Source organism: Galbibacter pacificus (assembly GCF_029603165.1).
Lineage (GTDB): Bacteria > Bacteroidota > Bacteroidia > Flavobacteriales > Flavobacteriaceae > Galbibacter > Galbibacter pacificus.
This window is the reverse complement of the sequence record NZ_JAQSVC010000005.1, coordinates 170,713-286,055: the sequence shown is the minus strand read 5'-3', so window position 1 is coordinate 286,055 and position 115,343 is coordinate 170,713. Positions and strand designations below refer to the sequence as shown.

115 protein-coding genes (2 of these 115 only partly in view) are annotated in these 115,343 nt (G+C 37.8%); 64 read left to right on the top strand and 51 right to left on the bottom strand.

All coding sequences use genetic code 11. The features are described from left to right. Together PSF86_RS14695 and PSF86_RS14690 are read right to left on the bottom strand one after the other, a co-directional pair. A protein-coding gene (locus PSF86_RS14695; RefSeq protein ID WP_277900852.1) for a DMT family transporter crosses the window boundary here: on the bottom strand, positions 1-815 show its 5' portion. The gene continues 58 nt to the left of window position 1, outside the view; only the first 815 of its 873 coding nucleotides appear in the window; the start codon lies at positions 813-815; its stop codon lies beyond the left edge, outside the window. Between the two features lie 8 nt (positions 816-823). Continuing rightward, positions 824-2,368 (bottom strand): hypothetical protein, encoded by a 1,545-nt coding sequence (locus tag PSF86_RS14690; RefSeq protein WP_277900851.1) that lies wholly within the window; start codon positions 2,366-2,368, stop codon positions 824-826. Positions 2,369-2,521: 153 nt separating this feature from the next. On the opposite strand from PSF86_RS14690, the gene PSF86_RS14685 reads away from it, so the two are divergent. The 10 genes from PSF86_RS14685 (at position 2,522) to PSF86_RS14640 (ending at position 15,369) form a co-directional block, all read left to right on the top strand. Beyond that, positions 2,522-3,694 (top strand): 2-isopropylmalate synthase, encoded by a 1,173-nt coding sequence (locus tag PSF86_RS14685; RefSeq protein ID WP_277900850.1) that lies wholly within the window; start codon positions 2,522-2,524, stop codon positions 3,692-3,694. A gap of 8 nt (positions 3,695-3,702) precedes the next feature. Beyond that, on the top strand, positions 3,703-5,100 hold the full coding sequence (gene leuC, locus PSF86_RS14680; RefSeq protein WP_277900849.1) for a 3-isopropylmalate dehydratase large subunit: 1,398 nt from the start codon (positions 3,703-3,705) through the stop codon (positions 5,098-5,100). Between the two features lie 5 nt (positions 5,101-5,105). After that, positions 5,106-5,693: a 3-isopropylmalate dehydratase small subunit gene (gene leuD / locus PSF86_RS14675; protein ID WP_277900848.1), complete on the top strand. Its 588-nt coding sequence runs from the start codon at positions 5,106-5,108 to the stop codon at positions 5,691-5,693. Between the two features lie 11 nt (positions 5,694-5,704). After that, positions 5,705-6,823: a 3-isopropylmalate dehydrogenase gene (gene leuB, locus PSF86_RS14670; protein WP_277900847.1), complete on the top strand. Its 1,119-nt coding sequence runs from the start codon at positions 5,705-5,707 to the stop codon at positions 6,821-6,823. Between the two features lie 247 nt (positions 6,824-7,070). Further along, entirely contained in the window at positions 7,071-8,939 is a 1,869-nt protein-coding gene (locus PSF86_RS14665; protein WP_277900846.1) for an ABC-F family ATP-binding cassette domain-containing protein, read from the top strand. Positions 8,940-8,954: 15 nt separating this feature from the next. After that, the gene (locus PSF86_RS14660) at positions 8,955-9,434 is read left to right on the top strand and encodes a hypothetical protein (RefSeq protein WP_277900845.1); all 480 of its coding nucleotides are present in this window, start codon (positions 8,955-8,957) and stop codon (positions 9,432-9,434) included. A 188-nt stretch (positions 9,435-9,622) separates the two neighbouring features. Further along, positions 9,623-10,213 (top strand): cob(I)yrinic acid a,c-diamide adenosyltransferase, encoded by a 591-nt coding sequence (locus tag PSF86_RS14655; protein WP_277900844.1) that lies wholly within the window; start codon positions 9,623-9,625, stop codon positions 10,211-10,213. Between the two features lie 130 nt (positions 10,214-10,343). Beyond that, positions 10,344-10,565, top strand: a complete 222-nt coding sequence (locus tag PSF86_RS14650) for a DUF2795 domain-containing protein (RefSeq protein WP_008612884.1) — start codon at positions 10,344-10,346, stop codon at positions 10,563-10,565. An 85-nt stretch (positions 10,566-10,650) separates the two neighbouring features. After that, positions 10,651-14,007, top strand: a complete 3,357-nt coding sequence (secA, locus tag PSF86_RS14645) for a preprotein translocase subunit SecA (RefSeq protein WP_277900843.1) — start codon at positions 10,651-10,653, stop codon at positions 14,005-14,007. Between the two features lie 171 nt (positions 14,008-14,178). Then, positions 14,179-15,369, top strand: coding sequence for a sensor histidine kinase (locus PSF86_RS14640; protein ID WP_277900842.1), 1,191 nt, complete (start codon positions 14,179-14,181; stop codon positions 15,367-15,369). Positions 15,370-15,372: 3 nt separating this feature from the next. On the opposite strand, the gene PSF86_RS14635 is transcribed toward PSF86_RS14640, so the two are convergent. Together PSF86_RS14635 and PSF86_RS14630 are read right to left on the bottom strand one after the other, a co-directional pair. Beyond that, positions 15,373-15,753: a hypothetical protein gene (locus PSF86_RS14635; protein WP_277900841.1), complete on the bottom strand. Its 381-nt coding sequence runs from the start codon at positions 15,751-15,753 to the stop codon at positions 15,373-15,375. Between the two features lies 1 nt (position 15,754). Beyond that, the gene (locus PSF86_RS14630; protein WP_277900840.1) at positions 15,755-16,327 is read right to left on the bottom strand and encodes an RNA polymerase sigma factor; all 573 of its coding nucleotides are present in this window, start codon (positions 16,325-16,327) and stop codon (positions 15,755-15,757) included. A gap of 127 nt (positions 16,328-16,454) precedes the next feature. Here PSF86_RS14630 and PSF86_RS14625 point away from each other — a divergent pair, with 127 nt between their 5' ends. Next, positions 16,455-16,793: a DUF6249 domain-containing protein gene (locus tag PSF86_RS14625; protein ID WP_277900839.1), complete on the top strand. Its 339-nt coding sequence runs from the start codon at positions 16,455-16,457 to the stop codon at positions 16,791-16,793. A gap of 76 nt (positions 16,794-16,869) precedes the next feature. Then, the gene (msrA, locus tag PSF86_RS14620) at positions 16,870-17,550 is read left to right on the top strand and encodes a peptide-methionine (S)-S-oxide reductase MsrA (RefSeq protein ID WP_277900838.1); all 681 of its coding nucleotides are present in this window, start codon (positions 16,870-16,872) and stop codon (positions 17,548-17,550) included. Position 17,551: 1 nt separating this feature from the next. On the opposite strand, the gene PSF86_RS14615 is transcribed toward msrA, so the two are convergent. From PSF86_RS14615 to PSF86_RS14605, 3 genes are read right to left on the bottom strand one after another with little or no spacing between them, the layout of a single operon-like run. Further along, positions 17,552-19,030 carry a DNA-binding protein gene (locus PSF86_RS14615; protein ID WP_277900837.1) on the bottom strand — a complete coding sequence of 493 codons (1,479 nt, stop codon included), beginning with the start codon at positions 19,028-19,030 and terminating at the stop codon, positions 17,552-17,554. Continuing rightward, positions 19,002-19,595: a hypothetical protein gene (locus tag PSF86_RS14610; protein WP_277900836.1), complete on the bottom strand. Its 594-nt coding sequence runs from the start codon at positions 19,593-19,595 to the stop codon at positions 19,002-19,004. The genes PSF86_RS14615 and PSF86_RS14610 overlap by 29 nt, the downstream gene beginning before the upstream one ends. Then, a complete protein-coding gene (locus PSF86_RS14605) occupies positions 19,579-20,121 on the bottom strand; it encodes an RNA polymerase sigma factor (RefSeq protein ID WP_277900835.1) in 543 nt (180 codons plus the stop codon). Before PSF86_RS14605 ends, PSF86_RS14610 begins: the two co-directional genes overlap by 17 nt. Positions 20,122-20,311: 190 nt before the next feature. On the opposite strand from PSF86_RS14605, the gene PSF86_RS14600 reads away from it, so the two are divergent. Further along, positions 20,312-21,265, top strand: a complete 954-nt coding sequence (locus tag PSF86_RS14600) for an aldose epimerase family protein (RefSeq protein WP_277900834.1) — start codon at positions 20,312-20,314, stop codon at positions 21,263-21,265. Positions 21,266-21,395: 130 nt separating this feature from the next. Here PSF86_RS14600 and PSF86_RS14595 read toward each other — a convergent pair whose 3' ends face one another. Next, positions 21,396-21,821 (bottom strand): organic hydroperoxide resistance protein, encoded by a 426-nt coding sequence (locus tag PSF86_RS14595; protein WP_277900833.1) that lies wholly within the window; start codon positions 21,819-21,821, stop codon positions 21,396-21,398. A 91-nt stretch (positions 21,822-21,912) separates the two neighbouring features. Here PSF86_RS14595 and meaB point away from each other — a divergent pair, with 91 nt between their 5' ends. The 6 genes from meaB (at position 21,913) to PSF86_RS14565 (ending at position 27,822) form a co-directional block, all read left to right on the top strand. Then, positions 21,913-22,998: a methylmalonyl Co-A mutase-associated GTPase MeaB gene (gene meaB / locus PSF86_RS14590; RefSeq protein ID WP_277900832.1), complete on the top strand. Its 1,086-nt coding sequence runs from the start codon at positions 21,913-21,915 to the stop codon at positions 22,996-22,998. Positions 22,999-23,151: 153 nt separating this feature from the next. Beyond that, positions 23,152-23,865, top strand: coding sequence for a glycosyltransferase family 2 protein (locus tag PSF86_RS14585; RefSeq protein WP_277900831.1), 714 nt, complete (start codon positions 23,152-23,154; stop codon positions 23,863-23,865). After that, positions 23,866-24,489 carry a lipid-A-disaccharide synthase N-terminal domain-containing protein gene (locus PSF86_RS14580; RefSeq protein ID WP_277900830.1) on the top strand — a complete coding sequence of 208 codons (624 nt, stop codon included), beginning with the start codon at positions 23,866-23,868 and terminating at the stop codon, positions 24,487-24,489. It abuts the gene before it with no gap. Continuing rightward, positions 24,482-26,104, top strand: coding sequence for an ArnT family glycosyltransferase (locus tag PSF86_RS14575; protein WP_277900829.1), 1,623 nt, complete (start codon positions 24,482-24,484; stop codon positions 26,102-26,104). Before PSF86_RS14580 ends, PSF86_RS14575 begins: the two co-directional genes overlap by 8 nt. Before the next feature lie 3 nt (positions 26,105-26,107). Then, positions 26,108-26,782: a hypothetical protein gene (locus PSF86_RS14570; protein ID WP_277900828.1), complete on the top strand. Its 675-nt coding sequence runs from the start codon at positions 26,108-26,110 to the stop codon at positions 26,780-26,782. A 392-nt stretch (positions 26,783-27,174) separates the two neighbouring features. Next, entirely contained in the window at positions 27,175-27,822 is a 648-nt protein-coding gene (locus PSF86_RS14565) for a PQLLE family protein (RefSeq protein ID WP_277900827.1), read from the top strand. Between the two features lie 339 nt (positions 27,823-28,161). Here PSF86_RS14565 and PSF86_RS14560 read toward each other — a convergent pair whose 3' ends face one another. From PSF86_RS14560 to ruvX, 12 genes are all read right to left on the bottom strand, one after another. Further along, on the bottom strand, positions 28,162-28,731 hold the full coding sequence (locus PSF86_RS14560; protein ID WP_277900826.1) for a phosphatase PAP2 family protein: 570 nt from the start codon (positions 28,729-28,731) through the stop codon (positions 28,162-28,164). A gap of 5 nt (positions 28,732-28,736) precedes the next feature. Then, complete coding sequence (locus PSF86_RS14555) at positions 28,737-28,964, bottom strand: DUF8828 family protein (RefSeq protein ID WP_277900825.1); 228 nt, start codon at positions 28,962-28,964, stop codon at positions 28,737-28,739. A gap of 65 nt (positions 28,965-29,029) precedes the next feature. Continuing rightward, on the bottom strand, positions 29,030-30,421 hold the full coding sequence (locus PSF86_RS14550; protein WP_277900824.1) for an MATE family efflux transporter: 1,392 nt from the start codon (positions 30,419-30,421) through the stop codon (positions 29,030-29,032). 103 nt (positions 30,422-30,524) lie between these two features. Continuing rightward, positions 30,525-31,298, bottom strand: coding sequence for a nucleoside triphosphate pyrophosphohydrolase (mazG, locus tag PSF86_RS14545; RefSeq protein WP_277900823.1), 774 nt, complete (start codon positions 31,296-31,298; stop codon positions 30,525-30,527). 43 nt (positions 31,299-31,341) lie between these two features. Next, positions 31,342-32,379, bottom strand: a complete 1,038-nt coding sequence (locus tag PSF86_RS14540) for an ATP-grasp domain-containing protein (protein WP_277900822.1) — start codon at positions 32,377-32,379, stop codon at positions 31,342-31,344. Next, a complete protein-coding gene (locus tag PSF86_RS14535) occupies positions 32,376-32,765 on the bottom strand; it encodes a DoxX family protein (protein ID WP_277900821.1) in 390 nt (129 codons plus the stop codon). The genes PSF86_RS14540 and PSF86_RS14535 overlap by 4 nt, the downstream gene beginning before the upstream one ends. After that, a complete protein-coding gene (locus PSF86_RS14530) occupies positions 32,740-33,423 on the bottom strand; it encodes an NRDE family protein (protein ID WP_277900820.1) in 684 nt (227 codons plus the stop codon). The genes PSF86_RS14535 and PSF86_RS14530 overlap by 26 nt, the downstream gene beginning before the upstream one ends. Continuing rightward, on the bottom strand, positions 33,411-33,920 hold the full coding sequence (locus tag PSF86_RS14525; RefSeq protein WP_277900819.1) for a hypothetical protein: 510 nt from the start codon (positions 33,918-33,920) through the stop codon (positions 33,411-33,413). Before PSF86_RS14525 ends, PSF86_RS14530 begins: the two co-directional genes overlap by 13 nt. Before the next feature lie 124 nt (positions 33,921-34,044). Further along, positions 34,045-34,533 carry a DUF5606 family protein gene (locus tag PSF86_RS14520; protein ID WP_277900818.1) on the bottom strand — a complete coding sequence of 163 codons (489 nt, stop codon included), beginning with the start codon at positions 34,531-34,533 and terminating at the stop codon, positions 34,045-34,047. A 58-nt stretch (positions 34,534-34,591) separates the two neighbouring features. Continuing rightward, entirely contained in the window at positions 34,592-35,182 is a 591-nt protein-coding gene (gene def / locus PSF86_RS14515) for a peptide deformylase (RefSeq protein WP_277900817.1), read from the bottom strand. A 137-nt stretch (positions 35,183-35,319) separates the two neighbouring features. Continuing rightward, on the bottom strand, positions 35,320-35,736 hold the full coding sequence (locus PSF86_RS14510) for a T9SS type A sorting domain-containing protein (RefSeq protein ID WP_277900816.1): 417 nt from the start codon (positions 35,734-35,736) through the stop codon (positions 35,320-35,322). A gap of 176 nt (positions 35,737-35,912) precedes the next feature. Beyond that, the gene (gene ruvX / locus PSF86_RS14505; RefSeq protein ID WP_277900815.1) at positions 35,913-36,326 is read right to left on the bottom strand and encodes a Holliday junction resolvase RuvX; all 414 of its coding nucleotides are present in this window, start codon (positions 36,324-36,326) and stop codon (positions 35,913-35,915) included. 179 nt (positions 36,327-36,505) lie between these two features. Here ruvX and PSF86_RS14500 point away from each other — a divergent pair, with 179 nt between their 5' ends. Together PSF86_RS14500 and PSF86_RS14495 are read left to right on the top strand one after the other, a co-directional pair. Beyond that, on the top strand, positions 36,506-37,321 hold the full coding sequence (locus PSF86_RS14500; RefSeq protein WP_277900814.1) for a 2,3,4,5-tetrahydropyridine-2,6-dicarboxylate N-succinyltransferase: 816 nt from the start codon (positions 36,506-36,508) through the stop codon (positions 37,319-37,321). Positions 37,322-37,418: 97 nt separating this feature from the next. After that, entirely contained in the window at positions 37,419-38,195 is a 777-nt protein-coding gene (locus PSF86_RS14495; protein WP_277900813.1) for a glycosyltransferase family 2 protein, read from the top strand. Here PSF86_RS14495 and PSF86_RS14490 read toward each other — a convergent pair. Together PSF86_RS14490 and PSF86_RS14485 are read right to left on the bottom strand one after the other, a co-directional pair. Then, positions 38,190-39,131 (bottom strand): NAD-dependent epimerase/dehydratase family protein, encoded by a 942-nt coding sequence (locus PSF86_RS14490; protein WP_277900812.1) that lies wholly within the window; start codon positions 39,129-39,131, stop codon positions 38,190-38,192. The genes PSF86_RS14495 and PSF86_RS14490 overlap by 6 nt on opposite strands. Further along, the gene (locus PSF86_RS14485; RefSeq protein ID WP_277900811.1) at positions 39,128-39,874 is read right to left on the bottom strand and encodes a glycosyltransferase family 2 protein; all 747 of its coding nucleotides are present in this window, start codon (positions 39,872-39,874) and stop codon (positions 39,128-39,130) included. The genes PSF86_RS14490 and PSF86_RS14485 overlap by 4 nt, the downstream gene beginning before the upstream one ends. Before the next feature lie 225 nt (positions 39,875-40,099). Between PSF86_RS14485 and PSF86_RS14480 the strand changes: the two genes are divergently transcribed. The 5 genes from PSF86_RS14480 (at position 40,100) to PSF86_RS14460 (ending at position 45,310) form a co-directional block, all read left to right on the top strand. Beyond that, a complete protein-coding gene (locus PSF86_RS14480; RefSeq protein ID WP_277900810.1) occupies positions 40,100-40,660 on the top strand; it encodes an L-threonylcarbamoyladenylate synthase in 561 nt (186 codons plus the stop codon). A 118-nt stretch (positions 40,661-40,778) separates the two neighbouring features. Continuing rightward, positions 40,779-42,209 (top strand): CCA tRNA nucleotidyltransferase, encoded by a 1,431-nt coding sequence (locus PSF86_RS14475; RefSeq protein ID WP_277900809.1) that lies wholly within the window; start codon positions 40,779-40,781, stop codon positions 42,207-42,209. 227 nt (positions 42,210-42,436) lie between these two features. After that, positions 42,437-43,462, top strand: coding sequence for a COX15/CtaA family protein (locus PSF86_RS14470; RefSeq protein ID WP_277900808.1), 1,026 nt, complete (start codon positions 42,437-42,439; stop codon positions 43,460-43,462). Between the two features lie 120 nt (positions 43,463-43,582). Continuing rightward, positions 43,583-44,086, top strand: coding sequence for an IS1096 element passenger TnpR family protein (locus PSF86_RS14465; RefSeq protein ID WP_277900807.1), 504 nt, complete (start codon positions 43,583-43,585; stop codon positions 44,084-44,086). 165 nt (positions 44,087-44,251) lie between these two features. Further along, a complete protein-coding gene (locus PSF86_RS14460; protein WP_277900806.1) occupies positions 44,252-45,310 on the top strand; it encodes a nucleoid-associated protein in 1,059 nt (352 codons plus the stop codon). A gap of 305 nt (positions 45,311-45,615) precedes the next feature. On the opposite strand, the gene PSF86_RS14455 is transcribed toward PSF86_RS14460, so the two are convergent. From PSF86_RS14455 to PSF86_RS14440, 4 genes are all read right to left on the bottom strand, one after another. Beyond that, positions 45,616-45,915, bottom strand: a complete 300-nt coding sequence (locus PSF86_RS14455) for a type II toxin-antitoxin system RelE/ParE family toxin (RefSeq protein ID WP_277900805.1) — start codon at positions 45,913-45,915, stop codon at positions 45,616-45,618. Then, positions 45,908-46,159 (bottom strand): type II toxin-antitoxin system ParD family antitoxin, encoded by a 252-nt coding sequence (locus PSF86_RS14450; RefSeq protein ID WP_277900804.1) that lies wholly within the window; start codon positions 46,157-46,159, stop codon positions 45,908-45,910. The genes PSF86_RS14455 and PSF86_RS14450 overlap by 8 nt, the downstream gene beginning before the upstream one ends. A 354-nt stretch (positions 46,160-46,513) precedes the next feature. Beyond that, complete coding sequence (locus PSF86_RS14445) at positions 46,514-46,681, bottom strand: hypothetical protein (RefSeq protein WP_277900803.1); 168 nt, start codon at positions 46,679-46,681, stop codon at positions 46,514-46,516. A gap of 92 nt (positions 46,682-46,773) precedes the next feature. Further along, positions 46,774-47,844: a hypothetical protein gene (locus PSF86_RS14440; protein ID WP_277900802.1), complete on the bottom strand. Its 1,071-nt coding sequence runs from the start codon at positions 47,842-47,844 to the stop codon at positions 46,774-46,776. Between the two features lie 101 nt (positions 47,845-47,945). Here PSF86_RS14440 and PSF86_RS14435 point away from each other — a divergent pair, with 101 nt between their 5' ends. The 5 genes from PSF86_RS14435 to PSF86_RS14415 all read left to right on the top strand — a co-directional run bounded on the left by PSF86_RS14435 (position 47,946) and on the right by PSF86_RS14415 (position 54,389). Further along, a complete protein-coding gene (locus tag PSF86_RS14435) occupies positions 47,946-48,848 on the top strand; it encodes an ABC transporter ATP-binding protein (RefSeq protein WP_277900801.1) in 903 nt (300 codons plus the stop codon). Further along, positions 48,848-49,678 carry an ABC transporter permease gene (locus PSF86_RS14430; protein WP_277900800.1) on the top strand — a complete coding sequence of 277 codons (831 nt, stop codon included), beginning with the start codon at positions 48,848-48,850 and terminating at the stop codon, positions 49,676-49,678. The genes PSF86_RS14435 and PSF86_RS14430 overlap by 1 nt, the downstream gene beginning before the upstream one ends. 60 nt (positions 49,679-49,738) lie before the next feature. Then, positions 49,739-51,862: a T9SS type B sorting domain-containing protein gene (locus PSF86_RS14425; RefSeq protein WP_277900799.1), complete on the top strand. Its 2,124-nt coding sequence runs from the start codon at positions 49,739-49,741 to the stop codon at positions 51,860-51,862. 135 nt (positions 51,863-51,997) lie between these two features. After that, the gene (gene uvrB, locus PSF86_RS14420; RefSeq protein WP_277900798.1) at positions 51,998-53,989 is read left to right on the top strand and encodes an excinuclease ABC subunit UvrB; all 1,992 of its coding nucleotides are present in this window, start codon (positions 51,998-52,000) and stop codon (positions 53,987-53,989) included. Between the two features lies 1 nt (position 53,990). Next, positions 53,991-54,389, top strand: coding sequence for a barstar family protein (locus PSF86_RS14415; RefSeq protein ID WP_277900797.1), 399 nt, complete (start codon positions 53,991-53,993; stop codon positions 54,387-54,389). Positions 54,390-54,410: 21 nt separating this feature from the next. On the opposite strand, the gene PSF86_RS14410 is transcribed toward PSF86_RS14415, so the two are convergent. Together PSF86_RS14410 and PSF86_RS14405 are read right to left on the bottom strand one after the other, a co-directional pair. After that, on the bottom strand, positions 54,411-55,592 hold the full coding sequence (locus PSF86_RS14410) for a DUF6596 domain-containing protein (RefSeq protein ID WP_277900796.1): 1,182 nt from the start codon (positions 55,590-55,592) through the stop codon (positions 54,411-54,413). Then, a complete protein-coding gene (locus tag PSF86_RS14405) occupies positions 55,582-55,929 on the bottom strand; it encodes a YciI family protein (protein ID WP_277900795.1) in 348 nt (115 codons plus the stop codon). The genes PSF86_RS14410 and PSF86_RS14405 overlap by 11 nt, the downstream gene beginning before the upstream one ends. A gap of 257 nt (positions 55,930-56,186) precedes the next feature. On the opposite strand from PSF86_RS14405, the gene PSF86_RS14400 reads away from it, so the two are divergent. The 3 genes from PSF86_RS14400 to PSF86_RS14390 are packed head-to-tail and all read left to right on the top strand — an operon-like array spanning position 56,187 to position 57,277. Further along, the gene (locus PSF86_RS14400; RefSeq protein ID WP_277900794.1) at positions 56,187-56,741 is read left to right on the top strand and encodes an RNA polymerase sigma factor; all 555 of its coding nucleotides are present in this window, start codon (positions 56,187-56,189) and stop codon (positions 56,739-56,741) included. A gap of 4 nt (positions 56,742-56,745) precedes the next feature. Then, complete coding sequence (locus tag PSF86_RS14395) at positions 56,746-57,054, top strand: hypothetical protein (RefSeq protein WP_277900793.1); 309 nt, start codon at positions 56,746-56,748, stop codon at positions 57,052-57,054. Further along, complete coding sequence (locus PSF86_RS14390) at positions 57,047-57,277, top strand: hypothetical protein (protein WP_277900792.1); 231 nt, start codon at positions 57,047-57,049, stop codon at positions 57,275-57,277. Before PSF86_RS14395 ends, PSF86_RS14390 begins: the two co-directional genes overlap by 8 nt. A 15-nt stretch (positions 57,278-57,292) precedes the next feature. Here the strand turns inward: PSF86_RS14390 and PSF86_RS14385 are convergent, their stop codons facing one another. Next, positions 57,293-57,727 (bottom strand): SRPBCC family protein, encoded by a 435-nt coding sequence (locus PSF86_RS14385; RefSeq protein ID WP_277900791.1) that lies wholly within the window; start codon positions 57,725-57,727, stop codon positions 57,293-57,295. Positions 57,728-57,851: 124 nt separating this feature from the next. Continuing rightward, positions 57,852-58,289, bottom strand: a complete 438-nt coding sequence (locus PSF86_RS14380) for an Hsp20/alpha crystallin family protein (RefSeq protein WP_277900790.1) — start codon at positions 58,287-58,289, stop codon at positions 57,852-57,854. Between the two features lie 219 nt (positions 58,290-58,508). Between PSF86_RS14380 and PSF86_RS14375 the strand changes: the two genes are divergently transcribed. Continuing rightward, positions 58,509-59,810: a DUF2254 domain-containing protein gene (locus PSF86_RS14375; protein WP_277900789.1), complete on the top strand. Its 1,302-nt coding sequence runs from the start codon at positions 58,509-58,511 to the stop codon at positions 59,808-59,810. Here PSF86_RS14375 and PSF86_RS14370 read toward each other — a convergent pair. Continuing rightward, the gene (locus tag PSF86_RS14370; protein ID WP_277900788.1) at positions 59,807-60,211 is read right to left on the bottom strand and encodes a TerB family tellurite resistance protein; all 405 of its coding nucleotides are present in this window, start codon (positions 60,209-60,211) and stop codon (positions 59,807-59,809) included. The genes PSF86_RS14375 and PSF86_RS14370 overlap by 4 nt on opposite strands. A gap of 172 nt (positions 60,212-60,383) precedes the next feature. Between PSF86_RS14370 and PSF86_RS14365 the strand changes: the two genes are divergently transcribed. Both PSF86_RS14365 and PSF86_RS14360 read left to right on the top strand, forming a co-directional pair. Further along, positions 60,384-61,070: a phosphoadenylyl-sulfate reductase gene (locus tag PSF86_RS14365; RefSeq protein ID WP_277900787.1), complete on the top strand. Its 687-nt coding sequence runs from the start codon at positions 60,384-60,386 to the stop codon at positions 61,068-61,070. Between the two features lie 151 nt (positions 61,071-61,221). Then, the gene (locus PSF86_RS14360; protein ID WP_277900786.1) at positions 61,222-61,407 is read left to right on the top strand and encodes a CsbD family protein; all 186 of its coding nucleotides are present in this window, start codon (positions 61,222-61,224) and stop codon (positions 61,405-61,407) included. Between the two features lie 51 nt (positions 61,408-61,458). Here PSF86_RS14360 and PSF86_RS14355 read toward each other — a convergent pair whose 3' ends face one another. The 3 genes from PSF86_RS14355 to PSF86_RS14345 all read right to left on the bottom strand — a co-directional run bounded on the left by PSF86_RS14355 (position 61,459) and on the right by PSF86_RS14345 (position 64,275). Continuing rightward, positions 61,459-61,794: a hypothetical protein gene (locus PSF86_RS14355; protein WP_277900785.1), complete on the bottom strand. Its 336-nt coding sequence runs from the start codon at positions 61,792-61,794 to the stop codon at positions 61,459-61,461. A gap of 449 nt (positions 61,795-62,243) precedes the next feature. Continuing rightward, positions 62,244-63,437, bottom strand: coding sequence for an ADP-forming succinate--CoA ligase subunit beta (gene sucC / locus PSF86_RS14350; protein ID WP_277900784.1), 1,194 nt, complete (start codon positions 63,435-63,437; stop codon positions 62,244-62,246). 202 nt (positions 63,438-63,639) lie between these two features. Then, entirely contained in the window at positions 63,640-64,275 is a 636-nt protein-coding gene (locus PSF86_RS14345; protein ID WP_277900783.1) for an LON peptidase substrate-binding domain-containing protein, read from the bottom strand. Between the two features lie 230 nt (positions 64,276-64,505). Here PSF86_RS14345 and lysA point away from each other — a divergent pair, with 230 nt between their 5' ends. The 6 genes from lysA (at position 64,506) to PSF86_RS14315 (ending at position 69,335) form a co-directional block, all read left to right on the top strand. Then, positions 64,506-65,747: a diaminopimelate decarboxylase gene (gene lysA, locus PSF86_RS14340; RefSeq protein ID WP_277900782.1), complete on the top strand. Its 1,242-nt coding sequence runs from the start codon at positions 64,506-64,508 to the stop codon at positions 65,745-65,747. A 234-nt stretch (positions 65,748-65,981) separates the two neighbouring features. Beyond that, positions 65,982-66,500, top strand: a complete 519-nt coding sequence (locus PSF86_RS14335; protein ID WP_277900781.1) for a thioredoxin family protein — start codon at positions 65,982-65,984, stop codon at positions 66,498-66,500. 14 nt (positions 66,501-66,514) lie between these two features. Continuing rightward, positions 66,515-67,657, top strand: a complete 1,143-nt coding sequence (locus tag PSF86_RS14330) for a serine hydrolase (RefSeq protein ID WP_277900780.1) — start codon at positions 66,515-66,517, stop codon at positions 67,655-67,657. Positions 67,658-67,677: 20 nt separating this feature from the next. Then, positions 67,678-68,133: a VOC family protein gene (locus PSF86_RS14325; RefSeq protein ID WP_277900779.1), complete on the top strand. Its 456-nt coding sequence runs from the start codon at positions 67,678-67,680 to the stop codon at positions 68,131-68,133. A 26-nt stretch (positions 68,134-68,159) separates the two neighbouring features. After that, the gene (locus PSF86_RS14320) at positions 68,160-68,741 is read left to right on the top strand and encodes an NUDIX domain-containing protein (protein WP_277900778.1); all 582 of its coding nucleotides are present in this window, start codon (positions 68,160-68,162) and stop codon (positions 68,739-68,741) included. Positions 68,742-68,894: 153 nt separating this feature from the next. After that, positions 68,895-69,335: a VOC family protein gene (locus tag PSF86_RS14315; protein ID WP_277900777.1), complete on the top strand. Its 441-nt coding sequence runs from the start codon at positions 68,895-68,897 to the stop codon at positions 69,333-69,335. A gap of 127 nt (positions 69,336-69,462) precedes the next feature. On the opposite strand, the gene PSF86_RS14310 is transcribed toward PSF86_RS14315, so the two are convergent. From PSF86_RS14310 to PSF86_RS14300, 3 genes are all read right to left on the bottom strand, one after another. Next, on the bottom strand, positions 69,463-71,241 hold the full coding sequence (locus PSF86_RS14310) for a DUF3472 domain-containing protein (RefSeq protein WP_277900776.1): 1,779 nt from the start codon (positions 71,239-71,241) through the stop codon (positions 69,463-69,465). Between the two features lie 120 nt (positions 71,242-71,361). Further along, a complete protein-coding gene (locus tag PSF86_RS14305) occupies positions 71,362-73,011 on the bottom strand; it encodes a RagB/SusD family nutrient uptake outer membrane protein (protein ID WP_277900775.1) in 1,650 nt (549 codons plus the stop codon). Positions 73,012-73,029: 18 nt separating this feature from the next. Then, positions 73,030-75,951, bottom strand: a complete 2,922-nt coding sequence (locus PSF86_RS14300; RefSeq protein ID WP_277900774.1) for a SusC/RagA family TonB-linked outer membrane protein — start codon at positions 75,949-75,951, stop codon at positions 73,030-73,032. Between the two features lie 400 nt (positions 75,952-76,351). Here PSF86_RS14300 and PSF86_RS14295 point away from each other — a divergent pair, with 400 nt between their 5' ends. The 7 genes from PSF86_RS14295 (at position 76,352) to agaR (ending at position 83,548) form a co-directional block, all read left to right on the top strand. Further along, complete coding sequence (locus PSF86_RS14295) at positions 76,352-77,497, top strand: SIS domain-containing protein (protein ID WP_277900773.1); 1,146 nt, start codon at positions 76,352-76,354, stop codon at positions 77,495-77,497. Continuing rightward, positions 77,494-78,429 carry a 1-phosphofructokinase family hexose kinase gene (locus PSF86_RS14290; protein ID WP_277900772.1) on the top strand — a complete coding sequence of 312 codons (936 nt, stop codon included), beginning with the start codon at positions 77,494-77,496 and terminating at the stop codon, positions 78,427-78,429. The genes PSF86_RS14295 and PSF86_RS14290 overlap by 4 nt, the downstream gene beginning before the upstream one ends. Beyond that, positions 78,419-79,363, top strand: a complete 945-nt coding sequence (locus PSF86_RS14285) for a carbohydrate kinase family protein (protein ID WP_277900771.1) — start codon at positions 78,419-78,421, stop codon at positions 79,361-79,363. The genes PSF86_RS14290 and PSF86_RS14285 overlap by 11 nt, the downstream gene beginning before the upstream one ends. A 6-nt stretch (positions 79,364-79,369) precedes the next feature. Then, a complete protein-coding gene (locus PSF86_RS14280; RefSeq protein WP_277900770.1) occupies positions 79,370-80,212 on the top strand; it encodes a class II fructose-bisphosphate aldolase in 843 nt (280 codons plus the stop codon). After that, the gene (locus PSF86_RS14275; protein ID WP_277900769.1) at positions 80,193-81,200 is read left to right on the top strand and encodes an amidohydrolase family protein; all 1,008 of its coding nucleotides are present in this window, start codon (positions 80,193-80,195) and stop codon (positions 81,198-81,200) included. The genes PSF86_RS14280 and PSF86_RS14275 overlap by 20 nt, the downstream gene beginning before the upstream one ends. 19 nt (positions 81,201-81,219) lie before the next feature. Further along, the gene (locus PSF86_RS14270; protein ID WP_277900768.1) at positions 81,220-82,656 is read left to right on the top strand and encodes a Gfo/Idh/MocA family protein; all 1,437 of its coding nucleotides are present in this window, start codon (positions 81,220-81,222) and stop codon (positions 82,654-82,656) included. Between the two features lie 121 nt (positions 82,657-82,777). Beyond that, positions 82,778-83,548 (top strand): transcriptional repressor AgaR, encoded by a 771-nt coding sequence (gene agaR / locus PSF86_RS14265; protein ID WP_277900767.1) that lies wholly within the window; start codon positions 82,778-82,780, stop codon positions 83,546-83,548. A gap of 3 nt (positions 83,549-83,551) precedes the next feature. Here agaR and PSF86_RS14260 read toward each other — a convergent pair whose 3' ends face one another. Next, positions 83,552-85,360, bottom strand: a complete 1,809-nt coding sequence (locus PSF86_RS14260; protein ID WP_277900766.1) for a glycoside hydrolase family 15 protein — start codon at positions 85,358-85,360, stop codon at positions 83,552-83,554. A 206-nt stretch (positions 85,361-85,566) separates the two neighbouring features. Between PSF86_RS14260 and PSF86_RS14255 the strand changes: the two genes are divergently transcribed. The 3 genes from PSF86_RS14255 to PSF86_RS14245 all read left to right on the top strand — a co-directional run bounded on the left by PSF86_RS14255 (position 85,567) and on the right by PSF86_RS14245 (position 90,680). Continuing rightward, entirely contained in the window at positions 85,567-87,774 is a 2,208-nt protein-coding gene (locus PSF86_RS14255; RefSeq protein ID WP_277900765.1) for a bifunctional alpha,alpha-trehalose-phosphate synthase (UDP-forming)/trehalose-phosphatase, read from the top strand. Positions 87,775-87,963: 189 nt separating this feature from the next. Next, a complete protein-coding gene (locus PSF86_RS14250; RefSeq protein WP_277900764.1) occupies positions 87,964-89,280 on the top strand; it encodes a VOC family protein in 1,317 nt (438 codons plus the stop codon). Between the two features lie 65 nt (positions 89,281-89,345). Beyond that, the gene (locus tag PSF86_RS14245; protein ID WP_277900763.1) at positions 89,346-90,680 is read left to right on the top strand and encodes a M28 family peptidase; all 1,335 of its coding nucleotides are present in this window, start codon (positions 89,346-89,348) and stop codon (positions 90,678-90,680) included. Positions 90,681-90,770: 90 nt separating this feature from the next. Here PSF86_RS14245 and cls read toward each other — a convergent pair whose 3' ends face one another. The 3 genes from cls to PSF86_RS14230 are packed head-to-tail and all read right to left on the bottom strand — an operon-like array spanning position 90,771 to position 93,878. Beyond that, positions 90,771-92,225 (bottom strand): cardiolipin synthase, encoded by a 1,455-nt coding sequence (cls, locus tag PSF86_RS14240; protein WP_277900762.1) that lies wholly within the window; start codon positions 92,223-92,225, stop codon positions 90,771-90,773. Next, on the bottom strand, positions 92,225-93,178 hold the full coding sequence (locus tag PSF86_RS14235; protein ID WP_277900761.1) for a lytic transglycosylase domain-containing protein: 954 nt from the start codon (positions 93,176-93,178) through the stop codon (positions 92,225-92,227). The genes cls and PSF86_RS14235 overlap by 1 nt, the downstream gene beginning before the upstream one ends. Positions 93,179-93,209: 31 nt before the next feature. Next, a complete protein-coding gene (locus PSF86_RS14230; protein ID WP_277900760.1) occupies positions 93,210-93,878 on the bottom strand; it encodes an alpha/beta hydrolase in 669 nt (222 codons plus the stop codon). A gap of 210 nt (positions 93,879-94,088) precedes the next feature. On the opposite strand from PSF86_RS14230, the gene PSF86_RS14225 reads away from it, so the two are divergent. Next, complete coding sequence (locus PSF86_RS14225) at positions 94,089-94,382, top strand: GNAT family N-acetyltransferase (protein WP_277900759.1); 294 nt, start codon at positions 94,089-94,091, stop codon at positions 94,380-94,382. A 37-nt stretch (positions 94,383-94,419) separates the two neighbouring features. Here the strand turns inward: PSF86_RS14225 and mtaB are convergent, their stop codons facing one another. From mtaB to PSF86_RS14200, 5 genes are all read right to left on the bottom strand, one after another. Next, entirely contained in the window at positions 94,420-95,757 is a 1,338-nt protein-coding gene (mtaB, locus tag PSF86_RS14220) for a tRNA (N(6)-L-threonylcarbamoyladenosine(37)-C(2))-methylthiotransferase MtaB (protein ID WP_277900758.1), read from the bottom strand. Positions 95,758-96,112: 355 nt separating this feature from the next. Further along, positions 96,113-96,646 (bottom strand): SRPBCC family protein, encoded by a 534-nt coding sequence (locus PSF86_RS14215; protein WP_277900757.1) that lies wholly within the window; start codon positions 96,644-96,646, stop codon positions 96,113-96,115. Positions 96,647-96,704: 58 nt separating this feature from the next. Continuing rightward, entirely contained in the window at positions 96,705-97,355 is a 651-nt protein-coding gene (locus tag PSF86_RS14210; protein ID WP_277900756.1) for a TrmH family RNA methyltransferase, read from the bottom strand. Positions 97,356-97,818: 463 nt separating this feature from the next. Beyond that, entirely contained in the window at positions 97,819-98,085 is a 267-nt protein-coding gene (locus PSF86_RS14205; RefSeq protein WP_277900755.1) for a hypothetical protein, read from the bottom strand. Between the two features lie 33 nt (positions 98,086-98,118). Beyond that, positions 98,119-98,538, bottom strand: coding sequence for a hypothetical protein (locus PSF86_RS14200; protein WP_277900754.1), 420 nt, complete (start codon positions 98,536-98,538; stop codon positions 98,119-98,121). 548 nt (positions 98,539-99,086) lie between these two features. Between PSF86_RS14200 and PSF86_RS14195 the strand changes: the two genes are divergently transcribed. From PSF86_RS14195 to PSF86_RS14180, 4 genes are all read left to right on the top strand, one after another. Further along, on the top strand, positions 99,087-100,202 hold the full coding sequence (locus PSF86_RS14195; RefSeq protein ID WP_277900753.1) for a DUF1254 domain-containing protein: 1,116 nt from the start codon (positions 99,087-99,089) through the stop codon (positions 100,200-100,202). Between the two features lie 138 nt (positions 100,203-100,340). Continuing rightward, positions 100,341-100,733 carry a DUF1801 domain-containing protein gene (locus PSF86_RS14190; RefSeq protein ID WP_277900752.1) on the top strand — a complete coding sequence of 131 codons (393 nt, stop codon included), beginning with the start codon at positions 100,341-100,343 and terminating at the stop codon, positions 100,731-100,733. 8 nt (positions 100,734-100,741) lie between these two features. After that, a complete protein-coding gene (locus tag PSF86_RS14185; protein ID WP_277900751.1) occupies positions 100,742-101,107 on the top strand; it encodes a DUF2200 domain-containing protein in 366 nt (121 codons plus the stop codon). 113 nt (positions 101,108-101,220) lie between these two features. Next, the gene (locus PSF86_RS14180; protein WP_277900750.1) at positions 101,221-101,532 is read left to right on the top strand and encodes a hypothetical protein; all 312 of its coding nucleotides are present in this window, start codon (positions 101,221-101,223) and stop codon (positions 101,530-101,532) included. A gap of 3 nt (positions 101,533-101,535) precedes the next feature. Here the strand turns inward: PSF86_RS14180 and PSF86_RS14175 are convergent, their stop codons facing one another. After that, positions 101,536-101,988, bottom strand: coding sequence for a nuclear transport factor 2 family protein (locus tag PSF86_RS14175; RefSeq protein ID WP_277900749.1), 453 nt, complete (start codon positions 101,986-101,988; stop codon positions 101,536-101,538). A 272-nt stretch (positions 101,989-102,260) separates the two neighbouring features. Here PSF86_RS14175 and panB point away from each other — a divergent pair, with 272 nt between their 5' ends. After that, on the top strand, positions 102,261-103,079 hold the full coding sequence (gene panB / locus PSF86_RS14170) for a 3-methyl-2-oxobutanoate hydroxymethyltransferase (protein WP_277900748.1): 819 nt from the start codon (positions 102,261-102,263) through the stop codon (positions 103,077-103,079). A gap of 334 nt (positions 103,080-103,413) precedes the next feature. Continuing rightward, positions 103,414-104,103, top strand: coding sequence for an RluA family pseudouridine synthase (locus PSF86_RS14165; protein WP_277900747.1), 690 nt, complete (start codon positions 103,414-103,416; stop codon positions 104,101-104,103). A gap of 25 nt (positions 104,104-104,128) precedes the next feature. Here PSF86_RS14165 and eboE read toward each other — a convergent pair whose 3' ends face one another. Further along, positions 104,129-105,319 carry a metabolite traffic protein EboE gene (gene eboE, locus PSF86_RS14160; RefSeq protein ID WP_277900746.1) on the bottom strand — a complete coding sequence of 397 codons (1,191 nt, stop codon included), beginning with the start codon at positions 105,317-105,319 and terminating at the stop codon, positions 104,129-104,131. A gap of 242 nt (positions 105,320-105,561) precedes the next feature. Here eboE and PSF86_RS14155 point away from each other — a divergent pair, with 242 nt between their 5' ends. Then, positions 105,562-106,143, top strand: a complete 582-nt coding sequence (locus PSF86_RS14155) for a MiaE family protein (RefSeq protein ID WP_277900745.1) — start codon at positions 105,562-105,564, stop codon at positions 106,141-106,143. Positions 106,144-106,145: 2 nt separating this feature from the next. Here PSF86_RS14155 and PSF86_RS14150 read toward each other — a convergent pair whose 3' ends face one another. From PSF86_RS14150 to PSF86_RS14140, 3 genes are read right to left on the bottom strand one after another with little or no spacing between them, the layout of a single operon-like run. Further along, complete coding sequence (locus PSF86_RS14150) at positions 106,146-107,057, bottom strand: Ppx/GppA phosphatase family protein (protein ID WP_277900885.1); 912 nt, start codon at positions 107,055-107,057, stop codon at positions 106,146-106,148. A 9-nt stretch (positions 107,058-107,066) separates the two neighbouring features. Further along, positions 107,067-109,172, bottom strand: coding sequence for a polyphosphate kinase 1 (ppk1, locus tag PSF86_RS14145; protein ID WP_277900744.1), 2,106 nt, complete (start codon positions 109,170-109,172; stop codon positions 107,067-107,069). Beyond that, entirely contained in the window at positions 109,173-109,658 is a 486-nt protein-coding gene (locus PSF86_RS14140) for a SixA phosphatase family protein (protein WP_277900743.1), read from the bottom strand. Between the two features lie 300 nt (positions 109,659-109,958). Between PSF86_RS14140 and PSF86_RS14135 the strand changes: the two genes are divergently transcribed. The 3 genes in view from PSF86_RS14135 to PSF86_RS14125 are tightly spaced (at most 11 nt apart) and all read left to right on the top strand, a layout consistent with a single transcriptional unit that may run on beyond the window. Beyond that, positions 109,959-112,568, top strand: coding sequence for a T9SS type B sorting domain-containing protein (locus PSF86_RS14135; RefSeq protein ID WP_277900742.1), 2,610 nt, complete (start codon positions 109,959-109,961; stop codon positions 112,566-112,568). A gap of 6 nt (positions 112,569-112,574) precedes the next feature. Further along, on the top strand, positions 112,575-113,498 hold the full coding sequence (locus PSF86_RS14130) for a PorP/SprF family type IX secretion system membrane protein (RefSeq protein WP_277900741.1): 924 nt from the start codon (positions 112,575-112,577) through the stop codon (positions 113,496-113,498). 11 nt (positions 113,499-113,509) lie between these two features. After that, on the top strand, positions 113,510-115,343 hold the 5' portion of the coding sequence (locus PSF86_RS14125) for an OmpA family protein (RefSeq protein ID WP_277900740.1). Its footprint extends 74 nt past the window's final position; 1,834 of the gene's 1,908 nt are visible here — the first part of the coding sequence; it begins with the start codon at positions 113,510-113,512; the stop codon falls past the right edge of the window.

Below are 115,343 nucleotides of genomic sequence, written 5' to 3'. Positions count from 1 at the left end.
ATCCCGCCAATAACGGTGTGCCATGCCGGAAACTCGTTTAAGAAAAGCACTCCCATAATTATCCCATAAATAGGCTGCACACTACTAATTATGCTTGCCGTGGTTGCACTAAAATATTTAAAGCTCATTAACAGCAACGTATGGCCCATGGTCGTGGTAACCAAGGCCAAAAAGGCTATCCCCGGAAGATGTACGGTTATTTCGCGAAAACCTACCACAAAAAGCAACGGCGATAAAATAATTGCGATAACCCATAATTGATGCAACATTAAAACAGATCCGTTATATTTTTGCACTTTGGGCTTCATTAAAATGTTGCGGAGCGAATAAAAAAACGCCGACGTAACCCCAAACAATACTGCTATAAAATGCTGATTTTTAAAATTTACTTCTGGAACCAAAAAATAAACCCCGGTAATAACCAAGGCCCCCAATGCCATGTGTGACTTTTTAAATCTTGTTTTTAAAATAAGGGGCTCCAAAAAAGAAGTAATTACCGGATACGTATATATAGACAACATCCCGATGGCCACGCTCGATAATTTAAGCGCATAAAAGTAAGTAACCCAATGCACGCCAAAGAAAACGCCACAAAGCAGTACCATGCGCCAATCTTTTGTATTGGCTATTTTTAAGCTAAACCCCTTGAACCTACAAAAAAGAAATAAGAACACGAAAGCAAGAATTGCCCTAAAAAGAATAATTTGTGCAGGCGGCAATGCAATGTACCTCCCTAATACCCCGGAAGTACTAATTAAAAGTACCGCCAAATTGAGCTGTAAAATATGTTTTAAATGAAACTTATCTTCTGCCAAACCAAAAACTACCTTATTAATGATTTTGCCTTTTCCCTGATAATCTGCCCTACCGGCCTATTTTCAATATTGCTCTCTAGCCACGAAATAATATCCAGGTACAAAAAGGCCCTTTTTTCATACGGATGATCTTCATATTTCTTTAAGGTTTTGTGCAGTTTTTTAAATTCGTCTTTCAGTTCATGCGGGTATATTTCACCAAGGTTTCTTAAAAACTTAATCATTTCTTTCTGCACCTCGTGCAAGTCGTCCATTTTCAATAAAAACTTATAGGTACTTTTTAGCTGGACCTCTAAATGGTAATCCATTCCGGCCTCATAATGTGCCACCAAGCTCAATACCCGCGCAAAGCACATTAAATCTTCGCGCATGGTAAGATTTTTATTGTTAATTATTTTCTTTAAATAAGAAATACATTTTTTGTTATCGCCCGCACCAAAATGCATACAGGCAAGTTTATAGTAAAACACCATAATATGGTGCTCGTCTATTTTATCGTTGAACTCTTTAATACCGTACAATATTTCATTTTCCAAGGGGAATGCATCTTCAAAAGTACCATCTAGAAAATGCAGGTTTAGCTTGCTATTATATGTGTACAGAAAAATCAACACATCCAAATTATCGTTTTTGGGGAACTTTTCGTTGGCAATGGTATCTTCCATTTTCTTTAATGCCTCTTCAAAACCGGTACGGTTTTTTACATAGAACATGGATTCGAACAAGTAATTATTCCCTTTTAAGAAAAAAACCGGGTTAAGGTAAATCATCTGTTCGTTTTCATAAAAAAGTTCTACCCATTTTAAAGAATATTTATAGCACGATAAAAAATCCTGAATTAAAAAACTGTACCATAATTGTGCTTTGTAGAGCCATAATTTTTCCCTAAAATCCAAATCGGAAAACTTAAATTTCGGCAAATGTGCCTCGTAGTATTCGGTTACCCATTTGTATTCCTCATCACTTTTTACATATCCAAATTTCAGCATAATCCCGTACAGCTGTAGCGATAGGTTGGAGAGCTTGCTGGTTAGCACATTTTGCATGCTCAACTCCTTGGCCTGGATTGCCAGCTCGTCGGCACGGCCGCTAATGCTCCGCGTTATGTACTGTGTTTCTATTACTTTTTCCAGTTCAACAATTTCATAGGCAACTACTTTCTCTTGGTTTTCTATGGCTACGGATTTTGCCTTATCCAAAATCTTCAAACTTTGTTTGTACAGACCTTTATGGTAAAGTATCGTTGCAAAATCCAACTGCTCGCGAATTTGTAAACGTATATTTTGGTTCACGGGGTTTAAACGCAGGCTTACCAAAATTTGCTTATAAAGGTGCGCCTTTAAATTGGAAAGTTGTTGTTTTTTAACGATTCCGCTTTTTAAAATTTCCGCTTCCTTATAATCGTGCATTTTATCCAAAAGATTAAATAAGGCCAAAAATTTTGCATCGGCATTCACCCCCAATCGGTTTACATAAAGCTTAAATTGTCTTTTTTCTGATTTGGAAAGCGATTTCACCAAGATAAAAAGAGTGTCTTTTTGTTGACTTGTCATTGTAAAAATAAAAATTCAATTAATTGAATAACAGATACTTATATCTTATAAAGTTTCCTTAAGCATTGTAAAGAAATGGTTAAGTTAACAATAAATTTCGAGCACAAAATATAAATTCGTAATACAAATTTGAAATTACATTAAAAAATCAAGATGAGTAAAGAAAAAGTCCAAATCTTTGACACGACATTACGAGACGGAGAACAAGTACCTGGATGCAAGCTTAATACAGAACAAAAGCTTGTTATTGCAAAGCGTCTTGACGATCTGGGAGTTGATGTTATTGAAGCAGGGTTCCCTATTTCCAGCCCAGGGGACTTCAACTCGGTAACAGAAATTTCAAAAATTGTAAAAAACGCTACCGTTTGTGGCCTAACGCGATCGGTTAAAAAAGATATAGAGGTTGCTGCCGAAGCTATAAAACATGCTGTAAGGCCAAGAATCCATACGGGAATTGGAACTTCTGATTCGCATATAAAATACAAATTCAAATCTACGCGCGAAGATATAATAGAACGTGCCGTAGCAGCTGTAAAATATGCCAAAACCTTTGTCGAGGATGTAGAATTTTATGCTGAAGATGCCGGGCGTACCGACAATGAGTTCTTAGCTCGAGTCTGCGAGGCGGTCGTCAAGGCCGGAGCCACGGTTTTAAACATCCCCGATACCACTGGATATTGCCTACCCGAAGAATATGGCGCCAAAATGAAATACCTTAAAGAAAATGTTACGGGTATAGACAAAGCCATACTTTCATGCCACTGCCACAACGATCTTGGGCTTGCCACTGCCAACTCCATTGCAGGCGTTATTAACGGAGCCCGACAAATAGAATGTACCATTAACGGAATTGGCGAACGCGCCGGAAACACTTCTTTGGAAGAAGTTGTCATGGTATTGCGCCAACACCCTACCCTTAACCTCGACACAGGAATTAATGCTACCCTACTTTACGATACCAGCAAAATGGTTTCAGAAAGTATGGGAATGCCGGTACAGCCCAACAAGGCTATTGTTGGTGCAAATGCCTTTGCGCACAGTTCCGGGATTCACCAAGACGGCGTTATTAAAAACAGGGAAACCTACGAAATTATAGATCCTGCCGACGTTGGCGTTACAGAATCGGCCATTGTTTTAACCGCACGTAGCGGCCGCGCAGCATTAGCTTATAGGGCCAAAAAAGTTGGTTATGAATTAACCAAGCTTCAATTGGACGAAGTTTATAAAGAATTTTTAAACTTTGCAGACAGAAAAAAAGAAATAGATGATAACGATATCCATCAAATCATCGAAATAACTAAAATAGATATAAAAGCAACTGCTTAAACACCGTAATGGGAAAGACATTATTTGATAAAGTATGGGACAGCCATGTGGTTCACCAAGTTGAAAATGGACCGCAAATACTGTATATTGACAAACACTTAATTCACGAAGTTACCAGTCCACAAGCATTTAACGAACTTGAGGAACGCAATATCCCGCTTTTTAGAAAAGAGCAAATTGTAGCTACGGCAGACCACAACGTGCCAACAAAAGACCAGCACCTGCCAATTCAGGACCTTTTGTCTAAAAAACAGGTGGAAATGCTTACCGAGAACTGCGACAAGCACGGGGTCACCCTATATGGCCTTGGGCACCCGTACCAAGGAATTGTACACGTAATGGCTCCCGAACTGGGTATTACCCAACCGGGAATGACCATGGTTTGCGGAGACAGCCACACCTCTACACATGGGGCATTTGGCACCATAGCCTTTGGTATTGGTACCAGCCAGGTTGCACAGGTTTTTGCCAGTCAGTGCTTATTGCTTTCCAAGCCAAAAAGCATGCGTATTACCGTTAATGGCAAACTTAAAAAAGGCGTTTTGCCAAAAGACGTAATTTTATACATTATTGCCCAATTGGGCACCAATTCCGGAACCGGCTATTTTGTTGAATATGCAGGCGATGTTTTTGAAAACATGACTATGGAAGGCCGTATGACGGTTTGCAATATGAGTATTGAAATGGGCGCCCGTGGTGGAATGATTGCTCCCGATGAAACTACATTTAACTATGTAAAAGGAAGGGAATTTGCACCAAAAGGAGAAGATTTCAACAAAAAAGTTTCCTACTGGAAAACACTTCCAACAGATGCCGATGCTACTTTTGATAAAGAATATACTTTTGATGCCGCCGATATAGCACCCATGGTTACCTATGGCACCAACCCCGGAATGGGCATCAAGATTACAGAAAGAATACCAAGCAAAGACGATGTTTCCTTTGAAAAATCGTTGGAATACATGGGACTTCAAAAAGGAGAAAAACTCCTTGGAAAACAAATTAACTATGTATTTATAGGAAGCTGCACCAATTCCAGGATAGAAGATTTTAGAATTGCTGCCGAATATATAAAAGGAAAACAAAAGGCCGCCAATGTAAATGCCTTAATTGTTCCGGGCTCCCAACAAGTGGCCCAACAAATAAAAGAAGAAGGCATACAGGCCGTCTTTGAAGATGCAGGTTTTGAAATGCGCCAAAGCGGATGCTCAGCCTGTTTAGGGATGAACGAAGATAAAATCCCGGCCGGCGAATATTGCGTCTCTACTTCCAACAGAAACTTTGAAGGAAGACAAGGACAAGGTGCTAGGACCATATTGGCCAGCCCATTGGTAGCGGCCGCAACGGCAATAGCCGGAAAAATTGTAGATGTAACGGAAGAAATAAAAGAGTTGGAACTCGTTTAAAAGAAATGGAAAAATTTACAACATTAACATCAAGGGCAATTCCGTTGCCTATTGAAAACATAGATACCGACCAAATTATCCCGGCGCGCTTTTTAAAGGCAATCAGCAAGGCAGGGTTTGGCGAAAACCTTTTTAGGGACTGGCGTTACAAAGACGGAAAGGAAAATGCCGATTTTGTTTTAAACAATACTACTTACCAAGGAAAAATTTTGGTCGCAGGAGACAATTTTGGTTGCGGAAGTAGCCGTGAACACGCCGCATGGGCATTGACTGATTATGGGTTCAAGGTAATTGTATCAAGCTATTTTGCCGATATTTTTAAAGGAAATGCCCTAAACAATGGTTTATTACCCGTACAGGTTTCTCCGGAAGTGTTAAAAGAAATGCTTTCGGTTATTAAAGCAAACCCTCAAACAAACGTAATTGTAAATCTGGAAGAACAGTACATTGCCGTGGAAGGAACCGGCATTAAAGAATCTTTTGAGATTGATGCCTACAAAAAAATGTGCTTGATGAACGGTTACGACGATATTGATTTTTTAGTAAGCAATAAAGATAAAATAGAAGCTTTTGAAGCTTCGAGAACAATTTAACATAAGTTGGTATGAATTTGAACATAGCGGTATTAGCTGGTGATGGTATAGGCCCGGAAGTTACGCAACAAGCCATAAAAACATTAAAAGCCGTAGGCGAAGTATACAACCATACTTTTACATTTACGGAAGCGCCCGTGGGTGCCATCGCCATAGATGAAACAGGAGACCCATTGCCCGAAAAAACATTAAAACTGTGCCTGGACACAGATGCGGTGCTTTTTGGTGCCATCGGCGATCCAAAATACGATAACGACCCTTCGGCCAAGGTACGTCCGGAGCAAGGCTTGCTAAAACTAAGGAAATCGCTTGGCCTCTTTACCAATATCCGTCCTATTAAGGCCTATCCAACACTTATAGACAAATCTCCTTTAAAGGAAGACCGTATAAATGGTACCGATCTCACCATTTACCGCGAACTTACCGGAGGTATTTATTTTGGTGAGAAAAAATTGAACGAAGAAGGAAGTGTTGCTTCCGATTTATGTGAATATTCCGATTACGAAATAGAACGTATTGCACATTTGGCATTCAAAGCCGCCCGTTCCAGAAGAAAAAAATTAACGTTGGTTGATAAAGCCAATGTTTTGGAAACCTCACGTTTATGGCGAAAAGTGGTAACCAATATTGGCAAAAGTTACCCAGATGTTGAACTGGATTTTCTTTTTGTAGACAATGCGGCCATGCAAATGATCCTGAATCCGAGCCAGTTCGACGTTATTTTAACCGAAAACATGTTTGGCGATATCATTTCGGACGAAGGAAGTGTTATTGGCGGTTCCATAGGCTTGTTGGCATCAGCGTCGGTTGGCGATGAAAATGCCATGTTCGAGCCCATTCACGGCTCTTTCCCCCAAGCAAAAGGAAAAGATATAGCCAACCCCATTGCTTCTATCTTATCGGCTGCAATGTTGCTGGAACATTTTAAATTGTACGAAGAAGCAAAAGCCATCAACAAGGCCGTGGAAAAAGCCTTGGAACTAAAAATTGTTACTTCCGACCTCAATCCTGATAGTAAACACACCACCACAAAGGTTGGTGATTTTATTGCCGATTATATTGCAAATGCGGAGGAAATTATTAATTACAATCAAGAGAATATAGATTATGGACAATCAACAATCATATAACGATTAAATTGATTAGTTTTAGTGTTTTGAGAAACCCCGGCCAAATTGCCGGGGTTTATTTTTATAACCAATTTTAAAATAGGGCTATTGCTGGAAAACTAGATTTGAATGAATATCATTATAAACCAAATTAATATAAATTATTGAAGCCTTCTTCTAAAAAAATTTCTTCCCACTTTTTTAGTTTATATACTTTTCTATCCGCCAACTCAACACTAAATTCCTTTACTTTGCAAAAAATGTATGCGTGAATTATCTATCAGTTGAAAATATAGCCAAGTCTTACGGAGAACGTGTTTTGTTTACCAATATTTCCTTCGGAATTAACAAAGACCAAAAAATTGCCTTTATCGCTAAAAACGGCACCGGAAAGACTTCCATGCTCAATATCATTACAGGAAAAGACTCTCCCGATGGCGGGCAGGTAATTTCCCGAAATGGCATCCGTATATCCTTTCTTTCACAAGAACCGGATTTAGATCCTAATTTAACTATTGAAGAAACTATTTTTGCTTCAGAAAATAATGTGCTAAAAACCATTCAGCAATACGAAAAAGCACTTGAAAATCCTGATGATACAGAAGCTTACCAAAAAGCTTTTGAACAAATGGAGATTAAAAATGCCTGGGATTTTGAAACACAGTACAAGCAAATCCTCTTTCAATTAAAATTAGATCAGCTCGACCAAAAAGTAAACAAACTTTCCGGGGGACAGCGCAAAAGGTTGGCACTGGCCACTATTTTGTTAAACACCCCCGATTTATTAATTCTAGACGAGCCTACAAACCACCTAGACCTGGAAATGATTGAATGGTTGGAGCAATATTTTGCCAAGGAGAACATTACCCTCTTTATGGTTACGCACGACCGCTATTTCCTGGAACGGGTATGTAATGAAATTATTGAACTGGATCATGGTAAAATATATCAGTACAAGGGGAATTATTCCTACTATCTGAAAAAAAAAGAGGCGCGTTTACAAGCCGAACAAGCATCGGTAGACAAGGCCAAAAACCTTTTTATCAAAGAGCTGGACTGGATGCGCAAGCAACCCAAGGCTCGTACAACCAAGTCTAAGTCCCGTATAGACGATTTTTACATTATCAAGGAAAAGGCACACCAACGAAGGAAAGACCATAAAATCCAGCTTGAAATTAACATGGAACGGTTGGGGAGCAAAGTGGTGGAACTCCATAATGTCTCCAAAAGTTTTAACAACAAAAAAATCCTTGAAAAGTATGAATATACCTTTAAAAAAGGCGAACGCATTGGTATTATTGGAAAAAACGGAACCGGAAAATCCACCTTTTTAAACATTTTAACCGGAAGCATCAAGCCCGATGCCGGAAAGGTAATTATAGGCGAAACGGTAAAATTTGGCTATTACACCCAAAGTGGCATTGTCCCAAAACCTGAACAAAAGGTAATAGATATTATTAAAGAATTTGGAGAATACATCCCGCTTACCAAAGGCAGGCAAATATCGGCGGGGCAATTGCTGGAACGCTTCCTGTTCGACCGTAAAAAACAACACGGTTTTGTGGAGAAACTAAGTGGCGGCGAATTAAAGCGCCTTTATTTATGTACCGTTTTAATTCAAAACCCTAACTTTTTAATCCTCGACGAGCCCACAAACGATCTGGATATTGTTACGCTCAATGTTTTGGAAGAATTTTTAATGGACTTTCCGGGCTGCTTATTGGTGGTATCGCACGACCGGTATTTTATGGATAAGATTGTAGACCATCTTTTTGTATTTAAAGGAAATGCAAAAATAGAAGACTTTCCGGGCAATTATAGCGATTATAGGGTTTATGAGGATAGCCTTGAGCCCATAAAAGAAGAGGAAAAAAACACCAACGGAAGCACCAAAAAAACCTGGAGAAAAGACGCCAACCCTTCCTTGAGCTATGAAGAACAAAAAGAGTTTAAACGTTTGGAAAAGGAAATAAAAAAACTCGAAGAAGAAAAAAAAGAGGCCGAAGCCGTATTTGCAACGGGCGAACTGGAAGGCGATGCCATTGATGAACAATCGGTTAAACTCCAACGAATTATTGAAGAATTAGACCAAAAAACCGAAACTTGGTTCGAGCTTTCCATGAAAATGGAGGGATAAAACAATTTTAAGCAGTTGAATTTTTTGTACATAAAATATCTTTTTCAAGCTACCAATCAACATGGGGTACATTCCCCTTTTGTGTATAGTTTGGTTACAAAAGCCTTATACAAGAAACAAAAAACTACAGAACATTCGCTATTGTCCGAATGGAAAAAGGAGTATTCCTTTAGCTTCAGAAAACAAAAAATCATCAACAAAGCGCTCAATTATTTCAATGACGAAACTTATAAAGTAAATCATGACAATGCTTTCCGAAGTAAAAAAACCATTTATTTCAACTTAAAAGAAAAAAACACACGGGAAATCCTCGAAAAGGCAAATAGCTATTCGTTTTTTATTATTGACAATATCGGGGCATCCAATGCCCTGAAAAACCAATGGGAAGCAGTACGGTGCGCCCCTATTTTTTCAATATCCATCGATTTTTTTAACATTGGTTTTCTGTTTGTAAGAAAAGAACAGGTAAAAGAAGATTTTAAAATCCGGATATAATTTGTTATTTTATTAAAAAGTTAGGTAAAATGGAAACTCATATTATCTGGATCGTTATTTTAGCTGTCCTTTTTATATTTGTTTGGCTTAACAACAAGCGAAACATGAAAAAGCATAGGGACCGGAGAAATAATCGGTTCGAAGACCGCTATTCGTCAAAAAGGGGCAAACATTAAAACCAGTGTTGCGTGAAAATTTACACTAAAACCGGAGACAAAGGAAGCACGGCGCTCTATGGCGGGACACGTGTCCCAAAACACCATATCCGTATTGAAGGATATGGCACCATAGACGAGCTAAACTCTTGGATAGGTCTTGTTAGGGACCAAAAAATTAAAGAAGGCTATAAAAAGATTTTAATCCATGTCCAGGACCGTTTGTTTACCATTGGCGCTATTTTGGCAACTCCCCCGGAAAAGGAATTTTTAAAGAGTGGAAAAAAGCGCTTGGACATCCCGAGCATTTCAGAAGGCGATATCGGTATCTTGGAAAAGGAAATAGACCAAATGGAAGCCTCCCTCCCTCCCATGACGCATTTTGTGCTACCGGGCGGGCACACAACGGTGTCATATTGTCACATAGCACGGACTATATGCCGAAGGGCAGAGCGAAAAGCCACTTATTTGTATGAAAATGAGCCTTTTGATCCATTGGTGCTTCAGTATTTAAACCGTTTGTCAGATTATTTATTTGTGTTGGCACGAAAGTTGACTTCGGATTTACAGGCAAATGAAGAAAAATGGGTTCCAAAGAAAGGAACTACTGAAAATGACAGGTAATTCGTTACGTAATTATCAATATAACGCCCTAAAAACTACGTTCTTAGAAATAATATGTAAATAATATAAATTTTACTTGACTTTTTACTATAAAAATTTATTTTTGCACAAAATTAAAAATCAATAGCAGATGTATTGGACTTTAGAATTAGCATCATATCTAGACGATGCACCTTGGCCAGCAACAAAAGATGAATTAATTGACTATGCTATTAGAACCGGAGCTCCCCTGGAAGTGGTAGAAAACCTTCAGGCAATGGAAGACGAAGGCGATATGTATGAATCTATTGAAGAGATTTGGCCGGATTACCCCACAGAGGAAGATTACCTCTGGAACGAGGATGAATATTAACAAACACATTAACATTATAAAGCAAAAAAGTCTCCTGAGAGGCTTTTTTTTTGCTTAATTTTGAAATATAAATACACATACAGACATGAGTTTACTCAATTCCGTTTTAAAAGTTTTTGTAGGAGACAAGGCGAAGAAAGATGTTAAAGCACTTCAACCAACCGTAGACCAGATAAAATCTTTCGAAGAAGAACTTACACAACTCTCCCATGACGAACTACGCGCTAAAACACAAGAGTTTAAAAAGAAAATTAAAGAGGCCACAGCTTCTTTTGACGAAAAAATTGAACAGTTAAAAGCCGAAGCTGATGCTTCTAATGATATTGACAGGAATGAAGATATTTATGCTGAAATCGATTCACTTAAAGAAAAAGCATACGAAATAAGCGAGAAAACCCTTAACGATATCCTGCCGGAAGCTTTTGCAGTTGTAAAAGAAACCGCCAAACGTTTTGCAAATAACGAAACCATTAGCGTAACCGCATCAACATTCGACCGCGAACTTTCGGGCACAAAAGAATACGTTACCCTTGACGATGAAAAAGCCATCTGGCAAAACTCTTGGGATGCTGCCGGAAAGGAAGTAACCTGGGACATGATTCATTACGATGTACAACTTATAGGAGGTATTGCCTTACACCAGGGAAAAATAGCAGAGATGCAAACCGGAGAAGGGAAAACGCTTGTGGCAACACTTCCCGTTTACCTTAATGCATTAACCGGAAACGGTGTTCACTTGGTAACTGTTAACGACTATTTGGCACGTCGTGACAGTGCTTGGATGGGCCCTTTGTTTGAATTTCACGGACTTTCCATAGACTGTATCGACAACCACCAACCGGGATCTACCGGAAGAAGAAAGGCATATGCCGCCGATATTACTTATGGAACCAATAACGAGTTTGGCTTTGATTACCTAAGGGATAACATGTCCCACACACCAGAAGATTTGGTACAACGTCCACATAACTTTGCAATCGTGGATGAGGTGGATTCTGTATTGATTGACGATGCAAGAACACCATTGATTATTTCGGGGCCGGTTCCACAGGGAGACCGCCATGAGTTTAACGAACTCAAACCTAAAGTAAACGATATTGTTGCCAAACAACGCCAATACCTTACCGGAGTCTTGGCAGAAGCAAAAAAATTAATTGCAGAAGGAAATACCAAAGAAGGTGCATTCCAATTGTTAAGGGTACACCGCGGGCTACCAAAAAACAAAGCACTTATAAAGTTTTTAAGTGAAGAAGGAATTAAACAACTGCTTCAAAAAACAGAGAACCATTACATGCAGGATAACAACCGTGAAATGCCCATTGTAGATGAAGCACTTTGGTTTGTTATCGATGAAAAAAACAATCAAATAGAACTTACCGACAGGGGGATCGAGTATCTTTCGGGTGACACCGATCCCGATTTCTTTGTGATGCCCGACATAGGTACAGAAATAGCCCAAATTGAAAAGAAAGGCTTGTCTGCCGAAGAAGAAGCAGAGCTCAAGGAAGATCTTTTCAAAGACTTCTCGGTAAAAAGCGAGCGCATCCATACCATGAACCAATTGCTAAAGGCATATACCCTTTTTGAAAAAGACGTTGAATATGTAGTAATGGAAAACAAGGTAATGATCGTTGACGAGCAGACCGGGCGTATTATGGACGGGCGCCGTTATTCTGATGGGTTACACCAAGCCATTGAGGCCAAGGAAAATGTAAAAATTGAAGCGGCAACGCAGACATTTGCCACCGTAACCCTTCAAAATTATTTTAGAATGTACAAAAAGCTTGCCGGTATGACGGGTACTGCCGTTACCGAAGCTGGAGAATTCTGGGAAATCTACAAATTGGACGTAATGGAAATTCCTACCAACCGCCCAATTGCAAGACACGACAAACAGGACCTTATTTATAAAACCAAACGTGAAAAATACAATGCCGTTAGTGAAGACATTGTAAAATTAGTAGAGCAAGGCCGCCCGGTACTGGTAGGTACAACTTCCGTGGAAATCTCGGAACTGCTTTCCAAAATGCTTTCAATGCGAAAGATAAACCACAATGTATTAAATGCAAAACTCCATAAAAAAGAAGCCGATATTGTAGCCGAGGCCGGTAACCCGGGCGTGGTGACCATTGCCACCAATATGGCAGGACGTGGTACCGATATTAAGCTGATTAAAGAAGTGAAAGACGCTGGAGGCTTGGCCATTATAGGTACCGAGCGTCACGATTCAAGACGTGTAGACCGCCAGTTACGAGGTCGTTCGGGACGTCAGGGAGATCCGGGAAGCTCGCAGTTTTATGTATCTCTGGAAGATAACTTAATGCGTTTGTTCGGCTCGGAAAGAGTGGCAAAAATGATGGACAGGATGGGGCTTGAAGATGGAGAGGTTATTCAACATTCCATGATGACAAAATCTATAGAAAGAGCCCAGAAAAAGGTAGAAGAAAACAACTTTGGTGTGCGTAAACGTTTATTGGAATATGATGATGTTATGAACGCACAGCGGGAAGTGGTTTACAAAAGAAGAAGGCACGCGCTAGAAGGCGAACGCTTAAAACTCGATATAGCCAATATGGTTTTTGATACCTGCGAAGCTATTGTCGAGAGCAATAAAATGGCCAGCGATTATAAGAATTTCGAATTTGAGCTTATCAAATTCTTCTCCATAACCGCTCCGGTAAACGAAGACGAATTTAAACGTAAAACCCCGCGTGAAATTACCAACATAGTATACAAGCAAGCGCTAAAATACTATCAGGATAAAATTGAGCGCAATGCAAAAACTGCCTTTCCGGTTATTAAAAATGTTTATGAAAACCAAAGCAATAGGTTCGAGCGTATTGTAGTTCCATTTACCGACGGAATTAAAACTTTAAAAGTAGTGACGAACTTAAAGGAAGCTTATGAGTCGGAAGGAAAAAAATTAATAACCGATTTCGAGAAGAACATAACATTGGCCATTATCGACGATGCTTGGAAAACGCATTTAAGAAAGATGGACGAGTTGAAACAATCAGTACAATTGGCCGTCCACGAACAAAAAGATCCGCTATTGATTTATAAGTTCGAAGCTTTTGAGCTTTTCAAGGACATGATCGATAAGGTGAACAGGGAAGTCATTTCTTTCTTATTTAAAGGAGAATTGCCTACCGAAGAAACCAATAACATTCAAGAGGCCAGGGAAGTTAAAGCAAAGGAAAACTATAAAACTTCAAAAGAAGAAATCCCGAACAGCGATGAACTTGCCGCCCAAAACAGGGCAGCCGGACAAACACAGCAACGTCCTCAAGTAACAGAAACCATTGTAAGGGAACGCCCAAAAATTGGCAGAAACGACCGCATTACCATTAAAAACGTAATGTCGGGAGAAAATAAAACCGTTAAATACAAACAAGCAGAACCTTTGTTGGACAAAGGTGAATGGGTAATTGTTGAAGAATAAAAAACAATGCGATAACAAGAACTTTATAAAACATTTAATGTTTAATGAGTTAAAGCGGTAGAAGTATCATTTCTACCGCTTTTTTTTTGAAAAATTTTAAATACCTTTAGAAACGAAAAACCAACCCAAATAGGTAACTCAATCAAATGAGTTCTTGAATATCGTTTATAAATGGCCCAAAAATACAACTCTATATCCAGTAGGCTGGATGAAAAAATGCACCTGATCCTACATGTCAATTATTTTTCGTCGGCCTTAATGATATGTATTGCCTTAGTATGCTATTTTATTTTAGACATTAAATATATTGTACCACAAGTTCTTTTAGGGTACAGTGTTTTAAGTCTTTTAAATATTTTCTTGCTTAAATATCATAAAAAATTATTGGTAGCCTATCTCATTAGCTTAAACTTAGGGGTAATAGGCTCCATAATCGTGACCGTTGTTACGGGGGGAATTAACAGCCCCTTTATTTTCACTATGCCTTTAATTGTATTTGCGGGTTATATTTCTACCCGTAATTATGGGCAGTTTCATATGTATCTTATCCTTCTTTTTATCTTGCTCATTTATTTTCGAAACGAGATACACCTTAATTTTCCAAATGTAGTGCCCGAAAAATCCAAGGATGATTTTAGTTTAATGAGCGTGCTTTTCAGCTTGTATTTATTGGGCGGCATCTTTGGCAAAGTACTGTTGGGCAATTACAATAAGTTATATCAATCAAAAAAAGAAATCGAAAAAAAGAGCAATGAAAACGAAGTGCTCTTAAAAGAGATACACCACCGCGTAAAAAACAATTTACAAACCATTTCCAGCCTGTTGAACATGCAGGCCAGAACGACAGAAAACGAAGACACCAAAAAAATATTGACGAGTAGTCACAACCGGGTTTTATCTATGGCCATTGTGCACGAAATGCTATATGCCCGCGACGACCTCTCGAAAATAGAATATCGCAACTATGTAAAGCAATTGGTAAAATTCCACATAAAATCCCTGAATAAAGAAGACAAAAAAATAAATTTTAAAATCAACATCTCCAATATTAAATACAACATAGAAACGGCCATTCCATTGGGATTGCTCATTAGTGAATTTATTACCAATTCCCTAAAACATGCTTTTGTTAATAAAGACGAAGGAACCATTACAGTAACCATAGAAAAAACAGACCCCGAGTTCTACACGCTTATCCTTAGCGATAACGGAATTGGGTACAACACATTTGTGGCCGAAAACAAAACAAAGTCCATGGGTTTAAAACTAATACATAACCTTACGCGCCAATTAAGGGGAAATCTAGAAAAAATAGATAAAAGCCAAGGCGTAACCTACCTAATCCGCTTTAAGGAAATATAAAAATCATTGCCTGTCCAAATAATTCTTTAAAATGGTAATTTGTAGAATAACCAAACTGCCAAAAGCAATGATACCGTAAAGAAAGGTTTTTGGCAAGCTATTGGAAAAATTATTGAAATACGAAGAAAATTTTTCAACCGAATTATCCAATAAAACATCCTTATTGGGCAAGTAAGAGGCCAAAACAACAAAAATAACGGCCAATACCGCCACTACGGCCTTTGATTTATTGGAAATCAAAGCTTTAAACCTAACATTTGTTGATTCTGCCTTTACGGCATCCATAATATTAAGCTTCAAAGCCGTAGAGGGCTTTTCCAATCCCGCCTCTTTTATCATCTTTCGGGTTAATCCGTCCAGTTTTTGTTCTTCTTTCCCACTCATTTCATTGTAATTTATTTACCAATTCAATTCTACACCTTAATATTTCAAACAATTGCTTGCGTGCGCGAAACAATTTTATTTTAACATTTCCTGTACTTATACCAACTATTGTTGCTATTTCTTTCAAAGATAAGTCTTCATAATAATATAGGGTAATAATTGTTTGTTCTTCATTTGTTAAAGTTTCAATGGCCGCGCCAATAATTTTTTCCCTTTCTTTTTTTTCCAGGATATCCAGTGCGTCCTCAACATCATCAATTAAATTATAATTTATTTTTTCTATTTCTTCTGAAGGGATTTGCCTTGCATTTTTCCGCACCCTGTCCAATGTACTATGGTACACAATTTTATACAACCAAGTAGAAAATTTAGCATCTCCTTTAAATGATGCCAGGGAATGGTAACATTTTATAAATGCTTCTTGGACAATATCTTCTGCTTCTTCCCTATTTTTTACAATCCGTACCGCAATGGTAAAGGCCAATTGCTGGTATGTGTCCACAAAATAAGAAAAAGCATTTGTATCGCCCTTGAGTACCCGGTCTCTGTATATTGTATCCTGTTGGTTAGTCATTTATAAATAAGACGTTGGTGTTCTACTTTTGGTTACAAGATCAGGATTTTTTTTATTTTACTTTTTTTGTAACCATTTCGTTCCCCCATACGTCATACCAATAAATAATCAATTAAAAAACACATTTATGGAAGGAGTTATCGTTACCGGATTCGTTTTTGGAACCCTTTTCGGGATTTTTTACCTGTTCATTACCGCTAGGCACAAAGAACGATTATCGCTTATAGACAAAGGCGCAGACGCCTCTATATTTTACAGCAGCAAAAAGAGGACCGCACCTATCTGGAAAATATTAATATTAAACATTTCCCTATTGTTAATGGGAGTTGGCGTTGGTATTTTCCTGGCCGGGGTTTTACATTACAATTATAATGTAGACGCAGAGGTAGCATATCCCGGTACTATTTTTACCTTGGCGGGTATTGGTTTATTTCTTGGATTCAACCTTTCTAAAAAATTGGAATAATCATTTTTTACAATTAAAGTGTAGCGCTAGTAAGGAATTTGGTTAACTTAAGACTGATTAAAAAAATATATTTTTTATGAAACTTATAAAACTGAATTCTTTACTTTTTTTGTGCCTGTTTACCATAGGTTGCCAATCTTCTACTAAAAAGGATGCACAACAGGCCAAAGCAGAAGCAGATACAATAGCAACGATTCCCCAACAAGACCTCTCCCAATACGAAACTGCTTATTTTGCAAGTGGCTGTTTTTGGTGCGTAGAAGCTGTTTTTGAAAGTGTAAAAGGTGTAAAAGAAGCCGTTTCTGGATACGCTGGCGGAAAGGAAAAGAATCCAACTTACGAGCAAGTAGGCGCCGGACGTACCGGTCATGCCGAAAGCGTTATGGTATATTACGATCCAAAAGAAGTTTCCTACGAAACTCTGGTAAGGGTTTTTTTTGGTTCACAGGATCCCACAACCTTAAACCGGCAAGGACCCGATAAAGGCACTCAATACAGGTCTATTGCGTTTTATAAAAATGAAGACGAAAAAGAAATTATAGAGCGCTATATACAGCAGCTAGAAGATGAGAAGGTGTTTTCTAAACCTATTGTAACACAAGTGGTTCCTTTTGAAAAATTTTGGAAAGCCGAAGATTATCATCAAAATTACGAACGCCTCCACCCCGACAATCCTTATGTTAAAAATGTATCCATTCCACGGTTGAGAAAATTTCAAAAAAAATATCCCGAACTTTTAAAGGATAATATACATTAAACTATTGCAAAGTAACATTGCTATAGGCAGCAACAAGACTAAAGGTTTTGTTGCTGTTTTTTTGTGCATTGTACCCATTTGCAATTTCATTTCCATAATTTTTGGAAACACCCAGCACCAATGTTTTAGGGAATTTCACAGATGAATTGGAAGCATTGCTGAAAAAATTAAATGCTGTATCGGGTAGCTTCACCTTTGCTTCCGAATTGTCCAAAATTATATTCAGGGTATTAAACTCGTTGGATATATTGTTAATAAACAAGTCGCCAAAACTTCCATCAATAATGGCATCGCCCGTAAAATTATCGATGGCAACGTTGGATGATTTCGATGTTAATTTAATGCTGTTTACATCTTTTAGGCTTACCGATTCCACATAATTTACTTGTAACTCTCCCTGATGCCAATTATCTACTAAAATGGGTGAATATGAAGCATGTATTACAGAGTTTTTGCCAATTACGTTAGAAGCATGCAACCTTGAATAAGACAAGGTTGCATTTATGGTTGATGAATTATCGGCCAAGGTCACTTCGCCATGACGGACGTTCATTTTTAGCTTAGCGCCTTTGGGCATTTTTATTTTGATTGTTTTTTTAATCTTCAGGTTTTTGTCCCCGCTGTCGGACCTGTAAAAAAACACATTGGGAGCCCCCGAAGCATCACTGCTTCTATATTCTATTGCCTGTTGCCTTGCCTTCATTACCTGCTTTCGGGCTTTCTCTGCTTGTTTGTGTGCTTCTTCCCTAGCCTTTTCCAGTTCTACTCTGTTTATTTTTTGATCTTTCCGCATCTGTTCGTAATCTTTCATCATTTCTTCTTTATGGGCTTGCCATTCTGCCTGATGTTCTTTTACTTCCTGTTGCCATTCATCTAAATTGGCCTTGACCTCATCATCAAAACTTTTATTAAATTTTTCCTTCCATTCTTTTAAGTATTTATCCCCGTCCCGCTTGTAAGCTTCATAATCAAAAGAAAAATCTTCAAAATTAAAAGGCAGCGGTGGCATTGGGGGAACCGGTGGCATTACCATAATACTGTCGGGCATTGGCGGTAATGGCGGTATTGGGGGAATGGGAATGGAATCGGGAAAATCAAAATCTAAGTCAATATCGATATCGTCCATATCAGAAATCACGATTACGTTATCATCATTGGCCCATCTCATAACATTATTGGCAGTGCTTACCGAAACTTTATCGGCAGTGCCCGTTGCCTTAAAGTCCCAATCTTTAAAATATTTCTCGGCGTCTTCCTTAGAAACATCCTCTATTTCTATAACGGCCTCTATTTCTACCTTGTTTTTATTCCAGGTATTAAACTCAACATCGGCATAACTTGTATTTATGTCAATCGCTACGTCTTTATTTACATCAAAAGATTCTTTGTAGGTTTTCGATTGTTTTTGTGCTTGTACAAAAACCGATGACAAAAGCAATACAACTAGCAATCTATACGTTTTGTGTTGTAAATTTCTCATTTTTTGATTCTTTAAGTTCTTTAATCTTCTCTTTTAACCGGTATAGCAACTGTAAGCGCAACTGTAAATTGTTAATTAGTGCATTAATGGTTTGGTCGTTTGGACCCACATTGTTTAACTCTACGGTAAGCTCTTTATAGGCATCGTTGAGTTCGGACAGCCTGCCCATGTATCCGTCCAATAATTTTTTATTGGCATCGTTTAAATCTATATCTGCCAGCTCTAGGTTAATATTGGCAACATAATAATCTTCTACTTTTTTTAGGTCGGGAGATATGTCACCCAATGTAATTTTATCGGCTTCTTTATCAGTTTTTTGATCCACACCTACCACTTGTCCATCAATTGGTGTATTTGACTCTTTTTGATAGAAAAAAATACTGGTCCCAATACCCAAGAGCACGACTATGGAAGCGGCTATTTTCCATAAATAAGACTTCGGTTTTCTCTTTTTGGGAAACGTTGCTTCCAAAAGCTTCAAAAAATCTTCTTCATGCCCCTTTGGCAATGTATATTGCCCTTTATCTTTATGGTCTTCAAACATTTTTTTAATATCCTGTGCCATATGCTCTTTCTTTTAAAAGTGACTGCAATTTTTGTTTTCCGCGCAATAAATGTGTTCTCGATGTTGTATTGGTAATTTCTAGGATTTGCGAAATTTCTTCATGATCATATCCTTCAATTAAATACAGCATCACCACATATCTATATTTGTCGGGCAGCTTGTTTATGGCAAACTTGACATCGGCAATGTCCAGTGGGCTTTCCATTTCCCAATTTTCATCGTCTACAAGTTGCACAAACGATTCGTTTAACGATACGAAATGCTGCCGTTTGGACTTTAAAAAATCGATGCTTTTATTAATTACAATTCGCTTTAACCAACTTCCAAAAGTTACTTCTGCTTTAAACTGATCCAATTTTTTAAAGGCTTTTATAAAACTTTCCTGCATAACATCTTTTGCGTCGTCTGCATTTTTTACATAGCGCATGGCTATACAATACATGGCATCGCAATACATATTATAAAGCTTCATTTGTGCCTTACGGTTGTTTTGTTTACATTTTTCGATCAGATCAATTTCAAGCATGCCGGCTTGTCTCTTTTTTTAGTTGGATACAGTTACTATTCACCATTAAAGACGACGAAAAAAACAAAGCGTTGCAATTTTCTTCTTTTATTTATTTGATGTAGCAATTGTGCTATATTTACATTTTGTATTTTCGCTACTAATTTTAAGGAAACCCCTTATTATTTACAAAGAAACAACTTAATATATAATGCAAGAATACAGCATCCAAAACGATTTTATAAAACTTATTGCGCTCGATTATGGCGCTACCATCCACCAACTAATTACCAAAGATAAAAACGGAAATAATGTAAATATTGTTCTTGGATTTAAGGAACGGCAAGAATATAGGCACAATCAAGAATATTTAGGAGCTTCGGTAGGTAGGTTTGCCGGACGGGTCCATGAAAGCGGTTTTACGCTAAACAACCAACATTACACCCTACTTTCCAACAACGGTGCCCATTTGCATGGCGGAAAAGAAGGCTTTTCTTTTAAAACATGGAAATTGGAAACCATACATCAAGGCAATGATCCTTTTATTAAATTTTCATACACAAGTAGCGACACGGAAGAAGGTTACCCCGGAAACCTTCAGGTATTTTGCACCTATCAACTTAAAAAAAATAAATTGATAGTTACCTATGAAGCAAAAAGTGATAAAGACACTATTGCAAACCTAACAAACCATAATTATTATAACCTTGACGGAAGTGGAAATATTTTAAACCATGAGCTCATGATTGCTTCTGATAAAATTTTAACGAAGGACGAAAATGCTGTTGCCGATGGAGATTTTATGAGTGTTGAAAGTACGCATTACGACTTCAGAAGAAAAAATAAAATAGGCAATCAAATTAAAACCAAAGGCATAGACGATTGTTATGTACTTGCCAACAACGACCCTTTAGCGGTATTGTACGCTAAAAACACAGGCATAGAAATGACCGTTTCCAGCAACCAGCCCGGCGTTGTTGTGTACACCCCCGAAAATTTTGATGAAAATAGATTTTTAAACAAGCCCCTCCATAAATATCCTGCCATTTGTTTTGAAACCCAAGGTTTCCCAAATGCGCCCAATCAACCGCATTTTCCTTCAGTAATATTAAAAAAAGGCGAATTATATAAAAACGAAAGTGTTTTTGCGTTGACCGTAAAATAAATCTCTTTTAAAGAAATAAAAGATTAAATGTTTTATCGGTTTCTATTAAAAAAGTAAGCCCCGCCAAAAAACAAGCGGGGTTTATTATTTTATCAATGTCTTGTAATACGCTTATTAAAAACGTGAATTATTATACCATTAAATTTAAAGTAACGTCTATGTTGTCTTGTGTGGCGCGGGAATATGGACACACTTCATGGGCTTCGTTTATAAGCTTTTCTCCGGTTTCCTCGTCTATGCCCGGTAAAGTTACATCCAAAACAACTTCCAGGAGAAAGCCCCCCAATTCGGGGTGTTTGCCTATACCTACCGTTGCGGTAACGTCAAAATTATCTCCTATATCCACTTTATTTTCTTTGGCAACAAACTGCAATGCGCTCCCAAAACAAGCCGAATATCCAGCGGCAAACAATTGCTCGGGGTTTGTATGGGCCCCTCCCTTGCCACCTAATTCTTTTGGCAGTTCCAGTTTCATGTCTATCAACCCGTCATCGCTTTTTACATGTCCTGCCCTACCTCCGGTTGTAGTGGCGCTAGCTTTGTATAATGCTTTCATTTTTGATTTTTTTATATTATTCTCTAATATACCTTTATTCATACAGAATATCAGTATGGAAGTTATTAAATTTGTTTTAAAATTTTAGCATTTGTCCAAAAACAAGCCACATAAATCCGCTTTGAGCAAACACGAAGGGGTATCGCAGAACGAAACTACCAATCGGGCCGCCATTTCCAAATTTTTGAACAAGAGGAATAAAGACTTTTCTTCGGATGCGCTTGCCAATGCTATTGTTAAGGGAGATACCATAGCGCTTAGCAGAGCCATTACCTTGGTAGAAAGTACCAACCCGAAACATTTGCAAAAAGCCAACGAGGTCCTTGCCAAATGTCTTCCGTATACAAACAACTCTATAAGAATTGGGATTACAGGAGTTCCCGGTGTCGGAAAAAGCACTTTTATTGAAGCTTTAGGAAACAATATAGCCAACAATTCTAGTAAATTGGCCGTTCTGGCGGTAGACCCAAGCAGTTCGATAACCAAAGGAAGCATCTTGGGCGATAAAACCCGTATGGAACAATTGGCAAATAATCCAAATGTATACATCCGCCCTTCGGCTGCGGGCACTTCATTGGGCGGCGTTGCGCGAAAAACAAGGGAAAGCATTATTTTATGCGAAGCCTGTGGGTTTAAGTATATTTTTGTAGAAACCGTTGGTGTGGGGCAAAGCGAAACGGTCGTACATAGCATGGTAGACTTCTTTTTACTTTTAAAGTTGGCCGGGGCCGGCGACGAGCTCCAAGGGATAAAAAGAGGGATTATAGAACTTGCAGATGCCATTGTTATCAATAAAGCCGACGGCAATAATTTTAAAAACGCCCAAAAGGCCAAAGTAGAATTTAACCGGGCCCTGCATTTGTACCCGCCAAAGCCCAATGGTTGGGTGCCCAAAGTCCTGCTTACCTCGGCTACTGAAAGTACCGGGATCGACAAGGTTTGGGAACTTATTGAAATGTATGTGGACCAAGCTAAAAAAGAGTCGTTTTTTAGTAAAAAAAGAATGGAGCAACACACGTTTTGGCTACACCAAACCATTGAAGACCGCTTAAAATCGAATTTTTATAATAACGAGCAGGTAAAAAAAGCCTTGCACGAACAATTAACAGCCATAGAAAACAACCAAACCACCCCTTTTGCAGCCGCTCAATATTTGCTTTCCTTGGTTTCCAAATAATTTTTTTGCATACCAAACCACATATGTAACCATTACTTTGTTTTCTAAAAATCTTGTAATATAGAACGCTCGGCAGTAGTTGATTTTTACTGGTAAATACCTACATTTGCATTTGGTTTGCAGCTTTACAGTCAAAAAAATAGCTTTATAATTATGAATTACGAGTTTACTATTATTGTTCCTGTTTATAATGAAGAAGACAACCTGGAACGGGTAGAAAAAGAATTTAAAAAATACTTTGAAATAGCCGCAAAGCCTGCCAAAGTGCTTTTTGTTAACGATGGCTCAAAAGATAAGAGCCAAGAACTTATTGAAGCTATTTGTCAGCGCTCCAATCATTTTACCTATATTTCTTTTGTAGAAAACCGCGGGTTGAGCGCCGCCATAAAAGCCGGTTTCGACCATGTGGACACTCCGCTTTTGGGATATATAGATTCCGACCTACAAACCACCCCGGAAGATTTTAACGAACTACTAAAACATATTGAACATTACGATCTCGTAACCGGGGTCCGTGCCAATAGAAAAGATTCTTTTGTAAAAAACATGTCGTCCACCATTGCAAATGGTATCCGTAGGACCTTTACCCACGACGGCATGGACGATACCGGTTGCCCGCTTAAAGTTATTAAAAGCGATTATGCCAAGCGCATCCCCATGTTTAATGGTTTGCACCGTTTTCTACCCGCCATGATTTTGCTTCAAGAAGGTAAAATCGTTCAAATTCCGGTACGCCATTTTCCGCGTATCGCAGGAACGGCAAAATTTGGTTTCTGGAACCGCCTTATTGGTCCGCTTCAAGATTGTTTTGCATACCTTTGGATGAAGAAAAAGTACATTAATTATTCCATTGCTAAAAAAGGTTAAATGGCAGATTGGCTTATATACGCTATTGGGTTTCTCGCACAAATACTCTTTTCCGGGCGCCTTATTTATCAATGGCTTTCATCAGAAAAAAATAAAAAGGTACTAACACCGTCGCTTTTCTGGAAATTAAGTTTGTTTGCTTCCTTTTTACTGTTCGTATACGGTTGGTTGCGCGACGATTTTGCTATCATGCTGGGGCAAACGTTAACATACTTTATTTACATCCGCAATTTACAGTTACAGGGCGAATGGCAAAAATCGCCACGCTTATTGCGTATTTTTTTATGGTTTTTCCCCATATTAATTATTATTTATGGGTACAACAACAATACGTACGACATGCACCAGCTTTTCAAAAACGAAGATATTCCCTTTTGGTTACTAATCCTTGGTATTGTGGCCCAGGTAATATTTACTTTTCGATTTATTTACCAATGGATTTATTCCGAAAGACGCAAAGAGTCTTCACTTCCGGCCGGTTTTTGGCTTTTAAGCCTTTTGGGCGCTTTATTGATTTTAAGTTATGCCGTATTGCGAAGAGATCCTGTTTTACTGGTGGGACATTGTTTGGGAAGTATTATATACATTAGGAACTTACTTATTTTAAGAAAACAAAATGACTGAGTTTATAGAAAAGCATCCCGTTAAAATTATCCTGTTAGTATGTGCCCTTATATTTATAGCCAATCTGGACGTGATTTATGTAAATATCATGGAGGCGCGCAATTTTGTAACCGCCCGGGAAATGATACAAAACCATAATTGGGTACTTACCACCATGAACGATTACCCACGTTACGAAAAACCACCGTTACCAACGTGGCTTACCGCATTGAGTGCAATGGTGTTTGGGGTTCATAACCTTTTTGCGCTACGGTTACCGGCGGCATTATCTGCCATTGTATTGGTTTTCTTTTTTTATAAAACGGTATTGCTCATTAGCAGCAATAAAAAGTTAAGTTTTTACACTGCTTTAATCCTCCCTACTTCTTTCTATATTATCTTTTCGGGAAGAAACGGCCAATGGGATATTTTTACGCATAGTTTTATGGTTATCAGCATTTATTTTTTAATAAAAATGCTAAAGTTTGACCAACTTAAATGGGGCAATGCCCTTTTGTCCGGGCTCTTCTTTGGATGTTCGTTTTTAAGCAAGGGGCCCGTATCGTTGTATGCATTATGGCTCTCTTTTTTAATTGCCTACGGAATAGTTTACCGAAACGAACTAAAGAGAAAACATATCTTGCCCTTTGTTTCACTTTTGTTGCTGGGGTTTGCCATTGGCGCTTCCTGGTTTGTGTATGTTCGTTATGCCGATCCGCAGTCGTTCATGGAAATCGCCACAGAAGAAGCCGGCAATTGGACCAGCTACAACGTGCGCCCGTTTTATTATTACTGGAGTTTCTTTACCCAAAGCGGTATATGGACACTCCCCGCTTTTGTTGCATTGCTATATCCGTATTTAAAGAATAGAGTAAGCAACAAACGGCATTATACCTTTGTTTTTATGTGGACCATGGCTTCGGTTGTCCTGTTATCGTTCATTCCCGAGAAAAAATCGAGATATTTGCTCCCGGTGCTAATCCCGATGGCCTTTAATACTGCTTTTTATATAGAATACCTTGTAAATCATTTTAATAACATAAAAAAAGGCGAGCGTTTTCCGGTATATTTCAATTTTGGAGTTATTGCCCTTATCGGGATTGCCTTCCCCATTGGGGGATTCATCTTCTTAAAAGATAAATTAAGCGGCCATTACCCATCTTTCATCCTTACGGCCATTTTATTGTTTGCCATTGGTGCCGGTATTGTGTTTTTTCTTCGGAAGAAAGACACCGAAAAGGTCTTTTACCTCACTATTGGTTTTGTTATTGCCATTTTACTTGTTGGTTTTCCGTTGGCCAATACTTTTAATACCAATGAAGAATTTAACAATATAAATACGCTCGAAACTTCTCTGCCATTGTATTCCTTAGGCGAACCCGCCCCGGAAATGATATGGCATTTGGGACATTCGGCCCCAGAAATTCAACATGGTGGGCACCTTAACATACCAACCGAAGAAGAATTTGGAATTTTGGTAGCAGACGATAAAAAAGACGAATTAAAACGTATCTTTGAAAAAGATTATTCTATCGATTATAAAGAAAAATACGACATAAATTATACGGCAAACCCCAAAGACCGCGCATACAAAGCAAGGCTTACAAGTTCGTACTACATCATTAAAAAGAAATAAAATATGGCACTTAACAAAACCGAAAAGTTAGGATATGCCCTTTTGGGAATTATATTGATTTACAGTTTGTACCTAGGATTTACCAATCCTGATTATTTTAACAATACATATGCCGCCGAAGACCATACCGTAGAAAACGGCACTGCTTTTATGCTGCTTTGTATAAGTTTGCTGTGCCTAGTGCGATTGTTTACCATAAGTAAAGGCAAATCTATTACCTGGAAGCTGGGCGTTTTGCTTTTTGCCATTGTCTTTTTCTTTGGTGCCGGCGAAGAGATATCCTGGGGGCAACGTATTTTCGGGATAGAATCCGGCGAATACTTTTTGCAGCACAATGCACAAAAGGAAACCAACCTGCACAACCTTGTAGTGGGCGATACCAAAATAAATAAAATCATTTTTAGCCAGTTGCTCATGATCGGCATGGTTGTTTACCTGCTTGCCGTACCACTTATGTACCGTAAAATGGGCTGGGTTAAAAATTTAGCCGATAAATTTGCCGTCCCGGTTGTAAAATGGCACCAAACCATTGCCTTTATAGCTGCTACCGTTGCAGTTGCCCTTATTCCTGCCGATAGAAAGTGGGAAGTTTACGAACTAGCCTTTGGTTTGATTTTCTTTTTGATTTTTCTTTACCCCCTTAACGGATATCTTTTTAAAAAAGGGCAATTTAATTGATGAATCATTGAATAAGTATTGAATTTTTACACTTCCATCTTATAGCTCTCATTGTAAATCGACCCAAAGTTCAGTATAAATTTATTTATTGATTAATCAGTCCCTCAAAAAGTACTAGAGGAATACGTGAGAACGTCAGAATGCCAGAGCAATATATAAGAAAGTTAATGTAACGTGCTAGAACAGCTAAGTAGTGCAAAAATTAATACAAAAAGGATGAAATTCATATATTTTTCTTCATTTACAAGAAAATAAAGCAATATATTGATGTATTATCTTACCCACACTACATTAATTTTAATGTATTTAACAAATATTCTTCATTTTAATTCGTTTTTATAACGTTTATATACTATATTATTCCCATAACATAAAATTTTAGCAAAATGGGAATGAATAAATCTTTAAATGAAAAGCTTTTAATGTATGAAACTGCACTACATAATGCCGAACTGGTAAATGCCATAAAATTATCCATGGAAAATTCCGGATACAATGAAGCCAAGCTAGACGAGGGGAAAATATTATTAAAGGAGGTAAAAGAAAGATGCAATATTGTAACAGATTTTGAGAAAAACCTAAGAATAGCCTCATTGGCCTATAAAAAGGTGAAACAGCAGGTCAATTTAACCTACAACAGGCACCGTGCCATAACCAAAGTTGCCATGGATACCAATAAACCAGCCCTAAAAATCCTCAGGATCGACAAAAACCCGCCCAAGCAATTTGCATCTTGGCTGGAGAACGTATCGGTTTTTTATCAAACAATCGCCAAAGACAACGGATATCAAAAAAAACTAGATCAGTTTAATTTATACAAAGACGAAATAGAAAAGTCTATGGCCACGCTGGAAAAATTAAAGAAAAGCTATGAAAGTTACTATAAAATAAAAGGATTAAAAGAAGATAGTACTAAAAATAGAAATGAAATTATGGACAAGCTAAGTCATTGGATGAACCATTTCTATATTATTGCAAGATTAGAATTAAAAGACCGCCCGCAATTATTAGAGTCGCTGCATAAAACCGTGAAGAGTTAATTGTTAGTTGAGAGGTGTTACGCTGTTACGATGCTATGATGCTATATTGTTGAGAGTTGAGAGTTGTACGCCTCTAATAACTATAACCAACCTTTGAACCTTTGTAACTTTGCATCTTTGAACCTCTGAAACAAAAAACCTTTCCTCATTTATTAATTAACTCTTTAACTTATAGATATTATGCGACTTCCCCTTCGTCGAAGTGACAGTAACTTCGAATAGGGAATTAGTTATTTGTTAATAAATAACCTTGAACTTGAAACCTGAGACCTTGAACCTCTGGACTCTTAACAATATAGCATCATAACAGCGTAACAATAAACTCTAAACCCTCAACTCTTAACTCATAAACTTATCAACCATTATATGGTACAGTTTGGTAAATAGCCAGCCCAGAAGCATCCCGATGGAAATTCCGGTAATTATATCCAAAGGATAATGTACCCCTATGTAAATACGGCTATAGGCAACGGTAATACCCCAAACCACCAATAAAAAAGGTAACCATTTATAATATTTTTTTAATAAGACCGAAAAAAACGTAACTACAACAAAAGCATTGGAGGCATGGGCAGAAAAATAGCCAAATTGGCCACCGCAATAAGCTTTAACCAAGCGCATTTGCTGTGCAATTAACTCCTCATGGCAAGGGCGCAAGCGTTCAAATCCATATTTAAAGAGATTTGCAAGCTGATCGGTAGCAGTAATCATCAATGCCACAAGAAGGAGTATCAATATTGTTTTTTTCCATTTAAAAACATAGAGAACAAGTATTAACAACAAGGCATATAGTGGAATGGACGACCATTTGTTTGTCATAAACATCCAAAAAGCATCCCATTCGGTATTGCCAAGTCCGTTTAAATACAAAAACAGTTTTTGGTCGTATGCTATCAGTTTATCAATCATATTTATTATTCTTCATATCTACTTATTTCCCGGTCGTAGAAATCGTTGGCTGCTTGAATGAGGTTTTCGGCTTCTGTGGCCAATTCTTTTTCATCTTCAGCAGAAAAATCTTCCAGCCATTCAACCTCATCGTTTTCAAGGTTGATAACAAAGCGCGGGTAATCGGTATGGATGATAAAAATAGCATCTGGATAATCGGTATTATCGCCTAATAAAAATTTTGGTAGTTCCATTTATTGTTTTCGTTATTAGTTATTTATGGGGCCGTATGTCCCTATCGCTTTATTTTCTTACCATTTTATTCTTCCTGTATGCTTTCTTTAGCATGAATAAGTTTTCTTGTTAGGTAATTGAATCTAAAATACAAAAATATAGCTGCTATTGTAAGTCCGGACAACAAACCTATCCAAATACCCATATTTCCCAAGGAAGTTTTCAATCCAAAGTAATAAGAGATGGGGAAACCGATAATCCAATAGGCCACAAAAGTAATTATAGTTGGTATAACTACGTCCTGTAATCCTCGTAAAGCCCCTAGGAAAGTAACCTGAAGCCCATCGGAAATTTGAAAAAAGGCCGCAATCAATAATAATTGCGAAGCTACTATAATAACTTCGGTGTTATCGGCAAGGTTTATCATATCGTTTTGGTCCAAATATATGGTGGGCAACCAATTACGGAAAAGTATAAAGAAAAGCGCAAAGATAACTTCCAGGATAAATGTAAGAAAGAACACAGAAATGGCTATCCTACGGAGTTCCCTAAAGTTTTTTAATCCTTTTTGGTTTCCAACACGCACCATGGCCGCAACGCTAAGGCCAACACCAACCATATATGTCATGCTCGATAAGTTAAGCGCTATTTGGTTGGCAGCTTGTGGGTTTTTTCCCAATACACCGCTTAACCAAACAGCCGATGTGAAAATGGCAACCTCAAAAAACATTTGTAAGGCCGATGGCAAGCCCAGGTTTATGACTTTTTTTATCATTTTGCCCTCGATAACCTTCCATTTAAAGTGTGTTACATACTTCTTGATCTTACTATTTGTGGTAAATAGCCACCAAAGAAAAACAACCATCATAAAGCGTGATACCAATGTGCCAATGGCTGCACCGATAATGCCCAATTGTGGAAAGCCAAATTTTCCGAAGATAAATAAGTAGTTAAGTACAATATTTACAATATTTGCCACAACAGTGGCATACATGGGATATTTTGTTTGCGAGAGGCCATCTGAAAATTGCTTTAAAGCCTGAAACATAATAAGTGGTACCAACGAAAATGCAACCAAATCTAAATAAGGTAATGCCAACTCTACAACTTCGCGCGGTTGATCCATTAAATACATTAATGGTTTTGCAAAAAGCAAGATCACAAATAGCACAAGGCCAATAAGGGTAGATAAAAAGAGCCCGTGTTTAAGTGCCGAGCGCCCCTGTTCTATGTTTCCGGCTCCATCGGCTTCGGCAACCAAAGGTGTAATTGCCGTAGAAAAGCCTATTCCCAAAGACATGGCAATAAATATAAAGCTGTTCCCCAATGAAACTGCGGCCAGTTCGGCTGTACCCAATTGTCCAACCATTACGTTATCGGCAAAAGCCACAAAAGTGTGTCCGAGCATCCCTAAAATAACGGGAAAGGCCAAACGTAAATTGTAATTAAATTCTCTCGTATATCGTTCTAAGATCATGGAACTGTTTTGAGGGCGCAAAGATACATTTTACCCTTTTGATGTCCTAATGAAGAACAGGTTTTGAGTTTTAAATTAAACTGGAGGTGTTGGAAAACCTGTGTTAGATTTTCTTTGCTTCTTCCCAGAACACGTCCATTTCGGCAAGGGTCATTTCTTTTAACGATTTTCCCAATTCCTTGGATTTTTTCTCCAAATATTGAAAACGTTTAATGAATTTTTTGTTGGTGCGCTCCAGTGCATCTTCGGGGTTTACCTTTAAAAAGCGTGCGTAGTTAATCATTGAAAACATAACATCCCCAAATTCGGCTTCAATTTTATCATGTTCGGCCTTGTTGATTTCCTCTTGTAATTCGCCGAGCTCTTCCTGTAGTTTCTCAAAAACCTGCCGGGGTTCTTCCCAGTCGAAACCAACTCCGGCCACTTTATCTTGAATCCTGCTCGCCTTGACCAATGCCGGCAAACTTTTGGGAACGCCTTCCAGAACACTTTTTTTCCCTTCTTTCAATTTTAAGTTCTCCCAATTTTGTTTTACTTCTTCTTCGTTGGATACTTTTACATTTCCATAAATATGCGGGTGCCGGTTAATTAATTTATCACATATGCCATTGGCCACATCGGCTATGTCGAAATGATTGGTCTCGCTTCCTATTTTGGCATAAAAAACTATATGCAACAATAAATCTCCCAATTCTTTTCTAACTTCTTCTAGGTCATTATCCAGAATGGCATCGCCCAATTCGTAAGTTTCTTCAATGGTTAAATGCCGTAAAGATTCCAAGGTTTGCTTTTTATCCCACGGACACTTTTCACGAAGTTCGTCCATAATGGTCAACAAACGGTCGATTGCTTTTAACTGCGATTCTCTAGAATTCATAAAAAAGGGAATTTTTAGCCAATTTAAAAAAGTTTAAAAGAGCTCAATGGGTAAATGCAATTTTTTTATAGTTTTTGTATTGTAAATAACGCTTTTTCGCTTCGGAAAAAACAGGGAATTTCTCTCCTTTTTCTTTATTCAGCATTGCTATTTGATAAGCAACCTTCCATAAATGAAGCATTTCCTTCCAAGCATTAAAAAGTTTATACGATGGGTCGTAAATATGGGTTGGTTCTGCCCCGATGCCATTTACTTCCAGTATTTTAAAATTCTTGCCCTGTTTTAAATCGTTTATTGATTTGGCCCTAATATCAAACCTACCGTAAAAAAAACCTGGCATTTGCCCGTTTAGATCATCGAAAACCTTTAACAATTGGTTGTCCAAAATAGCATTTCCATTGATAAACTTTGTGCCCCGGTTATGATTTCCTATGGTTTCAAGTTTAATGGTTTTCCCTTCCGGAACAACATAATGCCATTTGTGCTTAAATTTTTTTTCTAATTTTTTATACTGAAGCAAAGCACGCGGTTTCTCTTTTATCAATTCCTCAAGGGTATGGGTTCCGTTCCCGGTAACGGTTAAAAATTCCTTTAAGGTAATTGAAGGAATTTGCCCCGAAGTTTTATTGGGAAACCGATAATAAAAAATACCCACTTCCACCGGGTATGCTATATATTCCTGAACAATATAATCAGCTTTGTTAAAGTGTATGCCCCTTAAATCTTCTTCATTTTTGCACAAATGCACCAAAAGTCCGCGAAAACCTATATTTGGCTTAACAATTATTGGAAAATGGAGGTTATTGTCTTGCAATGTTGCCTTTAATGCCTTTAAGGTACTCCCTTTGGCAATTAATACGGTCTTTGGCCTGTAGGTTTCCGGGACCAGTTGCAGGGTTGTGTATTTTGTATCGCTCAAAATAAAACCTTCGCCAATCGCAGGATTTACCTTTAAAAAATAAAACAGGCTTTTTGCTTTGATGGACAACCAATAATGCTGCAAAAAAACAGGTACATACAAAACCCACATGGGCCAATATTCCCACGAAGTAAGTTTTATATACAGCTGCTTCAATTTCATCGTTTACCCAGAATAGGGAGTTTTACATCTTTGGTCAATAATACCACAATACAGCAAACAAGGGTTACACAAGCCAAGGTAAACAAGGTGCCGCCGTCGTTGTTAAAATTTATGCCTATTATGGCTACATGCGATACAATTGCGCCAATCATCATCCCCACACCGATAATAGCGCCTATGTGGGATGTTTTTCTATAAAGCAACAAAATTCCGGTTATTAACTCCAAACACCCCAAGCCAATTCTTCCCACAGGTTCTGCGCCCAATTCTGTAAACAGTTTTACGCTGTCCGGATGGGCAGTAAATTTAAAGTACAAAGTTTGGATAAGGATTACCGCTGCAATAATTGCCGCTGCTCTTTCAACGTAATATTTCTTGTTTCTCATCTATTTTTGCTTTTTTATAGTATGTTAGCCCAATACTATTATTTAAGGCCTCTACTTGTGTGGTACTTACCGTTTTTACCTGCGGCATGTTGAGCACAAAAGAGTTGTTTGCATGAATACCGTGAAGTTTCAATATCGTTTCTGAAGTTATATTCCCGGTTGCCAAAAAAGTTTGAAATACTTCCAGTTTTTTCTGATGAGCTTCTTCATTGTATAAAGTTGCCGATGACCATAGATGAGGAATTTCCTTACTTAGAAAATGCATGTATTTTTTGGTTCCGTCCCAAACAAGCACCTGCAAATGTTTGTCTATTAAAATCAAGGTGAAGGGCTCTATGTTCTGGAGTTCTACATTTTGCATAAAGTTTAAAAATGAAGGGGATTCAAAGGCTTCAAAAACAAAATGCCCCCTGCTTTTTCGGTAAGGAAGTTTACGTTGGTGTTTTTCAAAAGCACCATTTAAAATGCAGGCAACCTTCGATTTGTTGTCGGTAGCAATCCAACTCCCGCCCTTTTCAGTATCAATGGGGGCCAATAATTTTAATTTATCCTCCATATAAACATGTTGTGGCAACGTAGTTTTTCGTAGCGGGTCCTCGTCCCGGTTTGAAGTTAAATAAAAGCCTTTTTCCGTAGGTATGTAACTTACTGTGCACATATGTTTTTATTTCTTATGGTAGAAGCGGCCACCCCGAATTGTTGATTTAGAACTATTGTTGGGTCCAGTTCTTTCAAGCCAATTTTAATAATGGCCAAATGGTGTACCATATGCTCTATGTTATAAACTAACTCCCGGTTTAAATTTGTGGAAACTTCTATTTGCCTTGAAGCGTCCTCATTGCAATAGCTACCCTTTAAAAGCAAGTTTACGTCCTTTTTTACAGATTTTATAAATGCCATAATTTCTTCAATTAACACAGTAGCATGTTTTGGTTGTGTTTCTAATTTTAAGTCGCGGTTTCTTGTGTCGTAATTTACTTCCCCAATTTCTATGGACAGCATCAAGCATTGGTAAAATTCCAAAATATGCCTTACGTGCATCCCTATCGATGAGCCGTTCAAGACTTGCAGGGGTTTTGCATATTGTTGAGCGTTAAAAAGCAGGATGATTTCCTTCAATTGTTGCAGGGTTTGATTGGTAGTTTGTTGAATCATTATTACTTGCTTTCTCTATTATGTAGCTATTACAATTGTTTCCTTACAAGTAAATTTACCAAAAAGAAAGCCCGCTATTTTTAGCGGGCTTTCTTTTTATTAACAAAACTTTGTAGATAATCTTTTATCCTTGCTTTTCTTTAGAGGCCTTTTCTTCTGCCGAAGCTTTTGCTTTGGTTGTAGTTTTTGCTTTGGCCGGGGTTACTTTTTTGCTTTTTTCTTCATCTCCAAAATCGGTAATGCCGTAATCAAGGAGTAAGTTGTACCATTGTATTACTTTTTTAATATCGCTGGCATATACTTTATCTTCATCGTAATCGGGTAAAATTTCAAAGAAGTATTCTTCCAACTTTATTTTTTCTTCTTTATGGCTTATCTTGGTTTTTTCGCCGTTTTCCTTCTGCTTTATTTTATTAAAGACCTCTTTTAAGGGCACTTCTTCGGTAAGCGTGTAAATGGCAATTTCTGACAGCAAGCTTATGTTGCTTCTCAAACCAACACTAATTTTTTTTCTATCGATTAAAGATTCTGCCACAATTCCCGAACGGGTTTGCGCTTTTAGCTCATAAAGTCCGGGTTTTCCCGTAATGGCTAATATTTTATCTAAGCCCATAAGTTATTATTTTTTTGAGAAAGCAAATATCTGTGCTTTGTATATATTATCAAAACGTTTAACGTGCTTTTTTAGCATCTGGAAAACGCATTTTATAATCAATTCGTATTTTTCCTTTGGAAATATTGGAAAGTTTTCCCTTTAAAAGCCTCTTTTTTAAACTAGAAAGCTTGTCTGTAAACAATATTCCTTCAATATGGTCGTATTCGTGCTGGATTACACGGGCCGCCAACCCTTTGTATTCTTCTGTGTGTTTGTTAAAGTCGGCGTCGTAATATTCAATTTTAATTTTTGGGTTCCTAGTAATGTCCTCGCGAATATCCGGTATGCTCAAACAGCCCTCGTTAAAGGCCCATTCTTCTCCTGTTTCTTCAATAATTGTTGGGTTAATAAATACCTTTTTAAATTGTTTTAGCGTTTCCCTTTCCTCATCCGCCAGGTCTTCGTCGTCTGCAAATGCAGAGGCATCTATTACAAAAAGGCGCAACGACAAGCCTACTTGCGGTGCCGCCAAGCCTACACCATATGCATTGTACATTGTCTCGAACATATTGTCGATAAGTTCGGTCAAATTAGGATAATCTTTGGGAATCTCTATTGCCACCTTTCGAAGTACCGGATCTCCGTATGCTACAATTGGTAAAATCATAATATCTATTAAATTAAGGATGCAAAAATACAAACTAAATCCAATAATACTATGCGAAGCACTATAAAGATGAAGATCATAGATTGTTTTTAAGTATTTTTATTCATAAAGTGCGACCGGAAAAATATTCGGGCACCTTATTTTACAATAACTTTTTTTGCGGTTTGAAAGTTGACTGTTGCTATGTTTAATATATATACACCGCTTCCTAAATCGGAGATGCCAAACGAAAAAGTTTTGCGCTCGGTTTCTACTACTTTTACCATTTTTCCGGTAATATCGTAAAAAGTTAAGCGTTTTTTACCTGTATCGTCCATAGACACGTTTAACATATCCCTTCTATTAACGGGATTTGGGTATATTTTCAGAGAATCGTCAATATCATCGAAACTGTAAAGCGATAACATTTTTTCCAATGTCCAAGGAGATGAATCGGAATCAATGAAATGGGTCATGGTTAATGATTTTGTGTGGGGCACAATCATTTCCTTGTTGTTTACCGTTGCCGGAAAAACAAGCTGGATAAAAAAGCATAAGATTAGGGTAATTCTCATTTCATTCACTTTATGTTTTAAAATGCAAAAGTTGTTCCAAACATTTTGCCAATTTGTTTATATACAAAGGTAAAAAAATTTAAACACCAAGCCTGTATTCTCTATCAATTTATGGTTTTTTTAGTTAAAAATTAACCTTTTAGCATTTTTATTGATTTTTCTCCAACTTATTTTTATTACTTTTTACTATGCAAGTACGACTGTAAAATAAGGGTGGCACTCACTTCGTCCAGCAGCTCTTTTTTTCTTCTGTTTTTTTTCTTGACCCCGCTGTCTATCATGCTCTGAAAAGCCATTTTTGAGGTAAACCTTTCATCGATGCGTTCGATTTCCATTTTAGGGATTTCTTCTTTTAGTTTATGTATGAATAAACGGATTTCGGCTTCAATATCAGAAAATTCATTGTTCAACCGCTTTGGCTGGCCAACCACTATAGCATCTACCGTTTCTTTTGAAGTATATTCCTTTAAAAAAGAAAGCAGTTCGGCAGTTGGTACGGTCGTTAGCCCCGATGCAATTATCTGTAATTCATCGGTAACGGCAATTCCCGTTCTTTTCCCTCCAAAATCAATAGCCAGAATACGTCCCATTTTTTTATTTTTCAACAAAAGTAAGGCTTTATTCCAATAATTTTTCAGTAGCCGCTCGATACAATAATTGGGCGTCGTTTTAAATTCCTTATAAATAACAACAAAATGTTATACTTGTAAAAAGTATCATGAAAATACAACCATCCGCTATATATTTGTAACAAAATATACCATTTATAATGAAAGAGATTCAAACTATAATAGAAAAGGCCTGGGAAAACAGGGAATTATTAAAAGAGCAGGAAACTGTAAACACCATAAGAAAAGTAGTTGAATTACTGGACCAAGGAACTTTACGTGTTGCCGAACCTACCGAAAACGGCTGGCAGGTAAACAAATGGGTTAAAAAAGCAGTAGTTTTATACTTTCCCATTCAAAAAATGGAAACCATTGAAGCCGGCCCATTAGAGTTTCACGATAAAATTCCGCTAAAGAGAAATTATGCCGAAAAGGGAATACGCGTTGTCCCGCATGCCGTTGCAAGACATGGTGCCTATATTTCTGCCGGTACCATTTTAATGCCCAGCTATGTAAATATTGGCGCTTATGTAGACGAAGGAACCATGGTAGACACATGGGCCACAGTGGGAAGCTGCGCCCAAATTGGCAAAAACGTACATCTTAGCGGAGGTGTGGGTATTGGTGGCGTTCTAGAACCTTTACAGGCCGCCCCGGTTATTATTGAAGACAATGCATTTATAGGCTCGCGCTGTATTGTGGTTGAAGGCGTTCGCGTTGAAAAAGAAGCCGTTTTGGGGGCAAACGTGGTATTGACCGCCTCAACAAAAATTATTGATGTTACCGGCGATAAGCCCGTGGAGATGAAAGGTTATGTGCCTGCCCGTTCTGTTGTTATACCCGGAAGCTATACCAAAAAATTTGCAGCGGGCAACTACAACGTTCCGTGTGCATTGATAATAGGCAAGCGCAAAGAAAGCACCAATAAAAAGACTTCTTTGAACGATGCCCTTCGCGAATACGATGTGGCCGTTTAAATACAGCTCAATAAAATATACAGAATCCGGGGTTTGATATCAAACCCCGGATTTTTTTATTATCGGGCAAGATAATATCTTTGCCGAAAATATAGCATTGGGCACAACAGCAAAATTATCGGCGGTTATTATTACTTATAATGAAATTAACTACATAAAAGATTGTGTAGAGAGTGTTTTGTTTGCCGATGAAATTATAGTTGTAGATTCTTTTAGTACGGACGGCACATGGGAATACCTTCGGCAACACGAAAAGGTAACGTCCGTTCAACATCCCTTTGAAAATTTTACCAAGCAAAAATCGTATGCGCTGAGCTTGGCCAATAATGATTGGATTTATTTTTTTGATGCCGATGAACGTGTTACGCCAAAGCTTCAAAAGGAAATTATCGAAACTATAAACAGCCCAAAAACATGTGATGCCTACTGGAATTACCGGACTTTTATGTTCAAAAACAAAAGGCTCTATTTTAGCGGCTGGCAAACCGATAAAGTTTATCGGCTGTTTAAAAAAAGTAAGTGTGAATTTACCAACGAACGCATTGTACACGAAACCTTAAAAGTAAATGGTACCGAAGGTAAGTTAAAACACAAACTGCTTCATTTTTCTTATAAAGACTATCATGACTATAAGGGAAAAATGATAAAATATGGACAACTTAAGGCAAAGGAAGCATTTTTAAAAGGGAAAAAATGGACATTCCTGCTACAATACCTCCGTCCTGCCTGGAAATTCTTTAACCATTACATTATCCGTTTGGGAATTTTAGATGGCAAAAAGGGCATAATAATTTGCTACCTGAATGCTTTAGGCGTTTACGAACGCTTTAAAGAGCAAAGAAGATTGCAGAACAGCTCTCAGAAACGATCATAAAAACTTTTCCCGGTACCAATCCACCTGTTTTTTTAGGCCTTCTTCAAAAGCTGTCTCCGGATTGTAATCAAGTAATTTTCGTGCTTTATCAATTAGCGCAGTAGTGCGCAATTGATCTCCCGGCCTTGGAGGGGTTATCTTCAATTTGGCTTTGAGTCCGATTATTTTTTCTATAAGTTCTATCCCCTGTTGGGTTGTATATTCAACATCGGAACCTATGTTTATAATTTCACCGTTAATTTTTTGTTCTTTCCCGATAACTGCTGCCATTCCCTTAACGATATCCCCAACATAGGTAAAGCTTCTGGAATGCTTTTCGCTTCCTTCAAATAAAGGGAATTCGGTTTGGTCGTATATAGATTTTATTAGTTTGGTATACAGCTTTTCCGGGCGTTCCCTTGGTCCGTATACAGAATACAACCTTAAAGAACATGCGTTTATTTTTCCTGTACGTTGTTCACCAAGAACCAGCTGTTCTGCTGCCAGTTTTGTCGACCCGTAAAAGGAAATAGGTTTTGGCAAGACCGTTTCTGGCAATGTGGCCTCTTTTCCATAAATAGAAGAAGTGGCAATATTTACAAACAATTTTAGGCTTGGGCAAGCTACTTTTGTCCAGTCCAACAGGTTTTGTGTTGCAAAAATATTGTTCCGCACATATTCATCTAGAGAAGTAGTTGCCGAAATGCCCGGCTGGGCGGCAAAATGAAAGATATAATCAAAAGCATCGGGCAATTTCTTTTGTAAATCTTCAGTTAAATCTGCTTTAACCAAATGTACTCCTGCCGCTTCGATATCGTTTTTATTAAGTTCTTTTAACTTAGGGCTGTAATAAGTTGAAAAATTATCTACTCCATATACCTCGTGCCCTTCTGCAGCAAAAAATTCTGCTGTATGTGAACCTATAAACCCGGCTGCTCCGGTAACTAAAATTTTCATTTCTTTTTATTTTCTTTTATTAATTTGGCATATTTCATATACGAAAAAAAAGCCTGTATAAGGGCAAAGGTAAAACCGTCCAAACCGTGGAATATTCCTTTTTTGAAGATATAACATTTAAAAAAAGAGGTCCAACCATGCACAAAAGGAGCCAAGAAAGAAGTCTTTTTCCCGTTTTTTACATATTCCTCAACCTGCCAATCGGTATATTGATTCTTTTTTGATATAATTTGATGAAAACCGGTCCAGCTATAATGGCGCAGGTGCATTTTGGACTTCAAAACATTTTTACCCGTTACGTCTTGGTGCACAATGGTTGTTCCCGGCTGTGCAGTTCTTTTGTCAAAAAACCGACAGGCATAATCGGGGTACCAGCCGGAAAAATTAATGAGCTCGTCCCTAAAATAGGTGTTTCTTCTAAAACGGTAACCATCGTACGGCGCATCAAAAAATTTTCCCGATTTTATAAATAAATAAGAATCTTCTTCCAACCTTTCGTCTGCATCTAAATTCAATATCCAATTGTTTTTACAAAATTGCAATCCATGGATACGTTGCGGACCATCGCCCAAAAATTTTTGCTGAATCACTTTGGCACCCATTTCTTCGGCTATTTCCACCGTCCTGTCGGAGCTATACGAATCTATCACGATAACCTCGTCGCAAACCCTAAACATATCTTCCACACAACCGCCTATCCACTTTTCTTCATTAAAAGTAATAACCAATCCGCTAATTTCCATTTATTAAATTTTCGATAAAAATACTAAAATCATCATTATTAATATACTTTTGCAGCTATTCAATTTTCCGTATAATGGTATTAACCAAGACTTCCTCATTAAAGAAAAATGTCTAGAAAAGACAAATATTTACCGGAAGACTAAAAAGTTTAAAGTAATTTTAAGTTATATCGTTAAAAAAACGATTTCACCAACATTGCAATAGCTTATCAAAAAAAATACTTAATGCACGAAGAAATAAAAAAAACGCTTGAGGCCCTCAATCAGGGCAAACTTATACTCTACCCAACCGATACCGTTTGGGGCATTGGTTGCGATGCCACCAATGAAGAGGCAATAAAAAAAGTGTATCAACTCAAGCAAAGGGACGACAGCAAGGCTTTAATATGTTTGGTATCCGACCTTAGGATGCTTCAAAAGTATGTATATGAAATTCCCGATGCCGCCTATGATATTATTGACCTGGCCACCAAACCCACCACTATTATTTACGACAGACCGTTAAACATAGCAAAAAACCTTATCGCCAACGACGATACTTTGGCCATCCGGATTGCTTCTGATGAATTTTGCCAAAAACTAATCCGCCAGTTTAAAAGGCCATTGGTTTCCACCTCGGCCAACATAAGCGGACTTCCAACCCCAAAATCCTTTTCAGAAATAAGCAATGAAATTTTAAAAGGTGTAGACTATGTGGTAAATTTGCACCGCGAAAAAAAGAATAGCCAGCCATCGTCTATTATTAAAATTGGTAATGATGCTACGGTTAAGGTTATTCGCAAGTAGTCTCGTATCTTGAATTTATTGAAAAATAAAGAAATTGGACATTTAATCATTTATTAGGGTGCCCATCCTGAAAAATTTGGCATCATAACTGAAAAAATACCGAACACCGAATACTAAATTGGAAAATAACAAACATAATAACGCCATACAACACCCTATATTCAAACTAATTGCAAAAGCTTCAGAAGCAATTCATGTAAAAAGCTATGTAATTGGTGGTTTTGTACGCGATTATTTTTTAAACAGGGAAAGCCCAAAAGATATCGACATAGTTGCATTGGGCAATGGTATTGACCTAGCGCAAAAGGTGGCCGAATTGCTCCCAAAAAAAACCAAGGTAACCGTGTTTAAAAACTTTGGCACCGCAATGCTAAAACACGATGACCTTGAAATCGAGTTTGTGGGTGCCCGCAAGGAAAGTTACCATTTTGACAGCCGAAAACCCGTGGTGGAAAACGGAACATTGGAAGACGACCAAAACCGAAGGGATTTTACCATAAATGCACTTGCCATTTCTTTAAACAAAGAAGATTACGGAAACCTGCTCGACCCTTTTGATGGAATATCCGATCTTCACAAAGAAATTATCCGCACTCCTTTAGATGCAGATATTACCTATTCTGACGACCCTTTACGCATGATGCGCGCCATAAGGTTTGCTTCTCAGCTTAATTTTAAAATTGAAAAAAAATCGCTACAGGCTATCAAAAGGAACAAAAAACGGATAAACATTATTTCCAACGAACGCATTGTAGATGAATTGCATAAAATATTGCTCAGCGAAGTCCCTTCAACGGGCTTTAAACTCCTTTTTGAGACCGGCCTGCTTAACATGATAATGCCAGAACTTACCAACCTTCAGGGCATTGAAGAAAAAGAAGGGCAACGGCACAAAGATAATTTTTGGCATACCCTGGAAGTTGTTGATAATATTTCTAAAAACACAGATAACCTTTGGTTGCGCTGGGCTGCTTTATTGCACGACATTGGGAAGGCTCCCACAAAACGTTTTGATAAAAAAATTGGCTGGACATTTCACGGACACGAATTTGTGGGCTCCAAAATGGTATACAAACTCTTTAAAAGACTGCATATGCCATTAAACGATAAGATGAAATTTGTCCAGAAAATGGTACTCATGAGCTCCCGCCCCATTGTTTTAGCGCAGGACATCGTAACCGATTCTGCCGTAAGACGACTTATTTTTGATGCCGGTGACCATGTTGAGGATTTAATGACTTTATGCGAAGCAGACATTACCACAAAAAACCCAAGGCGCTTCAAGAAATACAATAACAACTTTAAAATTGTGCGTCAAAAAATTGCCGAAGTAGAAGAACGCGACCATGTACGCAATTTTCAACCGCCCGTAGATGGAGCAGAAATTATGGAAACATTTAATTTAAAGCCTTCCAAGGAAATTGGAATTATTAAAGAAGCCATAAAAGAGGCCATTTTGGAAGGTGAAATCCCTAATGAACATGATGCCGCTTATGCTTTTATGATTGAAAGAGGAAAAAAACTTGGATTGACGCCAGTTGAGAAATAGGGATTAGTTAATGGTTAATTGATAATTGATAATTGATAATTGTTAATGGTTAATTGTTGTCCTTATAGAACTTTGAACCTTGAATAGTAATTAGGGAAAAGGGATTAGTCCATCCGCTGGTGACAGCATAGCTACGTAACAGTATAACAATGAACTAAAAACCAGAAACCTTTGAACCTTTGAACCTTTGAACCTTTGAACCTTTGAACCTTTGAACAATAAAAAAAGTGAAGAAAAACTTTAGAAAAATAGCAAAAGTAACCTTGGTACTGGTATATCTGGTTATTATCGCCGGGGCCGTTGTACGAATGACCGGAAGCGGCATGGGCTGTCCAGATTGGCCTAAATGTTTTGGTTATTATGTTCCTCCTACCAATGTTTCTCAATTAACATGGCAGGCTGGACGTTCCTTTAAAAAAGGCCAGGTTATTATTGTTGACCAAACGCTTCAGGTAGCCAAGAAAAATTTTACCACCGGAGAAAATTATAACAAAACCCACTGGGAGCCCTATACCAAACACGATTACGCTATTTTCAATCCACTGCATACCTGGGTAGAATACATCAACCGTTTGTTTGGTGCCCTTGCCGGGTTTGCCACACTTGTTATGGCCTTTGCTTCTTTTTCGTTTTGGAAAAAAAACAAATGGATCCCCGTACTTTCGTGGCTTACCGTTTTTGGCATGGGGTTTCAGGCATGGCTGGGCGCTACCGTTGTTTACTCTGTGCTTGCCCCGGTAAGGATTACGCTCCATATGGTAATGGCATTGCTTATTGTGGCCATGATCCTTATTATTATTTATCAAACAAAAAAAGAGTATTCCCATTTCGGGGGTCATAAGCTTTTTAAAAATGTACTGTTGCTTGCCTTATTACTTACACTTGTACAGGTGGTTTTGGGCACACAGGTAAGGCAGTTCATCGACGAACAAGTAAAAGATCATGGTATTACCAATAAAAGCCTATGGCTTTCGTCACCGGAAACCGACTTTTACATACACCGTTCGCTATCAATTTTAATTTTTATCACCAATGCCTTCCTCTTCATAAAAAACCGAAGTTTAAAACCGGGGTTTTCAAAAATAAACTGGATATTCTTCCTTATTGTTTTAGAAATCGCTACGGGAATTTCCATGTATTATTTTAATTTTCCTTTTGGCAGCCAACCGCTACATTTGGTTATTGCCTCCATACTATTTGGCGTACAGTTTTATTTACTTATGGAAAGTAAGCCCAAAAAGCTAATAACCTAAATATTTGTGCTGTTTGCATTTAAGGCCCACTGTTGAAAAATATCTTTTTAGAATACAAATTGCCAAATGAAATTAAGCCAAAAACTTTGTAACTTGCAACCTGCTGAAAAATGAAAAACCATGATTTATAAATTCAGAATAATCTTAGACGCCGAAGAAGATGTATTTAGGGACATTGAAATAGAAGGCAACAATACGCTGGAAGATTTCCATAATGCCATATCGCAGGCCTTTGGTTTTGACGGTACCGAAATGGCTTCTTTCTATGTAAGCGACGAAGAATGGAACCAAGGTGAAGAAATTGCCCTTTTTGACATGAGCGAGACCGGAACCGATGTAAAACTCATGGCCGAAACTTATATGGAAGACCTCCTGGATGAAAACAACAGGAACCTAATTTATGTATACGACTTTTTTAGCATGTGGACATTCTTTGTTGAATTGGCCGATATTGCCGAAAAAGAAGATGGCGCCACTTACCCAAACCTTTTGTATGTGCACGGGCAACTGCCCGACGCACCACCCGTAAAAAAGTTTGAAGCCGAAGATCTCTCTGAAGGTGACGACAATGGTTTTGACCTCGATAATTACGACGACCTTGATTTTGATGAGCATTGGAACTAACCCAAGCACAACATTAAAAGCAAGGTTCGCACGGTTCAAGAAACACTTTTGGTTTATTTAAAGATTACAAACCCATTAAAGGTTACCGTACCGTTACGCACATAAAACCCGACGGATAAACCATTGATTTAACAATCCTAACAGCATAACCAGATAACAAAAAGCATGATTAATTTATATCCCACACAAATAGAAAGCCTATCCATTCACAGAATAGGAAACAAAAGCAAGAGCGAAGGCACATTTTTTTCAGAAGAACCTTACCGCCTAAACGATGAAATAACAGGACTGCTCAAAGAATACTTTTTTAAGCCTTTTAGGGACAAAGAAGAAAATTATTACCGTTTCGACCACGAAGTCGACCTTGATTATAACGAACTATATTCCATCGCTTCCGAAGTATTTGCAGATCCGCCAAGCATCCACAAACAATCCAAAAGCATTGCCACACATTTGTACGACCAGTCCAACCATCCGCACATAAAAAGCGGCGAAGTATATGTTGCGTACCTTTCAGATGTGGTTCTTGATAATGAAAAGTACAATGCCATTGGGGTTTTTAAATCAGAATTAAAACACGATTTCCTTGAATTTGAAGAAAAAGGTACCAATCTGGAAATCTTAATCCGCCAGGGAATCAACATTAACAAGCTCGATAAGGGGTGCTTAATTATAAATGCCAACAAAGAAGAAGGATTTAAAATTTTATCGATCGACAGCAACCGCTACGACACCAAATATTGGCTGGAAAACTTTTTAAGCGTAGATGCCCTTACCGATGAAACTTTTTTCACCAAAAAATATTTAAAATTTTGCCAAGACTTTGCCAAAGATGTGGTCTTGCCTGCGGAAGACAAAAAAGAAGAAGTTATGTTCATGAACCGTGCGGTGAATCATTTTGCCAAAAACGATGCTTTTGAAGAAACCAATTTCTTGAATGAAGTAATGGACAATCCAGAGCTTATTCCCGAGTTTAAGCATTATAAAACCGAAAAAGGCCCAAAATACAGTATCGAAGATGTATCTTCTTTCCCAATTGCCAACAAAGCCGTTTCGGATGCCCGCAAAAAAATTAAAAACGTAATCAACCTAGATACCAATATTCAAATAAAAATGGACTTCATCAACCCGGAATCTGCCGAGAAATTTGTAGAAAAAGGCTGGGACGAAGAGAAGCAAATGTATTATTACCTGGTTTATTTTAACAAAGAACAAAAAAGCTAGCATAAGCACCTATTTAACAAGAGAAGATATAGCAACATATGTTAAACACTGATTATAAGAAATTGAATTCAACAAACTCCTGCAAATCTTTTTCCTGACCTTGCAGGCATTCATTTCAGCTCTAAAATACCTACAAGGTTTCCAAAAAACCTTGCAGGAATAAAGCAAACGTAATAGAAGTGTTGACTTTTCTTATGTAAAACCTATGTTATATAAAAAGGGTTAAAACATATAGTATCAACCAGAGCCCTGCCCGAATATTTTTCGGGCAGCATTTTAAGTTTTAGCTTTGTTGCTGTAATTTTTTATTCGGTTATTTTATTTTTTAAGTCCATTCTATCGTGCAAAATTCTTATGACTTCAATTTCGTCTTTTGTTATTTGTTGATAGAATATGATATGCTTCCCAGATTTTAGTCCGAGTATATTGCTGCTTATTCCAGTATATGTTCTTCCCAGGGTTGGATTTTTTCCAATTTCTTTACAAGCAAATTTTAATGTGGCATAATATTTATCTGCTTGGATTTCAGACCACATATCGAACGTATAATCCCAAATTTCATTTAAATCGTTTATGGCTTCTTGTCTTAAAATTACTTTAGCCATTTTTTCTCTTTTCTGCTTTTAACTTTTTTAGGTTTTCGTCAAAATCAAAGTTTTCAACTCTCGGACTATTCAATCCCTCTTGAATTGCATTTCGTAAAGCAGTGGACTTACTTTCTTCATCTTCTAAAAGACGAAGTCCGGCACGAATTACTTCACTTACATTTTTATACCGACCGGCAGAAACTTGTGTCTGCACAAATTGGTCAAAATAAGTTCCGAGTGATATTGATGTGTTCTTGCTCATAATTCAAATATTTACTCAAAAATACCAAAATTTGGTAAGTTTAACAAATTGCGTCCTGTCCTAAAATACATTTTTATCCCTTTAATAAATGGAATAATGTGCATTTTTTTGGTTTTTAGTAATGAGAATATAGAAATAGCATGTCAATTATACTCAAAACCTCATTAGATACGTCCAACAACCTATCTGGATACGTCTGGAACCCCAACGGATACGTCCAATAACCTATCTGGATACGTCCGGAACCTCAACGGATACGTCCAACAACCTATCTGGATACGTCCGGAACCCCAACCGATACGTCCAACAACCTATCTGGACATATTCGAAACCCCAACGGATACGTCCAACAACCTATCTGGATACGTCCGGAACCTCAACGGATACGTCCAACAACCTATCTGGATACGTCCGGAACCCCAACGGATACGTCCAACAACCTATCTGGACATATTCGGAACCCCAACCGATACGTCCAACAACGTATCTGGACATATTCGAAACCCCAACGGATACGTCCAACAACGTATCTGGTTAGGTAAAAAATAGGTCTGGATATGCATCGGAGCAACTTAAACACCACTTAATGAGTAAACTACCCCGCCAGATGTTTGTTAGGAATCGTGCAGCAGCCGTTTCATGCTTACATCTTCGTAATTTCTTCTTACAAATTCCAGTGCTACCCTTACCACTTGGCCCATGGAGCGGCAGCGCTTAAATTTTAGGTCTAATGTATAATTATACAGCTCCTGTTTTAGTTCTTCCAAGTTTTCTTTGGTGGTAATATGGTCGTTTACCATACAGCGCAACAATGCTTTTAATCTTTTCTTGGATGTCAAGATCCGCTTTGCCAACAAAGAGCGTTCTTCTTTTTTATATTGTTCTATGGAAGCGGGTTTTAAGCGTTCTTCTACCATTTTTACCATCTGGTAATTTTCTTTAAAAAATTGTGGTTTGTATACCTTAAAGTTCCCTTCGTAGCACTGCTGGTCGAAATCTATTGCGCGTATTTTAAAAATTACATTGTCAAAATCGTGCACGGGTATAATTACGTAATTGTAAGAGCGCATATCTCCCAACAACCTTATCATGCAGCGTTCGTTAAACTTTACAAATTCTTTTGCAATCTGGCTTTTTTGTATGTCGGTACATTCGGGCAGGGCATTTTTTATAAATTCATCGCCCGGGATTCCAGAAATATGTTCTTCGATCAAGGTATCGTGGTAAACGGCAAAGTTAATCCGGTTGGGCGACAGGATATGTTCCAGTTCGAGCCCGTATACCCGAGAGGCATCGGCTTTTTTTACATAAATATAGGTATAGTTGTCATTGAGGATATTTCTAACCTTTATGCGGAAAGGCTGCGAGTTGCCAAAGGTGCAAAAATCAATGGCATCTATATTAAGGTACTGAAAGATGTCTTCGTTTCCATCAGAAAAAATAAGCGTATATACCTGTTTTAAATGGTAATCGATCTCTGGGCGTTCAAATTCAGAATAATAAACACGTATCCAAAGCGTATCGTTATCATCTTCATCATACACTACAACAGAGCCGGAAAACCGAAGCAGGTCGTCATAAGATATGGGTATCTTTGTGGTCCGGTTGTAGCGCTCCAGATAGGTAAGCAACCGTTCGTTTACTGGATAGCTGGGCTTCTTTTTCGACATTAATTTTTCGCTCATCTCGTGTTTTCTTATTAATTAATCAAATTTAATCTATATTATTGTAACAAATCAACATAGAATTCGTCAAGTTAATAGAATCAACTCGAAAAAAGAAAATTTTGGAAAATATTCTTACAGTAAATAACCTCACCAAGAAATTCGACCTTTTAACCGCCGTAAACGATGTTTCCTTTAACATAAAAAAGGGAAACGTATATGGTATTTTAGGGCCTAACGGAAGTGGGAAATCGACCACCTTGGGCATTGTGCTCAATGTTGTTAACAAGTCTGCCGGGGATTTTTTCTGGTTTGACGGGAATACTTCGACACACCAGGCATTAAAAAAAGTAGGGGCCATAATAGAACGCCCGAACTTTTACCCGTACATGACCGCAGAACAAAACCTGAAACTGGTTTGTAAAATAAAAGAAGTGCCAAACGATAAAATCCATGAAAAACTGGAGCTCGTTGGGCTGTTGGACCGAAAAGACAGCAAGTTTAAAACTTATTCCCTCGGGATGAAACAACGCCTGGCCATTGCCTCTGCACTTTTAAACGACCCCGAGATTTTAATTCTGGACGAGCCCACCAACGGATTGGACCCGCAGGGAATACACCAAATCAGGGAAATCATAAAAAAAATTGCCTCCATGGGTACGACCATTCTTTTGGCCTCTCACCTACTTGATGAAGTTGAAAAGGTATGCTCCCATGTTATTATTTTAAGAAAAGGACATATGCTCTATTCGGGCAGGGTGGACGAAATGATTGCCAGTCACGGCTTTTTTGAACTAAAAGCAGATAACGAAAAGGAATTAATGGCCGTTTTGGAAAAAAATCCCGCTTTTGGTTCGCTAAAAATTGAAAATGGATTGATTACCGCTTTTTTAAACGAACCCATGGACGCTACAACATTTAATAAATTTATGTTTGAAAAAGGCATTGTGCTCTCGCATCTGGTTAAAAGAAAAGAAAGCCTTGAAGAACAATTCCTGACAATTACCAAAAACCAAGCTAACTAATGAAACGATTACTCCAAATAGAATTTATAAAACTCTGGAACAACAGGGCCAGCAGGGTCTTAACTATTGCATACTTTATTTTGCTCACTTTTATCGCCCTGTTTGCAACCATAAAATTTGATATAGGCGACGTACATTTTCAATTGGCCGACCAAGGAATTTTTAATTTTCCGTACATATGGCACTTCAATACGTACATTGCCGCTTTTTTCAAGCTTTTCCTGGCCATTGTTATTGTTTCCATGATGTCCAACGAGTACAGCAACAAAACCATAAAACAAAATTTAATAGACGGGCTTAGCAAAAAAGAATTCATTCTTTCTAAATTTCTTACCGTGGTGGTTTTTTCTATTATTTCTACCATTTTTATTTTTGTGGTCTCTTTGATTTTAGGGATGATTTATTCTGATTATACCGAACTCAGCATTATATTTTCTGACCTTGAATACTTTTTGGCCTTTTTTGTAAAGCTCCTGGGCTTCTTTTCATTTTGCTTGTTCTTGGGCATTTTTGTAAAAAGATCGGCTTTTGCCCTGGGCTTTTTAATACTCTGGCAAGTGTTCGAAGGCATTTTTTACGGGCTTGCACATTGGCAACTGGACAGCAATATAGCAAATGGTATTTCTCGGTTTTTGCCGCTAGAAGCCATGAGCAACCTTATAAAAGAGCCGTTTAGCCGTTTGGGGGCCGTACAATCTGTAGCCAGTCAAGTTGGGGAATCTATTACCAAAGACTATTCGGTGCATTGGTACGAGATACTTATTGTTTTAGTATGGACATTCATTTTTATTTACTTATCTTTTGCCTTATTAAAGAAAAGGGATTTATAATCCACAAAAAACAACCTAAACTAAATGATAGCCCCATCAACTATCAAAAGCTGTTTTTTAATGGCACTACTCTACTTTTCGGTCAAGGAAATGCAGGCACAGACCAATGCATTGCCAAACGATTGCGTAAATGCCATAACGGTATGTGGCAGTGGAATGATAAACAGTAATGCCAACGGAAGCGGCGTCCAGGAAATAAGCAACAATGCCTGCAATAGCATGGAACACAATAGTTTGTGGCTAAAAATAAATATTGTCCAGGCAGGTACTTTGGGATTTACCTTACAACCCACTAACACCGATATTAAAGTAGATTACGATTTTTTTGTGTTTGGCCCCAACGCCAATTGCACCAATATTGGGCAGTCCATACGTTGCTCGACCACAAATCCAAACGCTGCCGGACTTACAAATAACCTTACCGGAATGAACGGCACGGCAAGCGAAACCAGCGAAGGCCCTGGGGAAGAGGGCGATGGTTTTGTAAAATGGCTGGATGTCTCGGTTGGCGATACTTATTTTATTGTAATCGACCGCCCTGTAGGAAGCGGCGGGTTTAACCTTGAATGGACAGGATCTGCCACAACTGAAGGCTCCCCTTTTCCCGGTACGCCCATAGCAAATGCAATAACCGGCCAAGAGATATGCAACAGTACCGGAATGCATACATTCTATCTTTCGGCAATGACAAACAGCATAAACCCCGACCCCAACAACAACGTTAGCTTTTACGGCACCGAAGGCGATGCTTATGATCAAGTAAACCAACTCTCGCACAGCTTAACGCTTGATAATTCTTCTCAAAAAATATATGCACGCGTTACCAACGCCAACGGTTGTTTTGATATTACCGATTTTGAGCTTTCATCCTATAAAACCCCTGTACTAAACAATATGGATTTTGTGCAATGCGATTTGGATATTACAAATTCTACCGATGGCAAAACGGTATTCAACCTTTCTCAGCTAAAAGAACAAATAACCAATAACAGCAATACCCAAATTCTTTATTATGAAAGCGTGGCCGATAGAACAAACAACAACCCCGTTGCAAACCCCGAAAACTATATAGGGCAAGACCAACAGGTTCTCTATACCAAAGCAATTGCCCCAAGCGGATGCGAAAGCACTTCCGAAGGTAAAATTACGCTTTCTGTAAAATCCACAACCGCCAGTTTGCCAAAGGCAGCACCATATTTTACTTGTGATTTAAATGCTGAAGATACTGTTCTGGAAGGAGCTTTCGACTTGGCCTTTATCAAAAAAAACGCATACCCAAACCTAGATGTATTTCTTTATAAAAGCCGCGATGATGCCGCTTTGGAAGTAAATGAAATTACATTGGACGAAATTATTTCCGAAAGCACAACCTTGTTTGCACGCCTTGAAAAGAACAACGAATGCCAGGGCGTGGAAGAAATAGACTTAACCGTAAACCCAACGCCTCAAATAAAACTTCCCGATGCCTTTCCACTTTTATGCCTCAACATTGGAAGTCTCCCAATAACCGCCCCAAGCGGATTTGACCTTTATAAATGGTATAAAATTGATGAAAACAACCAAGAAAAACTTATAGAAACCCAACAGACCATTAAAATTACCGAACCTGGAAATTACCGTTTGGAAGTAAGCTATGTATACAATAATTATGGAACCACCAAGGAATGTAGCAATAGCAAAACATTTAATATTGAAGCATCTAATATAGCCACTATTTTAAAAGTTGATGTCGAAGATATTTCTGAAAACAATAAAATTGCCGTTTTGGTTGAAGGGGAAGGCAATTACGAGTATGCCCTTGACACGCCATATGGAACATACCAGAACAATAACATGTTTGAGAATGTCCCAAATGGTTTTATAGAGGTATATGTACGCGACAAAAATGGCTGTGGCATGGTAAGTCAAAAAATATCGGTTATTGGTTATGACAAGTTTTTTACCCCAAATGGCGATGGCTACAATGATTATTGGAGAATACACGGAACAAATGAAACATTTCAGGCCAATTCCCTAATTTTTATATACGACCGATACGGGAAGCTCATTAAACAAATACGTCCTTCAAGTAAAGGCTGGGACGGGAATTACAATGGCATTCCCCTCCCGTCATCTGATTATTGGTTTTCTGCAACCCTTGAAGATGGACGCGAATTTAAAGGTCATTTCACGTTAAAAAGATAAACCCCCATCGGCTGGGCAAAAAATTTAAAATAGTCAATGCCAAAACATTTCTTCATTGACAAGTTGGCTTCCAATTGTCTAATTATTAAACAATTTTCAATCTGTTTCCAATTCATAATTTGCTAATTTTGTAAGATGCGATTCAAAATAAAATCAAATTACAAACCAATGGGGGATCAGCCCGAGGCTATCCGTCAATTATCAGAAGGTATCGAGGCCCATGACAAATACCAAACCCTTTTGGGGGTAACGGGTTCCGGAAAAACATTTACGGTTGCCAACGTTATTCAGGAAGTACAGCGCCCCACCTTGGTCTTGGCACATAACAAAACGCTTGCGGCGCAGTTGTATTCAGAATTCAAACAGTTTTTCCCCGATAATGCGGTAGAATATTTTGTTTCTTATTACGATTATTACCAGCCCGAAGCCTACATACCCGTAACCGGTACATATATTGAAAAGGACCTCTCCATAAACGACGAAATTGAAAAGCTACGCCTTAGCGCAACCTCTTCCTTGTTATCGGGAAGGCGTGATGTACTGGTGGTGGCATCGGTATCGTGCCTGTATGGTATTGGAAACCCTGTTGAGTTTCAAAAAAATGTAATTTCTATTGAACGGGACCAGGTAATTGCCCGCACCAAATTGTTGCACCGTTTGGTACAAAGCTTATATGCAAGAACAACAGCCGAATTTACCCACGGAAGTTTCAGGGTGAAGGGCGATGTAGTGGATGTATATCCGAGTTATGCAGACGATGCCTTTAGGATTCATTTTTTTGGGGATGAAATCGAAGAAATTGAAGCCTTCGACCCAACTACAAACCGCGTTCTTGAAAAATATGACCGGCTAAATATCTATCCGGCAAATATGTTTGTTACATCACCGGACGTTTTGCAAAATGCCATTCACCAAATACAGGATGACCTTGTAAAACAAGTAGATTATTTTAAAGAAGTCGGGAAACCCTTAGAAGCAAAACGCTTGGAAGAACGTACCAATTTCGACCTGGAAATGATTCGCGAACTGGGTTATTGCAGCGGTATTGAAAATTACTCCCGCTATCTTGACGGAAGACAGCCCGGCACCCGGCCATTCTGCCTGCTGGACTATTTCCCCGATGATTACTTAATGGTGGTAGACGAAAGCCACGTTACCATTCCACAGGTACATGCCATGTATGGAGGCGATAGAAGCCGGAAAGAAAATCTGGTTGAATATGGGTTTAGGCTCCCTGCTGCCATGGATAACAGACCTTTAAAGTTTGAAGAATTTGAGGCATTGCAAAATCAGGTCCTATATGTAAGCGCCACTCCCGCCGATTATGAACTGCAATTAAGCAGTGGTATTTATGTGGAACAGGTTATTAGGCCAACGGGCTTGTTGGACCCCGTTATAGAAGTACGCCCCAGCGAAAACCAGATCGACGACCTTGTGGAAGAAATTCAACAAAGGGTTGAAGTTGACGAGCGTGTTTTGGTAACCACGCTTACAAAAAGAATGGCCGAAGAACTTACCAAGTACCTTACCCGCATACAGGTACGTTGCCGCTATATCCATAGCGATGTAGATACACTGGAGCGCGTGGAGATTATGCAAGATTTACGCAAAGGTTTGTTTGATGTGCTCATTGGGGTAAATTTATTAAGGGAAGGATTGGATTTACCCGAAGTTTCGCTGGTTGCCATTTTGGATGCCGATAAGGAAGGTTTTTTAAGAAGTGCCAGATCGCTTACCCAAACGGTAGGCCGTGCCGCAAGGAACCTGAACGGAAAGGCAATTATGTATGCTGATAAGATTACGAACAGCATGCAAAAAACCATTGACGAAACCAATTACCGACGGGAAAAGCAAATTAGCTTCAACAAAGAAAACAATATAACCCCTAAAGCGCTCAATAAGAATTTGGATAGTGCCTTGGCAAAAAATTCGGTTTCTACCTATCAACTGGAAAAAGAAGCAGCCCGGAAAGCGGCCGAACCCGAACTGGAATATCTTCCGAAGGAAAAAATAGAAAAAATAATAAGGGACAAGCGCAAAGCGATGGAAAAAGCTGCAAAAAACCTTGACTTTATGGAAGCTGCAAAACTGCGCGACGAAATAAAGAGTTTGCAGGAACGTGTTTAAAATGGAAAGCGTTAAGAAATTTACTATTGATGGGAATTCCATTTTTGATATTCCTTCTTTTTATAAAGAAGTAAACCGCGAATTCATGAAAAATGAGGATTGGAATATTGCAGAGAACCTTGATGCTTTAAACGATTTGTTTTATGGTGGATTTGGTGAATTAAAATCGATTGAAGCATGTGACCTTGTCTGGAAAAATATAGCCAAGAACAAAACTGATTTAGGCAGACAGACTACTATTGAGTTTTACAAAAACAAACTAAAAAAACCTTCTATTTACAATACAGTATTTATAAAGAAGAAGCTAGCTGAATTGGAACAAGGACAAGGCAAAACATATTTTGATATTATTATGGAAATAATTGAAAATCATCCGCAGATTAATTTAATAGAGGCTTGAATTAATTTTAAACTAAAAAGACTATTCCAGCAAAAAATGCTCAAGAATATATTGTTTCCTAACGGGCTGGCTTATATTGTTCAATGCTTTCAGGAATAATTCTTTTGATATTTCTGATTTATTTTTTTTATACAAACTGGCTTTGACCAATTCAAAATAATAATAGCGGCCTCTCAGCACAGGCTCTACCTTTTCAATGATTTTAATTGCTTCTTCTTCTTGGTTCAATTGCATCAGGCAATAGCATACATTTAATTGCAATATGGGAGAGTCTGTTATGTTCTGTAACAATTTGTAGCATGATGACATTTTATTCCAAAAACCTTCATCATAATTGTTTTCCATCATATAGCTACTCACAATCAACGCCTCAATATAATATTGATTTAATTGATCTGGTTTCTCCAGATAATGAAACCCAGCATTGATAAACGATTGATTCCAAAGGCTTTTATCCTGATCAAAGAAAGAAACCATTTTGCCTTTTGCCTTTCTTGAACCAAAACGGGCGATATGAAAGGAAAATAATGACAACAAATGCTTAATCCTAACGTCTGCATGCTGATTTTTTATGGTTTTTGTTAAAGCATACGCTTCTAGGCACACGTCGTAATTAAAAAATGATTTGGACTCAACAGCATCGTATCCTATGTTAAACACACCATATAAAACCTCGGTTACAAGTGCTATTTCCAAAGGCTTTAAAGCCGAAAAGCTTCCGGGAAATTTTTGTCTGCCTCCCTTTTGGAGTCTTTTTCTGGTCCGCTGAATATTTTTATAGATGGCTTCTTCACCCAATAAGGTTGAAGCACTTATTTCTTTTATATGCAGACCAAATATATTTTTAAGTATAAAAAGAGTTTTTGCCTTTTTCGGGATATCGGTGGCTTTGATAATATAATAAAGTACTTCAAGCCTATAATCCTGCTGGTCGGCATCAAATTCAATATAATTTATCTGAAAAGCTTCTTTTTTTATTTGATTCAGCAAATCATTTTTAGCGACAATAAATAACCAGCCCAATTTATTTTCGGGAATACGGCCATGCTTCCATTGCCTTAAAGCTTTCAAAAAGGTATTTTGAATGGCATCCTCGATAATAGGGATATAGCTTTTCCCAAAATGATGAAGAAGGGAGGCGTACAATTTTCCATAGTATGCCCTGTAGCTCCCTTCTATATTAATTTCATCATCATGATTCATAATCGGCAATGGGTCTTATTTCTGTTGTTCCGCCCCATAAATGGCCGGGGCATTCCATGGCAATTGCCAGCATTTCTTTTTTGCTTGCTGCTTGCAATAAATAATATCCTCCAATTATTTCCTTTGTTTCAAGAAAGGGACCGTCTTTAATAATACATTCTTTTCCCATAATAAAAGTAGCCGTGGATTCTAAACCATCTCCCGATATAAAATTCCCGTCTGACTTTAACTTTTCGACCCAGGCAAAATGGGCATTAATAAGTTCTTCCATTTCTTTAGGAGACAGTTTCTCCATTGTTTGCATGTCTTCATGCAGGAGCAATAAAAATTTTTTCATGACTTAACGTGTTTATTATAAAGACATTTTTCTTCTTCCTTTTTGGACATTCTTTTGAAAAAATTTCAAGAAAAAGTAATCAACCTACTAAATTTACATATTATTCTGTTACAACTATTTAGAACCGTCAGCATCAAGTTTTAAAAGCAAATAATTGGATTCGGCATAAAAATTTCATCAAAAACAATAAAAAAACGAAATCGGTTAAAATATTTTCCTTTCTCAACCGACTATATAGTATAACGCATCCCAACTTAATGAACCAAAAAGAGAAAAATAGTTTTATAAAACGTGTATCTGCTTCCGAAGAGGGAAAGTTGATATACTTTTTAAAACAATGGATTACCAATGGAGAGGATGCCAAGGATATAGTGCAGGATGTGTTTTACAATTTAATACTAGGTTTTGAAGAGATAAAAGACCTGGACAAAATTACCTCGTGGCTGTACAGCACGGCAAGGTTTAAAGCAATTGATTTTATAAGGAAAAAAAAGCCTACCGTAGCTTCGGACCTGATTAAAAACGATGAGGACGACAACGAGATTTTTGAATGGATCCAAAAGCATACTCCGGCCGATCAAGTTGATGAGTTATGGAAAGAAGAAGTGTACAACGTACTCGAAAACACCTTGGAAACCCTACCCGAAGAACAAAGGGACGCCTTTGTACTTTACGAGCTTGAAGGCTTTTCCATGGCACAGATTGCCGAACTAAAAGAAACATCGGTTAACACCATTTTGTCGCGCAAACGATATGCCGTTTCCCGATTAAAAATAGCATTGCAGAAATTGTATAACGAATTAAATGACTAAGCATATGAAAGGATTAAAAATTATTGGATTTATATTTTTTAAAGTAGCCGTAATTGCACTGTATGTTTTTATAGTGATGCTGTTATGGAACTGGCTCATGCCAACTATTTTTGGAATTACAACCCTAACTTTTTGGCAGACCTTGGGCGTATTGCTCTTGTGCAAGCTCCTGTTTTTAGGAAGTGGCTGGGGAGGATACCGTGGCAGGTTTAGGGGAAAACGGGGAAGGCCCGCGGGAAAACCCTGGGAAAACGGGTTAAAACAACGATTAAAGGAAAGATGTAAAAACCATAAAACCAACAATGATGAATAAAAGAACCGCACTGGAAATATTGGTCTTTGCCACCAATATTTTTTCTACCGAACAAATAAACAAGGTACTGGAAAAGCTATTGACGCATCCCGGTGTTAAACAAGCAAATTTCGACCTGGAAGACATTGACAAGATATTAAGGGTAGTATCTTGCGGCATTACAGAAAGGGAAGTTGAAGAAGTATTACAAAACCAGAACATACATTGTTTGGCGCTGGCTTAAAATTAGCATGCATTACTAGGCCCTATTTTTAAAAGGAACTATTACACCTTTTTCCAGATAGTTTTTGAGCCCATTTAAAAGCATGGCCCAACAAAACGAAGAAATACGAAAATGTTTATTGTCGGTTTTCCACATACGATGCATAAAGCTAAGTAATACTTTTCCCTTTTCTTCTGCCAGTTTAAAATCCAAAACGGTACCGTTCCAGTCCAGATCGGCCTGTGTTATTGTTATTTCTAATGATTTAGCAGGAATGCAGGCCGTTACTTCACCGAACCAATTGTCTTCTTCTGAGAAATAAAAATTATACACTTCGCCCATTTTGGGAGTTCCCGTACATTTTTTTGTCCACCAATTATTTAATTGATCTGGTTGCGATATGCCTTTAAAAACATTTTTGGCAGAAGTATTTATATACAGGTCGTGATATATACAATAATTTTGGCTCATTAAAATTTATTTCTCCTAAAATACAATATTTCAATTTATTATATAAAAAATCGCCACGGAAATCCGTGGCGATTTTTAACTAACTAACCAAACTTAACATTATGAAAAACTAATCATTCTATCGTTATGCTATCTCGATAAGCCTTTTTGGTTTTGGCAAGGCTTCTTCTTTTTTTGGCAATGCCAATACAAGCACGCCATCTTCGTAGGTAGCATTTATTTTATCGCTGTCTACAGTTTCCGGAAGTGTAAAAATTCTTTTAAAAGAGGTATAGCTAAATTCCTTACGGGAATACCTAGCGTTTTCCTTTGAGTCTTTCTCTTCGGACTCCTTTTTAACATCCGCAGAAACGGTTAAAATATTTTTGTCTATTTCTACGTTAAAATCTTCCTTCTTCATTCCCGGAGCGGCAACTTCAAGCGAAAACTTATTGTCTTCCTCTTTAATGTTTACGGCCGGTACAGAAGATGAAAAATTTTCAATTCCGCCAAACCAATCTGGTTTTAACACTTCATCAAAAAAACTTGGAAACAAACTGTTATTTCTTCTTACTAAGCTCATTGTTTATATTTTTTTAGTTAAACTTTAATTTTAATAATTGTACAAACTGCTATAGTCAAATTTAATTCCAATTCACCTTTACTGACTTTTTGTCATTTATCAAGATATAATTACTGACATTTAGTCTTGATTTGTATGTTTTTAAGTTTAAAATGAAGCTAAAAATGGCAGAAACCTAGAAAGTATTATATTTAGATACGCCATAAAATATGCTCCTACATGAAAATTATACTTCGAAAACTTAAAACCTTTTTTACGAACATAGAAAATCAAATTGCCTTTTACCCATCGATTATTGCTGTTTTGGGAGTGCTTTTTGCGTTTATAATGATCTATCTGGAAAATTTAGGGGCTTCGAAGTACTTTAGGAATAACATCCCTCTTTTAGTTCTAGATAATGCCGATACCGCACGCGCGCTTTTGGGCGTATTTATCGGGGGGCTTATATCGTTAATGGTTTTTAGCTTTTCAATGGTTATGGTATTGCTCAACCAAGCTTCAAACAGTTTTTCTCCACGTATTTTACCGGGACTAATTTCCAACCGGAGGCATCAATTGGTACTTGGGCTGTATATTGCCACGCTGCTTTATTGTATTTTTATATTGGTATCTATAGAACCTACCGCCGACAAGGATAAAATACCGGGCTTTTCCGTTTTGATAAGCATTTTTTTAACCGTGTTCTGCCTGGCCGCATTTGTATATTTTATCCATTCGATATCGCAGTCCATACAGATAAACAATATCCTAGAAAACATTTACGATTCTTCAAAGTCGAGGCTTAATAAACTAATAGATGCTCAAAATGGCAATCCGGTTGTTTTTCCCGAAACAGAACAATGGAAAAAGTACAACTCCAACCGCTCCGGGTATTTGCAAACAATAGCCATGGATGCGCTTATAGAAATTGCAAGTGAACATAAAACAAAATTTAAAATACTGGTTGCCAAAGGAAATTTTATACTGGACGGGGTGCCCTTGCTCTTATCTGAAAAAGAGTTGGACGAAAAGGTTGCCAAGGAAGCTTTAAGTACTTTTATATTTGCAAAAGGGGAACTGATACACAACAATTATGTCCTGGCCTTTAAGCAAATAACCGAGATAACCGTAAAAGCTATGTCGCCGGGAATTAACGATCCGGGTACCGCCCTTAACGCCATTGATTACTTAACAGAATTGTTGGCATTGAGAATGTTAAAAAAAGATACAAACATTTACACCAAAGACGACACCCCCATTGTTTACGAAACATCCATAAGTTTTAAGGAACTACTGTACAACGTTATGGCATCAATTAGGTTGTATTGCAAGCACGACATTATTATTATACAGAAATTAATGGTTATGTTTAAATACCTACAATACCAACATTGTGTAGATAAAAGTTATAAAGAAAGTATTGTGCATGAAATAAAAACACTTGCCAGGGAAGCCAGTTCAAGCTTGAGCAATCAAAGCGATAAGGATGTATTGAACAACTATTTAAAAGGCTTCGATATTAATTTAGGCAATGGCAGCTAGTTGTAATATGTTTTAAATATAGCTACCAAAATTTCTGGTGGCACTACCCTGTCCGGATAATTTTCCATTACTTTTAACACCCTGTCCATGGCAAATGGGCTCAATCCCATGCGCAGGCCGAATTCTTTTAATTTCTGTACTTCTTTGGAATGTTGATCCTTATCTATATTCATCAACAACACCAATCGGTGAAACTGCAAAATCCGCTCAGATTCAGGAGTTGGAGGTATGTACGGGGCATGGTTTTTCTCGAACAACGCGTCAAGGTCTTCTTTTGCAATGTTCATATGTTTAGCAATTGCATAAATAAAATCGTATTCCCGGTCGTTGATGGAATGGTCTGCTTGGATAAGGGCAATCATTTCAGACAATAGGCTAAGCTTTTGTTCTTTTTCACTCATTGTATTGGGGCATTTCAATGGTTTTTTCACTACTAAAATATATAATTCTGTTTTTCAATAGTTAAACTTTTCTAATTTTTCGACAAGAAACATTCACAAATGCCCGAAATAATAATTAAAAAGAGTATATTGCAGCATTAAAACTATTACCCTATAGAATTAATAGACTTTTATGATTGTAACAGAAAAAAGAGTATTCACCCAAGAGGAAATAAAAGCACTTAATAAAAAGTACAAGAACTTAAACATTCACGAAAGGATTGCCGAACTGTATAACGACTTTGACCAAAGTGAAGTTATGCTAACAAGCTCTTTTGCAGCTACTTCTGCTTTTCTATTGCATCTTTTTTCAAACATACACAAACAACAAAAAGTATATTTTATAGACACGGGTTTTCATTTCCCGGAAACCTTAGATTACAAAAAAAGACTTACCAAGTTATATGGACTAAACGTTTCTTCCATAAGTGCCATAAAGGAAGAATACGAATTTACGGTACAAGACGAAACTTATAAAAAGAACCCTGAATTTTGTTGTAGCATCAATAAGGTAAAGCCATTGGACATCATAAAAAAGAAATTCAATGTTTGGGTGTCCGGTTTAATGGAATGGCAAAGCGACCATAGGGCAACACTGGATATTTTTGAAATGCGTGGTGAAATTTTAAAGTTTTACCCTTTATTGGATGTTTCCAAACAACAGAGGGATGCTTTTATTGAAGAACACCAGCTCCCTTTTCATCCACTGGTAGCAAAAGGCTACAACTCTATAGGCTGTAAGCATTGTACGGTTCCAGGCGAGGACAGGAGTGGCCGCTGGAACAATAGTCCGAAAACAGAGTGCGGGCTACATCTTTAAAAAGCATGATTTTTTTAGAATCCTTAACTTTTATTGCCTTAACAGCCTAATTCTATAACATCATTTAAGACAAAGTTGGCTTTCATTTATGATATTTTGATTTATAATATACTGACCTTTAATATATTATTAATCACTAAAAAAATACATCATGAATACTGAAGAATTAAAGGGTAAATGGAACCAGATTAAAGGAAAAATTAAACAGAAATACGGTGACCTTACCGACGACGACTTGACCTTTGCCGAAGGAAAGTTTGACGAAATGTTGGGTAGGGTACAAGAAAAGACCGGAAAGACCAAGGAAGAGCTTAGGGAAGAAATTGCTAGATTATAGAAACTCAAGAGGCGGCCAATTGGCCGCCTCTTCTTCTTTTAAAACCCTGCGTTACTTGGCAACAATCCTTACATCTACCACATACTCCTCTCCTTTTTTAAGGGTATCGCCTTCAACTTTTTTATAGTTCATCCTACTTTTAATATATTCTTCTACGATATCATTTTCAGCTTTCACGGTAAGCACCACGATTTCTCCTTCCAGATTAACCATAAAGCGCACATTGGCTAGTATGTCGTCTTCGGTTACCTTAAAGGCTGGCGTACCTAAAATAGTCGATAATTGTTTAACAACTGTTTTTCCTACTGGTTTTGGATCGTTGTTGGCCGCCAATACATTGGTTGCTATTAGCATGACCATTACTGCAAATAATTTTACGTTTTTCATAATGTTCTTTTTTTGATTATTGATTATGGGTCAAAATTAACTACAAAAACATTTACAAAAAACTGAATATTAATTAGTTAACCAATTTTTAAAAGAGATAACAATTGCTTAATAATTCAAGAATTACATATCATAAACGACCCAATTTATGCCAAGCCTTTATACAATACGTGCGGGAAAGTATTTACTATTTTATAAGAATAAAAAGCTTGTTATGAATTTATCAATTTTATTCGTTTTATTCAAAAAGAAAAAATATACAGAAAGTAAAAACGTAAATAGTTTATACTAAAAAGATGCTCTGTTAGAAAAATCATCAATTTTAGACAAAACGGGCTATTGTGCTAACATTAAATTTACATAGCAACTATATACCTAGATGAGTTTACATCGCAAAACAAAAAATCCCGGCATTGCCGGGATTTAAGAATCAATATAAATACAATTAATTATTTTAAAACTTCCTGAACTTTATCGGCAGCTTCTTTAAACTCGATAGCCGAGTGCACTGCAAGTCCGGAATTATCGATAAGATCTTTTGCTATTTCGGCATTGGTTCCCTGCAAGCGCACAATAATTGGCACTTTAATAGCATCGCCCATGTTTTTGTAGGCATCTACAATACCTTGCGCAACACGGTCGCAACGCACGATACCTCCAAAAATATTAACAAGAATAGCCTTTACGTTGGGATCTTTTAATATGATACGGAAAGCTGTTTCTACTCTTTTTGCATCGGCAGTTCCACCTACATCAAGGAAGTTGGCTGGCTCGCCGCCGGCCATTTTAATAAGGTCCATGGTTGCCATTGCCAATCCTGCACCGTTTACCATACAGCCTACGTTTCCGTCAAGGTTTACAAAGTTAAGTCCGGCAGCCTTTGCCTCTACTTCAATGGGATCTTCCTCGCGTAAATCGCGCATTTCGGCATAATCCTTATGGCGGTACAATGCATTATCGTCAATGGTTACCTTGGCATCAACGGCCATTATTTTATCGTCTGATGTTTTTAACACCGGGTTAATTTCAAATAAAGAAGAATCAGAAGATTCGTATGCTTTATAGAGAGCAGTCACAAATTTTGTCATTTCCTTAAAAGCCGTACCACTCAAACCTAGGTTAAAAGCAATTCTTCTGGCCTGGAAAGGCAACAATCCTGTTGCGGGGTCTACTTCCTCGTTAAAAATTAGGTGAGGGGTTTTTTCTGCCACTTCTTCAATATCCATTCCACCTTCGGTAGAATACATAATCATGTTTTTTCCTTTGCTTCTGTCCAAAAGTACCGACATGTAGAATTCTGAAGTTTCGCTATCACCTGGATAATACACGTCTTCGGCCACCAATACTTGGTGTACTTTTTTCCCCTCTTTTAATGTTTGTGGGGTTACCAAGTTCATCCCGATGATATTTCCAGCCAGTTCTTCAACTTCTTTAAGGTTTTTAGCAAGCTTGACACCACCGCCCTTTCCTCGTCCACCGGCATGAACCTGGGCTTTTATAACATGCCAACCGGTCCCGGTTTCCTCGGTTAATTGCTTTGCAGCATTAACAGCTTCCGCAGCATTTTGTGCTACAATACCTCGCTGAATGCGTACTCCAAAACTTGCTAATATTTCTTTTCCTTGATATTCGTGTAAATTCATAACGATACATTGTATAATTTAAAGCGGAACAAAAGTAACAAATGGAGTTTAATAAACCCAATCTAGAATTATTTTTTTGGAAGTCAATGCATACAAAAACACATAAAATTGTTACGCAGACGAACATGGACTTTTTATATAGATGAAAAAACGCCGCAGTAAATTTTTAAGCGCTTTATCTTTTAAACTTATTGTTAACTTGTTAACCGCTAAAATCCAAGGGATCCAGATTTTTAAAATGTCCGTTCATTTGAATCAGCTCTTTGGTCCTGTTTATCTGCTTCAAAACGGGAAGGACTTTGGTAAAGTGCTTTTCAAGGTAGCGCAACCGGGCGTTTTCACTTTTAATCTGAATTAATTTGTATTCATCTTCAATATTCATCCCGATTTTATGGGCAAAAGAAAAGCTGCTAAACGTTTCAATATCAATAGAGGCAACCGTTACATCGATACTATTGTATAATTGATATATCAAATCTATTACCTTTTGTTTTTGCTGTTGGGTGCCATCGTTTTTGCGGGGCATAAAGGTTACTTCACCGCCCGCATACAATTTATTGGGAATAGGATTAAAAAATTTTTCAACTTTAAACACGCGTTTTCCCTTGCAAACAATGTCCATTACACCGTTTTCGTAGGTCCGGACAATCTTTTTGATAATCATTTCTGTACCAAATTCGATCTTGCCTTCAAAAAAAACCGGGATACCAAAATTGAGTTTTCCCCGCTTGCAATCTTTTATAAGCTGAAGATAACGGTCTTCAAAAACATGAATAGGGAGCTCTTCATCCGGAAAAACCACAAGTTGTAAGGGAAATAAAGGAATGATCCTGTTCATGAATATATTTTAAAAACGCTTCTTATAAAAATTCTCCGTGATATTATAATTTACCTTAATATCAACTTATTGTTTAAATTTACAAAAAAATTTAGAGCCATTGGTTGATTATACAGGTCTTCTAGATTGTTATAATTATAACAATGTGTTTTATATTTAGTTATTTAACGCTAATTATTTTCAATAAAAAAGGCACTTTTATAATTTTGCCTTCTAATTTATAATGTAGTATGAACCATAGCGACCTTTTAAATGTAGCCAAAGAGTTTGGCAGTCCCGTATATGTATACGACTCGGAAAAAATCATTTCACAGTATAACAGATTAACTGCTGCTTTTAAAAACGTAAAGCAGTTAAAGTTAAATTATGCTGTAAAAGCGCTATCAAATGTTGCGGTGCTTAAACTTATGAATTCTCTTGGAAGTGGTCTGGACACCGTTTCCATACAAGAAGTACAACTGGGCCTTATGGCTGGTTTTAAGCCAGAAGATATTATCTTCACCCCAAACGGCGTGTCTCTAGAAGAGATTGAAGAAGTTGCCAAATTGGGCGTACAGATCAACATCGACAATTTATCAATTCTGGAGCAATTTGGCACCAGAAATCCCGAAATACCGGTATGCATCAGGATAAACCCGCATGTTATGGCCGGGGGAAATTCTAATATTTCGGTAGGGCATATCGATTCTAAATTCGGTATTAGCATACACCAAATTCCGCATATTCTTAGAATTGTTGAAAATACTGGGATGCGAGTAAACGGCATCCATATGCATACAGGAAGCGATATCTTGGATATTGAAGTCTTCCTGTATGCTTCAGAAATACTTTTTGAAACTGCCAAAAATTTCCAAGACCTGGAGTTTATAGATTTTGGCAGCGGGTTTAAAGTGCCATATAAAGAAGGCGACATAGAAACCAATGTGGAAGAGCTTGGCAAAAAACTTACCAAACGTTTTAACAGCTTTTGCAAAGAATTTGGAAGAGACCTTACGCTGGCTTTCGAGCCCGGTAAGTTTTTGGTAAGCGAGGCCGGATATTTCCTTGCCAAAGTAAATGTGGTAAAACAAACTACATCGACTGTTTTTGCCGGTATAGATTCTGGTTTTAATCATTTAATAAGGCCAATGTTATACAATTCTTACCACAAAATCTACAACATTTCGAACCCAAAAGGCAAGGAACGCTTTTATTCCATTGTAGGATATATATGCGAAACAGATACTTTTGGCAGCAACAGGCGTATTAATGAAATATCCGAAGGCGATATCCTTTGCTTTAAAAATGCAGGAGCCTACTGCTTTTCCATGGCGAGCAACTACAATTCCAGGTTCCGTCCTGCCGAAGTTTTATGGCACAAAGGAAAAGGGCATTTAATTAGAAAAAGGGAAACGTTTAGCGATTTAACCAACAATCTCGTTGATCTCGATATTCCTTCGCTAACAAAAAAAGAGCTCGTCAAGGAAGCTTAAAAACACTAAAAAAGGCCCGAAAAACTTATTTTCGGCTTCTTTATTTTATATGGTTGTGCAACAAACAACTATATTTTGCTATATTTACTCAATATATGAGACCGCCTCATCCCGATGGCCATCGGGAATTTTCGGGATGAACAGCTCCGGAACCATTGACTTTTGGTTTACGGAATTATATTTGCAATATAAAACCAAAGCCCCATCATTGCTACTGAACTAAAAATTTTAAAAATGAAAAAAAATGTATTTTTTGTCATTGTTATGTTTCTTTTGGCCTTTGCCATGCAGGCCCAAGAAATTGAATGGATGTCCTGGACAGAAGCTGTAAATAAGGCTGCCACCGACAAAACCCCAAAAAAAATATTTGTAGATATTTATACCGACTGGTGCGGATGGTGTAAAAAAATGGACAAGGACACCTTTAATCATCCCGATGTTGCAGCCTATATGACCCAAAATTTCTATATGGTAAAAATGGATGCCGAAGAAAAAGAAGATATTGTATATAAAGACAAGACCTTTAAATATATCCCGCAGGGAAATAGGGGCTACCATGAGCTTGCCGTAGCATTGCTCCAAGGAAAAATGAGTTTCCCCACGGTTATTTTCTTAACACCCGACCAACAAATATTGTCACCTGTTCCCGGCTACCAAAAAGCCGATGGGTTCTTAAAGATTGCCCGTTATTTTGGAGACGATATCTACAAGGACACCAGCTGGCAAGAATACAGTCCAGAAAAAAGCAAATAAACAAAGTCTTGAGAATGAAATACAAGAACAATTCGCTTACAGCTATTAGTATATTTCTCCTTTTTCTGCTTGTGGCATGTGCTTCAGAAAAAGACCCGACAAACCTTTTAGACCATGTACTTGCATCAAAAAACAGCTTTATAAAAAATGTAATCGACAGTACGGACTATTATGAAGTTCAAATTCTGTTAAGCACCATACAAAGGACAAGCGATAAGGTTACTTTTACCGATTATGCATACCATGTAGACGATAACAATTACTTCTACCCCGCCAGCAGTGTAAAATTCCCGATATCGCTATTGGCTTTGGAAAAACTCGAAAGAGACAACCGTTTTGACCGTAATACCAAGTTTTATGTAGAAGGCGACAGCCTAGAGACGACTTTTGAAGATGAAATCAATAAAATATATGCCGTAAGCGACAATGAAGCCTTTAATCGTCTTTTTGAATATCTTGGCAAAGATTACATTAACACCACATTAAAAAGCAAAGGACTTTCGCCTGCAAGAATAAGCCATAGGCTCTCTACAGACAACGCTTATGAGCTTACGACCAAACCCTTGATTTTTTACGAAAACGACACCGTTCTTACCGAAGTAAAGGGCACTACCAATTTGCCCATTGAAGAATTACAATTGCAACGCCTGCACAAAGGCGCAGGCTATGTGGTAGGAGACAGTATTATACCAGAACCCATGGATTTTTCACTTAAAAACTACCTGCCTGTTTCTACCTTGCACAATACAATGAAACGTATTATTTTTCCCGATAACTTTAAGGAAGAAGAACGTTTTCAATTAAACGAATCGGACTATAATTTTGTATTAAAATCCATGTCCAGCCTCCCAAGGGAACATGGTTACGACCCTGTTGAATATTACGACAGTTACGGCAAGTTTTATATCATTGGAGACACCAAGGAAAATATCCCGGAAAACATAAAAATATACAACAAAGTTGGCTATGCCTATGGTTACCTAACCGATTGTGCATATATACAAGACACCAAAAACAACGTAGAATTTATAATCACGGCAACCATTAATGTAAACAAAAACAAAATATACAACGACGGGAATTATGAATACGATACCGTTGGAATACCCTTTTTGGCCGAATTAGGCCGGGAAGTATATCAAAATTTAAAAGAATAACTGCCAAAACATATTTTAAAATGAAAAAAACAACCACCCCCCTGCTCCTACTCATTACAATATTATTTTTTATGACCACAAGAACAAACGCCCAAAGCTTTGGTTTGGCTTTTGACCACCATGCAATTTTGGTAAGAGACCTTACGGAAAGCTCCAATTTCTATTTAAATATAATGGGGCTCGAAGAAATTGAAAACAAAACACAAAAACCACACATACGCTGGTTTTCCATGGGAGGCAACACCTCGCTCCATGTAATAGAAGACAAAAGCCATACCGTTCCCGACGTTAAAGGTGTGCATTTTGCCATACACACAAAGAACCTGGACAAATTTATAGAACACCTTAGGGCAAACAATATTTATTTTGAAAACTGGCCGGGCGAACCCAATAAAACAAACAGCAGAGCCGACGGCGTAAGACAAATATATTTAAAGGACCCCAATGGATATTGGATTGAAGTAAACGAAAATTAGCTTTTATTGGGATGCCGCTTGAAAATATGGAAAAACACGTAGAAATAATTAAAGAAACCGTTTTATCCGATAATTGGTATACACTAAAGAAAATAGAGTTTAATTTTCTCAACAACGACGGCCAATGGGAAAACATAAACAGGGAAGTTTACGACCGTGGAAACGGGGCAGGCATATTACTGTACAACCGAAATAAAAAAACAATTATTTTAACACGGCAATTTAGAATGCCAACATACCTAAATGGCAACCCTAGCGGAATGATGATAGAGGTCCCTGCCGGAATTATTGAAAATGAAGATGCCATAACTTCCATTATCAGGGAAACCGACGAAGAAACCGGATATAAAATAAAAAATGCCATAAAGGTTCTGGAAACCTACATGTCTCCTGGGGCCGTTACAGAAATGCTTTCGCTGTTTATTGCCGAATATGATGAAAGAATGAAAGCCCATGAAGGCGGCGGACTTGAAAGCGAGCATGAGAACATTGAGGTTTTTGAGGTTTCTTTTAAAAATGCCCTGGAAATGATTTCTACCGGAAAGATAAAAGACGCCAAAACAGTTATGCTCATACAATATGCACTAGTTCATAAACTCATGAAATAAAAATTCCCGCATTAAATAGTAAACCACCTCGGTGCGAGCACACGGGGCATTAAGTGAAAAAATATATAACATTTCGACTCAAGCTTAGGAGCATCTTAAATCTCACTTAGCGAGTAAAAGTCACTGTAATTAATCATTTAAAAACTTTATGTCATGGCAGTAATTAATCCGTATTTAACATTTAAAGGGAAATGTGAAGAAGCCTTCAACCATTACAAAAAAATATTTGGGGGCAAATTTAGTTACTTGGGAAGATTTGAAGAAATGCCTGCTGAAGAAGGCTTTGAACTAACCGACAGCCAAAAGCAGAAAATTATGCATATCTGTTTGCCCCTTGACAACGGGACATTGCTGATGGGGAGCGATAGCGGCGATTGGGCACCTAAATTAACCACAGGAAACAATATTGCCATTTCCATTAGGGCGAAAAGCAAGGAAGAAGCCGATAAATTGTTCAACGGTCTTGCCAAAGGAGGCCAAATTACCATGCCCATAGAAAACGTGTTCTGGGGAGATTATTTTGGAATGTGCGTAGATAAATTCGATATCAATTGGATGGTAAGTTTTAATCCAGAACACATTGTTGAACAATAAAAACAAAACACCATCATGAAATTTTCATGATGGTGTACACAAACTAACTAAAAAACAAAATTTAAAGGATTTATTTTAATAGCCTGAGCTAGATTGTTCTTGCTTTGTTATAACAATCCAATTAAGGTTAATAAGCACCCAATTCTGCAATGGCAGCAAATTGTTGCCCATCAATGGCAGCTATTGCGATTATTTTAAAATATCTAAATGTTTCTGTTTGACTTAAACCTATATTTTGAGGAGATGAAGTATTGGCCAGGTTAAATGTCCCCAAGCTTTTCCAGTCAACATTATCATTGCTTACCTGAATTTCAATATCCTGTACTTTTCTTGATCCGTTACGTTGCACAAACAGGAATCCGTTTACTGCTTGCTCCTCTTTAGTATCGATAGTTAAACTATGTGGATAGGTATAGTCCTGGCTGCACCCGCTCCAACAAGAATGCCAATATGTTGCGTAGTCATTGTCCAGCACAAGAGAAGCTAGGCCATTGGTGCCTTCTCCATTTTCTGCCTGCGAAGTAAAGTTGATTACTTCCCAATTTGTTTTATCCAAATAATCGGGGGCCTCTGGAATGGAAGGCTCTTCAAGTGTAGAAAAATCTATCGATGGCGCCGTTCCATTGGCATTACGGGTATGAAAACTATCAATGGTAGTATTTTCACTAAAAAAGCCACAATTTTTCATAAAAAAGGAATTTCCTTCAGCACCACCGGCATAATCCAATCTTGCTCCTTTTCTGGCCGTTGCATCAGCAGTAAATTTTGCTTCGGTAAGTTCGGTCCAATTTCCATTGGTGTCGTAAATCCATTGATTTCCATACTGCCCCATTCGCTCCATAAAACCAGTACTGGTAACAAAATTTTCTAAAAAAGAATGCGGTCTTTTTAAATATGTACTTGTGTATGGCCTTCTAAAACTCGCTATTAGATTCCACTGATTGATTTTTGGATCGAAAAAATAAGCGGTATAGTCTGTAGAATTATTTACGGATGGTTCTCCTTTTAATAAAAATTTATAGGTGTTACCGGCTTTCCAATTAAAAATTTTATAGCTCTGTCCGCCAGAACCTTCATTTCCAAATTCGCCTGTATGCACGCCTTCTCCTTTCCCTAAAAGAATAATTTTATAATCCTCGGGAATTTCATCGGGGTTCTGTGTATCGTATGGGCTCCAAACAGAGAACAAAACCCTTCTTTCTGATTCGGAATTTACTTGCATCCCAAAATATCCTTCAGCAAAACCGTTGGCCATAAAATAAGACCCCACAACATCTTCTCCTTCAGGGACCGTAACTTCATTGTAAAACCATAGAATATCTTTATCCTCAGGAGTGGTATAGGTTAAATGCACAGAAGGTCCCCGCCTACCCCAATAAAAATCATCTTCTACATAAGTTACGCCACTAGCTGTAGCATCTCCGCCAATTTGTATGTCATTAATATCTCCAACATAAGTCCCCGCTTTGCTTTTACCTTGAATTTCGATAAAATGATAACCCGGCGTTGTAATATTGAATATCCCTACGTTTACTACAGAATAATCTGTACTATCCAACACCACCTCTTTTGTAGTATCGCCTACAGTCACCTTAATTGTGGAAGTATCTTCTGGAGCTTTGGCATTCAATCCCACATGAAGTTCGCCCGTGGCATTTACTTTAAAATAAGTCCTGATTTTTGTATCAAGACTTGTCCAATTATGAATTCCTTGATCTGAAATTAAGGTTTCATTTTTAGTTATATCGTCTACCGCCCAACTATTTCCCCCGGGTGGAATGGTAATGGCAAGCGTTAAATCTTCATCATCGATAATGTCTATAATTTTATCATCATCGTGACATGCCCACAAGGTTGTTAAGCTAATAAAAAGGTAAAAAAAGCTTTGCATTTTGTTGGTTTTCATAATGTTGGTTTTTAAAACGAAGGTGCCTAAAAAGTGCCAAAATAATACTGCCGTACCGAGCGTGTTGAAATATAATTTGCTCAAAACCCTTTTTAGCCACCCTCATTATATTAAATTTGGTTAATCATTTTGAATCAATGTTGGCTGTGCATTTATTTGATTTTCAGGAATATACTCAATAACCCTATTATCCGTTGGTTGAATTTCGTAATAAGGATTGCTTCCTGTTAAATGTGTTCCCGGATATCTTCTATCCATCACCTTGTTATTTCTAAAAACATCGAATTTACGGTGTCCTTCATAGGCCAGTTCCAATCTTCTTTCATCTAAAACAACATCCAGAAGATCTTTTCCTTCAGGAAAATCGGAAGCACTTCCATAAGCTGGGATTCCTGCCCGCTCTCGAATTATATTTACATTTTCCAAAGTTGCACTTTCGTTATTCATTTTAGCATAAGCCTCTGCTTTATTCAAATACATTTCTGCCAAACGAGAAACCACAGGCGACCATAAATGAGGTACGCCTTCTTGTAGAGATGTTTTTAATATATAGAATTTTGGAAAGCCGTTTCTTTTATACATATCGTACCCTTTGGTAACGTATATTTTTTCATTAGAAGTATTGGTAAAATAATATGCAGTATCTCCATCTTGTGCTTCGCTCATTACTTCATAATCAACATCATCTTGCGTGAAATAGGTTTTGCCGCCTTCTTCAAAAGTTCTTCTGAATTGATATACATAATTGTCGTTAATCCAATATACCGCCGGAATCATGTTCCCTTCTTCATCTTCTTCAAATTGAGGCTCAATAAATTCTTTACGGGCATCTTCAGGATGTTCATTAATTAAATTTAAATACGAGCTTGAAGCGTACATCTCTCCCCAGCCCGACCCTTGTATATTGGCATAAAGAGACCCGACTGTATACCAGCCATTGTTATAATCGGATTCTTCTACATAACGGAAGCAAAAAATAGTTTCGGTATTATCTTCTGGTGTCTTTTGAAAATATTTGCCTAATTCAGCATTTGGAACCAATGAGAATCTACCAGAACCAATTACCTTATCTGCATACGCTATTGCTTTATCGTTCTGTCCCATATACAAATACACTCTTGACAACAGTGCTTGTGCCGCTTCTTTGGTTGCATAGGCATTTGTTTTATTTATGGACATTAAACTTTCGGCTTTTAAGAGATCGGCAACTACTTGCTCATACACCTCTCCTACCGTATTCCTGTCTGGAACATCATTAATATCGGAAGACAATTTTAGCGGTACGCCCAAGTTGGATGTCCCTTGGTTGTATGGTCTCCCGAAGACATTTACTAGCTGAAAATATGTGTATGCCCTTAAATAATAATTTTCCCCTATTAATTGGTCCGCTTCGGGTGTTTCCCCTTCCACAGCCAGTTCAATAACTTTGTTACACCCTACAATGGCCTTGTAACCGGCACTCCAAATATTGTTAACCCTTCCGCTAGTGGTTATATTATTGTAATTATAGCTATAAAACAAAGGGTCGGTAGTTGTCCCGCTTAAGGAAACATTGTCCCCGGGATATTCTGTAATTCTATGTAATTGAGGCGAAAATCCATTTCCGTCTGCGTCTCCCTTTAGCAATGAATAAGAACCTCCTGTTGCAGCGACCAATCCTCCTTCACTTTCAAATAGTTCATCAGAAGCTACAGAATCATACGGAAACTTATCCAGATCGCACGCGGTAATACTTGCCGCTACCAATATGGTATATAATATTTTTTTCATTTTCTTAGTTTTTGTATATTAGAAAGATGCTGTTAAACCTATGGTCAATCTCTTGGAAACCGGATATCTAGTATCATTGGTTCCATCGACCCCAACTTCTGGATCCATCCCTGAATAATCGGTAATTGTCCAAAGATTATCTCCAGATAAATAGATATTTAAATTGCTCATTCCAATGGTATGTATCCAATCGGGTGAAAACGTATACCCCAAGCGGATATTACGCATTCTTAAGTAGCTACCATCTTCCAAATATCTAGATGATGTTTTATTGGATAAGTTATTCCCGCCATACACAGGTCTGGGGTGCGTTGCTTGGTCTCCCGGCTCCTGCCATCTGCTCCATCCATTATCGAGGACTTGTTGGTTGTACGTTGGATATGCACCATCGGCATCATATAACTCCCTGCTGTAATTGTATATTAAATTATCATTGGAAAAAGCAAAGTTTGCAGAAAGGGATATTCCTTTATAGGTAAAAGCAGTACCAAACCCACCATAATAATCTGGCGTAGATGTCCCTACCTCCTGTTGTGTAGCTTCATTCCAGTTATTTGTAGTTGTAATCTCTCCGGTTTCTTCGTTTACCACTTCCCAAAGTGGATCTCCATTTTCAGGATCTACACCAGCCCATTTACGCATGAACCAGGTATTAATATCTTGACCAACGTTCAACCTTTTGTTTCCCCTTATTATTGGTTCTCCTTCATATAATTCAGTAATCTCGTTTTTATTGACACCAATATTAAAGTTAAAAGACCACAAAAAGTCTTCAGTACTTATAATGTCTGCATCCAAGAAAATTTCAAAACCAGAATTCTTAACACCCCCTATATTCTCCCAATAGCCACTGTATCCTGTGACATCTGGAATTGAAACATAATACAGTAAATCCGAAGTGTCTTTGCTATAATAATCAAAAGTTAGCCCTATGCGGTTTAAAAAACTAATATCCAATCCTAGGTTAGTTTGATATGATTTTTCCCAGCCAACATCCTCGTTACCCAATTGAGAAGGTGTTGTTACCGGAACTCCATTGTATGTATTGCTTAAGCTATACAAATCGTATTGAGGATATAACGAACTAGGCCTATTCCCTACGGCGCCATAACTCCCTCTTAATTTAAGTTCGTTTATGGCCTCTATGTTAAAGAAATCTTCATTATGAATATTCCAACCCGCGCTCGCCGAATAAAATGTCCCGTACTGATTATTGGAACCAAAATTGGATGCCCCATCACGACGAATGGACAACTGCACCATATACCTGTCATCATAGCCATAATTGGTATTGAATAGAAAGGATTGCAAAGCATAATCATTTTTAAGCCCTCCTATATCCTTTGGATTAGCGGCATTGTTTAATATTTCTGTTCCGGAGACTATTCCTGCTCCCGTTGCAGAAAAATCGTCGTATACATAATCGTTATATTCATATGCTGCCAAAGCCGTAAAATTATGCTTCCCCCATAGGTTCGCATACTTTAACATTTGGTTGGTAAATCTGGTAATCCTCCTAGAAGTATATTGATACAACCTACCATCATCTGCCAGACCACTATTGGAAGCCGGATCTGTATATGATTTACTATCGTATCTGTATAGCGTGTAACCATTTGTAGAAATAAATTTTAAACGGTCGGTAATTTTAAACTCAAAATCGAAATTAGCAAGCAAATTCAACTCTTGAGAATTGCTATAATTCCATTGCAAGTCGTATAAATAGTTACTTTTGTCCCTCCCAATCCATGGCACTCCATTTTCCTGAGGATTTACAATATTTCCTTCATCGTTATAAGGATAATCCCACGGCATATAGGTTTGCATGGCATATAAAGAATGTTGCCGGTTCTCTACGGTATTGTAATTAACCCCTATTTTAGGAGAAATCTTAAGTCTATCCCCAAAATTGAGGTCTTGGTTAATACGAAAGCTTAACTTATCAAAATCGTACCCTTTTATGGTTCCCGTCTCGTCGTAATACCCCAGAGAAATGTATGTATTTGACTTCTCTGACCCCGAAGTGAAAACTATATTATGATCTTGGACCACTCCTGTTTGAGTACCGTTATCCAACCAATTATAATCCCGTTGTAATAATTCTTCATTAAACCACGGATTGTCCTCTTTATTAAAACTGTCTCCAAATGCTTGATAATAACCATACATCTGTTGAGAATTCATCACCTCAAAGTTTCCGTGATTAAAATTAGAAAAACCCGTTCTTGTAGAAAGCGTAATTTCGCTCCTTCCGCTCTTTGCCCGTTTTGTAGTCACCACCACAACCCCATTTGCCCCGCGCGAGCCGTACAATGAAGTTGCCGAAGCATCTTTAAGCACCGATATGGATTCTATTTCATTCGGGTTTAAATTTGGGGTCCCGTGCATAATCACACCATCTACTACCCATAACGGGCTAACTCTTCCATCTATGGATGAAATTCCCCGAATACGAACATCAGGTACCGAACCCGGCTGTCCTGAACTTTGAACAACTTGAACCCCAGCTACTTTACCTTGCAGCATTGTAGACACATCCGGGGTAGTAACATCCGTAAGTTCTTTGCCGCTTACGGTTGCCACTGCAGCAGTAACCTCTTCTTTGGTCTGGGTTCCGTAGGCCACAACAACCACTTCATCAAGTTCAGATGCAGAAACGGTCATGGTAACATCTACTACCGATTGCGAACCAACCGTTACTTCTTGTTCCTTATAGCCTATATAGGTAAAAACAAGTGTTGCATTGGCATTTACGTCAATCGCGTAATTCCCATCGAAATCTGTAACCACACCTTTTGTGGTATTTTTCACCATTACGTTTGCCCCGGGAATTGGCATTCCGGTTTCAGAATCAGTTACAGTTCCCGTTACATGCTTTTCTTGTCCATAAGAAAGCATCAAACAAAAAAATGCAACTAATGTAAATAAGATTTTCTTCATAAGATTAAATTAATTTGGTTGAGCATTAATTAGTTTAAAAGATTAATTTTTCGAATCGCTAATTAGTTTAACATAAATTCTACAAACAAAAGAAATTACAATTAAAAAACTTTCGTATACATTGCTAAATTAACAATATATTTTTATTTAACAAATATTTAAAGAATTTTATCTTTCGTTTTATTATTAATTACTCATATACAGATACCAAAAGAATAGTGATAGAACGGATTTAAAGAAAAATGTTAATTTAAATACTAAATAAGCATATATTTTATTTCAATTAAAAAGATATTGAAAGATTTTTTATTTTCGATTTATTTGTTTTACTTTGTCTAAAGGATTGCAATACCTAAATCCTAAAAAAATACCAGCAGTACCAGTAAACAATATAATGAGCATGAGTATAAAAACGACTGAGAAGGTTAACCTGCACACCGAGAGGGAGATAACGGCCCAGCCAAGGCTATGGAATGAAACTTATAATATGTTGATAAAAGAAAAAGAAAACATTAAGCGTTTTCTTTCCCCTATATTGGCCCATCAAAATCTACGAATTATTTTATCGGGAGCTGGGTCTTCGGCTTTTATAGGTGAAACGGCTCAGGGAATCATTCAAAAAAACACAAATAGGATTACGCAATCTATAGCAACCACAGATCTGGTAACCCATCCCGGTTCTTTTTTTATAAAAGATGTACCAACCCTTTTAATTTCGTTTGCCAGGTCTGGCAATAGCCCTGAAAGCATTGAAACCGTTGTACTTGCCGACGAATATTGCAACAATCTTTCCCACCTTATTATTACTTGTAACAAAAGTGGGGAATTGGCCAATTATTCGGCAAGAACCTCCAGTCCGTGCTTAAGCATTGTTCTACCGGAAGAGACCAACGACAAAAGCCTGGCCATGACCAGTAGTTTTACTACAATGTTGCTCACCGCCATTTTAATCTCGAATATTGAAACTATTGAAAACAAAAAAGCAAATGTCGATGCCATATGCAAAGAAGCAAATCAAATTTTAAACGAACAGGCTTTGTTTCGGGAAATTGCAAAAAAAGATTTTGAAAGGGTCGTTTTTCTTGGTTCTGGAGAAATGCTGGGCATTGCCAGGGAATGCCACTTAAAACTACAGGAATTAACCGATGGACAGGTGATATGCAAACACGATTCTTTTTTGGGCTTTAGGCACGGTCCAAGGGCGGTGGTAAACGCGAATACATTGGTTGTTTATTTGTTTTCTAACGATGGGCATACTTTTAAATACGAAAAAGACCTTGCGGAAGACATTGCCAAGGATACCAGAAAAATTAATTCCTTAATGATCGGAGGAGATTCTGGCTTTATTACAAGCAATGCTAAAAGGATGAATGTCGATGTTGATTTAAACAACCCACTACAAGTTGTGCCCACAACCTTGGTTGGGCAATTATTAGGGCTGTATAAATGTCTAGAGCTAGGGCTTAACCCTGATAATCCTTCAATCTCCGGTGCTATTAACCGGGTTGTTCAAGGTGTAAACATATATAAAAGAACAAAAAAATGATATTAAGCGTTTGTCCAAATCCATCCATCGATACTTATGCTTGGCTAGACTCCCTAAACCCAAGGCATGCTAACAGAATTTCATGGTTAAAGGAATATCCCGGGGGCAAAGCTACGCATATAGCAATGGCATTACGAGAGCTCAACCAACCAACCGCACTTATGGGGAATTGGGCCGGCAGTTCCGGCATGTGGATAAAAAGAGAATGCAACCTAAAAGGTATACGTACCTGCGGAATAGAAATACAAGGGCAAAATAGAAAATGCTACACCTTCAGGTCTAACGATCCAAAATTCAACAATACCGAATTATTGGAACCCGGACCGGAATTCACTCCTGAATATTGGGAGCGTTTTAAACAGGAATACACCCACGAAATAAGCAAACACGAATTGATATGCATCTCGGGCTCATGGCCAAAAGGCGCTCCCGAAAATGCCTATGGCGAGCTCATTGAAATTGCCAATAAATTAGGCCGGAAAGTAATTGTAGATTGCTCCGGGAAGCAGTTGGAGCAATGCTTACAGCAATCCTTTTTTGGTCTTCATTTAAATGAAGACGAAGCCATTTCTTTGTTCAATACCAATGCCATTGAAACTATTATAAGTAAATTGAGTCCGCGTGTCGAACTTATTGCTATTACCAAAGGAAAAGAAGGGCTATGGCTGTATTACAAAGGGCAACTGCTCCACGCAAATGTAAACATTGCAAATGTAATTAGCACTGTTGGTGCCGGCGATTGCCTAACGGCCGGGATTGCCTATGCCGTACATAACAATCTTTCTCCCGATATGATAGCCAAATACGGCGTGGCATGTGGCGCGGCCAATTGTTTAAACGAAGATTTGGGGATTTTAAAACGGAAAGATGTAGAAAACCTATTGCCCAAAACAAACGTACAACCCATAAATGTTAATGATTATGCCGAATAAAGATTTACTTGTTGTTGGGGAGTTAAATGTAGACCTGATTTTGAATAAAATTGAAGGATTCCCAAAAATAGGCACCGAAATTATTGCTGAAAATATGAACGTTACTCTTGGGAGTTCTTCGGCAATTATGGCGGCCAATGCTTCGGCTATCGGGATAAACACGTCTTTTTGTGGCATTGTTGGGAAAGACGATTTTGGTGACTTTATACGTAAAGAGCTTCAAAAAAAGCAGGTAAATACTGATTTTATTGAAAAAACTACAAAACATCAATCGGGTGTAACCGTTGTGATGAATTACAATCAAGACAGAGCCAATGTAACTTATTGTGGAGCTATGGAAGCACTTACGATTGATAAGATTCCGTGGAACCATTTAGATAACTTTAAACACTTTCATCTTTCTAATTTTTTCATTCAGAAAGGCATCAGAAAAGACATTGTTTCTATTTTTGAAAAAGCAAAAAGCTACGGTGTTACCACTTCTTTAGACTTACAATGGGACCCGGAAAATAAATGGGATTTCAACTATAAGGAATGCCTGCCACACGTAGATGTTTTCATGCCAAATGAAGCCGAGTTGCTTGCCTTGACAAAAACTACAACAGTAAATAACGGTATTGAAGAAATTATGCCGTACGCAAACACCATTGTTATAAAAATGGGCGATAAAGGAAGTATGGCATTCCATAACGGAGAAACATACCAGGCACTCCCCTATGCCAATCCAAATTATGTAGATTCCATAGGTGCCGGAGATTCTTTTAACGCGGGCTTTATTAAAAAATACATAGAAAAACAGCCTATTGAAACCTGTTTAAAATTTGGAAATCTCACCGGGGCCTTAAATACAACCGCCGCCGGGGGAACAACTGCCTTTAGCGGAAAAAAGAACATTATTGAAGACGCGATAAAATTATTTAATGCTGAAATTTAAATCATCATGAACCTAAAAAACAAATTAAACGAATTTACCAGGCAAAAAAGAGGCTTATTGGCCACAAATTATTATAACCTGGAAACTTTGCATGGTGTATTGAAAGCAGCATCAGCATTAAACGAACCCATTATATTACAACTTACGCAAAGCTCCATTGATTATATGGGGCTGGAAACGGCCGTGAAATTAGGCAGGACCGGTTTGGAACAGTTTAATGTAGAAGGCTGGATACACCTAGACCATGGAGCCTCTGTTGAACTTGCGCAAAAATGCCTGGACGCTGGATTTGACTCCGTAATGATCGACGGAAGCGAATTACCTTTTAAAGAAAACATAAAAATTACACAGGAGGTCGTAAAACGTGCCCAAAAGTACGGCGCACATGTCGAGGCGGAGCTAGGTTATGTAGCAAAATTGGGGCAATCTCACGGAAAACAAGGTTTTACACAACCCGAAGAAGCCAAGGCTTTTGTAGACGCCACCGGGGTTGATGCCTTGGCAGTAGCCATTGGTACGGCCCATGGATTTTATAAAGAAGAACCCAACCTGGATATTGACCTTTTGAAAAATATTGCAAAGGTTACCAATGCCACTCTTGTTTTGCATGGAAGTTCAGGGGTGCCCCACAAACAGGTACAAATGGCTATTTCTAATGGAATATGCAAAGTTAATTTAGCCACCGAGATTAAGAACATATTTATGAAGACACTTCAAAATGAATTGTCCAATAATGAAGAAATCGACTTAAGAAAAGTATTCCCGAAAGCTACTTTGCAAGTAACCGAGTTGGTTAAAACCAAATTATTAATGATAAAAAACCAAAGCAATGCTACCGCAGTTCATTGATGCACATGTACATTTAAACACACGATCGGAAGCAAAAATGGAATTGGCCAAGAAATACGGCGTTTCTTTTTTGTCCATTAATACCGATATTCCTTTTTTTGAAAAACTAAAAGACCAAGAGCAAGTGATTCACGACCTTTTGGACAAATATCCCGGAAGCACTAAGTTTATTACCAGTTTCGATACACAATACTGGAATACCGAAAGGTGGTTGCCCCACGCTTTGGCACAAATTAAAAAGGGAATTGAAAATGGCGCCGTAGGGGTGAAAATCTGGAAAAATATTGGCATGGATCCGGTTATAAAAGATCTTGACGGAAATTTTGTTTTGCTGGACGACGAAAGGTTCAATACCATATACCAATATTTGGTCGATAATGACATTTTGTTAATTGGCCACCAAGGAGAACCGAGAAATTGCTGGCTACCATTGGAAGAAATGACAGTAGATTCCGACAGGGATTATTTTTCACAGCATCCCGAATACCATATGCACCTATTGCCCGAATATCCTTCCTATGAAGAACAAATGAAAGCCCGTGACAATATCTTAAAAAAGTTTCCAAAGCTAAAATATGTCGGCCTGCATCTTTTCAGCATGGAATGGAGTATTGATGAAGTGGCAAAACGGCTCGACACATACCCAAATACCATGACAGACCTGGCAGAAAGGATATGCCATGTTCAACTACAAGCAAAGGAAAACCACGAAAAAGTAAGGGATTTCTTTATTAAATATCAAGACCGGATTATTTATGGAACCGATGTTATTGATGATGGACAAATAACAGAAAAAGAAATAGCTCGTAAGTTTGAACGTCTATGGAAAGCCCATTGGGATTTTTTTGCCACTAACAAAACGTTGGAGGCTCCAGAATTTAAAGGCGCTTTTCAGGGGCTTGAATTACCTGTTGCCGTATTAGAAAAAATATTTTATAAAAATGCCATTAAAACATACGGTCCCTTTGAACATATAAAAATTAATTAACTCAAAAAATCAAACAATTATGAATGATAATAGACGAAATTTCTTAAAACTGGGTTCCCTTGCCGGTTTGGGTTTGGCAAGCGGAAGCGCTTTGGCAGCTTGCGAAACAAAATCTGAAAAAAACTCTGTAGCTGCTACATTGGCATCTGCCCAAAACAACAAGCAAATATTCAATATGTCCGGTTACAGGGCACCAAAAATAGAAACGGTCCGTATTGGCTTTATCGGACTCGGAATGAGAGGTCCACATGCCGTGCAGCGCATGAGCTACATAGATGGCGTTGAAATAAAAGGCCTGTGCGACATCCGCCAAAAACAAGTGGATAATGCACAAAAAATATTGGAAGGCACCAAACACAGTCCAGATACCTATGTTGGAGATGATAACGAATGGAAAAAAATGTGCGACCGTGACGATATCGACCTAATTTATATCGCCACTCCATGGGAATGGCATACCCCCATGGCCGTTTATGCAATGGAAGCTGGGAAACACGTAGCGGTTGAAGTGCCTGCCGCAAAGACCATTGACGAATGTTGGCAATTGGTTGAAACATCAGAAAAAACCAAAAAACACTGCATGATGCTGGAAAACTGTTGCTACGACTTTTTCGAGCTGCTTACCTTAAATATGGCCAGACAAGGCTTTTTTGGGGAAATCATTCATGGCGAAGGAGCTTATATTCATAACTTATTAGACCTCAACTTTAACAAAGAAACCGGGTATGAAAGTATGTGGAGGCTAAAAGAAAATGCAAAACGTAACGGAAATCTTTATCCAACACATGGTTTGGGACCCATCTGCCAGATTATGGACATTAACCGTGGGGACCAAATGGACTATCTAACATCGCTTTCCAGTAACGACTTTAACATGCACCAAAAAGCTGTAGAATTAGCCAAAGAAGACAATTTTTACCAAGAATATACCGATGTTCAATTTAGAGGGAACATGAATACCACACTGGTAAAAACAAAAAAAGGGCATAGTATCATGATTCAGCATGATGTAAGCTCTCCAAGGCCTTATTCAAGGATTCATTTGGTTAGCGGCTCTAAGGGAATGGCAAGAAAATGGCCTTCGCCGGCACGTATCGCCAAAGGGCATAGCTGGATGAACGAGGAAGAAATGAAAGAAATTGAAACTCAATACACGCCGGAAATAGTAAAAAAAGTAGGCGACCTTGCAAAGCAAGTTGGTGGTCATGGCGGTATGGACTTTATTATGGACTGGCGATTAATAGACTGTTTGAGAAATGGACTTGCATTGGACCAGAATGTATATGATGCTGCCTTATGGAGCTCCATTGCACCGCTGAGTGAAAAATCCGTAGCCAACAGGTCGCAGTCCATAGATGTTCCCGACTTTACCATTGGAAGCTGGAAAACCAATGCCCCCGTAGATATTACCTTAGCTGGTGGCGGTACTACCAATGTGATTTTAAATAATAAATAAACCCTATTTATTTCATTTTAAATATAATTATTACTTTTACTTTTGGTATTGAAATACAAACTCTTTACTAAAAGTAAAAGTTTTTTTTTCTTATTTTATAAATAAAAACATATCTATTTGTATGAAAAAAACTGCGCAACGTAGGTCATTAATTCTAAAGAAATTGGACGAAACAGGCCAGGTGAACGTTAATGAATTAAGCGAACTATTGGGGGTTAGCGAAGTTACCATACGAAACGATCTGGATAAACTGGAAAAAAACAATTTACTTATAAGAGCTCACGGCGGCGCCTTTAAAACAAACAACCTGGCACTTACGGTAACCGAAAAAAAACAGATAAATCTCGACATAAAACGAAATATAGGCCGGGAAGCCGCTTCTTTGATCACCGAAGACGACAGCATTATTTTAGATTCGGGGACCACTACTTTTGAGGTTTCAAATAATTTAAGCGAGTTTAAAAGGCTTACGGTTATAAGTAATGCCTTGGATATTGTAAACAACCTGGCACAATACAAAAACCTAGAAGTTTTTATGCCCGGCGGCTATTTAAAAGAATTTTCCATGTCTTTGGTAGGTCCCATGGCCGAAAGAAACTTTAAACAACTTTATTGCAATAAACTTTTTTTAGGTGTAGACGGCATTAAACCAAATATAGGTGTTTTTACACATTATATGGAAGAAGCATACCTTAACCAGATAATGATCGATATAGCCGAAGAGGTTATCGTTGTGGCCGATTCTTCCAAGTTTAAAAGGTCCGGGTTTGCATTTATCTGCAATTTTGAAAAAATAGACAAACTCATAACAGATGATAAAATTGAAAAAGCTTCCCTCGAAATGCTCGAAAAGAACAACGTAGAAGTAATTATTGCCAAAAATCAGGGGTAATTTTTAATCCTGCCTTACATTCCCCATTATCTGCTCCTCCTCTGTTATGTAATTAGAAAGATTTATTGCCGTTTCTATTAATGCCAAATGAGAATATGCCTGCGGAAAATTCCCCAGCAACCTTTTTGTTTTAAAATCTATATCTTCGCTAAACAGCCCCAAATGGTTACTATACGATAATAATTGTTCAAACTGGGCTACCGCCTTTTTGTGTTCTCCTATTTTATTAAGGGCATTGATAAACCAAAAGGTACATATGGTAAACGACGAAGATGGCAAGCCAAAATCGTCTTTATTTTTGTACCTATATAGCAGGCCATCGTTGCTTAATTCTTTCTCGATAACTTTTACCGTGCTCACATATTTTGGATCCCGCGCATCTATAAAGCCATAAGTTTCCATTAACAGCACGGAAGCATCCATATCGTTGGAGCCATATGATTGCGTAAATGCCTGCACTTCTTCATTCCACGCATATTGATGTATATCGTCCCTGATTTCCTGTTCCAAAGCAGCCCACTTCTCTATTTTCCTTGTTTTATTAAGCATTTTTGCCACTCGCAAAGCCCTGTCTATGGCTACCCAACACAATACTTTGGAAAAAGTAAAATGCCTTTCTTCAGTCCTAAATTCCCAAATACCCTTGTCGGGTTCGCGCCAGTGCTTGTTTACTACCCAAACAATTCCTTTGGTAATGGTCCATAGGCCTTCACTGTTTTCTATTTGGGTACTGAATTTCATGAACTGTTCGTAAATAACATCCATTAAAATCCCGTAAATATCGTTTTGGCGCTGCTCGTAAGCGGCATTCCCTATACGGACGGGTTTGGAGTTTTGGTATCCGCTCAGGTGGTCCAGCGTTTCTTCAATTAGCAGTTTTTCCTTATTGATTCCGTACATAATCTGGAGTTTTTCATCCTTGTCGGGAATTAAGTCAATTATGAACTGCAAATAACGTTTCGCCATATTTTTGTGCCCAAGTTCAGAAACCACTTTTATTACCATGGAGGCATCACGGATCCAACAAAACCGGTAATCCCAATTCCTTACTTCACCTATGGTTTCGGGCAAAGAAGTAGTTGCGGCCGCCAGCACTGCCCCGGACTTGTCGTAACTAAGCATCTTCAATGTTAGAGCGCTTCTGGCTATAATGTCGTTGTATTTTTTATAAGATGGTGTCCTGTCTGCCCAGTTCAGCCAATACACCTTTGTTCTTGATAGTTCCAGAAAGGCTTTGTTGATGGTTGGCACAAATATCTTTTCGTTGTATCCTACCAAAAAGTAACCATCTTCAATTATTTCTATTTCTTCACCTGCCACGACCTTTTCCTTATCAAAATTGGTATAGAGAAAAAGCGTATCAAACTTCTCCTTATCCGTCAGGCTAACAATAAACTCGTCTTTCACATAGGTATTTGTAACTCCTACTGCATATTCCAGCCTTGGGTTATAATCTATTTTAAATTTTGGTCTTCCGCTTTTGTGTTCTACATACCTAATAACATCCGGTGGCGAATTATACCCGCCTTCTTCATCGTAATAACGGGGCATAAAATCCCAAATAAGAAAAGTATCTTTTCCATTTGAAAATGTGGTAACCAATACATTTGTATTTTTATAATATTCTTGGCTAATTGTATATGATTCGTCTACCTCAAACCCGAAATTCCCCCCAATTTCGTCATCCAATATCTTGGCGAATACAGAAGTAGAATCAAACTCGGGCAAACAGCACCAATCTATAGATCCCGTTTTAGAAATTAATGCAGCACTTCTGCAATTTCCTATGATTCCGTATTCCAGATTATCCATTAATTATATTTTTTATAACGTTTAAAACCTAATAATTCCTTAAATTAACGAAAATCTTATTTGTTAACCAAGATCAATGTAATAAATGAAAGCAATAAAATTGTCTGTTTTAGAATTCTTAAAAAACATGGCGGTTTTTTTATGTTTTTTTCTTTATTATACTTAAAAAATTGACCCTTTAGAAATAGAAAACCTTTAATTAAATTATGAGCAAAACAATTATTGTTTCCAACCGATTGCCTTTACAAGTAAAACTTAATGAAAATAAACTGGAAATTACTCCAAGCGTTGGCGGATTGGCCACCGGAATGAAATCTGTACATAAGGAAGGAGACGGTATTTGGATTGGCTGGTCCGGTCTTACCGAAGAAGAACTCGACGAATCACTCTCTAAAAAAGTGGATACTGCCGTTGCTAAAGAAAATTGTGCCGCCGTAAACCTGACCCAATGCGATATAGATAACTTTTATTACGGCTTTAGCAACCGTACCTTATGGCCGTTGTTCCACTACTTTATGGAATATACCGAATTTGAAAAGGACTTTTGGGAATCGTACAAGGCCGTTAACCAAAAATTTGCCGAAGTAGTTTTAGACAATCTGGAAGATGGAGACAATGTTTGGGTGCACGATTATCAATTATTATTGTTGCCACAGCTTATAAAAGAAAAGAAGCCGGATACCTCTATTGGCTTCTTTTTGCACATCCCCTTCCCTTCTTATGAAATATTCAGGACTTTCCCGTGGAGGGAAGAATTACTGACCGGTATGTTGGGAGCCGATCTTATTGGCTTTCATACATATGATTACGAGCGCCATTTTTTAAGTTCCATTAAGCGTATTTTAAGGCTCGACGTTAAGTTTAATGAGGTAGTTTACCACGATAGGATTGTAAAAGTAGATTCCTTCCCGATGGGAATAGACTATAAAAAGTTTCATCAGGCCTCTGTTTCTCATACTAAAATGAACGTAAAGGAACGTTCGGAATTACAAAAAAGGCTCGACGACCATATTCAATCTTCTGTAGATACCAAGCTTATACTATCAATAGATAGGTTGGATTACACCAAAGGAATTCCAAACAGGATTCGCGCATTCGAATATTTTTTAAACAAATATCCCGAGTTCAAGGAAAAGGTACGCCTCATTATGCTTTCGGTCCCTTCCCGGTCGAACGTTCCCCAATACCAATTACTAAAAAAAGAAACCGACGAACTTGTAGGCAGGATAAACGGGCAATTCGCCACGGTAAGCTGGACGCCCATTTGGTACTTTTACCGTTCGATGCCCTTTAACAACTTAATAGACCTTTACACTTCTGCCGATGTTGCCTTGATTACTCCCGTAAGGGACGGTATGAACTTAGTCGCCAAAGAATATGTGGCCACACGCACCAAAAAAGATGGCGTACTTATTTTAAGCGAAATGGCCGGGGCCTCCAAAGAAATGAACGAAGCCCTGATGATAAACCCCAATAACTTCGAACAAATTGCAGATGCCATTAAACAGGCTCTGGAAATGCCCGTAGAGGAACAAATTGCCAGAAATACCATCCTTCAAAAAAGACTGGAGCGGTACAGTGTTGAAAAATGGGCACACGAGTTTATGAAATCGCTCGACGCCACCAAAAATCTCGGGCAGGTCATTGTTTCCGAAAAACTTGACACTAAGCTTACAAACCAAATGATTGAAGACTACAAAAAATCTAAAAGCAGTTTGATTTTACTGGATTACGACGGAACACTTTCCGGCTTTCAGGACAACCCGCAAAATGCAAATCCGGATACGGAGCTCTTTCAATTATTAGATGCCTTAAATAACCAGCCCAATACCGATATGGTTATTATTAGCGGCCGCGACAAGGAAACTTTTGAAAAGTGGTTTGGTAATAAAGAATATTCCCTAATAACCGACCATGGCGTTTGGCTTAAAAAGCGTAATAAAGACTGGGAAGCATTGGAGCGCCTAAAAAACGATTGGATGGAGAACATCCGCCCCATTCTGGAAACCTTTGTAGACAGGACGCCCGGAACATTTATTGAAGAAAAAAAATACTCGCTTGCCTGGCATTATCGCAAAGCCGACCCCGAACTGGCACAAATTAGAACCATGGAGCTCAATACCGTCCTTACAAGCTTAATTTCCAATAACGACCTTACCGTGCTTAAAGGAAACAAGGTTATTGAAATTAAAAGTAGCAGTGTTAACAAAGGCCGGGCCGCTTCCAGACTTTTATCTTTAAAAAATTACGATTTTATCTTTACCATTGGAGACGATTGGACCGATGAATATATGTTTGAAGAAGTGCCCGAAAATGCTTACACTATTAAAGTCGGGTTTAAAAAGACCAAGGCAAAATACTACGTAAAAGACACAAACGAGGTTAGAAAACTACTTACAAAATTTATTGATTAACAAATAGTTGCCCTGATTAATGTAGAAATAAAGCCAAAAAAGGAGAATTCATCGATAATTTAAGGTGACTGAAAGATTTTTTACTCTTTTGGCGGTTTCTTTTTTTAATTTAGTAGTCAAAACCAAAACTAATACCAACCTGGCAGGACATTCAACTTTGTTTGTCATAGTTGGTCTATTATATCAATTATGAAAACTACCCTATCTATAATTGCTATTGCAACTTCTATGTGGCTTCAAGCACAAATTGCCACCGAAGTTTATTTATTTGATATGGATAAATCCTTTAGGTTGACAAACCCCGTTAATCTTTCCAATAATCCCGGGTTTTATGACAATCAACCTTCATTTATAGATAACAACCTGCTATTATATACTTCAACCAGAAACCATCAAACAGATATTAAAGAAGTTGACCTAAGGAAAAAAACACAACAATGGGTTACCAATACCCCCGGGAATGAATTCTCTCCGCAAGCCACCCCAAAAACCAATATATACGCTGCAATCAGGCTCGATAATGATGGAAAACAACGCCTTTATAATTACAGTAGCCTGAACGGCGGGTACGAAGAACTGATAAGCGACCAAACAATAGGGTATTACAGTTGGTACGATAAAAATACCATCGTGTCTTTTGTGCCCGAAGAGGACAATTCGAAGCTTGTTGTAAATAACTTAAAGAACCAGACCAACTTTACATTTAAAGAAAATATTGGGCGTTCCATATGTAAAATCCCCAATACAAACCTTGTTAGCTATATAGACAAAAGCAGTGATGTATGGGAGATACGGTCGTTCGACCCCATTTCTGGAACCGACGCCTTTATTGCCAATACACTTGAAGGTTCGGAAGACATGGCATGGGGCCAAGACGGGACCATCTTGATGGGAAAGGAAGAAGTTTTGTACAAATACAATCCCAAAGGTGACCAAAAGTGGATTCCCGTTTCGTCTTTGGAATACTTCAACTTAAAAGGCATCACCAGGTTGGCCATAAGCCCTAATGGAAAACAAATTGCCATTGTGGTAAATGAAGAAATTCCCGAAAGCATTCAGCAACAAAACAACGCCATAATAGACATAGGCATCGTGGTTACCAATTTAAAAAAGTCCTTGGCCTTTTATAAAGATATATTAGGGATGAAAGAAACCCGAAAATTTACCATTGATAAAGCATTTGGAAGAAAATCTGGGCTTACCAGCGGACTATCGGCAGAAGTTACCGTACTTCAGTTGGCCGAAGGCAACAACGCTACAGAGCTCAAATTAATGTCTTTTGGAAAGCATAAAAACTGGTATCCAGATTACATTCAGCAGGATATGGGCGTTCAATATATTACCATTTATGTAAAATCGGTCGCCCCTTATTTAAAACGTATTCAAGAAAACAACATAAAACTCCTTGGCGATACGCCTATTGCATTTGAAAACGGCGAATCTTTTCTTTTGATAAAAGATTACGACGGTACCTTTATTGAAATTATCGGGGCTACCGATGAATGATTTTATGCTGATATAAAAAACATATTTTTTAACTTTAGGTCTTTAATTAAATTCCAATACCCAAAATGAAGACCTTTCTGTATGCATTCTTTATATATGCCTACACAACTATGTACGCACAAACCGACACCAAAATTTACGATATTATAGATGCCGTTTCTGCCAATAGGATAGAAACCAATATTACAAAACTGGCAAACTTTGGCACCCGACACACCTTGAGCGATACCATTTCGAACACTCGTGGCATTGGTGCCGCACGCCGTTGGATTAAAAGTGAGTTTGAGGCCATTGCAAACAATTGCAACAGTTGTCTGGATGTATTTTACCAAAAGAATTTTGTAAAAAAGGGTACCAATAACCGCATTACCAAAGATGTATGGGTAGTAAACATAGTTGCCGTGCAAAAAGGCACCAAATATCCAAATAGGTACATTATTATGAGCGGCGATATTGATTCGCGCATATCTGATGCCAATAATTTTACCGATGATGCCCCCGGGGCAAACGACAATGCCAGTGGAATGGCAGGAACCATGGAAGCAGCGCGGGTACTTTCTAAATATTCTTTTGAAAATAGTATTGTTTACGTAGGGCTTTCGGGAGAAGAGCAGGGTTTATTTGGTGGTAAGGGACTTGCCGATTATGCCAAAGAAAAAGGATGGGATGTTATTGGTATTTTTAATAATGATATGATTGGCAATATTAAAGGTGTAGACGGCATTATAAGCAATACCGATTTTAGGATTTTCTCGGAGCCTACGCCTCCAACCGAAACCGAAAAACAACGAACAATGCGCAGGTTTTATGGTGGCGAAGTAGATGGTATTTCCAGGCAACTTGCTCGATATGTACATACAAATGTAAAAACCTATATGCCCGAAATGAACCCCATGATGATATACCGCTTGGACCGTTTTGGCCGTGGCGGTCACCATCGTCCTTTTAACGATGTTGGATTTGCTGGGATACGCATTATGGAAGCTCATGAAAATTATACCCAGCAACATCAAGACATCCGTACAGAAAACGGTATTGAATATGGAGATGTGCTTAAACATGTAAACTTTAATTATGCGGCTAAACTTACAGCTGTAAATGCTATTAACCTTGCCGCTATTGCCTGGGCTCCGCCTGCGCCAAAAAAAGTAGCTATTGGTGGCATCGTGGAAGCGTCGGCTAAACTTAAATGGACAAAGGTCGAGGGTGCCGAAGGATATAAAATCTATTGGAGGGATACTACTTCCCCCACATGGGATCATTCGCGGTATGTTGGAGATGTGGATTCTTTTACCTTGGATGGGGTTGTTATTGACAATTTTTTCTTTGGAATTGCCGCTGTTGGCGAAAACGGACACGAAAGTGTGGTTGTTTTTCCCAATGATATTATAAAGGATTAAAGAAAAGGAAACTGGTTTCCTTTTTAAAATTCAAGGTTTTGAACTGGCCTGATCAAAGATATCTTTTTATGCTGAAAATAAATATTCCGCCTATAAAAGTGGTGCCCACAAACGGCAAAAAGATTCTTTTAACCGTTGGAGAATACCCCTGTCCAACCATCTTTTAGCATCAACTTGATCGCAATGTTGAAGGTCTTCCATATATATTTTCAACATTTCCTTGGCGATACCATTATCGTAAATAAGGGCATTTACTTCAAAATTTATATGAAAGCTCCTGTAATCCATATTAGACGTTCCAACAGTTGTAAAAACATCGTCTACAATCATGGTTTTTGCATGAATATTTCCTTTTTCGTACAGGTATATCTTTACGCCTGCCCGTAATAATTTTTCCAAATAAGAATATGTGGCATATTTGGCGGCCCATGAATCGCAGCTTTTAGGGATTATCAAGCGTACATCCACGCCACTTCTTGAAGCTGTGGCCATGGCCAATGAAATTTCGTCATTGGGTATAAAATAAGGAGTTGTTATGTAGACATACCTTTTTGCAGAATTAATGGCCGTAAACATTGCTTCCATAATACTTGCCCATTCTGTATCGGGCCCGCTGGCGGCAATTTGAATAGGGATTTTTCCGTCTATGCTACTTTCGGGGAACCAACTGTCTTCAACTTTAATATCGTTGTCGCAAACAAAGTCCCAATCCAACGAAAAATGGAGCTGCAATAGCCCTACCGACTGACCCTCGATTCTTAAATGCGTGTCCCTCCAAAACCTCCTGCCTTCTTTGTTTACATATTCGTCTCCAACATTTATCCCGCCCACATAACCAATTTTACCGTCTATAATGACCATTTTTCGATGGTTTCTATAATTTATCTTACTAGCAAATCTTGGAAAATAAACAGGCATAAAAGGATACATCTCTACGCCCTTGCTTTTTAAAAATGAAATGTTTTTATCGGAAATAGAACTAGCTACCGAATCATAATTTATCTTTATGCAAACACCTTCATCGGCTTTATTTGAAAGAATTTCTATAAGTTCGGAACCTATTTCATCATCCCTGAAAATATAGTATTCTATATGAATTGATGAAGTTGCATTTTGAATGTCCTGAAAAAGCCTTTTAAATTTTTGCTCGCCGTTTATTAAAATTTCTACTTTATTGTTAATTGTCAACGGAGACTTCTTCTCGCTGTCTATAAGCCTAATAATCTTTGTATCGCCATTAAGCACTTCTTCCCCAATGGAATATGCTTCTTTTTTATTGAGTACCAATTGATGTGCCCAATTTTGTATGTTTTTTTGGTTTAAAATATTTTTTTTCTTGAATATTCTAAACTTCCTATAATCCTGTCCAAAGAAATAATAGACTATTAGCCCCACAAAAGGGAAAGCAAGCAATGCTATTAAATAAGAAAGTGTTTTAGTGGGGTTAATATTTTTAAGCAGTATTGTTACGGCTGCAATCAATGCCAATAGATAATTGAACCCCAATAAAAATTCCCACAAATGATTTTTTACATAATCCCACATTATTTTACAGGTGGATAATAACCCGCCTTAGGTATTTGGATAAAATATTTTTTTCTGGATGCATTGTTAAGGTTTGTTTCCCTTAACCAAGGATTGTGGATTTTTAAGGTTTTGTAGGTAATCCCGAATTTTTTGGCAAATTTTGGAAAATCTTGAACTACCGTATCTACTTCAACATCGGTAAAGGGAATTCTTGTATAGAGGTCCTCTTCATCAAAATTAAACCCGTATTCTTCTGGGTGAGACAATATTTCCTTAACGGCCAATATTCTAAATACGTACCTGCTTGTTTCTTCGCCCAGCAATACGTTGTAATATCCTTCGGTTTCCTGGCGTTCCAATTGTTTAGCCATTCCAAACTGGCCAGCATTGTACGATGCGGCCGCCATGGTCCAGGTTCCAAAACGTTCTTTTGCCTTTTTTAAGTATTCACAGGCAACTTCGGTAGATTTTTCAATATGGTAACGCTCGTCCACATTATCGTTTACTTCCAGTCCGTACTCCCTTGCGGTACCCTTTAAAAGTTGCCAAAAACCAGTAGCTCCAGCCGGAGAAACTGCCTGTGTTAACCCACTTTCTATAACTGCCAAGTATTTAAAATCGTCGGGCACGCCATGTTGCCTTAAAATGGGCTCGATTATGGGAAAATACTTATTTGCTCTTTTTATAAGCAACAAACCATTGGACTGCCAATAGGTATTAACCAATAATTCCCTGTCCAGCCGTTCTTTTACGTCCGGGTCTTCAACAGGTACACGCTCTCCCGCAAAATTAATTCCATGTGGTATTTTAAGGGCGTATACATTATAATCGTGCACCAAACTTAAACTATCCTTTTCTTTTTGTGGGGTTACAGCTTCTTGTTGGGGTGAAGTAGATTGAACAGCATTTATAAATATGGCCGAAACAGCAATTACCCCAATTAAAATCAATATGTTTTTCACGTTTTTCATCTTCATTTTTTTATAAATATACAAATTAGATCTATTTTTCATTTAAGATCAGTTTAGGTAAATTATCGTTAAACCATTTAAATTTATTGATAATCATAATATGCGTCCCGTTTTTAATTTTAATGCAGTTTTTTATATAACTGCAAGGAAAAACAGCATCTTTATCGCCTTGGATATGAATTGTATTGGGAATGGGTGCTGCCTGTTTCCAATTTACAATATTATCTATAGACCAGTTTAAATAATGTTTGTCCCTAACGGAAAGGTATTTCTCGTACAAATTTAATCTTTTTACTACAGTATCTCCAAAAGCATATTTTGCCAAAAGTTCCATGTTGTTTACCAATCCTGTTGGCAACAACCTATGTGCCTTGGTATACTTTGCAAAAATCATCCTTTTGGGGAGTTCTCTATTACATTTAACGCTCGATATTATAATTATTTTTTTTACGGGAATAATTTTGCCCATTTCTTGAACCAAAATCCCTCCAAAAGAAACCCCAATCAATACCGGGTTTTCATGGGTGATATATTGTGTCATCCTCTCGGCATAGGCTTCAATGGTCTCATTTTTTTTGGGAATTTCCCATTCCAGGTAATGTAATTTAAATTTATCCCCGGGGAGTTTTATGTTTTCAAATATTGATGGATTTGCAGCCATTCCCGGCATGCAATAAACATGTATTAAATTAGAATCCATATATATTAACGATTGAAAAATAGATGATTAGCTATTTTTTTAGTACCTTTGCATCGCTAAAGGTATATAATTCTTCATCAATATAACCAAGGACCAAAATTAAATTGTACCAAATTTTATCAATCTTTCCATTTTTTTGGAGGGATCACCTAAAAGGATTAGGTATCGTATTTGGCAGTTTTTTAAAGTGATTTTTAAAACCTCGTAATAATGAATGAAGTAGTAATTAATGACAATGAGTTTTTGCGTCAATATGAAACAAAAATTGAAGGAAAGCTCGCAAAAATCGAGTATGCTTCACAAGAAAGAAAGGTCTTTTTAACCAAACTTGTGATTCCGGAAGAGATAACAGATCCTGAGTTTAAAGATGAATTTATCAAAACCGTACTGAAGCATATTGAAGGAAAAAACCTAAGTGTAGTTCCTACTAGCCCCCAAATAGCTGGTTTTCTTAGAAAGCACAAAGAATTTAAAGATTTATTACCTGTAGGAATTAGGATTTAAAGAAAGAAGCCCCGCAAATTGCAGGGCTTTTATTTTTTTACAGCTCAACCAACTTCTTTTCTTTTACAAACTCAAAACGCACCAATCCGTCATCATCTATTTTGGTCAATTCTACTTCGTGCAGGGTGTTTATTAACGATGGATCCCACGGGGTTTTTACTTTTACATAATTTTCTGTAAATCCATGTATGTAGCCTTCTTTGTTTTCGCCTTCAAACAAAACCGTTCTATAACTTCCCAGCTGACTTTCGTAAAAAGCCCTCCGTTTCTTGGCAGAAAGGCCCCTTAACATTTTACTGCGTTTGGCACGTACTTTATTTGGAATCACTCCGTCCATTTCGGCGGCAATGGTATTATCCCTTTCTGAATATGTAAACACATGTAAATAGGAAATATCCAATTCATTTAAAAAATTATAGGTTTCCAGGAAATGTTCGTCTGTTTCTCCGGGAAAACCAACAATTACATCCACGCCTATACACGCATGTGGCATTGTTTCCTTGATTTGCCTTACCCTGTTTACGTATAATTCGCATTGGTACCGGCGGCGCATCAACTTTAATATTTCATTGCTCCCACTTTGCAACGGTATATGGAAATGAGAAACAAAAGTGCGGCTCTGTGCTACAAAATTGATGGTTTCGTTCTTTAACAAATTTGGTTCTATGGACGAAATACGCAAACGCTCAATCCCTTCCACTTTGTCCAAGGCCGTGACCAGCTGATAGAAAGTATGTTCGTGTTTTTTATTACCAAATTCCCCTTTTCCGTAATCGCCAATATTTACGCCCGTAAGTACAATCTCCTTAATTCCCTGATCTGAAATTTCCTTGGCATTTTTTAAAACGTTTTCTAAAGTATCGCTTCTCGAAATCCCCCTGGCAAGCGGTATGGTACAATAGGTGCATTTGTAATCGCATCCGTCCTGTACTTTTAAAAAAGCGCGGGTCCTGTCTCCAATAGAATAACTTCCCACATAGAAATCGGCTTCCTCGATCTCGCAACTGTGTACATGCCCGTAATCATTTTTTGAAAGGTCGTTTAAGTAATGGGTTATTTTAAATTTTTCGGTAGCTCCCAAAACCAGATCTACGCCATTAACATCGGCCAATTCTTCGGGCTTTAATTGGGCATAACACCCAATAGCGGCCACAAAGGCATCGGGGTTTACTTTTTGGGCCTGTTTTACAATGGATTTAAAACGCTTATCGGCATTTTCTGTAACCGAACATGTATTGATTACATATATATCTGCTTTCTCAGAGAACTCGACCCTATCAAACCCTTCTTCTGTAAAGTTTCGGGCTATGGTAGAGGTTTCTGAAAAATTAAGCTTGCAACCCAATGTATAAAACGCTACTTTCTTTTTTTCCATGTAGTTGACTTTTAACATGTTGACCTTTATCTATTTCTTTTAAAAAAAGCGTACAAATATACCAACTTATTTGCAGGTATTAAAAGGTTTTTGTTGGTTGTTGGTTGAGGGTTGAGAGCTGTACGCCTCTAATAACTAAAACCCAACTTTGAATCTTTGCAACTTTGAATACTGATTAGGGAAAGGGGGCTAGGGATTAGTTGATTGTTAACAGATAAATATTAATGGTTAAATCTTTGAACCTCTGAACCTTTGGAACTTTGCATCTTTGAACCTTTGAAACAAAAACCCTTCACTCATTAACTTATGGATAGTATGCGACTTCTCCTTACGTCGAAGTGACTGGAACCATCAACTATTCTGATTCAAGGATACGTTTTAGGTCTGATAGCCCCGATTCAAAATCTTTACCGACGGCCTTGTCCATGTTCATAAAAATCATAAAGATATTCATGGGGAATTTATATAGGCCCGAAAACCCCCAGACTACCGTGGTTGTTTCGGGGAGTACTTTTTCTACTTTAATATAGGCTTCAGAAGTAGATTTAAATGGTTTTATAAAGCGTAGTTCGGTCTCTATCGTTTCATTGGACAGTATACGCTTGATTTCCTGTTCGCCAGATCCCACTTCTTTGTTTCCTTCCCACCAGCTTACCGCACCTATGCTCCCATCTATGCCCTTTAGGCCTTTCTTTATGTTCGGGTCTTTTTGAAACCACGGCGACCATTCGTCTTGGTTTTTAAGGAACTTTAAATAATTAAATACCTCTGGAAGAGGCCTGTTTATTTGTATGCTCCTGCTTACATGGTAATTTTTGGGCGCAATAACCCCCAAAAAAACAACCAATAGGATAACACCCCCCAATATGTACATAATAGTTGCCAACATAACCCGCTCGATAAGAACTATAAATTTACTAAAAATAACATAACCAAACACCTATTGTTTAGCCATTGTTGTACCTTTTCAAAACGTCTTCAATGCTCCTTATGGATTTTTTGGACCAATCTATTCTTTTTTCCAACATTTCCCCATCGGTAAGCTGCCATTCTATATTGGATTTCCTGAGCCTGGCACATAAATGTTGCAGGATTATTGCCACGGAAACCGATATGTTTAAGCTCTCGGCAAAACCGTGCATGGGTATTTTTAAATATCCATCGGCCTGCTGCATTATGGCAGGGGTCAATCCGCTTTTTTCGGTACCAAAAAACAAGGCGCTTTTTTTATCGATAGCAAAGTCTTCCAGCATACAGGCATTGTTATGCGGCGTAGTAGCTATAATCTGGTAGCCTTGTGCCTTTATGGCCTCTATACAGTCTTGGGTATTGGCATAACGGTATACGTCTACCCATTTTTGCGAACCCATGGCTATGTTCTTGTCCAAACGCTTGCCATACTGTTCTTCTATAACATGTGCCTGCTGTATGCCAAAGGCATCGCAACTTCTTATTACGGCACTTGTGTTATGCAGTTGGTACACGTCTTCTATGGCCACGGTAAAGTGTTTGGTGCGCCCTAAAAGTATTTCTTGTATACGTTCCTTACGGGCACTGGTAATAAACCCTTCTAAATATTCCAATAATGCTTTGGACATATATATAATGTTTTGGAATGTAAATTTATAAATATTCTAGTTGAGAGTTGAGAGTTGAGGGTTGAGGGTTTTTGGTTTCAAGTTTCAGATCTTTAATAAACAATTAACTATTAGCTAATAACAGTCATCAATCAACTAACCCCTTTTCACTTTTCACTAATCACTATTTCAAGGTTCAAAGATGCAAAGGTTTATAAGTGCTACAATTAATCTTTAACAAGTAGTAGTTGGCAAAATGTAGATGGTAGTTCTGGGTTTTAGGACGGCAGTTCTGGGTCTTGGGATGACAGTTCTGGGTTTTGGGATGGCAGTTCTGGGTCTTGGGACGGCAGTTTAAAAAAGGCATAAAAAAACACCATTTTATATTGCTGTTGTTGCTATTAAAATAGCTTATTGAACAAATAAAATGGTGTTCGGACTAATTAATAATGTAACTGTGTACTAATATTTAGTATAGTAACAATTATTTTGAGGTAAACCTAATGCCCGAAATGGTATTATACTTGGCAGAAGAGCCTCCATATACGCTTTTAACATAAGCCTTTACCTTTTTTGCAAGGTCGAACAGCCCGGTGCTGTCCATGTACAAAACCTCATTGCAGTTTATCATGGACTGGTAGAGCGCCGCCTCGGTTTTGTTAACCTCGTGGTTGCTGCTAACCAGTTGCGAGTAATACTCGTTTAGGCTTGCCAATTTTAGGTCTTCTGTATTGGGCTTGTAATTGGGCACCAGGGAAAAAATTTGTACAAAGCCCGAAAAGTTTTACGCCAATTGGGTAAACGATTGCCGGGAGGTAGAATATGCCCTAACGGACTGTCTCTCCATGGCCGATATCTTCCGCTTGGTCTGGGGGCTTCCCTGGATAACGTTGCGCAACGACTTAATTTGTTCCATGTCGCCTTCGTTAAGGTTTAAAATAGCTGCCATATTATAAAGGCGCGTGGCCAAGGGCTTGAGCCTCTTGTACTCCTGCTGCCGTTTATGGATGGCAATACTGTTTTCCTTTCGCTTCCGTTCTACATCCATCACCACATAATGTGCCGACTTGTACATTTCTTCCAGGCTCTCTAGGGAAATTTCTTTCATGGAAGGGTTGTAAAGCGAAAATGGCTTTACTGTTTGAATTAATTTTTTAAAATTTTCTACATTACGGGCGTGTCCCGTTTCTACTTTTGACTTCATAAATCATTACATTTTAAATTTCTATGTGCAAAAAGTAATTAAGAAGCGTGGGATAAACTAATTTTTTTGTAGAAAAAATGTTAAATACATCAAAATTAATGTAGTCCAATACACCAATATTGGTGTATTGGTGGTGGTTTTTTTCTATTTTGATGATAATTTTCATTTATTTTTCATCAAAAGGAAAAACTGTTTGTTTTTTTAATATGAAAATTTAAAGTGTAATATTCCTTACTACTGGCATTTCACACCCGTTTAAATCCTGGCATTCTATTTTGCTATAGAATATGTAGTTATTTTTCCTCTTTTTAAGGTTTGGCCAAAAAAAGTTACATAAACAGGACTTAAATGAAGAAACTTATAAATTAAAACAATTAATCAACCAACGGCATAGGCAAATATGCTCTCACATGCTAAGTTTTTGTGTGATAATTACTTAAACTTCATGTAAATTCATTATTTTTATTGAAAAGTCGTACAAATAATGCTTAAATTATAACATTAATAACGACCATTAAAAACCAACCATCAAAAAAATAGCATCAATCATGAAAACAAAATTTTCACCGTTATCTCTTTTTGGTATCACTACTTTAACAATCATGACCTTTTACCTAGATGCACAATGCCAAACAACACATAATACAGTAAAAAACGTGGAAACTCATTTAAAAAGTGGTCAACATACACCAGCCGATTTTAATACCGCAGATTATGTTTACAAAGTTTCCGAAGGAGATTTTAATTTTTTAAGAAGCCTAGAAAAAGTAACTGTTAACCAATGGTCTCATAAACCAGATGTAAGCTATGTAAAAACGCAACAGGTAATACGTGAAAATCAAGATGTTATTTACTCAAGTGCTGTTGTAGATGTTAGCAAGGGCGCCACTATTTCGGTTCCAAAAGGAGACACATATCATGTTATCCAGATTCTAGACATGCAAAATTATACTGTAAAGACATTATATCCGGGTAAAAGCTTTACCGTTACACCAGATAACCTTACCTATGGCACCCATGTATATTTGAATATGAGAACCCGTAAAAAAACAAACGACAAAGCGGGGCTGGAAGAAGTTCATGAAAGACAAAGACAGGCCATAATAGATGCCAAATCGGCCAATCCATACCAAACTCCTGAAATTGTGGTTCCCTTAAAACAAACTGAAGAAATAAGGTTGGCTCTATTGGAAGACCTCAAAAAAGGTCTTTTAAAAAATACATCAAACATTATGGGGACTCCATTTAATACTGATCCGCAAGGACATTTGTATGCAACGGCATATGGATGGGGAGGCTTACCACTTGAAGATGCTGGATATTTAGATCTGGTTAACAAATCTAAAATGGAAAATGGAAAACCTGTGCCCTCCAGCATTACTTTTATGCCCCCAAAAATAGATTTAAAAAGAGGCGGGTTCTGGTCAATTACCACCTATACAACAGACGGTTGGCTGGGTAAAGATGAGGCTGCAATTTCCAACACAACAGCCACGCCCAATACAGATGGTACTTATACCATATATTTTAATTCGCCAGATAAAAAGAATAACGTAAACACCCCTGCCCCTTTTACTGCACTTCTAAGAGCTTATGTGCCTGAAAGCAAAGAATCTATAGAGAGCTATTTAAAAGAAAACAATGGTAAACTAATTATAGAATAATATGCATGAAATTGCTTTTTGGCAACAATCCCCCTTTGTGTTATATAATTTCTCTCCGACTCCGGGCAAAACGGTTTTAATTAGCCCATTATATGTTTTATATTTAATAACTTTATATGGTATACCAAAATATTGATCATGGATACTGCCATTAATGCTTATAATGCCAAACAAACTCCTACCAATAAAGAGATTTGCAACGTGCTTGCCTCGGTTATCAACGGGGAATTAACGGGAACAGAAAGCAAAATCTGGCACGGGCACCCGGTTTGGTTCTTAAATGGAAACCCCATTGTTGGTTATAGCATACAAAAAGCCGGGTGCCGACTTATGTTTTGGAGCGGTGCCGATTTTGACGAGGAAAAACTAAACGTAAAAGGTGCTAAATTTAAAGATGCTTCTATTTTTTATACTTCCGAAGGGCAAATAGACAGGGAAGATTTAAAAAGGTGGTTAAAAAAATCAGGAACCATTCAATGGGACTATAAAAATATTGTAAAAAGAAAAGGACAACTGGAAAGGTTAAAGTAAAACAATAGATGAAAACCACAGAAGAACACGACAAACGTATGGCAAACATGACCTTTGCATCGGTATACCCCCACTATATTACAAAGGTTGAAAAAAAAGGCAGGACAAAAGCCGAGCTGCACGAGGTTATTGAGTGGCTTACCGGCTTTAACGAAAAGAGACTACAGGAACTTATTGAAGCAAAAGCTACCTTTAAAACATTTTTTAAAGAGTCCAGTCTAAACCCCAATGCCAAGCTTATAACCGGGGTAATATGCGGCTACCGCGTGGAAGCCATTGAAACCCCGTTAACACAACAGGTACGGTACCTGGACAAATTGGTGGACGAACTGGCAAAAGGCAAAAAAATGGAAAAAATTTTAAGGAGTACATAAGCACTTTCTTATAAAAAAAGTAATCTTTATCAAAAATATCCAAGGAGTTACCTAGCAAATCTAGAGAAAATAGTTATATTTATGTTCCAAATTCATACTTAAATACTACTATTATGTTAGGATTATTACTCATTTTCTTTATTGGGAGATATTTTTATCAACTCGCAGACGATTACAACAAAAACAAATGGGGCTTTGCCATTTTGGGCATTGTTATCTATTATGCAGGCACGTTTGTGGCCGGGATATTTATAGGCCTGTTCTACCCTACCGCCCTTGAGACTATGGACTCCTTGGCATTAAACCTAATAGCACTGCCCGTTGGCATTATTTTTTGCGGTGTGCTATATTATATCCTGGAAAGGAACTGGGAAAAGAAAAGCAAAATAGACCCAACCAGTATAGACCAGATTGGCAAGGAATAATATTTACTGGCAACCTTCTTTTCTTCGGGTATCTATTATGTATATAATTTTCCATGCATTGTTTTCTTTGAACAATTGAAAGGAGTTTGCCCCGCAATGGCTGTATATATCGCCAAACCAAAACTGGTACGGTGTCCATACGCTCGCCAGGTTGCCATCTACTTGGATATGGTAACTTAGCAGTTTTTCTTCAAACTTTTTCTCCTTGGGTATGGCCACTATATTTTTTAAAAACTTACTAAAATCCTCTGTTTTTACCATACTTTTTCCTGCCTTGTCGGCCGTTATGGTCTGCATGATAACATGGTTGCTTACCGTTTTTTTTATTTCGACGGAATCTTGTGCATGAAAGGCGCTAAAAAACCGGTCGATGGTAAATTTTACAGCTACCTCATCAGAAGATTGGGAAAAGCCCAAAGAAGATATCAATAAAAATAGTGCGGCAACATATTTCATCTGCTTAAAATTTTAATAGTTTGGTGTTAATCAATTAGTTATACTGCTATGGATTAAAGATACTTATTTCTTATAAAACATTTATATTCACTTACAAATTTATTACGTAAACACGTACTATATAATATAGGACAAGCCATTTGGATGCAAAAATATATAAGAGCGGTAAAAAACACTGAAGCTTGAACAGAAAATAGGCAACTCCAATTTCTTATAAGAGAAATGGGTAATGTCTATTGAAAACAGTAATTTTATCATTTAAAATAATAGAGATGTCAGTAGCTAAAAAAGAATATAAAAGAATTACCGTTAAGTCGTTGGTGGACATGAAGAAACATGGTGAAAAGATTTCCATGCTCACCGCATACGATTATTCCATGGCAAAAATTGTAGACGGTGCCGATGTAGATGTTATCTTGGTGGGTGATTCGGCTAGTAATGTTATGGCCGGGCACGAAACCACGCTCCCCATTACCTTAGACCAGATGATATACCATGCATCTTCGGTAATACGGGCCATTAACAGGGCCCTTGTGGTGGTGGACCTTCCGTTTGGGAGTTATCAATCGGACCCAAAAGAAGCATTGCGGTCGGCCATCAGGATCATGAAGGAAAGTGGTGCACATGCCGTGAAGCTTGAAGGCGGAAAAGAGATAAAAGAATCTATTAAACGCATTCTCAACGCCGGGATTCCAGTTATGGGACATTTGGGGCTTACGCCACAATCTATATATAAATTTGGTACCTATACGGTAAGGGCCAAAGAAGAAGAAGAGGCCAATAAATTAAAAGAAGATGCCCAGTTTCTTGAAAAAGCAGGCTGTTTTGCCATTGTGCTCGAGAAAATTCCCGCAAAGCTTGCCGAAGAAGTTGCCCAGTCGGTCTCTATCCCAATTATAGGCATAGGTGCAGGAAATGGTGTTGACGGACAGGTTTTGGTGCTTCATGACCTTTTGGGGATGACCCATGAATTCCACCCGCGTTTTTTAAGACGGTATATGAATTTGTATGACGATATGACCAACGCCATCTCTCAATATGTAAACGATGTAAAGTCTAAAGATTTCCCCAGCGATGAGGAGCAATATTGAGTTATGGATTCTTAGAGTTTGGGGGTTTAAATAATTATATTTTATTATGCAACGTTATAAAGAATTGGAAATATGGAGATGTAGTCGGTTTTTTTTGTAGTTCGATTTATAAAATAACATTCAATTTTCCCGAAACGGAAAGATACGGTTTAACCAATCAGCTTGAAGAGCTGCCGTTTCACTTCCTTCAAATATTGCTGAAAAAGAATTTAATAATCCTTCAGCAGAGATACAGGAGATTATAAAAATGATATCCAAATTTAAATCGACCATAAAAACATCTTAAAAAAATAAGAACAATATAAAATCTAATGAGTCTAAGAAAGTCTAAAAAATGAGCCTCCATTCAAATAAAAACAACCTTCAGGTTTTATATGAAGACAACCATATTATTGTGGTCAACAAACGCGCGGGCGACATTGTACAAGGCGACAAAACGGGCGACAAGCCCCTTTCTGAAATAATAAAGAATTACCTGAAAGATAAATACAACAAACCGGGAAATGTATATTTGGGGGTCGTGCACCGACTGGACAGGCCAACAACCGGCATTGTACTTTTTGCCAAAACTTCTAAGGCATTGCCAAGGCTTAACAAGCTTTTTAAGGATAAGGATGCCAAAAAAACCTATTGGGCCATTGTAAAAAACAAGCCCCAAAAAGATGCCGATACCTTAATTCACTGGATGAAAAGAAACCCAAAACAAAATAAGTCGTACGCACATACCAATGAGGTCCCCGATAGCAAAAAGGCGGTTTTAAATTACCGCATGCTAAAATCGCTTACCAATTACCACGTGCTGGAAATTGACCTGGAAACGGGAAGGCACCACCAAATACGCTCGCAACTTTCGGCTATTGGCAGCCCCATTAAAGGCGATTTAAAATATGGTTTCGACAGGAGTAATAAAGACGGGAGCATACATTTGCATGCACGCAAGCTGGAATTTATGCATCCGGTAAAGAAAGAAAGGATACAAATTACCGCCCCGCTACCAAAAGATCCGCTCTGGGATGCCTGTTAGCACAACTTAAATAACCAATCGTTACCTAAGCATCCAACACGGTACCTTCTAAACGAGCTTTTAGCCAATGGAGTTCTTTAATGATAGACGTGGCGAGATCGGTTTTTATATCAAGGGGCAATAGCTCCCAAGTATAGGTTTCTACCTCGATATGTTCGCATACATTGTTTTCCTTTATATAATTTATCACCTCTACTAATTGTGCTTGCGTAGACTGTAAAAATTTATGTTTCCCCATGTAAATGGGCACATTAAACTGGGTCCTTAATTCTTGTATGTTTTGGTGTTTTTTAATAACGTCCCAGAGGTCTGGATAGGTAATTACGGTATCCCCTATTTTTTCGGACGCCTGGTGCAAGAACCGTTCTTGATTGAATGTTGAAAAATAATCCAGTATGGAAGCCTTATTGCTATCGTTCAACAAAAACTTTAAAACAGAGCTCATTTGTATTTTCCCTACTTTAATACCGGTTTGCTTAAAACGTCTAAAACTTACTTCGGGAGACTCGTATGCCATGCAAAAATGACCTACATTATAACAAATGTTGATGTATTTTAATATCATGCTTTCAATCTCATCGCTCGTTTTGTTTGTCCTTCTTTTAAATATTTCCTGCCCGGTCGGTAAAAGGTATTCCCTAAAGTAATGAATTACCTGATTGCTGTTTTCTAATAAACTATTGGGCTCGGGCTCGATATCCAAATGAATATACTTGCCTGTATTGCATTCAACTTGATAGAGTTCCCAAACAATTTCAATTAAATTATACGCGGCCTTTTTAAAACAATTTTCGGTAATTTTTTCTGAGTGGTACCAATAACGGTACCCCAATGGAGAAGTGGTTATACTGCCCGATATGCCTTTTGGCAATAATTCCTGTAACTGGAAAATTAAATCTTTTGTGTAAGAAAGCCTGTCAAACGAAGCCCAGTCCGGGGCATAAACAAAATCTTTAACCGTACTTGTGTGCATATTGCCATATACAAACCCGTTAATACAAAAAACATATAAATTATTGTGGTGAAGCCAGTCTTTAAATATATCCAGATTGTTGTTTTTGTATAGTTGCTGGCATGCCTTATTGGAAAGCCGAAGACTTATTCCAAATGGATTATCGCCAACTGTACTTTGTTTTATATACGGAATGTAAGCATTGAGTACCTGAAAGACTTCGTCCCAGGTTTCCCCCGAATGTACATTTGTACAATAAGACATATGATAAGTGCTCTTAACAAACATTGAAACCTAAATTAAAAAAGATTTTATTCTAGTTACATAGCTTCAATGTAGTGCAAAAATCGGGTAATTTAAATTAAGAAAAATCCTTTTTACAAGTACATAACATCCACCAAATACAAGTATAAACGATAAAACTGAAAGATGGGCGCCTCTTTGGCCGAACGAACATAAATTATAAAGGTGCTATATTTGCAGCTAAATCAATATTGAAATTTATTATGTTAGGCTTAAAACTTCCTACAGACCCTCGATGGGTAAACATTGTTGAAAAGAACATTGAAGAAATTTTAACCGACCATGCCTTTTGTGAGCAAAAAGCAGCGAGTACCGCTATTTCTTTTATTGTTTTGTTTCCCGAACACACCGAACTTGTACAGGAAATGACCGCCTTGGTAAAAGAGGAAATCAGTCATTTTAAAATGGTACACGATAAAATTATCGAGCGGGGCTGGACTTTGGGAAGAGACCGAAAAGATGAATATGTAAACAGGTTGATGACCTTTTTCCCAAAGGGCGGTAGCCGTACCACTTTTTTGGTACATAAATTATTATATGCAGCCTTGATTGAAGCCAGGAGCTGCGAACGTTTTAGGTTGCTATCTGAAGAAATTGCCGACAAAGAACTGGCTACTTTTTACAGAAACTTAATGGTTAGCGAGGCCAACCACTATACCATGTTTTTGTCTTTTGCTAGAAAATATGGAGAAACCGAAATGGTAAACAAAAAATGGAATGCCTTACTGGAGTTTGAAGCAGAAATTATGAAAGACCTTGGCAAAAAGGAAACCATTCATGGTTGAGTTTATACATAAGAAGCCTTTTCTTCTTTTTCTATATGATATAAAAGCTTGATTATCCCATCTGAAAGTCCAATTTTTGGGACATGTATTTTTTTGGCACCGCTCCATTTTGATGCATTTAGGTAGATTCTCGAAGCCGGGATGATAACATCTGCCCTATCGGGGTTGAGGCCAAGCTCGGAAATCCTATCTTCGTAGGTCATTTCCTGTAAAAATTGGTATTGTGCATTTAAATAGATATAAGAGAGGGGCTCGCCGGGTTTTCTTCCCGACATTTTAAACAATTTATTGATGTTTCCTCCAGAACCAATAATTTCTATGCTCTTGTATTTTTTTGAATTGCTTTTTATCCACTTTTCTATATCTTTCCATGTCTCGGGAGAAATCATTTCGTTTAACAGGCGTACCGTACCTATTTTATAGGATCTTGAATTTACTATTTTTCCATTGCTGAAGATTGTAAATTCTGTGCTTCCCCCACCCACATCTATATACAAATAAGTCTTATCTCTTTCTATTAACGTGTGAAGATCTGTAGATGCAATAATGGCCGCCTCCTTTTTACCATCGATAATTTCTATTTCTATACCCGACTTATTTTTAATTGTTTCTACCAGTTCGTTTCCGTTGTTTGCTTCCCGCATTGCCGAAGTGGCACAGGCCATATATTTTTCCACGCCATGAACCTTCATTAAAAATTTAAAGGCTTTCATGGTATCTATCATCCTTTCAGAATTTTGCTTGGAAATCTCGCCCACCGTAAAAGAATCCTGTCCAAGACGTACCGGAACCCTTACCAACGAGCTTTTTTTAAACTGGGTTTCCTTGTCTTTGTATTCAATTACATTGTTTATAAGTAACCGTACCGCATTGGACCCAATATCGATAGCCGCAAATTTTCTTATCTTCAAAATTTTCCTTCTTTATGCTTTAACAATCTGTTTTTTTAAATAGTATTCGTAGGTCTCGAATTGGGAACGTTCTTTAATGTTTTTTACTTTTCTATATGCATTGTCGTGTCTTTCGGAGAATATCCTTGCCTTTACATTGTCTCTCCAACAAATATCAAAAGTATCCATTAATTCACTTTTAAGATCCTTGTCGTAAATAGGGCACCCCACTTCTACCCTAAAATCAAGGTTCCTTGTCATCCAATCGGCAGAAGAAATATAAAACTTGGGGTCTCCATTGTTGGCAAAAATAAACAATCGGGTATGTTCCAAAAACCTGTCGACCACACTAATGGCTTCAATGTTTTCGCTCATTCCGGGAACGCCGGGTATTAAACAACATGTTCCCCGTATTATTAGTTGAACTTTAACCCCGCTTCTACTGGCTTCGTATAACTTATCTACCATTTTATAGCTTGTAAAGCTATTCATTTTAATCTTTATATAGGCTTCTTTACCCGCTTTTGCATTTTCTATTTCTTTGTCGATAAGCTTTGTAAATACTTTTTTGGTGTAATGTGGGGAAACTATTAAATGTTTGTACTTGTTTATTTTATAGTTGGTCTGAAAGAAATCGAACACCTTGTTAAGCTCTTTCATTATGGGTTGATGTGCTGTAAAAAGCGTATAATCTGTATAGATTTTGGCGGTATCTTCGTTAAAGTTCCCTGTGCTTATAAAACCGTAGCGTTTTAACTTATCGCCTTCCAGTCTTTCTATAACACATATTTTACTGTGTACCTTAAGGCCCTGAACCCCAAAAATAAGCTTTACCCCTTCGGATTGTAACTGCTCGGCATATTCAATATTTGCTTCTTCGTCAAACCTGGCCTGTAGTTCTATCTGTACGGTTACCTCTTTTCCATTTTTAACAGCATTGATTAGTGAACTGGCAACTTGAGAGTTTTTTGCCAATCTGTATACGGTAATCTTTATGGTTTTTACCTTTGGGTCTATTGCCGCTTCCCTTAAAAGTTTAATTACATTAGAGAAGGTGTTGTATGGGGCATATTGCAAATAATCTTTTTTGGCAATGGCTTCAAATAAACTACCGTCGTGGGTAAGCCCTTTTACCGGCAAGGGCGGAAATTTTTTATACATTAAATCGGCACGCCCAAGGCTTGGAAACCCCATGTAATCCCTTCGGTTGTGGTATCTCCCTCCGGGAATTACGCTATCTGTGTCGTCTATCCCCATTTTATCTTTTAAAAACTTAAGCGTATCTTTTTCAATCTCTTTATCATACACAAAACGAACCGGCTCACTGATACGTCTTCCTTTTACGCTCGACGATATTTTTTCAATAAAACTCTTACTTAAATCGCTGTCTATATCCAGTTCGGCATCACGGGTAATTTTAATCATATGCGCCGATAGCGATTCGTAATTAAAAATATTAAAAATCCCGTCCATACAATAGCGGATAAGGTCGTCGAGAATAATTATATATTGCTTGTCTCCCTGATTTGGCAATACCACAAAACGCTCTATAGTTTTAGGTATTTCTACCATTGCATAACGTATTTCTTTGGATTTTGACTTAAAAATACCCTTTACGCCATCGTTTTGCTTTTCCTGCTTCATTGTCATTTTTACCGCAAGATAGCCGGCACTGTCCTTAAGGTTCGGGATTTCGTCCAGATCGCTCAGCATAATGGTTACCAGGGCCGGGCTTACTTTTTCATAAAAATAGTTTTTTATAAAATCGTTTTGTTGTACCGTTACTTCATCTTCTTTTATAATAAATATATTTTCGGCCTCCAGTTCTTTTTCTATATCGCTAAGTATTCTTAAACTTTCGGTTTGCTGGTTAATTACAATCTGCGTAATATCTTCCATTAAATCTTTGGCACGGGCACCTCCCAAAACACTTTTTCCCGTTTTTCCAGAAAGGGCAATACGTTTTACGGTAGCGTAACGGACTTTAAAAAATTCGTCCAGGTTATTAGAAAAAATCCCCAAAAAACGAAGCCTTTCAATAAGTGGAACCGTAGTATCTTCAGCTTCTTGCAAAACTCTCGCATTAAAATGTAACCAACTGATCTCTCTATTTATATATTGATTTTTTACTTCGTTCATTTATTTTAATTGCTTTGGAAATATTATTAATTCGGTTGTTCCCTTGTCTACTAGTTTCCATTCACCAACATCAAATCGTAATTGCACTACCCCGGCTGTTGGCACATTATTTATGGATTTGTTCCCAAATATATTAGAAATTGACGTGAATGCATGATTATGACCAAAAATCATAACTTTTTTATAGCTTTCCCCTAATTGTTTGATAAAATTAATGACAGAAGTGCCTTCAAAATCGTACAATCTCTTTTCGATATGTATTTTGGAGGGGGCTATTCCCAATTGGCCCGTAACTATAATGCATGTATGCAATGCCCTTATTGCTGGGCTGGAAAATACCACATCTGGTGCCTTAAAATTACCCTTTAAATAATTGGCTACCAAATATGCATCATTTATACCGCGCTCTTGTAATGGCCGGTCTTTATCGTTTACCTCGTATTCCCAAGACGATTTTGCATGCCTAACCAGTGTTATTTCCTTCATTTTAATCAATTTTACCTCTTTAAACAGATACCGTTCATCGTTAAATATATACAGCTCAACCAACTAATTATATATGCCTTCCACATTAACGATTATAAAAAACACTTCATCATTTTTTTTTTAGTTGATTGTTTATTCTTACGAATTTAGCTATCAATAAACCAACCCAAACCTCTTTTTGCTAAAGTAAATTTCAAGCTTTGGCCACTACTTCTTAACACTGCTTTTTCAAATAAAAATATGGGATAAACACCCCAGATTTATCTTACTTAACTACTTGCAGTAAATCTGTATAGTAGAATGAAAATAATAAATCTTTTTATCATTTCGATGTTTTGTTGGTGCCTTTCCTTAAATGCAGGCAACAATCTTGAAATCTTTCCAAATGTACCGGGATGCTCCATAAAAGCAACCGTTACCAACGTAAGTTGTGTGATCAACAATGAAGCATCAAACGACGGAAGCATAACCCTTGAAATAACGGGTAATACGGGAACGCTTACCTATAAATGGACCACAAATAACGGTAATGGCCTTGTTGATGGCCAAAAAGACCAAACCGGCCTAAGTGTGGGCACTTATACCTTTTGTGTTTACGACAATGGCGTGCAAGTACATAAAGAATCGAAAACAGTTACAAAGCCCGAAAACTTCACCATAGAAACCGAAACAACCGATAATATATGTTACAACACCGAAGAAGGCAGTATAAAAATAACCGCTAGCGGATGTGCCCCTCCTTATAACTATTCTATTGACGGCGGTCAAACTTTTTTCAGCTCTCATTTATTTGAAAACCTAAAAAAAGGGACCTATATCATTTTGGTAAAAGATGCCAAAGGATGCGAAATTTCTAAAACCGTTAAAATAGGCGGAGGTGAGTATCTGTCCATTTATCATCCGGAATCCATGACCGTTGAAAATTGTTTGACCCAAAAGGCAATTGATGCAAAGTTTGAAGAGTGGTTAAAAGAGTTCCGTTTCATTGGAGGAACCAACCCGAAAGAAGAAGGCTTGGACGTTATAGCGCCTACTATTTGTGGCGGTGAAACAATTATTAACTATATTGTAACCGACGATTGTGGGACAAGAAGAGAATGCAACGCTATATTTACGGTTCCCGAAAAAACGGCATTAAACTTTATAAATGTTGCCCAAAATCAACATATTACCTGCAATGAAGATATAGATATTGAGCTTCAGGTATGGCTGGACAGCAATGCAAATGCAATTGCCGATAGCGAGTGTCCAATTACTTGGACCAATAATTTTACCGAATGCGAATGGGTAACCATCTGCGGAAATACAAAATTTATTGAAGTTACTTTTACTGCAAGCAATGGCTGCGATAAAATAAATACAGCTGCAATTTTTACCATTGAAGACAACGAAGCACCCGTTTTTGTTGAAGAACTGCCACAGGATATTACCGTGGCGTGCAATGCAATTCCAGAGGCCGTGACATTGACCGCCAACGATAATTGTAGCGGTAATGCTGAAGTTTCTTTTGATGAAACAACTACCAATAACGATTGTGGCTCCAGCACCGTTACAAGAACATGGACTGCCAAGGACTGCTCGAACAACCAAACAGTACACACGCAGACCATTACCATTGAAGACAACGAAGCGCCCGTTTTTGTTGAGGAACTGCCACAGGATATTACCGTGGCGTGCAACGCAATCCCAGAGGCCGTGACATTGACCGCCAACGAAAATTGTAGCGGTAATGCTGAAGTTTCTTTTGATGAAACAACTACCAATAACGATTGTGGCATCAGCACCATTACAAGAACATGGACTGCCAAGGACTGCTCGAACAACCAAACAGTACACACACAGACCATTACCGTTGAAGACAACGAAGCGCCCGTTTTTGTTGAGGAACTGCCACAGGATATTACCGTGGCGTGCAACGCAATTCCAGAGGCCGTGACATTGACCGCCAACGATAATTGTAGCGGTAATGCTGAAGTTTCTTTTGATGAAACAACTACCAATAACGATTGTGGCATCAGCACCGTTACAAGAACATGGACTGTCAAGGACTGCTCGAACAACCAAACAGTACACACGCAGACCATTACCATTGAAGACAACGAAGCGCCTATATTGGCTTCTAGTTATGAAAAAGATATTACCATTACTTGTGGCGATATTCCCACCGCTCCTGTCCTCATGTTTGACGATGGCTGCAATACAAATCTTAATGTAACTTTTGAGGAATTGTCCAATTTTACTTCCGAAGGAGAAGATTACGACATTATTAGAACATGGAACGTTACCGATAATTGTGAAAATGAGGCAGTGTTTACACAAAACATTCATATAAGGCCTCAAAACATAACTCCAATAGAGCCTGTGGAATTAAAATTATGCATAGATGATGCCACTTTTGACCTCTTTGAATTATTTCCCAATAATTACACCAAAGAAGGAACTTGGGAAGTGGCAAGCGGAAACCCTTCGCTAATGGATAATTTTTTCGATCCTTCAAAAACAGCTATCGGTAATTACGAAATTACTTTTGTGCCCAGCAATAATTGTATACCGCCGTTAATCATTCAAATAATTGTACATGACGACTGCGTGGTTTTACCGTGTAATTCTACCAACGAACTGGTTATATCCAAAGCAATTACACCCAATGGCGACCCCTATAATGAGTATTTTACCGTAACCGGAATAGAAGAATGTGGTTTTACCATGACCTTGCAGGTTTTTAATAGGTGGGGGGCCGAGGTTTTTCAATCGGATAATTACCAAAACAATTGGAACGGTTACGCTACATCGGGTATCGGTGTCTCGTCTCAAATTCCCGCCGGAACTTATTTTTATATTTTGAATATTCTCGAAAGTGGCTACGACCCAATTAAAGGATACATCTACGTAGGCACTAGCTCCAAATAAATCATTATGGACATTATTAAAAAAAACACCTCATTACTAACTTTTGCCCTGTTGCTTTCAGCTTCAATGGCCGCCCAGCAACTTCCTCAATTTACGCAATATATGTATAATACCGTTGCCATAAACCCGGCCTATGCAGGAAGCAGGGAAGCCTTGAGCATTGTGGCTCTTCATAGAAGCCAATGGAACGGTTTTAACGGCGGTCCAAAAACACTTACGGTTTCTGCTAATTCCCCTTTACGGAATGATAAAATTGGTGTGGGAATGTCTTTTATAAGAGACGAACTGGGCTACGAACGTTTTTCTTATTTGTATGGCGATTTTTCGTATACCATAAGGACCGGGGAAAATACAGAGCTGGCATTCGGACTCAAAGCGGGCTTTACGCATTATGAGCTGGACAATGACCTATTGAGCGATCCCAGTATTATAAACGACCCATATTTTAACAATATTTCAAATCATTGGAGCCCAAACATGGGGCTTGGTATTTACTGGCATTCCAATAAATGGTACATGGGCCTATCATCTCCAAGGATATTTACAACCGATTATAATAAAGAAGAAGAATTTGAAGCATCAGAAAGAATTGGCTACTACTTAACCGGAGGGTACGTATTTACGCTGAGCAAAGACATTAAGTTTAAGCCCGCCTTTTTAATCAAGGCAACCAATGGAAGCTCAATGGCATACGACTTTACCGGCAATTTTCTTTTTTACGAAAAAATGTGGATCGGTGCAGCATACCGCGTTGATGATGCCGCTGCCGTGCTTATAGATTTTCAGGTTACGCCACAATGGAGAATTGGCTATACCTACGAACAACCCATTTCGGATATTCGCCCCTATACTTCCGGAACGCATGAAATATTACTCATGTTCGAACTAAAATTCAACAATGCCAAATATAAATCGCCTCGCTATTTCTAAAATTTACTACCATGAAAACATTGCTACGATATAGTTTTGTACTTTTTCTTTTTCTAGAAGGCTTTTCACTGAATGCACAGTATGGAAAACAAAAAAAGGCTGATGCCCTGTTTAACAAGTATTCGTTTATAAAATCTTCTCAGACCTATAAAGAACTTATTGATAATAATTACAATGTAGCCTATGCCGAGCGTAAACTGGCAGACTGCTATTTTATGCTTCGGGACCCAGAGAATGCAGCTATTTATTATAAAAAAGCAATACAGCAACCAAACATACCAATTGATTATTATTACAATTATGCGGTTGTATTAAGGGGGCTTGGAGAATATGAAGAAGCCGATACCTGGTTGAAAAAGTTTAAAAAAGAAGGCGGAAAAAATAAAATGGTAAGGGAACTAAAAAAAGAGAAACCCGTACTTTTTAACGTACAAACAAAATATACGCTTCAAGATGTTAATTTTAATACCGAATACAGCGATTTTGGAGCATATAGGTTTGGTGACATACTTTATTATATTTCTGCCAAAAATGGGACACAAAACCCAAAAAAAGTATACAGCTGGAACGAGCAGCCATTTCTGGACATGTACACCATAAACCTCAACGATTCCCTAAATACCGTAACACCCGTTGTTGGCGATATTAACACCAAATTTCACGAAGGGCCCATCTCTATTTCTTCAGATGGGAAAACCATGTATTTTTCCAGAAACAATTATTATCAAAACCATAACGAAAGGGACCAAAAAGGCGTAAACCATTTACAAATTTACAAAGCGAGCCTGGTAAACGGAAAATGGACAAATATAACCGATATGCCTTTTAACAACGCTAATTATTCGGTATCGCATCCAGCACTTAGCAACGACGGAAAGTTGTTGTACTTTTCATCGGATATGCCCGGTGGACATGGAAAAGCCGATATTTACAAAGTGACCATCCAAGAAAACGGGACTTTTGGTACTCCCGAAAATTTAGGTCCTATAGTTAATACCGAAGGCGAAGAATTATTTCCTTTTATCAATTCTGAAGGAACCCTGTTTTTTTCGTCGGACGGACATGAAGGTATTGGACTTTTGGATATTTATGGAACCATAAAAAACGAAGAAAACGAAATTACAGATATCGTTAACCTGGGCGAACCCATTAACAGCAAAAAAGACGATTTTTCATTTTTTATGTTTTCTGATGGCCTTTCCGGCTATATGGCATCCAATAGAAATAATAAAATTGGCAATGACGATATTTATGCCTTTGAAACTGTTTTGCCCCTCATGCTAAAAGGGGTCGTTTCAGATTCCATAAACGGGAAACCCATTCCCAATGCAAAAATCAGTCTTAAAAATAACCTTGGTAGCGAAATTGCTTATCTATTAACCGATGAAAACGGCTATTATGAAATAAATATCGATCGGAGAAAGGATTATAGTATTTCTGCAAGCCAAGAAAAATATACCGATAAAACAAAGATATTTACTTCAAAAAATATCGGAAAAAAAATCACCGAAATTGTGGTAAACCTTCAATTGGTTCCCTTAACAGACATTAAGATATTGGCAGGATTGAATACTATTTATTTTGACTTCGATAAATACAATATCCGGCCGGACGCCGCAAAAGAACTGGACAAAATTGTAAACTTGATGACTGCCGAATATCCAGAAATGGTAATGAAAATAGAATCGCATACCGATTCACGGGGGTCGCTTTCGTACAACGACAGGCTGTCTATAGACCGGGCCAATGCCACCTACGACTATTTAATAAGTAAGGGCCTGACCAAAGAACGCGTTATAGCCCATAAAGGATATGGAGAACGTAGACTAACCAATGGCTGCTCCG

Excerpts from the sequence above, each read along its gene's own strand:
- PSF86_RS14690 (WP_277900851.1), bottom strand. The coding sequence starts at position 2,368 with ATGACAAGTCAACAAAAAGACACTCTTTTTATCTTGGTGAAATCGCTT.
- PSF86_RS14685 (WP_277900850.1), top strand. The coding sequence starts at position 2,522 with ATGAGTAAAGAAAAAGTCCAAATCTTTGACACGACATTACGAGACGGA.
- leuC (WP_277900849.1), top strand. The coding sequence starts at position 3,703 with ATGGGAAAGACATTATTTGATAAAGTATGGGACAGCCATGTGGTTCAC.
- leuD (WP_277900848.1), top strand. The coding sequence starts at position 5,106 with ATGGAAAAATTTACAACATTAACATCAAGGGCAATTCCGTTGCCTATT.
- leuB (WP_277900847.1), top strand. The coding sequence starts at position 5,705 with ATGAATTTGAACATAGCGGTATTAGCTGGTGATGGTATAGGCCCGGAA.
- PSF86_RS14650 (WP_008612884.1), top strand. The coding sequence starts at position 10,344 with ATGTATTGGACTTTAGAATTAGCATCATATCTAGACGATGCACCTTGG.
- secA (WP_277900843.1), top strand. The coding sequence starts at position 10,651 with ATGAGTTTACTCAATTCCGTTTTAAAAGTTTTTGTAGGAGACAAGGCG.
- PSF86_RS14640 (WP_277900842.1), top strand. The coding sequence starts at position 14,179 with ATGGCCCAAAAATACAACTCTATATCCAGTAGGCTGGATGAAAAAATG.
- PSF86_RS14635 (WP_277900841.1), bottom strand. The coding sequence starts at position 15,753 with ATGAGTGGGAAAGAAGAACAAAAACTGGACGGATTAACCCGAAAGATG.
- PSF86_RS14630 (WP_277900840.1), bottom strand. The coding sequence starts at position 16,327 with ATGACTAACCAACAGGATACAATATACAGAGACCGGGTACTCAAGGGC.
- PSF86_RS14625 (WP_277900839.1), top strand. The coding sequence starts at position 16,455 with ATGGAAGGAGTTATCGTTACCGGATTCGTTTTTGGAACCCTTTTCGGG.
- msrA (WP_277900838.1), top strand. The coding sequence starts at position 16,870 with ATGAAACTTATAAAACTGAATTCTTTACTTTTTTTGTGCCTGTTTACC.
- PSF86_RS14615 (WP_277900837.1), bottom strand. The coding sequence starts at position 19,030 with ATGAGAAATTTACAACACAAAACGTATAGATTGCTAGTTGTATTGCTT.
- PSF86_RS14610 (WP_277900836.1), bottom strand. The coding sequence starts at position 19,595 with ATGGCACAGGATATTAAAAAAATGTTTGAAGACCATAAAGATAAAGGG.
- PSF86_RS14605 (WP_277900835.1), bottom strand. The coding sequence starts at position 20,121 with ATGCTTGAAATTGATCTGATCGAAAAATGTAAACAAAACAACCGTAAG.
- PSF86_RS14600 (WP_277900834.1), top strand. The coding sequence starts at position 20,312 with ATGCAAGAATACAGCATCCAAAACGATTTTATAAAACTTATTGCGCTC.
- PSF86_RS14595 (WP_277900833.1), bottom strand. The coding sequence starts at position 21,821 with ATGAAAGCATTATACAAAGCTAGCGCCACTACAACCGGAGGTAGGGCA.
- PSF86_RS14585 (WP_277900831.1), top strand. The coding sequence starts at position 23,152 with ATGAATTACGAGTTTACTATTATTGTTCCTGTTTATAATGAAGAAGAC.
- PSF86_RS14580 (WP_277900830.1), top strand. The coding sequence starts at position 23,866 with ATGGCAGATTGGCTTATATACGCTATTGGGTTTCTCGCACAAATACTC.
- PSF86_RS14575 (WP_277900829.1), top strand. The coding sequence starts at position 24,482 with ATGACTGAGTTTATAGAAAAGCATCCCGTTAAAATTATCCTGTTAGTA.
- PSF86_RS14570 (WP_277900828.1), top strand. The coding sequence starts at position 26,108 with ATGGCACTTAACAAAACCGAAAAGTTAGGATATGCCCTTTTGGGAATT.
- PSF86_RS14565 (WP_277900827.1), top strand. The coding sequence starts at position 27,175 with ATGAATAAATCTTTAAATGAAAAGCTTTTAATGTATGAAACTGCACTA.
- PSF86_RS14560 (WP_277900826.1), bottom strand. The coding sequence starts at position 28,731 with ATGATTGATAAACTGATAGCATACGACCAAAAACTGTTTTTGTATTTA.
- PSF86_RS14555 (WP_277900825.1), bottom strand. The coding sequence starts at position 28,964 with ATGGAACTACCAAAATTTTTATTAGGCGATAATACCGATTATCCAGAT.
- PSF86_RS14550 (WP_277900824.1), bottom strand. The coding sequence starts at position 30,421 with ATGATCTTAGAACGATATACGAGAGAATTTAATTACAATTTACGTTTG.
- mazG (WP_277900823.1), bottom strand. The coding sequence starts at position 31,298 with ATGAATTCTAGAGAATCGCAGTTAAAAGCAATCGACCGTTTGTTGACC.
- PSF86_RS14540 (WP_277900822.1), bottom strand. The coding sequence starts at position 32,379 with ATGAAATTGAAGCAGCTGTATATAAAACTTACTTCGTGGGAATATTGG.
- PSF86_RS14535 (WP_277900821.1), bottom strand. The coding sequence starts at position 32,765 with ATGAGAAACAAGAAATATTACGTTGAAAGAGCAGCGGCAATTATTGCA.
- PSF86_RS14530 (WP_277900820.1), bottom strand. The coding sequence starts at position 33,423 with ATGTGCACAGTAAGTTACATACCTACGGAAAAAGGCTTTTATTTAACT.
- PSF86_RS14525 (WP_277900819.1), bottom strand. The coding sequence starts at position 33,920 with ATGATTCAACAAACTACCAATCAAACCCTGCAACAATTGAAGGAAATC.
- PSF86_RS14520 (WP_277900818.1), bottom strand. The coding sequence starts at position 34,533 with ATGGGCTTAGATAAAATATTAGCCATTACGGGAAAACCCGGACTTTAT.
- def (WP_277900817.1), bottom strand. The coding sequence starts at position 35,182 with ATGATTTTACCAATTGTAGCATACGGAGATCCGGTACTTCGAAAGGTG.
- PSF86_RS14510 (WP_277900816.1), bottom strand. The coding sequence starts at position 35,736 with ATGAGAATTACCCTAATCTTATGCTTTTTTATCCAGCTTGTTTTTCCG.
- ruvX (WP_277900815.1), bottom strand. The coding sequence starts at position 36,326 with ATGGGACGTATTCTGGCTATTGATTTTGGAGGGAAAAGAACGGGAATT.
- PSF86_RS14500 (WP_277900814.1), top strand. The coding sequence starts at position 36,506 with ATGAAAGAGATTCAAACTATAATAGAAAAGGCCTGGGAAAACAGGGAA.
- PSF86_RS14490 (WP_277900812.1), bottom strand. The coding sequence starts at position 39,131 with ATGAAAATTTTAGTTACCGGAGCAGCCGGGTTTATAGGTTCACATACA.
- PSF86_RS14485 (WP_277900811.1), bottom strand. The coding sequence starts at position 39,874 with ATGGAAATTAGCGGATTGGTTATTACTTTTAATGAAGAAAAGTGGATA.
- PSF86_RS14480 (WP_277900810.1), top strand. The coding sequence starts at position 40,100 with ATGCACGAAGAAATAAAAAAAACGCTTGAGGCCCTCAATCAGGGCAAA.
- PSF86_RS14465 (WP_277900807.1), top strand. The coding sequence starts at position 43,583 with ATGATTTATAAATTCAGAATAATCTTAGACGCCGAAGAAGATGTATTT.
- PSF86_RS14460 (WP_277900806.1), top strand. The coding sequence starts at position 44,252 with ATGATTAATTTATATCCCACACAAATAGAAAGCCTATCCATTCACAGA.
- PSF86_RS14455 (WP_277900805.1), bottom strand. The coding sequence starts at position 45,915 with ATGGCTAAAGTAATTTTAAGACAAGAAGCCATAAACGATTTAAATGAA.
- PSF86_RS14450 (WP_277900804.1), bottom strand. The coding sequence starts at position 46,159 with ATGAGCAAGAACACATCAATATCACTCGGAACTTATTTTGACCAATTT.
- PSF86_RS14440 (WP_277900802.1), bottom strand. The coding sequence starts at position 47,844 with ATGAGCGAAAAATTAATGTCGAAAAAGAAGCCCAGCTATCCAGTAAAC.
- PSF86_RS14430 (WP_277900800.1), top strand. The coding sequence starts at position 48,848 with ATGAAACGATTACTCCAAATAGAATTTATAAAACTCTGGAACAACAGG.
- PSF86_RS14425 (WP_277900799.1), top strand. The coding sequence starts at position 49,739 with ATGGCACTACTCTACTTTTCGGTCAAGGAAATGCAGGCACAGACCAAT.
- uvrB (WP_277900798.1), top strand. The coding sequence starts at position 51,998 with ATGCGATTCAAAATAAAATCAAATTACAAACCAATGGGGGATCAGCCC.
- PSF86_RS14415 (WP_277900797.1), top strand. The coding sequence starts at position 53,991 with ATGGAAAGCGTTAAGAAATTTACTATTGATGGGAATTCCATTTTTGAT.
- PSF86_RS14410 (WP_277900796.1), bottom strand. The coding sequence starts at position 55,592 with ATGAATCATGATGATGAAATTAATATAGAAGGGAGCTACAGGGCATAC.
- PSF86_RS14405 (WP_277900795.1), bottom strand. The coding sequence starts at position 55,929 with ATGAAAAAATTTTTATTGCTCCTGCATGAAGACATGCAAACAATGGAG.
- PSF86_RS14400 (WP_277900794.1), top strand. The coding sequence starts at position 56,187 with ATGAACCAAAAAGAGAAAAATAGTTTTATAAAACGTGTATCTGCTTCC.
- PSF86_RS14395 (WP_277900793.1), top strand. The coding sequence starts at position 56,746 with ATGAAAGGATTAAAAATTATTGGATTTATATTTTTTAAAGTAGCCGTA.
- PSF86_RS14390 (WP_277900792.1), top strand. The coding sequence starts at position 57,047 with ATGAATAAAAGAACCGCACTGGAAATATTGGTCTTTGCCACCAATATT.
- PSF86_RS14385 (WP_277900791.1), bottom strand. The coding sequence starts at position 57,727 with ATGAGCCAAAATTATTGTATATATCACGACCTGTATATAAATACTTCT.
- PSF86_RS14380 (WP_277900790.1), bottom strand. The coding sequence starts at position 58,289 with ATGAGCTTAGTAAGAAGAAATAACAGTTTGTTTCCAAGTTTTTTTGAT.
- PSF86_RS14375 (WP_277900789.1), top strand. The coding sequence starts at position 58,509 with ATGAAAATTATACTTCGAAAACTTAAAACCTTTTTTACGAACATAGAA.
- PSF86_RS14370 (WP_277900788.1), bottom strand. The coding sequence starts at position 60,211 with ATGAGTGAAAAAGAACAAAAGCTTAGCCTATTGTCTGAAATGATTGCC.
- PSF86_RS14365 (WP_277900787.1), top strand. The coding sequence starts at position 60,384 with ATGATTGTAACAGAAAAAAGAGTATTCACCCAAGAGGAAATAAAAGCA.
- PSF86_RS14360 (WP_277900786.1), top strand. The coding sequence starts at position 61,222 with ATGAATACTGAAGAATTAAAGGGTAAATGGAACCAGATTAAAGGAAAA.
- PSF86_RS14355 (WP_277900785.1), bottom strand. The coding sequence starts at position 61,794 with ATGAAAAACGTAAAATTATTTGCAGTAATGGTCATGCTAATAGCAACC.
- sucC (WP_277900784.1), bottom strand. The coding sequence starts at position 63,437 with ATGAATTTACACGAATATCAAGGAAAAGAAATATTAGCAAGTTTTGGA.
- PSF86_RS14345 (WP_277900783.1), bottom strand. The coding sequence starts at position 64,275 with ATGAACAGGATCATTCCTTTATTTCCCTTACAACTTGTGGTTTTTCCG.
- lysA (WP_277900782.1), top strand. The coding sequence starts at position 64,506 with ATGAACCATAGCGACCTTTTAAATGTAGCCAAAGAGTTTGGCAGTCCC.
- PSF86_RS14335 (WP_277900781.1), top strand. The coding sequence starts at position 65,982 with ATGAAAAAAAATGTATTTTTTGTCATTGTTATGTTTCTTTTGGCCTTT.
- PSF86_RS14330 (WP_277900780.1), top strand. The coding sequence starts at position 66,515 with ATGAAATACAAGAACAATTCGCTTACAGCTATTAGTATATTTCTCCTT.
- PSF86_RS14325 (WP_277900779.1), top strand. The coding sequence starts at position 67,678 with ATGAAAAAAACAACCACCCCCCTGCTCCTACTCATTACAATATTATTT.
- PSF86_RS14320 (WP_277900778.1), top strand. The coding sequence starts at position 68,160 with ATGGAAAAACACGTAGAAATAATTAAAGAAACCGTTTTATCCGATAAT.
- PSF86_RS14315 (WP_277900777.1), top strand. The coding sequence starts at position 68,895 with ATGGCAGTAATTAATCCGTATTTAACATTTAAAGGGAAATGTGAAGAA.
- PSF86_RS14310 (WP_277900776.1), bottom strand. The coding sequence starts at position 71,241 with ATGAAAACCAACAAAATGCAAAGCTTTTTTTACCTTTTTATTAGCTTA.
- PSF86_RS14305 (WP_277900775.1), bottom strand. The coding sequence starts at position 73,011 with ATGAAAAAAATATTATATACCATATTGGTAGCGGCAAGTATTACCGCG.
- PSF86_RS14300 (WP_277900774.1), bottom strand. The coding sequence starts at position 75,951 with ATGAAGAAAATCTTATTTACATTAGTTGCATTTTTTTGTTTGATGCTT.
- PSF86_RS14295 (WP_277900773.1), top strand. The coding sequence starts at position 76,352 with ATGAGTATAAAAACGACTGAGAAGGTTAACCTGCACACCGAGAGGGAG.
- PSF86_RS14290 (WP_277900772.1), top strand. The coding sequence starts at position 77,494 with ATGATATTAAGCGTTTGTCCAAATCCATCCATCGATACTTATGCTTGG.
- PSF86_RS14285 (WP_277900771.1), top strand. The coding sequence starts at position 78,419 with ATGCCGAATAAAGATTTACTTGTTGTTGGGGAGTTAAATGTAGACCTG.
- PSF86_RS14280 (WP_277900770.1), top strand. The coding sequence starts at position 79,370 with ATGAACCTAAAAAACAAATTAAACGAATTTACCAGGCAAAAAAGAGGC.
- PSF86_RS14275 (WP_277900769.1), top strand. The coding sequence starts at position 80,193 with ATGCTACCGCAGTTCATTGATGCACATGTACATTTAAACACACGATCG.
- PSF86_RS14270 (WP_277900768.1), top strand. The coding sequence starts at position 81,220 with ATGAATGATAATAGACGAAATTTCTTAAAACTGGGTTCCCTTGCCGGT.
- agaR (WP_277900767.1), top strand. The coding sequence starts at position 82,778 with ATGAAAAAAACTGCGCAACGTAGGTCATTAATTCTAAAGAAATTGGAC.
- PSF86_RS14260 (WP_277900766.1), bottom strand. The coding sequence starts at position 85,360 with ATGGATAATCTGGAATACGGAATCATAGGAAATTGCAGAAGTGCTGCA.
- PSF86_RS14255 (WP_277900765.1), top strand. The coding sequence starts at position 85,567 with ATGAGCAAAACAATTATTGTTTCCAACCGATTGCCTTTACAAGTAAAA.
- PSF86_RS14250 (WP_277900764.1), top strand. The coding sequence starts at position 87,964 with ATGAAAACTACCCTATCTATAATTGCTATTGCAACTTCTATGTGGCTT.
- PSF86_RS14245 (WP_277900763.1), top strand. The coding sequence starts at position 89,346 with ATGAAGACCTTTCTGTATGCATTCTTTATATATGCCTACACAACTATG.
- cls (WP_277900762.1), bottom strand. The coding sequence starts at position 92,225 with ATGTGGGATTATGTAAAAAATCATTTGTGGGAATTTTTATTGGGGTTC.
- PSF86_RS14235 (WP_277900761.1), bottom strand. The coding sequence starts at position 93,178 with ATGAAAAACGTGAAAAACATATTGATTTTAATTGGGGTAATTGCTGTT.
- PSF86_RS14230 (WP_277900760.1), bottom strand. The coding sequence starts at position 93,878 with ATGGATTCTAATTTAATACATGTTTATTGCATGCCGGGAATGGCTGCA.
- PSF86_RS14225 (WP_277900759.1), top strand. The coding sequence starts at position 94,089 with ATGAATGAAGTAGTAATTAATGACAATGAGTTTTTGCGTCAATATGAA.
- mtaB (WP_277900758.1), bottom strand. The coding sequence starts at position 95,757 with ATGGAAAAAAAGAAAGTAGCGTTTTATACATTGGGTTGCAAGCTTAAT.
- PSF86_RS14215 (WP_277900757.1), bottom strand. The coding sequence starts at position 96,646 with ATGTTGGCAACTATTATGTACATATTGGGGGGTGTTATCCTATTGGTT.
- PSF86_RS14210 (WP_277900756.1), bottom strand. The coding sequence starts at position 97,355 with ATGTCCAAAGCATTATTGGAATATTTAGAAGGGTTTATTACCAGTGCC.
- PSF86_RS14200 (WP_277900754.1), bottom strand. The coding sequence starts at position 98,538 with ATGAAGTCAAAAGTAGAAACGGGACACGCCCGTAATGTAGAAAATTTT.
- PSF86_RS14195 (WP_277900753.1), top strand. The coding sequence starts at position 99,087 with ATGAAAACAAAATTTTCACCGTTATCTCTTTTTGGTATCACTACTTTA.
- PSF86_RS14190 (WP_277900752.1), top strand. The coding sequence starts at position 100,341 with ATGGATACTGCCATTAATGCTTATAATGCCAAACAAACTCCTACCAAT.
- PSF86_RS14185 (WP_277900751.1), top strand. The coding sequence starts at position 100,742 with ATGAAAACCACAGAAGAACACGACAAACGTATGGCAAACATGACCTTT.
- PSF86_RS14180 (WP_277900750.1), top strand. The coding sequence starts at position 101,221 with ATGTTAGGATTATTACTCATTTTCTTTATTGGGAGATATTTTTATCAA.
- PSF86_RS14175 (WP_277900749.1), bottom strand. The coding sequence starts at position 101,988 with ATGAAATATGTTGCCGCACTATTTTTATTGATATCTTCTTTGGGCTTT.
- panB (WP_277900748.1), top strand. The coding sequence starts at position 102,261 with ATGTCAGTAGCTAAAAAAGAATATAAAAGAATTACCGTTAAGTCGTTG.
- PSF86_RS14165 (WP_277900747.1), top strand. The coding sequence starts at position 103,414 with ATGAGCCTCCATTCAAATAAAAACAACCTTCAGGTTTTATATGAAGAC.
- eboE (WP_277900746.1), bottom strand. The coding sequence starts at position 105,319 with ATGTCTTATTGTACAAATGTACATTCGGGGGAAACCTGGGACGAAGTC.
- PSF86_RS14155 (WP_277900745.1), top strand. The coding sequence starts at position 105,562 with ATGTTAGGCTTAAAACTTCCTACAGACCCTCGATGGGTAAACATTGTT.
- ppk1 (WP_277900744.1), bottom strand. The coding sequence starts at position 109,172 with ATGAACGAAGTAAAAAATCAATATATAAATAGAGAGATCAGTTGGTTA.
- PSF86_RS14140 (WP_277900743.1), bottom strand. The coding sequence starts at position 109,658 with ATGAAGGAAATAACACTGGTTAGGCATGCAAAATCGTCTTGGGAATAC.
- PSF86_RS14135 (WP_277900742.1), top strand. The coding sequence starts at position 109,959 with ATGAAAATAATAAATCTTTTTATCATTTCGATGTTTTGTTGGTGCCTT.
- PSF86_RS14130 (WP_277900741.1), top strand. The coding sequence starts at position 112,575 with ATGGACATTATTAAAAAAAACACCTCATTACTAACTTTTGCCCTGTTG.